Origin of the sequence: Variovorax sp. RCC_210, from assembly GCF_041355175.1 — a bacterium.
In the GTDB taxonomy this organism is placed as follows: Bacteria; Pseudomonadota; Gammaproteobacteria; order Burkholderiales; family Burkholderiaceae_C; genus Variovorax.
The window spans coordinates 1,415,413-1,525,833 of record NZ_JBFUPJ010000001.1; the positions used below are offsets into that span (position 1 = coordinate 1,415,413).

Annotated in this window: 108 protein-coding genes, 1 tRNA gene and 1 riboswitch (2 of these 110 cut by a window edge); of the genes, 47 read left to right on the forward strand and 62 right to left on the reverse strand. The window is 68.4% G+C overall.

Annotated elements, in window-relative coordinates; all coding sequences use genetic code 11:
• The 6 genes from AB6807_RS06655 to tolB all read right to left on the reverse strand — a co-directional run.
• Positions 1-1,994, reverse strand: partial view of a putative bifunctional diguanylate cyclase/phosphodiesterase gene (locus AB6807_RS06655; RefSeq protein WP_371083962.1) — the 5' portion only. It extends 148 nt beyond the left edge of the window; 1,994 of the gene's 2,142 nt are visible here — the first part of the coding sequence; the start codon lies at positions 1,992-1,994; the stop codon falls past the left edge of the window.
• A gap of 117 nt (positions 1,995-2,111) precedes the next feature.
• Positions 2,112-2,187: transfer RNA gene (locus AB6807_RS06660), tRNA-Lys, on the reverse strand.
• 51 nt (positions 2,188-2,238) lie between these two features.
• On the reverse strand, positions 2,239-3,081 hold the full coding sequence (locus AB6807_RS06665; RefSeq protein WP_371083963.1) for a ThiF family adenylyltransferase: 843 nt from the start codon (positions 3,079-3,081) through the stop codon (positions 2,239-2,241).
• 19 nt (positions 3,082-3,100) lie between these two features.
• The gene (gene ybgF, locus AB6807_RS06670) at positions 3,101-3,850 is read right to left on the reverse strand and encodes a tol-pal system protein YbgF (RefSeq protein WP_116907554.1); all 750 of its coding nucleotides are present in this window, start codon (positions 3,848-3,850) and stop codon (positions 3,101-3,103) included.
• Positions 3,850-4,365, reverse strand: coding sequence for a peptidoglycan-associated lipoprotein Pal (gene pal / locus AB6807_RS06675; RefSeq protein WP_116907553.1), 516 nt, complete (start codon positions 4,363-4,365; stop codon positions 3,850-3,852). The genes ybgF and pal overlap by 1 nt, the downstream gene beginning before the upstream one ends.
• 25 nt (positions 4,366-4,390) lie before the next feature.
• Positions 4,391-5,617, reverse strand: a complete 1,227-nt coding sequence (gene tolB, locus AB6807_RS06680) for a Tol-Pal system beta propeller repeat protein TolB (protein WP_286515878.1) — start codon at positions 5,615-5,617, stop codon at positions 4,391-4,393.
• 264 nt (positions 5,618-5,881) lie between these two features.
• Here tolB and msbA point away from each other — a divergent pair, with 264 nt between their 5' ends.
• Positions 5,882-7,666, forward strand: coding sequence for a lipid A export permease/ATP-binding protein MsbA (msbA, locus tag AB6807_RS06685; protein WP_371083964.1), 1,785 nt, complete (start codon positions 5,882-5,884; stop codon positions 7,664-7,666).
• A 2-nt stretch (positions 7,667-7,668) separates the two neighbouring features.
• Here msbA and rng read toward each other — a convergent pair whose 3' ends face one another.
• From rng to AB6807_RS06730, 9 genes are read right to left on the reverse strand one after another with little or no spacing between them, the layout of a single operon-like run.
• On the reverse strand, positions 7,669-9,195 hold the full coding sequence (gene rng, locus AB6807_RS06690; protein WP_116907550.1) for a ribonuclease G: 1,527 nt from the start codon (positions 9,193-9,195) through the stop codon (positions 7,669-7,671).
• Positions 9,196-9,202: 7 nt separating this feature from the next.
• Positions 9,203-9,805 (reverse strand): nucleoside triphosphate pyrophosphatase, encoded by a 603-nt coding sequence (locus tag AB6807_RS06695; RefSeq protein WP_371083965.1) that lies wholly within the window; start codon positions 9,803-9,805, stop codon positions 9,203-9,205.
• 3 nt (positions 9,806-9,808) lie between these two features.
• Entirely contained in the window at positions 9,809-10,525 is a 717-nt protein-coding gene (locus AB6807_RS06700; RefSeq protein ID WP_371083966.1) for a phytanoyl-CoA dioxygenase family protein, read from the reverse strand.
• Positions 10,522-10,989 carry a 23S rRNA (pseudouridine(1915)-N(3))-methyltransferase RlmH gene (gene rlmH / locus AB6807_RS06705; RefSeq protein ID WP_116907547.1) on the reverse strand — a complete coding sequence of 156 codons (468 nt, stop codon included), beginning with the start codon at positions 10,987-10,989 and terminating at the stop codon, positions 10,522-10,524. The genes AB6807_RS06700 and rlmH overlap by 4 nt, the downstream gene beginning before the upstream one ends.
• A complete protein-coding gene (rsfS, locus tag AB6807_RS06710; RefSeq protein ID WP_371083967.1) occupies positions 10,986-11,723 on the reverse strand; it encodes a ribosome silencing factor in 738 nt (245 codons plus the stop codon). Before rsfS ends, rlmH begins: the two co-directional genes overlap by 4 nt.
• Entirely contained in the window at positions 11,723-12,352 is a 630-nt protein-coding gene (gene nadD, locus AB6807_RS06715; protein ID WP_371083968.1) for a nicotinate (nicotinamide) nucleotide adenylyltransferase, read from the reverse strand. The genes rsfS and nadD overlap by 1 nt, the downstream gene beginning before the upstream one ends.
• Positions 12,349-13,266 (reverse strand): oxygen-dependent coproporphyrinogen oxidase, encoded by a 918-nt coding sequence (hemF, locus tag AB6807_RS06720; protein ID WP_371083969.1) that lies wholly within the window; start codon positions 13,264-13,266, stop codon positions 12,349-12,351. Before hemF ends, nadD begins: the two co-directional genes overlap by 4 nt.
• Entirely contained in the window at positions 13,266-14,564 is a 1,299-nt protein-coding gene (gene purD / locus AB6807_RS06725; protein ID WP_116907543.1) for a phosphoribosylamine--glycine ligase, read from the reverse strand. The genes hemF and purD overlap by 1 nt, the downstream gene beginning before the upstream one ends.
• Before the next feature lie 54 nt (positions 14,565-14,618).
• Positions 14,619-15,344 (reverse strand): YebC/PmpR family DNA-binding transcriptional regulator, encoded by a 726-nt coding sequence (locus AB6807_RS06730; protein WP_116907542.1) that lies wholly within the window; start codon positions 15,342-15,344, stop codon positions 14,619-14,621.
• 117 nt (positions 15,345-15,461) lie between these two features.
• Between AB6807_RS06730 and AB6807_RS06735 the strand changes: the two genes are divergently transcribed.
• The 4 genes from AB6807_RS06735 (at position 15,462) to AB6807_RS06750 (ending at position 18,891) form a co-directional block, all read left to right on the forward strand.
• Complete coding sequence (locus tag AB6807_RS06735) at positions 15,462-16,250, forward strand: class I SAM-dependent methyltransferase (protein ID WP_116907541.1); 789 nt, start codon at positions 15,462-15,464, stop codon at positions 16,248-16,250.
• Between the two features lie 65 nt (positions 16,251-16,315).
• A complete protein-coding gene (locus AB6807_RS06740) occupies positions 16,316-17,296 on the forward strand; it encodes a Rid family hydrolase (protein ID WP_286515877.1) in 981 nt (326 codons plus the stop codon).
• 42 nt (positions 17,297-17,338) lie between these two features.
• On the forward strand, positions 17,339-18,148 hold the full coding sequence (locus AB6807_RS06745) for a 1-acyl-sn-glycerol-3-phosphate acyltransferase (protein WP_116907540.1): 810 nt from the start codon (positions 17,339-17,341) through the stop codon (positions 18,146-18,148).
• Complete coding sequence (locus AB6807_RS06750) at positions 18,115-18,891, forward strand: glycosyltransferase family 2 protein (protein WP_371083970.1); 777 nt, start codon at positions 18,115-18,117, stop codon at positions 18,889-18,891. The genes AB6807_RS06745 and AB6807_RS06750 overlap by 34 nt, the downstream gene beginning before the upstream one ends.
• Before the next feature lie 196 nt (positions 18,892-19,087).
• On the opposite strand, the gene AB6807_RS06755 is transcribed toward AB6807_RS06750, so the two are convergent.
• From AB6807_RS06755 to AB6807_RS06805, 11 genes are all read right to left on the reverse strand, one after another.
• Entirely contained in the window at positions 19,088-20,485 is a 1,398-nt protein-coding gene (locus AB6807_RS06755; protein ID WP_371083971.1) for an efflux transporter outer membrane subunit, read from the reverse strand.
• Between the two features lie 10 nt (positions 20,486-20,495).
• Positions 20,496-22,526, reverse strand: a complete 2,031-nt coding sequence (gene macB, locus AB6807_RS06760; RefSeq protein ID WP_371083972.1) for a macrolide ABC transporter ATP-binding protein/permease MacB — start codon at positions 22,524-22,526, stop codon at positions 20,496-20,498.
• Positions 22,523-23,719 carry a macrolide transporter subunit MacA gene (gene macA / locus AB6807_RS06765; RefSeq protein ID WP_371083973.1) on the reverse strand — a complete coding sequence of 399 codons (1,197 nt, stop codon included), beginning with the start codon at positions 23,717-23,719 and terminating at the stop codon, positions 22,523-22,525. The genes macB and macA overlap by 4 nt, the downstream gene beginning before the upstream one ends.
• Positions 23,720-23,881: 162 nt before the next feature.
• A complete protein-coding gene (locus AB6807_RS06770) occupies positions 23,882-24,385 on the reverse strand; it encodes a disulfide bond formation protein B (protein WP_371083974.1) in 504 nt (167 codons plus the stop codon).
• Positions 24,382-25,479 carry a sulfate/molybdate ABC transporter ATP-binding protein gene (locus tag AB6807_RS06775; RefSeq protein ID WP_371083975.1) on the reverse strand — a complete coding sequence of 366 codons (1,098 nt, stop codon included), beginning with the start codon at positions 25,477-25,479 and terminating at the stop codon, positions 24,382-24,384. Before AB6807_RS06775 ends, AB6807_RS06770 begins: the two co-directional genes overlap by 4 nt.
• A gap of 88 nt (positions 25,480-25,567) precedes the next feature.
• Positions 25,568-26,461 (reverse strand): sulfate ABC transporter permease subunit CysW, encoded by an 894-nt coding sequence (gene cysW, locus AB6807_RS06780; protein ID WP_371083976.1) that lies wholly within the window; start codon positions 26,459-26,461, stop codon positions 25,568-25,570.
• 1 nt (position 26,462) lies between these two features.
• Positions 26,463-27,350 carry a sulfate ABC transporter permease subunit CysT gene (cysT, locus tag AB6807_RS06785; protein ID WP_116907534.1) on the reverse strand — a complete coding sequence of 296 codons (888 nt, stop codon included), beginning with the start codon at positions 27,348-27,350 and terminating at the stop codon, positions 26,463-26,465.
• A complete protein-coding gene (locus tag AB6807_RS06790; RefSeq protein WP_116907533.1) occupies positions 27,351-28,376 on the reverse strand; it encodes a sulfate ABC transporter substrate-binding protein in 1,026 nt (341 codons plus the stop codon). It lies immediately after the preceding gene.
• Positions 28,373-28,948 carry an alpha/beta hydrolase gene (locus AB6807_RS06795; RefSeq protein WP_116907532.1) on the reverse strand — a complete coding sequence of 192 codons (576 nt, stop codon included), beginning with the start codon at positions 28,946-28,948 and terminating at the stop codon, positions 28,373-28,375. Before AB6807_RS06795 ends, AB6807_RS06790 begins: the two co-directional genes overlap by 4 nt.
• A gap of 20 nt (positions 28,949-28,968) precedes the next feature.
• Positions 28,969-29,610 carry a peroxiredoxin gene (locus AB6807_RS06800; protein WP_116907531.1) on the reverse strand — a complete coding sequence of 214 codons (642 nt, stop codon included), beginning with the start codon at positions 29,608-29,610 and terminating at the stop codon, positions 28,969-28,971.
• 154 nt (positions 29,611-29,764) lie between these two features.
• Complete coding sequence (locus tag AB6807_RS06805; RefSeq protein WP_371083977.1) at positions 29,765-30,670, reverse strand: LysR family transcriptional regulator; 906 nt, start codon at positions 30,668-30,670, stop codon at positions 29,765-29,767.
• Between the two features lie 116 nt (positions 30,671-30,786).
• Here AB6807_RS06805 and AB6807_RS06810 point away from each other — a divergent pair, with 116 nt between their 5' ends.
• Positions 30,787-31,638 (forward strand): SDR family oxidoreductase, encoded by an 852-nt coding sequence (locus AB6807_RS06810; RefSeq protein ID WP_371083978.1) that lies wholly within the window; start codon positions 30,787-30,789, stop codon positions 31,636-31,638.
• 6 nt (positions 31,639-31,644) lie between these two features.
• Here AB6807_RS06810 and AB6807_RS06815 read toward each other — a convergent pair whose 3' ends face one another.
• On the reverse strand, positions 31,645-32,559 hold the full coding sequence (locus AB6807_RS06815) for a LysR family transcriptional regulator (protein WP_116907528.1): 915 nt from the start codon (positions 32,557-32,559) through the stop codon (positions 31,645-31,647).
• Between the two features lie 131 nt (positions 32,560-32,690).
• Between AB6807_RS06815 and AB6807_RS06820 the strand changes: the two genes are divergently transcribed.
• Together AB6807_RS06820 and gnd are read left to right on the forward strand one after the other, a co-directional pair.
• Positions 32,691-33,338: an FMN-dependent NADH-azoreductase gene (locus AB6807_RS06820; RefSeq protein WP_116907527.1), complete on the forward strand. Its 648-nt coding sequence runs from the start codon at positions 32,691-32,693 to the stop codon at positions 33,336-33,338.
• Positions 33,339-33,539: 201 nt separating this feature from the next.
• Positions 33,540-34,583, forward strand: a complete 1,044-nt coding sequence (gnd, locus tag AB6807_RS06825) for a phosphogluconate dehydrogenase (NAD(+)-dependent, decarboxylating) (protein ID WP_116907526.1) — start codon at positions 33,540-33,542, stop codon at positions 34,581-34,583.
• A 36-nt stretch (positions 34,584-34,619) separates the two neighbouring features.
• On the opposite strand, the gene AB6807_RS06830 is transcribed toward gnd, so the two are convergent.
• The 4 genes from AB6807_RS06830 to AB6807_RS06845 form a co-directional block, all read right to left on the reverse strand.
• A complete protein-coding gene (locus AB6807_RS06830; protein WP_116907525.1) occupies positions 34,620-35,174 on the reverse strand; it encodes an NADPH-dependent FMN reductase in 555 nt (184 codons plus the stop codon).
• A gap of 81 nt (positions 35,175-35,255) precedes the next feature.
• Complete coding sequence (locus AB6807_RS06835) at positions 35,256-35,987, reverse strand: amino acid ABC transporter permease (RefSeq protein ID WP_371083979.1); 732 nt, start codon at positions 35,985-35,987, stop codon at positions 35,256-35,258.
• Complete coding sequence (locus AB6807_RS06840) at positions 35,978-36,700, reverse strand: amino acid ABC transporter permease (RefSeq protein WP_371084161.1); 723 nt, start codon at positions 36,698-36,700, stop codon at positions 35,978-35,980. Before AB6807_RS06840 ends, AB6807_RS06835 begins: the two co-directional genes overlap by 10 nt.
• A 70-nt stretch (positions 36,701-36,770) precedes the next feature.
• Complete coding sequence (locus tag AB6807_RS06845) at positions 36,771-37,604, reverse strand: ABC transporter substrate-binding protein (RefSeq protein ID WP_371083980.1); 834 nt, start codon at positions 37,602-37,604, stop codon at positions 36,771-36,773.
• Positions 37,605-37,774: 170 nt separating this feature from the next.
• On the opposite strand from AB6807_RS06845, the gene AB6807_RS06850 reads away from it, so the two are divergent.
• From AB6807_RS06850 to yjjJ, 4 genes are all read left to right on the forward strand, one after another.
• Positions 37,775-38,797, forward strand: coding sequence for an aliphatic sulfonate ABC transporter substrate-binding protein (locus tag AB6807_RS06850; protein WP_371083981.1), 1,023 nt, complete (start codon positions 37,775-37,777; stop codon positions 38,795-38,797).
• Positions 38,798-38,810: 13 nt separating this feature from the next.
• Complete coding sequence (solA, locus tag AB6807_RS06855; protein WP_371083982.1) at positions 38,811-40,034, forward strand: N-methyl-L-tryptophan oxidase; 1,224 nt, start codon at positions 38,811-38,813, stop codon at positions 40,032-40,034.
• 67 nt (positions 40,035-40,101) lie between these two features.
• A complete protein-coding gene (gene panE / locus AB6807_RS06860; RefSeq protein ID WP_371083983.1) occupies positions 40,102-41,034 on the forward strand; it encodes a 2-dehydropantoate 2-reductase in 933 nt (310 codons plus the stop codon).
• A gap of 125 nt (positions 41,035-41,159) precedes the next feature.
• Positions 41,160-42,485 (forward strand): type II toxin-antitoxin system HipA family toxin YjjJ, encoded by a 1,326-nt coding sequence (gene yjjJ, locus AB6807_RS06865; RefSeq protein WP_371083984.1) that lies wholly within the window; start codon positions 41,160-41,162, stop codon positions 42,483-42,485.
• A 27-nt stretch (positions 42,486-42,512) separates the two neighbouring features.
• Here the strand turns inward: yjjJ and AB6807_RS06870 are convergent, their stop codons facing one another.
• Positions 42,513-43,874, reverse strand: coding sequence for an NAD(P)/FAD-dependent oxidoreductase (locus tag AB6807_RS06870; RefSeq protein WP_371083985.1), 1,362 nt, complete (start codon positions 43,872-43,874; stop codon positions 42,513-42,515).
• A gap of 249 nt (positions 43,875-44,123) precedes the next feature.
• Between AB6807_RS06870 and AB6807_RS06875 the strand changes: the two genes are divergently transcribed.
• Entirely contained in the window at positions 44,124-45,125 is a 1,002-nt protein-coding gene (locus AB6807_RS06875) for an alpha/beta hydrolase family protein (RefSeq protein WP_371083986.1), read from the forward strand.
• Between the two features lie 41 nt (positions 45,126-45,166).
• On the opposite strand, the gene AB6807_RS06880 is transcribed toward AB6807_RS06875, so the two are convergent.
• The 16 genes from AB6807_RS06880 to AB6807_RS06955 form a co-directional block, all read right to left on the reverse strand.
• Positions 45,167-47,116, reverse strand: coding sequence for a family 2A encapsulin nanocompartment cargo protein cysteine desulfurase (locus tag AB6807_RS06880; protein WP_371084162.1), 1,950 nt, complete (start codon positions 47,114-47,116; stop codon positions 45,167-45,169).
• Between the two features lie 66 nt (positions 47,117-47,182).
• Complete coding sequence (locus AB6807_RS06885) at positions 47,183-48,115, reverse strand: family 2A encapsulin nanocompartment shell protein (RefSeq protein WP_116907517.1); 933 nt, start codon at positions 48,113-48,115, stop codon at positions 47,183-47,185.
• Between the two features lie 61 nt (positions 48,116-48,176).
• Positions 48,177-48,446, reverse strand: coding sequence for a helix-turn-helix transcriptional regulator (locus AB6807_RS06890; RefSeq protein WP_093240461.1), 270 nt, complete (start codon positions 48,444-48,446; stop codon positions 48,177-48,179).
• Complete coding sequence (gene epsC, locus AB6807_RS06895) at positions 48,443-49,360, reverse strand: serine O-acetyltransferase EpsC (protein ID WP_116907516.1); 918 nt, start codon at positions 49,358-49,360, stop codon at positions 48,443-48,445. Before epsC ends, AB6807_RS06890 begins: the two co-directional genes overlap by 4 nt.
• A 41-nt stretch (positions 49,361-49,401) precedes the next feature.
• On the reverse strand, positions 49,402-49,884 hold the full coding sequence (locus tag AB6807_RS06900; protein ID WP_371083987.1) for a rhodanese-like domain-containing protein: 483 nt from the start codon (positions 49,882-49,884) through the stop codon (positions 49,402-49,404).
• Positions 49,885-50,116: 232 nt separating this feature from the next.
• Positions 50,117-50,332: a molybdopterin-binding protein gene (locus tag AB6807_RS06905; protein WP_007829250.1), complete on the reverse strand. Its 216-nt coding sequence runs from the start codon at positions 50,330-50,332 to the stop codon at positions 50,117-50,119.
• A gap of 72 nt (positions 50,333-50,404) precedes the next feature.
• A complete protein-coding gene (locus tag AB6807_RS06910) occupies positions 50,405-51,001 on the reverse strand; it encodes a malonic semialdehyde reductase (RefSeq protein ID WP_116907514.1) in 597 nt (198 codons plus the stop codon).
• A 19-nt stretch (positions 51,002-51,020) separates the two neighbouring features.
• Positions 51,021-52,310, reverse strand: a complete 1,290-nt coding sequence (locus AB6807_RS06915) for an O-acetylhomoserine aminocarboxypropyltransferase/cysteine synthase family protein (RefSeq protein ID WP_371083988.1) — start codon at positions 52,308-52,310, stop codon at positions 51,021-51,023.
• 46 nt (positions 52,311-52,356) lie between these two features.
• Entirely contained in the window at positions 52,357-53,211 is an 855-nt protein-coding gene (locus AB6807_RS06920) for an ATP-binding cassette domain-containing protein (RefSeq protein ID WP_116907512.1), read from the reverse strand.
• Between the two features lie 4 nt (positions 53,212-53,215).
• The gene (locus AB6807_RS06925) at positions 53,216-54,208 is read right to left on the reverse strand and encodes an aliphatic sulfonate ABC transporter substrate-binding protein (RefSeq protein WP_371083989.1); all 993 of its coding nucleotides are present in this window, start codon (positions 54,206-54,208) and stop codon (positions 53,216-53,218) included.
• A gap of 10 nt (positions 54,209-54,218) precedes the next feature.
• Complete coding sequence (gene ssuC, locus AB6807_RS06930; RefSeq protein ID WP_371083990.1) at positions 54,219-55,091, reverse strand: aliphatic sulfonate ABC transporter permease SsuC; 873 nt, start codon at positions 55,089-55,091, stop codon at positions 54,219-54,221.
• A gap of 9 nt (positions 55,092-55,100) precedes the next feature.
• Complete coding sequence (gene ssuD, locus AB6807_RS06935) at positions 55,101-56,270, reverse strand: FMNH2-dependent alkanesulfonate monooxygenase (RefSeq protein ID WP_371083991.1); 1,170 nt, start codon at positions 56,268-56,270, stop codon at positions 55,101-55,103.
• On the reverse strand, positions 56,270-57,226 hold the full coding sequence (locus AB6807_RS06940; protein ID WP_371083992.1) for a sulfonate ABC transporter substrate-binding protein: 957 nt from the start codon (positions 57,224-57,226) through the stop codon (positions 56,270-56,272). Before AB6807_RS06940 ends, ssuD begins: the two co-directional genes overlap by 1 nt.
• 60 nt (positions 57,227-57,286) lie before the next feature.
• A complete protein-coding gene (locus AB6807_RS06945) occupies positions 57,287-58,384 on the reverse strand; it encodes a sulfonate ABC transporter substrate-binding protein (protein ID WP_371083993.1) in 1,098 nt (365 codons plus the stop codon).
• Positions 58,385-58,513: 129 nt separating this feature from the next.
• Complete coding sequence (gene ssuE, locus AB6807_RS06950; protein ID WP_371083994.1) at positions 58,514-59,098, reverse strand: NADPH-dependent FMN reductase; 585 nt, start codon at positions 59,096-59,098, stop codon at positions 58,514-58,516.
• 7 nt (positions 59,099-59,105) lie between these two features.
• Positions 59,106-60,158 carry a sulfate ABC transporter substrate-binding protein gene (locus tag AB6807_RS06955; RefSeq protein ID WP_371083995.1) on the reverse strand — a complete coding sequence of 351 codons (1,053 nt, stop codon included), beginning with the start codon at positions 60,156-60,158 and terminating at the stop codon, positions 59,106-59,108.
• 148 nt (positions 60,159-60,306) lie between these two features.
• On the opposite strand from AB6807_RS06955, the gene AB6807_RS06960 reads away from it, so the two are divergent.
• Complete coding sequence (locus tag AB6807_RS06960; protein WP_013541095.1) at positions 60,307-60,582, forward strand: oxidative damage protection protein; 276 nt, start codon at positions 60,307-60,309, stop codon at positions 60,580-60,582.
• A 15-nt stretch (positions 60,583-60,597) separates the two neighbouring features.
• Positions 60,598-62,445, forward strand: a complete 1,848-nt coding sequence (gene mnmC, locus AB6807_RS06965; protein ID WP_371083996.1) for an FAD-dependent 5-carboxymethylaminomethyl-2-thiouridine(34) oxidoreductase MnmC — start codon at positions 60,598-60,600, stop codon at positions 62,443-62,445.
• A 179-nt stretch (positions 62,446-62,624) separates the two neighbouring features.
• Here the strand turns inward: mnmC and AB6807_RS06970 are convergent, their stop codons facing one another.
• Positions 62,625-62,942, reverse strand: coding sequence for an antibiotic biosynthesis monooxygenase (locus tag AB6807_RS06970; protein ID WP_371083997.1), 318 nt, complete (start codon positions 62,940-62,942; stop codon positions 62,625-62,627).
• A gap of 135 nt (positions 62,943-63,077) precedes the next feature.
• Between AB6807_RS06970 and AB6807_RS06975 the strand changes: the two genes are divergently transcribed.
• Together AB6807_RS06975 and AB6807_RS06980 are read left to right on the forward strand one after the other, a co-directional pair.
• Positions 63,078-63,977 (forward strand): transglutaminase N-terminal domain-containing protein, encoded by a 900-nt coding sequence (locus AB6807_RS06975; RefSeq protein ID WP_371083998.1) that lies wholly within the window; start codon positions 63,078-63,080, stop codon positions 63,975-63,977.
• Positions 63,978-64,227: 250 nt separating this feature from the next.
• Complete coding sequence (locus AB6807_RS06980; protein ID WP_371083999.1) at positions 64,228-65,775, forward strand: alpha/beta hydrolase family protein; 1,548 nt, start codon at positions 64,228-64,230, stop codon at positions 65,773-65,775.
• 41 nt (positions 65,776-65,816) lie between these two features.
• Here the strand turns inward: AB6807_RS06980 and AB6807_RS06985 are convergent, their stop codons facing one another.
• Together AB6807_RS06985 and AB6807_RS06990 are read right to left on the reverse strand one after the other, a co-directional pair.
• Positions 65,817-67,304 carry an ATP-binding protein gene (locus tag AB6807_RS06985; RefSeq protein ID WP_371084000.1) on the reverse strand — a complete coding sequence of 496 codons (1,488 nt, stop codon included), beginning with the start codon at positions 67,302-67,304 and terminating at the stop codon, positions 65,817-65,819.
• Positions 67,304-68,029 (reverse strand): response regulator transcription factor, encoded by a 726-nt coding sequence (locus AB6807_RS06990; RefSeq protein ID WP_371084001.1) that lies wholly within the window; start codon positions 68,027-68,029, stop codon positions 67,304-67,306. The genes AB6807_RS06985 and AB6807_RS06990 overlap by 1 nt, the downstream gene beginning before the upstream one ends.
• A 97-nt stretch (positions 68,030-68,126) precedes the next feature.
• Here AB6807_RS06990 and AB6807_RS06995 point away from each other — a divergent pair, with 97 nt between their 5' ends.
• From AB6807_RS06995 to msrA, 4 genes are all read left to right on the forward strand, one after another.
• The gene (locus AB6807_RS06995; RefSeq protein ID WP_371084002.1) at positions 68,127-68,813 is read left to right on the forward strand and encodes a cytochrome b/b6 domain-containing protein; all 687 of its coding nucleotides are present in this window, start codon (positions 68,127-68,129) and stop codon (positions 68,811-68,813) included.
• Between the two features lie 8 nt (positions 68,814-68,821).
• Positions 68,822-69,613: a molybdopterin-dependent oxidoreductase gene (locus tag AB6807_RS07000; protein ID WP_116907497.1), complete on the forward strand. Its 792-nt coding sequence runs from the start codon at positions 68,822-68,824 to the stop codon at positions 69,611-69,613.
• A 109-nt stretch (positions 69,614-69,722) separates the two neighbouring features.
• The gene (locus AB6807_RS07005) at positions 69,723-70,004 is read left to right on the forward strand and encodes a pentapeptide MXKDX repeat protein (RefSeq protein ID WP_371084003.1); all 282 of its coding nucleotides are present in this window, start codon (positions 69,723-69,725) and stop codon (positions 70,002-70,004) included.
• 95 nt (positions 70,005-70,099) lie between these two features.
• Positions 70,100-70,801, forward strand: a complete 702-nt coding sequence (msrA, locus tag AB6807_RS07010) for a peptide-methionine (S)-S-oxide reductase MsrA (RefSeq protein WP_116907495.1) — start codon at positions 70,100-70,102, stop codon at positions 70,799-70,801.
• Between the two features lie 34 nt (positions 70,802-70,835).
• Here msrA and AB6807_RS07015 read toward each other — a convergent pair whose 3' ends face one another.
• The 3 genes from AB6807_RS07015 to AB6807_RS07025 are packed head-to-tail and all read right to left on the reverse strand — an operon-like array spanning position 70,836 to position 74,409.
• Positions 70,836-72,134, reverse strand: a complete 1,299-nt coding sequence (locus tag AB6807_RS07015) for an acetyl-CoA hydrolase/transferase family protein (protein WP_371084004.1) — start codon at positions 72,132-72,134, stop codon at positions 70,836-70,838.
• Between the two features lie 25 nt (positions 72,135-72,159).
• The gene (locus AB6807_RS07020; protein ID WP_371084005.1) at positions 72,160-73,182 is read right to left on the reverse strand and encodes a class I fructose-bisphosphate aldolase; all 1,023 of its coding nucleotides are present in this window, start codon (positions 73,180-73,182) and stop codon (positions 72,160-72,162) included.
• Positions 73,183-73,236: 54 nt separating this feature from the next.
• Complete coding sequence (locus tag AB6807_RS07025) at positions 73,237-74,409, reverse strand: NAD(P)/FAD-dependent oxidoreductase (RefSeq protein WP_371084006.1); 1,173 nt, start codon at positions 74,407-74,409, stop codon at positions 73,237-73,239.
• A gap of 97 nt (positions 74,410-74,506) precedes the next feature.
• Here AB6807_RS07025 and AB6807_RS07030 point away from each other — a divergent pair, with 97 nt between their 5' ends.
• On the forward strand, positions 74,507-75,400 hold the full coding sequence (locus tag AB6807_RS07030; RefSeq protein ID WP_371084007.1) for a LysR substrate-binding domain-containing protein: 894 nt from the start codon (positions 74,507-74,509) through the stop codon (positions 75,398-75,400).
• A 30-nt stretch (positions 75,401-75,430) separates the two neighbouring features.
• Here the strand turns inward: AB6807_RS07030 and AB6807_RS07035 are convergent, their stop codons facing one another.
• Entirely contained in the window at positions 75,431-76,459 is a 1,029-nt protein-coding gene (locus AB6807_RS07035; RefSeq protein ID WP_371084008.1) for an aldo/keto reductase, read from the reverse strand.
• A 135-nt stretch (positions 76,460-76,594) separates the two neighbouring features.
• Between AB6807_RS07035 and AB6807_RS07040 the strand changes: the two genes are divergently transcribed.
• Positions 76,595-77,050, forward strand: a complete 456-nt coding sequence (locus AB6807_RS07040; protein ID WP_371084009.1) for a GNAT family N-acetyltransferase — start codon at positions 76,595-76,597, stop codon at positions 77,048-77,050.
• Between the two features lie 61 nt (positions 77,051-77,111).
• Here the strand turns inward: AB6807_RS07040 and AB6807_RS07045 are convergent, their stop codons facing one another.
• Positions 77,112-77,564, reverse strand: a complete 453-nt coding sequence (locus tag AB6807_RS07045) for a helix-turn-helix domain-containing protein (protein WP_371084010.1) — start codon at positions 77,562-77,564, stop codon at positions 77,112-77,114.
• Positions 77,565-77,642: 78 nt separating this feature from the next.
• Here AB6807_RS07045 and AB6807_RS07050 point away from each other — a divergent pair, with 78 nt between their 5' ends.
• A complete protein-coding gene (locus AB6807_RS07050) occupies positions 77,643-78,518 on the forward strand; it encodes a class I SAM-dependent methyltransferase (protein WP_371084011.1) in 876 nt (291 codons plus the stop codon).
• A 38-nt stretch (positions 78,519-78,556) separates the two neighbouring features.
• On the opposite strand, the gene AB6807_RS07055 is transcribed toward AB6807_RS07050, so the two are convergent.
• Positions 78,557-79,099, reverse strand: coding sequence for a demethoxyubiquinone hydroxylase family protein (locus tag AB6807_RS07055; protein ID WP_371084012.1), 543 nt, complete (start codon positions 79,097-79,099; stop codon positions 78,557-78,559).
• 254 nt (positions 79,100-79,353) lie between these two features.
• On the opposite strand from AB6807_RS07055, the gene AB6807_RS07060 reads away from it, so the two are divergent.
• From AB6807_RS07060 to AB6807_RS07095, 8 genes are all read left to right on the forward strand, one after another.
• A complete protein-coding gene (locus AB6807_RS07060; RefSeq protein WP_116907487.1) occupies positions 79,354-80,370 on the forward strand; it encodes a MurR/RpiR family transcriptional regulator in 1,017 nt (338 codons plus the stop codon).
• A complete protein-coding gene (locus tag AB6807_RS07065; protein WP_116907486.1) occupies positions 80,367-81,365 on the forward strand; it encodes an isoaspartyl peptidase/L-asparaginase family protein in 999 nt (332 codons plus the stop codon). Before AB6807_RS07060 ends, AB6807_RS07065 begins: the two co-directional genes overlap by 4 nt.
• Positions 81,366-81,397: 32 nt before the next feature.
• On the forward strand, positions 81,398-83,275 hold the full coding sequence (locus tag AB6807_RS07070) for a dipeptide ABC transporter ATP-binding protein (protein ID WP_371084013.1): 1,878 nt from the start codon (positions 81,398-81,400) through the stop codon (positions 83,273-83,275).
• A 96-nt stretch (positions 83,276-83,371) separates the two neighbouring features.
• Positions 83,372-84,925 carry a glutathione ABC transporter substrate-binding protein GsiB gene (gsiB, locus tag AB6807_RS07075; protein WP_116907484.1) on the forward strand — a complete coding sequence of 518 codons (1,554 nt, stop codon included), beginning with the start codon at positions 83,372-83,374 and terminating at the stop codon, positions 84,923-84,925.
• Between the two features lie 92 nt (positions 84,926-85,017).
• Positions 85,018-85,938, forward strand: coding sequence for a glutathione ABC transporter permease GsiC (gene gsiC, locus AB6807_RS07080; RefSeq protein ID WP_093122534.1), 921 nt, complete (start codon positions 85,018-85,020; stop codon positions 85,936-85,938).
• 10 nt (positions 85,939-85,948) lie between these two features.
• A complete protein-coding gene (gsiD, locus tag AB6807_RS07085; protein ID WP_116907483.1) occupies positions 85,949-86,875 on the forward strand; it encodes a glutathione ABC transporter permease GsiD in 927 nt (308 codons plus the stop codon).
• A gap of 13 nt (positions 86,876-86,888) precedes the next feature.
• Complete coding sequence (locus tag AB6807_RS07090) at positions 86,889-88,025, forward strand: P1 family peptidase (RefSeq protein WP_371084014.1); 1,137 nt, start codon at positions 86,889-86,891, stop codon at positions 88,023-88,025.
• A gap of 57 nt (positions 88,026-88,082) precedes the next feature.
• Positions 88,083-88,907, forward strand: a complete 825-nt coding sequence (locus AB6807_RS07095) for a M55 family metallopeptidase (RefSeq protein ID WP_371084015.1) — start codon at positions 88,083-88,085, stop codon at positions 88,905-88,907.
• Between the two features lie 49 nt (positions 88,908-88,956).
• Here the strand turns inward: AB6807_RS07095 and AB6807_RS07100 are convergent, their stop codons facing one another.
• A complete protein-coding gene (locus tag AB6807_RS07100) occupies positions 88,957-90,600 on the reverse strand; it encodes a methyl-accepting chemotaxis protein (protein ID WP_371084016.1) in 1,644 nt (547 codons plus the stop codon).
• Positions 90,601-91,066: 466 nt separating this feature from the next.
• Here AB6807_RS07100 and AB6807_RS07105 point away from each other — a divergent pair, with 466 nt between their 5' ends.
• Genes AB6807_RS07105 through AB6807_RS07135 form a run of 7 tightly spaced genes read left to right on the forward strand, consistent with a single transcriptional unit; the run spans position 91,067 to position 97,714 of the window.
• Complete coding sequence (locus tag AB6807_RS07105) at positions 91,067-92,845, forward strand: nitrite/sulfite reductase (RefSeq protein ID WP_371084017.1); 1,779 nt, start codon at positions 91,067-91,069, stop codon at positions 92,843-92,845.
• 55 nt (positions 92,846-92,900) lie between these two features.
• Positions 92,901-93,296, forward strand: coding sequence for a DUF934 domain-containing protein (locus tag AB6807_RS07110; RefSeq protein WP_116907478.1), 396 nt, complete (start codon positions 92,901-92,903; stop codon positions 93,294-93,296).
• Between the two features lie 21 nt (positions 93,297-93,317).
• Complete coding sequence (locus AB6807_RS07115; protein ID WP_207786610.1) at positions 93,318-93,938, forward strand: phosphoadenosine phosphosulfate reductase family protein; 621 nt, start codon at positions 93,318-93,320, stop codon at positions 93,936-93,938.
• A 60-nt stretch (positions 93,939-93,998) separates the two neighbouring features.
• Positions 93,999-94,952, forward strand: a complete 954-nt coding sequence (gene cysD, locus AB6807_RS07120) for a sulfate adenylyltransferase subunit CysD (protein ID WP_371084018.1) — start codon at positions 93,999-94,001, stop codon at positions 94,950-94,952.
• On the forward strand, positions 94,952-96,313 hold the full coding sequence (locus AB6807_RS07125; protein ID WP_371084019.1) for a sulfate adenylyltransferase subunit 1: 1,362 nt from the start codon (positions 94,952-94,954) through the stop codon (positions 96,311-96,313). The genes cysD and AB6807_RS07125 overlap by 1 nt, the downstream gene beginning before the upstream one ends.
• Before the next feature lie 43 nt (positions 96,314-96,356).
• Positions 96,357-96,686, forward strand: coding sequence for a ferredoxin FdxA (gene fdxA, locus AB6807_RS07130; protein WP_116907474.1), 330 nt, complete (start codon positions 96,357-96,359; stop codon positions 96,684-96,686).
• A complete protein-coding gene (locus AB6807_RS07135; RefSeq protein ID WP_371084020.1) occupies positions 96,644-97,714 on the forward strand; it encodes an NAD(P)/FAD-dependent oxidoreductase in 1,071 nt (356 codons plus the stop codon). Before fdxA ends, AB6807_RS07135 begins: the two co-directional genes overlap by 43 nt.
• 6 nt (positions 97,715-97,720) lie before the next feature.
• On the opposite strand, the gene AB6807_RS07140 is transcribed toward AB6807_RS07135, so the two are convergent.
• On the reverse strand, positions 97,721-99,022 hold the full coding sequence (locus AB6807_RS07140; protein WP_371084021.1) for an aspartate aminotransferase family protein: 1,302 nt from the start codon (positions 99,020-99,022) through the stop codon (positions 97,721-97,723).
• A 140-nt stretch (positions 99,023-99,162) separates the two neighbouring features.
• Between AB6807_RS07140 and AB6807_RS07145 the strand changes: the two genes are divergently transcribed.
• Positions 99,163-99,903 (forward strand): TetR/AcrR family transcriptional regulator, encoded by a 741-nt coding sequence (locus AB6807_RS07145; RefSeq protein ID WP_116907852.1) that lies wholly within the window; start codon positions 99,163-99,165, stop codon positions 99,901-99,903.
• Here AB6807_RS07145 and AB6807_RS07150 read toward each other — a convergent pair.
• Positions 99,890-100,864 carry a LysR family transcriptional regulator gene (locus AB6807_RS07150; protein ID WP_371084022.1) on the reverse strand — a complete coding sequence of 325 codons (975 nt, stop codon included), beginning with the start codon at positions 100,862-100,864 and terminating at the stop codon, positions 99,890-99,892. The two genes, AB6807_RS07145 and AB6807_RS07150, sit on opposite strands and share 14 nt — an antisense overlap.
• Positions 100,865-100,948: 84 nt before the next feature.
• Between AB6807_RS07150 and AB6807_RS07155 the strand changes: the two genes are divergently transcribed.
• Genes AB6807_RS07155 through AB6807_RS07165 form a run of 3 tightly spaced genes read left to right on the forward strand, consistent with a single transcriptional unit; the run spans position 100,949 to position 104,225 of the window.
• Complete coding sequence (locus tag AB6807_RS07155; protein WP_371084023.1) at positions 100,949-102,007, forward strand: Bug family tripartite tricarboxylate transporter substrate binding protein; 1,059 nt, start codon at positions 100,949-100,951, stop codon at positions 102,005-102,007.
• The gene (locus AB6807_RS07160; RefSeq protein ID WP_371084024.1) at positions 102,004-103,236 is read left to right on the forward strand and encodes a Rieske 2Fe-2S domain-containing protein; all 1,233 of its coding nucleotides are present in this window, start codon (positions 102,004-102,006) and stop codon (positions 103,234-103,236) included. Before AB6807_RS07155 ends, AB6807_RS07160 begins: the two co-directional genes overlap by 4 nt.
• Complete coding sequence (locus AB6807_RS07165; protein ID WP_371084025.1) at positions 103,233-104,225, forward strand: 2Fe-2S iron-sulfur cluster-binding protein; 993 nt, start codon at positions 103,233-103,235, stop codon at positions 104,223-104,225. The genes AB6807_RS07160 and AB6807_RS07165 overlap by 4 nt, the downstream gene beginning before the upstream one ends.
• Here AB6807_RS07165 and AB6807_RS07170 read toward each other — a convergent pair.
• Positions 104,199-106,073, reverse strand: coding sequence for an adenylate/guanylate cyclase domain-containing protein (locus tag AB6807_RS07170; RefSeq protein ID WP_371084026.1), 1,875 nt, complete (start codon positions 106,071-106,073; stop codon positions 104,199-104,201). The two genes, AB6807_RS07165 and AB6807_RS07170, sit on opposite strands and share 27 nt — an antisense overlap.
• Positions 106,074-106,296: 223 nt before the next feature.
• Positions 106,297-106,397, forward strand: a riboswitch (TPP riboswitch).
• Positions 106,398-106,484: 87 nt separating this feature from the next.
• Here AB6807_RS07170 and AB6807_RS07175 point away from each other — a divergent pair.
• On the forward strand, positions 106,485-107,840 hold the full coding sequence (locus AB6807_RS07175; protein WP_371084027.1) for a cytosine permease: 1,356 nt from the start codon (positions 106,485-106,487) through the stop codon (positions 107,838-107,840).
• Here the strand turns inward: AB6807_RS07175 and thiD are convergent.
• Entirely contained in the window at positions 107,794-108,633 is an 840-nt protein-coding gene (gene thiD, locus AB6807_RS07180; protein WP_116907465.1) for a bifunctional hydroxymethylpyrimidine kinase/phosphomethylpyrimidine kinase, read from the reverse strand. The genes AB6807_RS07175 and thiD overlap by 47 nt on opposite strands.
• Before the next feature lie 143 nt (positions 108,634-108,776).
• Here thiD and AB6807_RS07185 point away from each other — a divergent pair, with 143 nt between their 5' ends.
• The 3 genes in view from AB6807_RS07185 to AB6807_RS07195 are tightly spaced (at most 18 nt apart) and all read left to right on the forward strand, a layout consistent with a single transcriptional unit that may run on beyond the window.
• The gene (locus AB6807_RS07185; RefSeq protein WP_371084028.1) at positions 108,777-109,868 is read left to right on the forward strand and encodes an FAD-dependent oxidoreductase; all 1,092 of its coding nucleotides are present in this window, start codon (positions 108,777-108,779) and stop codon (positions 109,866-109,868) included.
• A complete protein-coding gene (gene thiS, locus AB6807_RS07190; RefSeq protein ID WP_371084029.1) occupies positions 109,865-110,068 on the forward strand; it encodes a sulfur carrier protein ThiS in 204 nt (67 codons plus the stop codon). Before AB6807_RS07185 ends, thiS begins: the two co-directional genes overlap by 4 nt.
• Before the next feature lie 18 nt (positions 110,069-110,086).
• Positions 110,087-110,421, forward strand: partial view of a thiazole synthase gene (locus AB6807_RS07195; protein ID WP_371084030.1) — the start only. 511 nt of this gene lie beyond the right edge of the window; 335 of the gene's 846 nt are visible here — the first part of the coding sequence; its start codon is at positions 110,087-110,089; the stop codon falls past the right edge of the window.

The window sequence follows — 110,421 nt, forward strand, 5'->3', positions numbered from 1 at the left end:
ACCACGCTCAGCCCCAGCGCATGGGCCAGGCGGATGACGGCGTCGACCACGGCGCGGGCGTCTTCCTTGACCTGCAGGTCCTGCACGAAGCTGCGGTCGATCTTCACCTGGCGCGCCGGCAGCTTGCGCAGGTGGCTCAGGCTGGAGTAGCCGGTGCCGAAGTCGTCGATCGACAGGAACACGCCCACCCGCGCCAGCCCCTCGAAGGTGCGCTGCGTGGCCTTGATGTCTTCCATGGCCACCGACTCGGTGATCTCGCACAGCAGCAGCGCCGCGGGAATGTCGTGCCTGGCCAGCGCCTGCTCCACGCGCGCGACGAAGTCGATCTCGCGCAGCTGCATCACCGACAGGTTCACCGCCACGCACATCCAGGTGCCCTGCGAACGCCACTGCGCGATCTGCCGGCAGGCTTCGTCCAGTATCCAGTCGCCCAGCCGCACGATCAGCCCGAAGCGCTCGGCCAGCCCGATGAACTCGGTCGGGCCGATGAGCCCGTGCTGCGGATGGTTCCAGCGCACCAGCGCCTCCACGCCGCTCAGCTTGTCGCCCACGCCGTTGATCTTGGGCTGGTAGTACAGCTCGAACTGCTTGAGCTCGACCGCGCGGCGCAGGTCGCTTTGCAGCTGCAGCTGCTTGGCCACGTCGGCGCCCATGTGCGACTCGAACATCACGTAGTTGCCGCCGCCCCCTCGCTTCGCCTCGTACATGGCCGCGTCGGCGTTGGCCACCAGCTTGTCGGGCTCGCCCTGCTCCGGGTGCAGCACGATGCCGATAGAGCACGCGATCTGCAGCTGCTTGCCCAACACGCTGAAGGGTTCGCTGAGCGCGCGCAGCACGCGGTTGGCGGCTTGCGCGCATTCGGCGCGGTCGTGCACGCCTTCTAGCAGCAGCAGGAACTCGTCGCCGCCGATGCGCGCCACGGTGTCGCTCTCGCGCGTGGTGTTGGCCAGCCGCTCTGCGGCGGCGCGCAAGATCTGGTCGCCGGCTGCGTGGCCGAAGGAATCGTTGATCGGCTTGAAGCCGTCGAGGTCCACGAAGAGCACGGCAATACGCTCTTCCACCTGCAGCTGGTTGGCGCGCTCCATGCGCAGCAGCGCGTGGCGCAGCCGGTCTTCGAACAGCACCCGGTTGGGCAGGCCGGTGAGCGCATCGGTGAAGGCGCGCTTCTGCAGCTCGCGGTTGGCCTCGGTGAGCTCGACGTTGGCTTCCTCGAGCGAACGCGACAGGCGCCTGGCCACCTGCTGCAGCCGCGACTCCAGGATGGAGGTGAACAGCGTGCCCAGCAGCAGCAGGCCCGACGCCATCACCACGATGGCGGTGAGCCCCGAGCCGTACAGGTCGCCGGCGCTGCGGCACACCGAATCCAGCGGAAAGTTGGCCGCCGCCATGCCCGTGTAGTGCATGCCGCAGATCGCAATGCCCATCACCACCGCGGCCAGCAGCTGGAAGGCCACGCGGTGGGCGCTGTTCACGCCGCCAAGCTGCTTGAAGATGACCAGCGCCGCCGCCGAGGCGCCCAGGCCGATCAGCAGCGACAGCACCACGGTGGGCATGTGCCAGACGATGGGCGGCGACATGTCGAGCGCCGCCATGCCGATGTAGTGCATGCCGCAGATGCCGACCGCCATGGCCAGCGAGGCGATGGCGATGCGCCGCAGCCCGTAGTCGGCCTCGCTGGCCACCCACAGCGCGATGCCGGAGGCCGTGACGCCGGCCACCCACGAGGTCAGCGTCATCGCGCCCGAGAAGCCCAGCGCGATGGGCAGCGAAAAGCCAAGCATCCCGACGAAGTGCATCGCCCAGATGCCCGTGCCCATCGCGAACGACCCGATGCCCCACCACAGCAGGTGCGGCCTGCCGCTGGCGTGGCGCACGCGGCGCGACAGGTCGAGCGCCACATAGGAGGCGAGCGTGGCCAGCAGCAGCGACGCGGCAACCACCCACAGGTTGTGGTGCGAGGGAAGAAAGGCCGGGAATGTGGGAGAGGTGTTCACTGCGCTAATGACCCTGGAGCTCGTGCAACGGATCGCGTGCCAAGCAGGAATTCATCCCAAGAAAAAAGCCAGCTATCGGGTAGACAGCTGGCTTTCGATGTTCCACAAAAAGATTCGTGGTAGGACGTACTGGATTCGAACCAGTGACCAACGGATTAAAAGTCCGCTGCTCTACCAACTGAGCTAACGTCCCGGAACCATTTTTATTGCTTCTTGCCGACGTTGAATCCGGCAAAGCCTAAGATTATAGCGCGAGGTTTGAGGCTATTTTGTCGAGAACCCAACCTGCCGCACATTGACCGAAAGTTGCGGTCACGCTCACCACCGATCCGTAGCCGTGGCAGTTGAGCGAACCGTCGCCTTCGATGGCGCACGACGCATCGGGTGGCGCCACGCTTTCGCGGCTGAAGACGCAGGTCACGCCGATCTTCTTGCCCTCGCGCGGCGCACCGTGCTCCTTGCGCAGGCGCTGGCGAAGCTGCGCCAGCAGCGGGTCGTGCGTGACGAGCGCGAGGTCGTCGATGTCGACCTTGTGCGCCTGCCGCTTGCCGCCCGCCGCACCCACGGTGACGAACGCCGTTCGCGACGCCCGTGCCCAGGCCGCCATGGTCAGCTTCGCTTTCACCTGGTCGCAGGCATCGATGACCGCCGTAGCCGGCCCGTTGGCGGCCTGCGCCGCCTCGAGCAATGCCGTCCAGTTGCCGGGCTCGACGAATTCGTCGATGGCGTGCACCTTGCACTCGGGGTTGATCTGCGCGATGCGCTCCCGCATGGCCTCGACCTTGGCCTGCCCGACGGTGGCTTCCAGCGCGTGGATCTGGCGGTTGATGTTCGACTCCGACACATGGTCGAGATCGATCATCGTCAGCCGCCCCACCCCGCTGCGCGCCAGCGCCTCGACCGCCCACGACCCCACCCCGCCGATACCCACGACCAGCACGTGCGCGTGGCGGATGCGCGCGGCACCCGCCACGCCATACAGGCGCTCCAGCCCGCCGAAGCGGCGCGCAAGGTCGGGCGCCGCGGTGTCCGTGAAGACATCCGCGGCGGCAGGAGGAGTGAGTGCGGCAGCGATGACGGCGCTCAAGCGGAAAGCTCCGCCGGCATCAGCGCAGGCGCGAGAGACGCTCGCGGCCGGCCTGCGCGGCTTCGGACTGCGGGTAGGCCTTGGTCAGGTCTTCCAGCGTGCGGCGCGCGGCGCGCGTGTCCTTCAGCTCGATCTGGCAGTTCGCGATCGACAGCACGGCCTCGGGCGCCTTGGCGTGATCGGGCGCGAGCGAGAGCATCGAACGGAAGTTCGCGATGGCCTCGTTGTAGTTGCGCGTGGCGTACTGCGCATTGCCGAGCCAGAACAACGCAGAGGCGTTGTAGCCGCTTTGCGGGTAGCGCTTGACGAAGTCGGCGAAGGCGGTTTGCGCCTGGGCGAACTGGCCCGCGCGAAACACGCCGAGCGCGGCTTCGAAGTCGGCCTTTTCCTTCGGGTCGGCGTTGAACTCGCGGCCGTCCACGGACACCTTCGACGGCTCGCTCTGCTTGAGCTTGTCGTCGAGGCTGGTCTGGCGCGACTGCATGTCGCTCAGCGTGCGCGTGAGCTGCTCGTTCTGGCCGGTCATGCGTGCCAGGTCGCCGCGCATCTGCTCGATCTGGTTCTGCAGGTCGAGCAGGCTGCGACGCAGCTGGCCGTTTTCGTCGGTCAGCCGCTGGTCGGTCTGCTGGCGCATGGCCTCGACACGCTGGCGCAGGTCGAGGATGGCCTTGCGGGCCTCGTCATCCTCGAACAGGGCGGCTTGCGACCCCAGGGAGACGCAAAGCAAGGCCGCGGCCAGCGCCGCGCCTCGCAACACGGCGCGGGGCATCACCGGCGGTACGTGATTTCGGCGCGGCGGTTCTGCGCCCAGACTTCTTCACCCGAGCCCGTGGCGGCCGGCTTTTCCTTGCCGAAGCTCACGGCTTCGATCTGGTTGTCGCTCACGCCCAGCAGGGTCAGTGCACGGCGCACGGCTTCGGAGCGCTTCTGGCCGAGTGCCAGGTTGTACTCGCGGCCGCCGCGTTCGTCGGTGTGACCTTCGATGGAGATGCGGCGTTGCGGGTTGGCCTTCAGGAAACGTGCATGACCGTCGATGGCCGACTGGAATTCGGGCTTGACGGTGTAGCTGTCGTAGTCGAAGTAGATGACGCGCGCGACATTCACGGGACCTTGCGCGGTGCCCGCGTTCGGATCGATGGTGACGGGCGCCACGGTGCTTGCGCCACCTTGCGAACCACCGGCGCCGGAGCGGTCGGTCACCGGCGTGTCGTTGAGCTTCGTGCCCGACGAGCAACCAGCGATGAGGGCCACGATGGCCAGCGAATAAATAGTGCGTTTCAACATTTCGAACTCCTCAAATAAACCTTAGTCATTGCTTTTGAAACGGACCCCAGTCCGGTTCTCTTATGTCTCCCGCCTGTCCTGCCAGCCGGGCCTTTATTTTTCCATCCAGCGTGGTGGTCATCAGCGCTTCACGGCCTTGCAGCTGCGTGGCGTAGACGATCAACTTGCTGTTTGGTGCAAAACTTGGACTTTCGTCGGCGCTCGTGTCGGTGATGGCATTCACGGTGCCGGTGGCCAACTCCATCACGTGGAGTTTGAAGGCACCGCCCACACGCGAGATGTAGGCCAACCACCGGCCATCGCCGCTGACAGACGGAGAGATGTTGTAGGTGCCGCTGAAGGTCACGCGCGTCGGGTTGCCGCCGCTGGAACTCATCTTGTAGATCTGCGGCGCACCGCCGCGATCGCTCACGAAATAGATGGTGCCGCCGTCGGCCGAGTAGACCGGTTCGGTGTCGATGCTGGAGCTTTGCGTCAGGCGGCGCGGTTCGCCGCCGCTGGCCGGAATGGTGAACAGCTGCGAGCCGCCGTCGCGGCTGAGCGTGACCGCCAGCGAGTTGCCGTCGGGTGCCCAGGCCGGCGCGCTGTTCGAACCCTTGAAGTTCGCGAGCAGGCGGCGCTGGCCGCTGGCCACGTTGTGCACATACACGACCGGCTTGCGCGACTCGAACGACACGTACGCCAGCTGCTGACCGTTGGACGACCAGCAGGGCGAGATGATCGGCTCGGGGCTGGCCAGCGCGGCCTGCGCGTTCTCACCGTCGGCATCGGCCACCCACAGCGAGTAGCGGCTGCCACCCTTGGTGACGTACGCGATGCGCGTCGAGAAGATGCCCTTCTCGCCGGTGAGCTTCTCGTAGACGTAGTCGGCGATGCGGTGCGATGCCAAGCGCAGGTCGCCTTGCGGCACCGTGTAGCTCTGGCCGCCGAGGTCTTGCCCCTTCACCACGTCCCACAGGCGAAAGCGCACGTCGAAGCGACCGTCGGCCAGCTTGCTGACGCTGCCCACCACGAGCGAGTCGGCGGTGCGCTGGCGCCACAGCGACAGGTCGGGGCGCGAGGCCTCGTCCAGTGCCTGGCCCGAAGCATCGACACCGCGGAACTGGCCGCTGCGTTCCAGGTCGGCCTGGACGATGTCCGAGATCTTCTGGGGCGAGCTTTCCTGTCCCTTGAAAGGAACGAGCGCGATTGGCAACTGCGTGAGCCCGACGCCCGACACCTCGACCCGGAACTGGGCCAGTGCAGGAAGCATGGGAGTGGCAGCAAGGGCCGCAATGAGCGTGCGGCGTGCAAATAGCGATGAAGAAGGAGTTGGAATTGGAGTTGGCAACGGCTTGTTCATGCGGTTCGGAGAGGTTTCCGGCGAAAAAGTTTCTTACCGGCGTGACGGGCCACATGTTACACACTGCCCCGCAGGCGCCGTCACAAAACGTTTATCCGGCGATACGGTCCTACACAAGCCCCTGAATGCACCTAGGGACGGCCGCTGAAAATGCCCCCCGTAGAATCCGCCGCCATGCAAGCATCCCCCGGCAGCGAGAACGCCCGCCCTCCCCTGATGCGCCGTCTGGCGCGACTCATGACATGGTTCGGCGGCTCCCGCCAGTGGTGGGCCGCGGGCCTGATCGGCGCCCTGCTGGCCGCCATCACCGAACCCCTGATGGCCGCCTTGCTCAAGCCGCTGCTCGACCGCGGCTTCAACCGCGGCCAGCTCGCCCTGTGGATCGTGCCGGCCGCCGTGCTGCTGCTGTTCGCGGTGCGCGGCCAGGCGCAGTTCATCTCTCAATATGCACTGTCGCGCATCGCCAATGAAGGCATGCAGCGGCTGCGTCGCGTGCTGTTCGAGCGGCTGATGGGCGCCGAGCTGGCGCTGTTCACGCGGCAGTCGGCCAGCGCGCTCTCCAACACCGTGGTCTACGAGGTGCAGACCGGCGCCATGCTGCTGGTGCAGGCGCTGCTCGGGCTCACGCGCGACGGCTTCACGCTGATCGCGCTGCTCGCCTACCTCGTCTACCTGAACTGGAAGCTCACGCTCATCGTCGCATTCCTGGTGCCCAGCATCTCGTGGATCATGAAGGTGTTCTCCAAGCGCCTGTACCGCCTCACGCAGCAGGGCCAGCAGGCCACCGACGAGCTGGCCTACGTGGTCGAGGAGAACGTGCTCGCGCACCGCGTGGTTCGCCTGCACGGTGCCGAAGCCGCGCAGGGCCAGCGCTTCGAGCAGCTGAGCCAGCGCCTCAACCGGCTGGCCGTGAAGTCGACCATCGCGCAGGCCGCCACCACGCCGCTCACGCAGATGATGGCGTCGCTGGCGCTGTCGGTGGTGGTGATGATCGCGCTGTGGCAAAGCGGCGAACAGGGCCTGACCGTGGGTGGCTTCGTCGCGTACATCACGGCCATGCTGATGCTGATCGCGCCGATCCGCCGGCTGGCCGACATGGCCGCCCCCATTACGCGCGGCCTGGCCGCGCTGGAACGCGGGCTGGTGCTGATCGACGAAGTGGCGCCCGAGTCGCAGGGCAGCTTCGCGCTCGCGCATGCCGAAGGCCGCATCGAGCTGCGCAACGTGCAGGTCAACTACCGCGGCGCCGACGAGCAGCGCGCGCTCGACGGCGTCAACCTCACCATCGAGCCCGGCCAGGTCGTGGCCTTCGTCGGCCCCTCGGGCTCGGGCAAGACCACGCTGGTCAACCTGCTGCCGCGTTTCGTGCAGCCCAGCGGCGGCCAGGTGCTGCTCGACGGCCACGACACCAGCGAGTGGGAGCTCAAGAGCCTGCGCGCGCAGTTCGCCATGGTGAGCCAGGACGTGGTGATGCTCAACGAGACGCTGGCCGCCAACGTGGCGCTGGGTTCGGAAATCGACCGCGAGCGCGTGCTGCAATGCATTGCCGCCGCCAACCTGAGTTCGCACGTCGCGAGCCTGCCCCAGGGCATCGACACCGTGCTGGGCCACAACGCCACGCAGCTGTCGGGCGGCCAGCGCCAGCGCCTGGCCATTGCGCGCGCGCTGTACAAGAACGCACCGGTGCTGCTGCTCGACGAGGCCACCTCGGCGCTGGACACCGAGTCCGAGCGGCTGGTGCAGGACGCCCTGCAGCGCCTGATGCAGAACCGCACCACGCTGATCGTCGCCCACCGCCTGTCGACCATCCAGCACGCCGACCGCATCATCGTCATGGAGCAAGGCCGCATCGCGGAGCAAGGCAGCCACGAGCAGCTGATGGCGCTGGACGGGCTCTATGCGCGACTGCAGACGCTGGCGGTGCGCAGCGCCACGCCGGGGCAGGACCCGACGCTCTAGGGCTACAGCAGCACGATGTCGTACTGTCCCTGCCCGATCGCGGGCTCGGACTGCAGCGAAATCGGCTTCCCGATGAAATCGCTCAACCCCGCCAGGTGCTGGCTCTCCTCGTCGAGGAACAGCTCGATCACCTGCGGCGACGACACGATGCGGAACTCGCGCGGCGTGAACTGCCGGGCCTCGCGCAAGATCTCGCGCATGACGTCGTAGGCCACGCTGCGCGCGGTCTTCACGATGCCCTGCCCGCTGCAGGCCACGCAGGGCTCGCACAGCATGTGGGCCAGCGATTCGCGGGTGCGCTTGCGCGTCATCTCGACCAGCCCGAGCTGCGAGAAACCGCCCGCCGTGGTCTTCACGCGGTCACGCGCGAGCTGCTTGCGGAACTCGCCCAGCACCTGCTCGCGGTGGTCGTCGCGCGCCATGTCGATGAAGTCGACGATGATGATTCCGCCCAGGTTGCGCAGGCGCAGCTGCCGCGCAATGGCCTGCGCCGCCTCGAGATTGGTCTTGAAGATGGTGTCGTCGAAATTGCGCGCGCCGACGAAGCCGCCGGTGTTCACGTCGACCGTGGTCAGTGCCTCGGTCTGGTCGACCACGAGGTAGCCGCCCGACTTGAGCTCCACGCGCCGGCCCAGCGCCTTGGCGATTTCCTCGTCGACCGAATACAGGTCGAAGATCGGCCGCTCGCCCTTGTAGTGCTGCAGCTTGCCCGCGGCCTTCGGCATGAATTCGAGCCCGAACTTCAGCAGCACCTCGAACTGCTCGCGGGAGTCGATGCGGATGGTCTGCGTGTCTTCGCTGGTCATGTCGCGCAGCACGCGCTGCAGCAGGCTCAGGTCCTGGTGCAGCAGCGACATCGCGGGCATGCGCATGGAGGCGTCGCGAATGCGCGACCAGGTCTTGCGCAGGTAGCCGATGTCTTCGGCCAGCTCGGGGTCGCTGGAATCTTCGCCGTTGGTGCGCAGGATGAAGCCGCCGGTGTTGGCCGGCACCACGCCGCCGCTGTCGGCCGCCGCGGCGGCCTCGATCAGCGCCAGCATGCGGGTGCGCAACGACTCGCGCTGGTCCGACGGAATCTTCTGCGACACGCCGATGTGGTTGTCCTGCGGCAGGAACACCAGCAGCCGGCCGGCGATGCTGATCTGCGTGGACAGCCGCGCGCCCTTGGTGCCGATGGGGTCCTTGATGACCTGCACCAGCAGCGACTGGCCTTCGAACACCTGCTTCTCGATCGGCACCATGGGGCCGCCGTTGCGGTGGTCGCGCTCGGGCGCGGGCGCGCTGGGGCGCGAGCCCGGCGTGAACGGCGCGACGATGTCGGCCACGTGCAGGAAGGCGGTGCGCTCCAGGCCGATGTCGATGAAGGCCGACTGCATGCCCGGCAGCACGCGCGACACCTTGCCCAGGTAGATGTTGCCGACCAGCCCGCGCTCGAGCGTGCGCTCGACGTGCAGCTCTTGCACCGCGCCGTGCTCGACCAGCGCCACACGGGTCTCCTGCGGGGACCAGTTGATCAGGATGTCTTGCATGGAATTCTTAGGTAGTAAAACCGGCGCCTCGAAGCAGCTCTGCGGTCTCGAACATGGGAAGGCCCATGATGCCCGAATAGGACCCGCTGATGTGCTCGATGAAGGCCGCCGCGGCGCCCTGGATCGCATAGGCCCCGGCCTTGCCCAGCGGCTCGCCGCTGTGCGCGTAGCGCGCGACCTGCGCGTCTGTGATCCTGGCGAAGCGCACGCGCGAGACGCTGAGCGCCGCGAAGCGCTGCGCGCCGTGCTGCAGCGCCACCGCGGTCAGCACGCGGTGCGTGGCGCCTGAAAGCAGCCGCAGCATGCGCGCCGCGTCCTGCTCGTCCTCGGGCTTGCCGAGGATGGTGCGGCCCAGCGCCACCGTGGTGTCGGCGCAGAGCACCGGCGCCTCGGCCAGGCCCCGGCGGTGCAGGCGCGCCACGGCGGCATCGAGCTTGAGCGCGGTCACGCGCTGCACGTAGGTGGCGGGCGCCTCGTTGGGCAGCACGGCTTCGAGCGATTCCGCGTCTTCGCCGGCATCGGCCAGCAGCAGCGCATGGCGGACGCCGAGTTGGCCGAGCAGCTGGGCGCGGCGCGGGCTTTGCGAGGCGAGGTAGATGAAGTCCGGCAAGGTTCAGTTCTCCTGGTGCGGCGGCGGGCTGCCGGCCACTGTGCGGTTCCAGACCAGGCCGTGCGGCAGGCGTTCGGGTCCGAATAGAAAGTGAAGCACGCGCCGCCGCGCAGGCGACCGGGCGCGCGACGATGCGTGCAGCAGCAAGGGGCGCATCAGCAAGGCGTCGCCGCGTGCGGCGGTGCAGATGGTTTCGCCATGCGCGCTGCGCAGGGCCTGCGCCGCGTCAGCGTCCAGGCGCCCCGCGCGATGGCTGCCTGGCACGACGCGCAAGGGGCCGGCATCGGCCCCGCAATCGTCGAGGTGCACGCGCACGGCCAACAGCGATTGCAGCACGTCGACCGGCGGCTGCACATAGGGCTCGCCTTCCTTCAAGACGCTCGCCATGCCGTCGGCAGAAGCGGGAATCGAGGTGTCCTGGTGCAGCGCGACGAGCCAGTTCTTGTCGGCCGTCTTGTCGAACAAGGTGCATTGCACCGCGACCGAAGCCGTGTCGAGCAGGCCCAGGGCGGTCAACCGGGTGTTCAGCCGGGCCGCCATCGCCAGGCATTGCGGATGGGCGAGCAGGTTGCGGCTGCCTGCGGACTGGCCGAGCCAGCGGTCGAGCGACTGCGACGTCTCTTCGAGCAGATCGGGCGGCAACAACGCCGGAAGCAACGTCGACAAAAGCGCGTGCCCCTTTTCCTCGAGCCACGCAGCCTGCCCGTCGGCGCCCGTCATTCGCGGTGGTAAGGATGACCCGCGTTGACCGACCATGCCCGGTACAGCTGCTCCACCAGCAGCACCCGCGCCATCGCGTGCGGCAGCGTCAGGTCGGACAGCCGGATGCGTTCGTGCGCCGCGGCCTTGAAGGCCGGGTCGAGGCCGTCGGGACCGCCGATGACCAGGGCGACGTCGTCACCCTCGCCTTGCCAGGTCTGCAGCCGCGAAGCGAGCGCCTTGGTGGTCAGCGCCGTGCCGCGCTCGTCGAGCGCCACGATGCGCATGCCGCGCGCAATGGCGCCCTCGATGCGTTCGCGCTCGGCGGCGTACAGCGTTTCCAGGGTCTTGGAGCCGCGCGGCTCCGTCTTGACGGCGCGCAGCTCGAGCTTGAGCTCGGGCGGGAAGCGCTTGGCGTAGTCGTCCCAGGCGGTCTGCGCCCAATCGGGCATGCGCTGCCCGACGGCGACCACCAGGAGCTTCATGCGCGGCGGGCGGGTGCCTTCTTGGCAGGCGCCTTCTTGGCTGCCGCGGGCCGGGCTGCCGCCGGCTTGGAGGCCGCGGACTTGGCAGCAACCTTCTTGGCGGCGGGCTTGCCCACCACCTTGACCGGCACGCGCGCGGTGGTGCCCGTCTTGCGGGCGGGCGCCTTCCGGGCTGCGGTCTTGGCGGCCGTCTTGGAAGCCGGCTTGCGGGCCGGTGCCTTGGCGGCCTTGGCTTCTTGCTCTGCGGCGCGGATGGCGGTCTTGGCGGCGCTCGAGCGGCGCAGCGTCGGTTCCTTGGCGGCGGGTTTCTTCTTGCCCGTGGGCTCGTCGGCCACCGACGAACTGGTCGACGCGGCCGGCTTGGCGGCGCCGAGCTTGGCGCGCACCGGCTTGTCGCCCCAGATCTCTTCCAGGTGGTAGTACTGGCGGATGGCGGGCTGCATGATGTGCGCCACGGCGGCGCCGCAGTCCACGATGATCCACTCGCCGTTTTCCTCGCCCTCGATGCGCGGCTTGCCGAAACCGGCTTCGCGCACTGCGTCGCGCACGCTGGCGGCCAGCGCCTTGGTCTGGCGGTTGGAGGTGCCCGACGCCACGATCACGCGCTCGAACAGCGGCGACAGATGTTCTGTGTCGAATACCTGGATGTCCTGCGCCTTGACGTCTTCGAGACCATCGATGATGGCTCGCTGGAGTTTCTGGGTGTCTTTCTTGGCGGCGGCTTCAGTGGTCATCAGGCAGAGCGGTAGAGGTGGTGTTGGTCAATATAGCGTGCAACGGAGGGCGGAACCAGCGAGGAAATGTCCACGCCCAGTGCCGCGCGCCGCCGAACTTCGGTGGCGCTGGTGTCCATGAGTGGCAATTCGAGCGCCTCGAAACGCGCGCCAGCCGGGAGGCCGGGCAGCATTTTCGGATCAAAACGAGCAGTGTCGCCCGTCGATAGTGCGCGATACGCTACAGAAACGATAGCAGTGCGGAGTATATCCTGCCAGCCGTGCCAGCTCGGCAGGGCCGTTGCCTGGTCGGCGCCCATGATCAACACCAGCTGTGTGCCGGGCTGTTCGCGCTGCAGTTCGTGCAGGGTGTCGAGTGTGTAGGTGGGGCCGTCGCGCAACACTTCGCGGCTGTCGACCACGACGGTGCCCTGGAGCCCGGCGAACGCCAGCCGTGTCATCGCGAGGCGGTCTTCCTTCGGTATGAGCGTGCGGCTCTTGTGCCAGGCCTGCCCCGTGGGAATGACGTGCAGCTCGGCCAGGTCGAGCTGCGCCAACGCGGCCTCGGCCAACGCCACATGGGCGTTATGCGGTGGGTCGAACGCACCACCGAAAACACCGATGCGCGCAGCCTTGCCGGAAGGGTTCACAGCCAGTCGCGCCGCACGATGAAGTCGCTGTACAGCGCGGCTTCGGGGCTGCCCGCCTCGGGCTGTTGCTGGTAGGCCCAGCTCGCCAGCGGCGGCATCGACAGCAGGATCGATTCGGTGCGCCCGCCGGACTGCAGCCCGAAGTGCGTGCCGCGGTCCCACACCAGGTTGAACTCGACGTAGCGGCCGCGGCGGTAGAGCTGGAAGTTGCGCTCCCGCTCGGTGTAGGCCATGTCTCGCCGACGTTCGACGAGCGGCAGGTACGCCGGCAGAAAGCCGTCGCCCACCGAGCGCATCAGCGCGAAGCCGTTGTCGAAGCCGCCTTCGGAAAAGTCGTCGAAGAAGATGCCGCCCACGCCGCGTTGCTCGTTGCGGTGCTTCAAGAAGAAATACTCGTCGCACCATGTCTTGAAGCGCGGGTATTTGTCGTCGCCGAACGGCGCGAGCGCATCGCGGCAAGCCGTGTGGAAGTGCACCGCGTCTTCCTCGAAGCCGTAGCACGGCGTGAGGTCCATGCCGCCGCCGAACCAGCAGACCGGCTCGCCACCTTCGGGCAATGCGGCGAGCATGCGCACGTTCATGTGAACGATGGGCACGTAGGGGTTGCGCGGGTGGAACACCAGCGACACGCCCATCGCCTCGAAGGGCGCGCCCGACAGCTCGGGCCGGTTCTGCGTGGCCGAGGGCGGCAGCCTCGGGCCGCGCACCTGCGAGAAGCCGCACCCCGCGCGCTCGAAGAGTTCGCCGCCTTCGAGGATGCAGGTGAGCCCCTGGCCTTGCAGCGGCTCGCCCGGCGCCTTCTGCCAGGCATCGCGAACGCAGGTGCCGCCATCGGCCTGCTCGACCGCCGCGACGATCGACTGCTGCAGTCCGCGCAGGTAGTCGCCGACAGCGGCCGGGTCGGTGTGCTGCATCAGGCGCTGGGGGTGTTGCGCGCGTGAAGCGCGCGGAATCCGATGTCCTTGCGGTACTGCGCGCCGTCGAAATTGACGCGCGCCGCCACCTCGTACACGCGCTGCTGCGCGAGCTTCACGCTGTCGGCCAGCACGGTCACGCAGAGCACGCGCCCGCCGCTGGTCTTGAGCTCGCCGTTTTCCAGCGTGGTGCCGGCATGGAACACCACCGCGTCAGGCGTCTCGGCCGGAATGCCGGTGATGCGGTCGCCCTTGCGCGGCGAGAGCGGGTAGCCGTGCGCGGCCATGACCACGCCCAGCGCCACGCGGCGGTCCCACTGCAGCTCGACCTGGTCGAGCGTGCCGTCGGTGGCGTGCCAGAACACCTCGAACAGGTCGGACTTCAGGCGCATCATGATCGGCTGCGTCTCGGGGTCGCCCATGCGGCAGTTGAATTCCAGCGTCTTCGGGTGGCCAGCCGCGTCGATCATCAGGCCGGCGTACAGGAAGCCGGTATACGGAATGCCGTCTTTCTCCATGCCGCGGATGGTCGGAAGGATGATTTCGCGCATCGCGCGCGCATGCACCTCGGCGGTGACCACCGGCGCCGGCGAATACGCGCCCATGCCGCCGGTGTTGGGGCCTTCGTCGTTGTCGAGCAGGCGCTTGTGGTCCTGGCTGGTGGCCAGCGCGGTCACGTTCTTGCCGTCGCACAGCACGATGAAGCTGGCTTCCTCGCCCTGCAGGAATTCTTCGATGACGACGCGCGCGCCGCCTTCGTTGTGCGACACGCCGAACTTGTTGTCGACCAGCATGAAGTCGACCGCCTCGTGCGCTTCCTGCGCGGTCATGGCAACCACCACGCCCTTGCCGGCAGCCAGGCCGTCGGCCTTGACGACGATGGGCGCGCCCTTGGCGTCGATGTATGCGTGCGCCGCGGCGGCGTCGGTGAAGGCCTCGTACTCGGCCGTCGGGATCTTGTGGCGCTTCATGAACGCCTTGGAAAACGCCTTGGAGCTCTCGAGCTGCGCGGCCGCCTGCGTCGGGCCGAAGATGCGCAGGCCGTGCGCACGAAACTCGTCCACCACGCCCGCCGCCAGCGGCGCCTCGGGGCCGACCACGGTCAGCGCGATCTTTTCCTTGATGGCCCACTCACGCAGCGCGGCGGGCTCGGTGATGTCGATGCAGTCGTAGCGCGTGTCGGTGGCGGTGCCGCCGTTGCCGGGCGCCACGTACACGCGGCTCACCCGCGTAGCCTGCGACAGACGCCACGCCAGAGCGTGTTCACGGCCCCCTCCTCCAATTACCAGTACCTTCATTCGCGGGCCTTCATTTCTCTCTGAGATTCAAAACAATCACGGGTGCCGACTCGATCACTCGGACAGCGACGCGTTGTGGAACACGTCCTGCACATCGTCCAGGTCCTCGAGCACGTCGAGCAGCTTCTGCATTCTTGCGGCGTCTTCGCCGGTCACGTCGACGGTGTTTTCTGCGCGCATGGTCACTTCGGCGGCGTCGGGCTTCAGGCCGGCGGCCTCCAGCGCGTTCTTCACGGCCTCGAAGTCGGCCACGGCGGTGATCACCTCGATGGCGCCGTCGTCGTCGGTGACCACGTCTTCAGCGCCTGCTTCCAGCGCCACTTCCATCACCTTGTCTTCGCTGGTGCCCGGCGCGAAGATGATCTGGCCGCAGTGCTTGAACTGGAAGGCCACCGAGCCTTCGGTGCCCATGTTGCCGCCGTGCTTGGAGAAGGCGTGGCGCACTTCGGCCACGGTGCGCACGCGGTTGTCGGTCATGGTGTCGACGATGATCGCCGCGCCGCCGATGCCATACCCTTCGTAACGAATTTCTTCGTAGTTGACGCCTTCGAGGTTGCCCGTGGCCTTGTCGATGTTGCGCTTGATGGTGTCGATCGGCAGGTTCACCGCCTTGGCCTTTTCGACCGCCAGCCGCAGCCGGGGGTTGGAACCCAGGTCAGCGCCGCCGGCGCGGGCGGCCACCGTGATTTCGCGGATGGCGCGGGTCCAGAGCTTGCCGCGCTTCTCGTCCTGGCGGCCCTTCCGGTGCTGAATATTTGCCCACTTGCTGTGTCCGGCCATGGCTTTCTATCTCGCTGTCTTGTGTTTTCAAAGCAAGCGCCGAGTTTACTGTCCGGCGCGCACAACGCCCGGGCGGACCCGGGATTTCGGCTCGGGCCTTTTGGTGATAATCGTTCGATGACGCCATCGCCTTCCGTAGCGCCAGGGAATTCCGAGACCCTGCCGCCCCACGCTCCACTGCCGCTGTATTACAAGACCGAGGCGGAGCACCAGGCGTTCCTGCTGCGCATCTTCGACAGCACCGCCGCCGACTACGACCGCATCGAGAGCGTGCTGGCCTTCGGCACCGGTCCCTCGTACCGCCGCGCGGCGCTGCGCCAGGCCGGCCTGACGCCAGGCGCCCAGGTGCTGGACGTGGGCATCGGCACCGGGCTCGTCGCACGCGAGGCGCTCAAGCTCATCGGCTCCACCGGCCAGCTCGTGGGCGTCGACCCCAGCGCCGGCATGATGAGCCAGGTCAAGCTGCCCGGCGTCGAGCTGCTGCGCGGCGTGGCCGAAAACCTGCCCCGCCCCGACGCCAGCTGCGACTTCGTGAGCATGGGCTACGCCATGCGCCACATCAGCGACGTGGCGGCCGCCTTCAGCGAATTCCACCGCGTGCTGCGTCCCGGCGGGCGCGTGGCGGTGCTGGAAATCACCAAGCCCGAAGGCCGCGTCGCAACGGCGCTGCTCAAGGGCTACATGCGTGCCGTGGTGCCGCTGATTGCCCGCGTGGTCGGGCGCCAGCGCAACACCTCGGAACTGTGGCGCTATTACTGGGACACCATCGAGGCCTGCATTCCGCCCGAGCGGGTGATGCAGGCGCTGGCCGCCGCGGGCTTTCGCGACGTGCAGCGCCATGCCAGCCTCGGCGTGTTTTCCGCCTATACCGCCATCAAACCAGAACCCATCCCAGAGGCCAGGTGACAGTGCGAGCTCAGGACCCCAACTCCTCCCAACTCTCTTCCCATCTGCGCGTCGAGCGCCTTTCGTTGCCGGACAGCCTCGCGCTGGCCACCCACGGCAAGGCGCCCTTCGCGGCCCTGGGCTACGGCACGCCCCACGGCGTGGCCTGGATGCCGACCGTGAACGCCCGCGTGCTGTCCACGCAAGGCGCCATGGCCGACGTGTGGCACGTGAGCGGCCCGCACATCGAGTCGGGCACCACCGGCATCGCGCGCTGGCGCACCGACGGCCACTGGCTGCTGGGCGCCATCGACCTGAACGAAGCGGCCGAGCAGCAGGGCCTGGCCGAGCTGGCGCACCGCGCCTACCGCGACCTGTTCAAGACGCTGGACCAGGCCGGCGCGCCGCACCTGCAGCGCATCTGGAACTACCTGCCGCAGATCAACGCCGACGGCGGCGGGCTCGAGCGCTACCGCCAGTTCAACCTGGGCCGGCAAGAAGCCTTCCTGGAAGCCGGCCGCGCCGCCTTCGAAGGCGCCCCGGCGGCCTGCGCCCTGGGCATTCACCAGGGCTCGCTGTCGATACGCTTCCTGGCCGGCCAGCAGGCGCCGCTGCCGCTGGAAAACCCGCGCCAGGTCTCGGCCTACCGCTACCCCGAAACCTACGGCCCGCGTTCGCCGACCTTCTCGCGCGCCGCGCTGGCGGACATCGGCGACGGCAACATCGCCCTGTTCATCTCGGGCACGGCGAGCATCGTCGGCCACGAAACCGTGCACCACGGCGACGTGCTGGAGCAAACCCGCGAAACGCTGCGCAACCTGCAGGCGGTGGTCGATGCCGCCAACGCGCGCGGCACGGCGAAGTTCGCCCTGGCCGAGCTCGACTGCGTGGTCTACGTGCGGCACCCGTCGGACACCGAGGCCGTGCGCAGCGTTCTCGAAGACACGCTGGGCGCCGACGCACCCATGGCGCGCCATGCGGTCTACCTCGAGGCGGACATCTGCCGCGCCGACCTGCTGGTCGAGATCGAGGCCCACACGGTGGCGGCCGGTCAGCTGCGGGCCTGAGCGGTCGTTGTCCGACCGTGTGCAGTCCGATTGCCTGATCCAATGATTCGCGTGCTGCGCTTCATCACGTCGATCCTCACGTCGATTCCGCTCGCGTTGATGCTCTACGCGCTGCTGCTGTTCCTGGGCCTCATCTCCCTGGTGTGGAACGTGGTCGCCATGCTGCTCTACCCGGTGATGCCGGTGGCGCCGGCGCGCGCGCTGGGGCGCACCACCATCGCCTTTGCCTACCGCATGTTCTGGTGGCTGGCCTCGGTGACCGGCATGATGCGCATCGACGCCTCCTGCCTCGACCCGATGCGCAAGGAGCCCGGCGTGATCTTCGTGGCCAACCACCCGACCATGCTCGACGCCCTGCTGCTGGTGGCGCGGCTGCCGCGCAGCGCCTGCATCATGAAGGCCGACCTGATGGGCAACATCTTTCTCGGCGCCGGCGCCCGGCTGGCGCGCTACATCAGCAACAAGTCGGCGCGCACCATGGTGCGCCTGGCGGTGAACGACCTGCGCAACGGCGGGCAGCTGGTGGTTTTTCCTGAAGGCACGCGTACCGTGACGCCGCCGCTCAACCCGTTTCGCCCCGGCACCACGCTGATCGCCAAGCTGGCGCAGGCGCCCATCCAGACCGTGTTCATCGACACCGACTCGCCCTACCTCGGCAAGGGCTGGCCGCTGTGGCGCGTGCCGCCGCTGCCCATCGTGTTCACGCTGCGGCTGGGCAAGCGCTTCGCGCCCACGCAGGACAGCGACGTGCTGCAGGCCGACCTGGAACAGTACTTTCGCCAAAACCTCGAACAGCGCGCTACAGACGCGTCTCCCGAATGCCAGACGCCTCGCGCACACACCTTGTCCTGATCCCCAGCTACAACACGGGCGAACGCCTGTTCTCGACCGTTGCCGCCGCGCGCGCGCAATGGAACCCCGTGTGGGTGGTGGTCGACGGCAGCGACGACGGCACCGGCGAGCGGCTGCAACAACTGGCCGCCGGCGACCCGGGCCTGCGCGTGTGGGTGCTGCCGCAGAACCAGGGCAAGGGCTCGGCCGTGCTGCACGGCCTGCGCGCCGCCAGGGACGCCGGGTTCACGCATGCGCTGACCATGGACTCCGACGGCCAGCACCCGGCCGACCTGATTCCCGAATTCATGAACGCCTCGCTGGCGCGGCCTGAGACCATGGTGCTCGGCCGGCCGGTGTTCGACGCCAGCGCGCCGCTGCTGCGCGTGCGCGGGCGGCGCGTGTCGAACGGATGGACCCAGCTGGAGACCCTGTTCGCCGGCGTCGGCGATTCGCTCTACGGCTTTCGCGTGTACCCGGTGGCCGACCTGATTGCCGTGATGCAGCGCCAGCCGTGGATGCGGCGCTTCGACTTCGACACCGAAGCGGTGGTGCGGCTGGCCTGGCGCGGCGTGAAGCCGGTGAACATCGATGCGCCGGTGAAATACCTGACGGCGGAAGAAGGCGGCGTGTCGCACTTTCGCTATGGGCGCGACAACGTGCTGCTGACGTGGATGCACGCGCGGTTGATGGTGGAGTTCGTGCTGCGGCTGCCGGGGTTGGTGGTTCGCAAGCTGGCGAAGAAGGCGCCGTTTCAGGATTGATTTTTTGGGGGTCGGTGCGGCGGCAGTGTGGACGGTCGAGGCTGCTGCCCTCACCCCAGCCCTCTCCCGCGAGCGGGAGAGGGAGCAATACCGGGAGTTGGAGAACAAGCGCCGATGCCGCCGTGTTGTCCCCTCTCCCGCCCGCGGGAGAGGGCTAGGGTGAGGGCGGTGCCTCCGAAAAAGCACGCGCCCAAATTCAGCTTGAAGCCCCCACAGCCCCCCCACCCAACGCCTTGTACAAAGTCATCGTCGCATTCAGCTGATTCAACCGATTCAGCGCCAGCGACACCTCCGCCGTACGCCGCCGGTCCTTCGCATCCAGCACAGGCTGCAACGCCGTCGCCCCCGCGCGGTAGCGCACCTCCGACAAGCGCTCCGCGCGTTGCGCCTCCTGCAGCGCCAGCGCGAGCTTCTCGCTCTCGGCGCGCAACTGCGTGCGTGACGACAGCGCGTTCTCCACCTCCGACAGCGCCGTGTACAACGACTGCCGAAAGCCCACCACCGCCTCCTCGTACTGTGTCTGCGAAACACCCACGCTCAGCCGCGCGGTGTTCCATTGCAGAAACGGCAAGGCCAGCCCGGCACCGAGCGTCGCCACCGGGTTCTTCAGCAGTTCGCCCAACGCGGTGCTCGATGTGCCCAGCGACCCGGTGAGGCTCAGCGCCGGATAGAACCCGGTGCGCGTCGCATCGACGTTCGCGAGCGCCGCGCGCAGCCGCTGTTCCGCCGCGCGCAGGTCCGGCCGGCGGCCCAGCAAGCTCGCGGGCACGCCGGCGTCGATCGCGGGCAAGGCGATGTCCGGCAAGCTCGGCGGCTCGACCGCCATCGGCTCCGGCGGCCGGTCGAACAGGATGGCCAGCGCGTTGCGCGCCTCCACGCGCTGCTGCAGCAGCTGCGTGTGCGCCGCCTCCTGCGTGGCCAGGTTCTGGCCGGCCTGCGCCACGTCCAGCCCCGACACCGCGCCCGCCGCGTACTTCACGCGCACCAGCGCAAGAATGCGCCGGCCGTCTTCCATGCCCGCCTCGCTCAACGCGATGCGCTGGTTGAGGTAGCCGGTTTGCCAGTAAAGGCCGGCCGTGGTGCCCACCAGCGCGAGCGCCGTGGCCTGGCGGTCGGACTCGGTCGCCTTCAGCGCCCAATCGGCCGCGCTGCGCTGCGCCGACAGCCGCCCCCACAGGTCGAGCTCGTAGCTCAGGCTCAGCAGCGAGTTCGATGCCGACCCGGCCACGCCACCGTGCTTCAGGTCGTAGCTGCGCGAGGTGCTGGTTTGCCCCGCCACCGCCGGCGTGAGGTTCGTGTTCGCCAGCCCCGCCTGCAACTGCGCGCGCTGCACGCGGATGCCTGCGGCGGCCAGGTCGTTGTTGGTGCGCAGTGCGTCGTCGATGAGCCGGTCGAGCTGCGCGTCGTTGAACGCCGCCCACCAGTTCGCGGACAGCACCGCTGATGCGCTTCCCTCGCTCTCCGCGCCACCTTGCTGCCAGGCCTGCGGAACGTCGAGCGGGCGCGGCACACGCTGCGCCGGCTGGAACAGCGTGCAGCCGTTCAGCAGCAGCACCGCGGCGGCCACCGTGGAAAGAAGGCGGGAGCTGTTCACCCTGTTCACGCTACTCACGCGCCAGCGCCTCGATCGGGTCCAGCCGCGCCGCATTGCGCGCCGGCAGGTAGCCGAACAGCACGCCGATCAGCGACGCGCACAGAAATGCCGACACCACGGCCCCCAGCGAAAAGATCATTTGCCATTGCTTCACGAACACCGAAAACAGAAAGCTGATGCCGTACGACAGCGTCACGCCGATCAACCCGCCCACCAGGCACACCAGCACCGCCTCGGTGAGGAACTGCTGCAGCACGTCGCTTTGCCTCGCGCCCACGGCCATGCGAATGCCGATCTCGCGGGTGCGCTCCGTGACCGACACCAGCATGATGTTCATCACCCCGATGCCGCCCACCACCAGCGAGATGACCGCGATGAGCGACAGCAGCAAGGTCAGCGACTGGCTCGTGCGCTCGGCCGTCTTCACGATGCTGTCCATGTTGAAGGTGAAGAAGTCCTTGCTGCCGTGACGCAGGGTCAGCAGCTTCACGATGCTGTCTTCCGCGGCCTTGGTCGGCTGGTCGTCGCGAATGCGCACGGTGATGTTGTCGAAGTGCTGCTGGCCGAAGAGCCGGCTCGCGCCGGTGCTGTACGGCAGCCAGATGTTGAGCGACTTGTTGTCGCCGAACACCGTCTTCTTGTCCTGCGACACCCCGATCACCGTGCAAGGCAGGTTGCCCACCAGGATGATCTTGCCGACCGCCTCGGTGCCCTCGGGGAACAGCTTGCGCCGCGTGTTCTGGTCGATCACCACCACCTGCGACTGGTGGCGCACGTCGCTCGCCGTGAAGGCCGCGCCGCTGGTCATCTGCATGTCGCGCACCCGGAAGAAGGCGTCGCTCACCCCGTTCACCGTGCCGTTGATGTCCACGCTGCGGTAGCGCAGGCGCACGCTGCGCGAGGTGGCGGGCGTCACGCTGTGCACATAGGGCTGCGCCGAGATGGCGTCGAGGTCGGCGGGTATCAGCGTGCGAATGCTCTGCGCCTTGTCGTCGCCGAAGTCGCGGCCCGGGTACACGTCCAGCGTGTTGGTGCCGATGGCCCGGATGTCCGACAGCACGAAGCGCTTGGCGCCCTCCCCGATGGCCACGATGGACACCACCGAGGTGATGCCGATGACGATGCCCAGCATGGTGAGCGCGGTGCGCATGCGGTGCGCCATCATCGAGCGCCAGGCCATGCGGAAAGCCTCCGCGAAGCGGGCCCATCCGGTGCTGAAGCGCGCGATGCCGAGCTTGGGGCGGGTCATCGCCCCGGGCGCGGCTGCGTCGCTTTGCGAGCCTTGCACGCCTTGCACGCCTTGTCCGTCCTGCGCGGGCGCGGCCACAGTAGGCACATTGGGCCGGTCGCCCACGATCTCGCCATCGGCGATCTCGATGATGCGTTCGGTGCAGCTCGCCACCTGCATGTCGTGCGTCACGATGATCACCGTGTGGCCCTGCGCATGCAGCTCGCGCAGGATGCCGATCACCTCCTGCCCGCTCTTGCGGTCGAGGGCGCCGGTCGGCTCGTCGGCCAGGATGACCTCGCCGCCGTTCATCAGCGCGCGCGCGATGCTCACGCGCTGTTGCTGGCCGCCCGAGAGCTGGCTGGGCCGGTGCTCGGTGCGGTCGCCCAGGCCCAGGCGCGCGAGCAGCTGCCGCGCGCGCGTGTCGCGGGCCTGCGCGTCGGTGCCGGCATACACGGCGGGCACCTCGACGTTGCCGGTGGCCGTCAGGTGCTGCATCAGGTGGTAGCGCTGGAAGATGAAGCCGAAGTGCTCGCGCCGCAGCTCGGCCAGCGCGTCGCTGTCGAGCGTGCCCACGTCCTGGCCCGACACGGTGTAGGTGCCGGTGCTCGGCCGGTCGAGGCAGCCGAGGATGTTCATGAGCGTCGACTTGCCCGAACCCGAGGCCCCCACGATGGCCAGCATTTCGCCATGGCCGATGTCGAGGTCGACGTCTTTCAGCACCTGCACCTCCTGCTCGCCCGAGGGAAAGCTGCGGCCGATGCCGCGCAGCGCGAGCAGAGCTTGCTTCGCGGGCACCGTGGCGTCCGTCACGGGCGCTTGCCCTTCGGTCCGCCGCCGTCCCCGCCACCGCCACCACTGCTGCCACCGCCACCGCTGTCATTGCGGTCGCCCACGGCCGACGGGTCGCCCGTGATCACCGTGTCGCCCTCCTTCAGCCCTTCGAGCACCTGCGCCTGGAAGTTGTTGCTGATGCCCACGCGCACCTTGCGCGTGTCCACCGTCTGGTCGGCCTTGAGCACGCGCACGTCCTGGCGGCCTTCCGTGTCGCGCGCGCCCAGCGCGGTGAGCGGCACGGTCAGCGCCTGCTTCGCCTCGCCCAGAAGAATGGCGACCTGCGCCGTCATGTCGACGCGCAGCGTGCGGTCGGGGTTGGGCACGTCGAACAGCGCGTTGAAGAACACGGCGTTGTTGATCTTTTCGGGCGACGGCTGCACCGCGCGCAGCGTGCCGTGGTAGCGCTTGTCGGGGTCGCCCAGGATGGTGAAGTACACCGGCTGCCCGGGCTTGACGCGCACCACGTCGGCCTCGGACACCTGCGCCTTCACCGTCATGGTCGACAGGTCGGCCAGCTTCATCAGCGTGGGCACCTGGAAGGCCGCCACCACCGTCTGCCCCTCGAGCGTGCTGATGGACACCACGTCGCCGTCGATGGGCGCGACGATGCGCGTGTACGACAGGTTGGTCTGCGCCGAGGCCACGGCCAGCTTCTGCTGACGGATCTGCGCCTCCAGCGACACGGCGTCGGCGCGCAGCGCACGCAGCTCGGCGTCGGCGCTTTCCATGTCCTGCCGTGCCGCGGCGTCCTGCGCGAGCATGTCCTGCTGGCGGGTCCAGGTGAGCTGGGCCTGCTTCACGCGAACTTCCTTGGCGAGCTTCTGCGCCTGCAGGTTCTCCAGCTTGGCCTGCTCCTGCGCAAGCGTGTTCTGCGAGATGACGGGGTCGATCTCGGCGAGCCAGTCGCCCTTTTTCACGGTCTGCCCCAGCACCACCTTCAGCGACTTGAGCTGGCCGCTGACCTGCGCGCCCACCTCCACCTGCTTGAGCGCCTGCAGCACGCCGGTGGCGAGCACGGCGTTCTCGAGGTCGGTGCGCTGCACCGTGGCGGTGAGGTAGTCGGTCTTCTTGGGCGGGCTGAACCAGAACAGGGACAGCAGGCCCAGGGCCACCACGGCGACGAGGCCGTAGACGAGCTTGCGCGAGCGCCGCTTGGGGGTGTTTTGCATGCAGTGAGGATGAAGTGAAACGCCGCTGGCGCGCACGGGGTGCGGCAGCGGCTTTCATCCTAGCGGCGGTTCCTGAAGGTCCCCTAAAGACAGGGGCGGCATCGGGGCATTGCGCCCGATGCTTTGGAGATCAGCGGGGCATCGCGCCCGATGCGTTGAAGATCAGCGGGCCCGGCGCGAGCGCACCAGCAGCGTGAGCAGCATCAGCGACAGCACCACGAACGCGATGAACGACCAGTTCGCCAGCGTCAGGCCGAACAGCGTCCAGTCGATCTTCGAGCAGTCGCCGCCGCCGCGGAAAATCATGGGCAGCGCGCGCTTCAGCGGAAAGGTCTCGATCATTCCGTACAGGTCGCGCCCGCAGGACACCACCTCCGGCGGATACCACTGCAGCCAGCTCTGCGAGGCGGCCGTGTAGGCACCGCCGATGGCCGCCACCAGCGCCAGCACGCTGCCGGTCACCTGCAGCGCACGGGTGCGGAAGATGGCGGCCAGCCCGGTGAAGAGCGCCACCAGCACCAGCGCATACCGCTGCACGATGCACATGGGGCAAGGCTCGAGCCCGACCACGTGCTGCAGGTAGAGCCCGAAGGCGAGCATGAGAACGCAGGCCAGGCAGATCAGCCCGAGCGCGCGGCGCGGCACGCCGAAGTACCAATCGATCAAGGAGACACCCAATCTTCTTCTACGAACACCCTGGCCTTGCGTGGGTTGGCGACGACGGTGTCGCCTTCCTTCAAGCCCAGGTCACGGAACTGTTGCGCAGGGAGTTGCGCCTCGATGATGGTTCCGGAGCCCGGATTATCTGGATTCGATTCGGTGGGTTCAAGTTCCAGCCGCGCGGTGGGTCCGACCACGATCGCGCGCGAAAGCGTGGCGACGATGCCCGAGGCGCCCGGCACGTAGCGTGTCACATCGATGTCATGCGGGCGCACGTAGGCGCGCGCCTTGGCGTCGCGCGCGCCGCTGTGCTCGGGCGAGTCCAGGCGCATGCCGTCGAGCTGCACGGCGCCGTTGTCGGCCCGGCCGTGAAACAGGTTCACGTCGCCCAGGAAGCCGTAGACGAAGGGGCTGGCCGGCTGGTCCCACACCTCCTGCGGCGAGCCGACCTGCTCGATCTGCCCCTTGTTGATGACCACCACGCGGTCGGCCACCTCGAGCGCCTCTTCCTGGTCGTGCGTGACGAAGATGGAGGTCACGTGCAGCTCGTCGTGCAGGCGGCGCAGCCAGCGGCGCAGTTCCTTGCGCACCTTGGCGTCGAGCGCGCCGAAGGGCTCGTCCAGCAGCAGCACCTTGGGCTCCACCGCCAGCGCGCGGGCCAGCGCAATGCGCTGGCGCTGGCCGCCCGAGAGTTGCGACGGGTAGCGGTCGGCCAGCCAGTCGAGCTGCACCAGCTTGAGCAGGTCGGTGACCTTGGCCTTGATCTGCGCGTCGCTCGGGCGTTCCTTGCGCGGCTTCACGCGCAGGCCGAAGGCCACGTTCTCGAACACGGTCATGTGGCGGAACAGCGCGTAGTGCTGGAACACGAAGCCCACCTGCCGCTCGCGCACGTGCACGTCGGTGGTGTCCTCGCCCGAGAAAAGAATGGTGCCGGCGTCGGCCGTTTCCAGCCCCGCGATGATGCGCAGCAGCGTGGTCTTGCCGCAGCCCGAGGGGCCGAGCAGCGCGACGAGCTCGCCCGACTCCACGTCGAGGTTCACGTCGCGCAGTGCGCGGAAGTCGCCGAACTGCTTGCTGATGTTGCGGATTTCGATGCTCATGGATCTCTGCCTGTGTGTTCTTCTGGTCACTCCCTCTCCCCTTGGGGAGAGGGTCGGGGTGAGGGTTCTCGCCTCACCCAGGGGCTTTTCAAGCCGCCGTGGGCCGCTCGGGCGGCAGTTCCGCAATGGCCTTCATCTCGCGCTCGTGCCGCCATTCGATGACCGACTTGATCACCAGCGTCACCAGCGCAAGGATGGCCAGCAGCGAGGCCACCGCGAAGGCGGCCACCGACTGGTATTCGTTGTAGAGCACTTCCACATGCAGCGGCATGGTGTTGGTCTGGCCGCGAATGTGCCCCGATACGACCGACACCGCGCCGAACTCGCCCATGGCGCGCGCGTTGCACAGGATCACGCCGTAAAGCAGGCCCCACTTGATGTTCGGGAGCGTCACGCGCCAGAAGGTCTGCCAACCGGTCGCGCCCAGCACGATGGCGGCCTGCTCCTCGTCGGTGCCCTGCGCCTGCATCAGCGGAATGAGTTCGCGCGCAATGAAGGGAAAGGTCACGAACACGGTCGCCAGCACGATGCCGGGCACGGCGAAGATGATCTTGATGTCGTGCTCGGCCAGCCAGGGGCCGATCCAGCCCTGCGCACCGAACACCAGCACGTAGATCAGGCCCGCCACCACCGGCGACACCGCGAACGGCAGGTCGATCAGCGTGGTCAGCAAGGCCTTGCCGCGGAACTCGAACTTGGCCACGGCCCAGGCCGCGGCCACGCCGAACACCAGGTTCAGCGGCACCGCGATGGCGGCCGTGATGAGCGTGAGCCGGATGGCGCTCCACGCATCGGGCTCCTTCAGCGCGTCGAGGTACGCCGAGAGGCCCTTGCGCAGCGCCTCGGTGGCCACGGCGGCCAGCGGCAGCACGAGGAACAGGAACATGAACGCGAGCGCGATGCCGATCAGCGCCCAGCGCACCCAGGGTGCTTCGGTGGTGCCGGCCTTGGCGCGGCGAATGGTCTTGGAAGGTGCGCTCATGTCAGGCTCCAGACCTGCGGCGTTGCCATGCCTGCAGGCCGTTGATGACCAGCAGCAGCACGAACGAAATGACCAGCATCACCAGCGCCACGGCGGTGGCACCCGCGTAGTCGTACTGCTCCAGCTTGCCGATGATGATGAGCGGCGTGATCTCCGAGATCATCGGCATGTTGCCGGCAATGAAGATCACCGAGCCGTACTCGCCGATGGCACGCGCGAAGGCCATGGCAAAGCCCGTGAACAGTGCCGGCGCGATGGCCGGGAAGATCACCTTGGTGAAGGTCTGCAGCCGCGTGGCGCCCAGCGAGGTGGCGGCTTCCTCGAGCTCTTTCTCGGTGTCTTCGAGCACCGGCTGCACCGTGCGCACCACGAAGGGCAGCCCGATGAAGATCAGCGCAATCACGATGCCCGCCGGCGTGAACGCCAGCTTGATGCCGTGCGGCTCCAGCAGCTGCCCGATCCAGCCGTTGCCCGCGAGCAGCGCGGTCAGCGAAATGCCGGCCACCGCCGTCGGCAGCGCGAACGGAAGGTCGACCAGCGCATCGACGATGCGCTTGCCCGGAAACTTGTAGCGCACCAGCACCCAGGCCACCAGCAGCCCGAACACGGCGTTGACGAGCGCCGCGATGAGCGAGGCGCCGAAGGTCAGCCGGTACGAGGCCATCACGCGCGGCGCGGTCACCGCCACCCAGAACTGGTCCCAGGTCAGCGTGAAGGTGCGAAACACCAGCGCCGACAGCGGGATCAGCACGATCAGGCTGAGGTAAAGAATGGAGAAGCCGAGCGTGATGTGGAAACCGGGCAGCACGCGCTTGGCGCCCCCTGCCCGGTTGGCACGCGAAAAAGGCGCTCCCGCGGACGGGAGCGCCGAAGGAACAGCGCCGCTCATTTACTTCGCGCCGGGCGTGTAGAGCTTGTCGAACTGGCCGCCGTCGTTGAAGTGCACCTTCTGCGCTTCACCCAGGCTGCCGAACAGTTCCTGCACCGTGAACAGCTGCAGCGGCTTGAACGTGGCGGCGTACTTCTTCAGCACGGTCTGCGAGCGCGGGCGCAGCGCATGCTTGGCCGCGATTTCCTGCGCTTCTTCGGAGTACAGCCAGTCGAGGTAGGCCTTGGCGAGCTCGCCGGTGCCCTTCTTGGCGGTCGTGCGCTCGACCACGGCCACCGGGTTCTCGGCCACGATGCTGATCGACGGGTACACCGAGTCGACCTTGCCGGTGCCGAATTCGCGGTCGATGGAGACCACTTCGGATTCGAAGGTGATCAGCGCGTCGCCGATGTTGCGTTGCAGGAAGGCGGTGGTCGCGTCGCGCCCGCCGCGTGCCAGCACCGGCACGTTCTTGAACAGCTTGCCGACGAACTCGGCGGCTTGCGCGTCGGTGCCGCCCTTCTTCTTGATGTAGCCCCAGGCAGCCAGGTAGGCGTAGCGGCCGTTGCCGCCGGTCTTGGGGTTGACGATCACGACCTGCACGCCGGGCTTGACCAGGTCGTCCCAGTCCTTGATGCCCTTGGGGTTGCCGTTGCGCACCAGGAACAGCATGGTCGAGGTGGTGGGCGACGCGTTGTCGGGGAATTTCTTGGGCCAGTCCTTGGCGACCACGCCGGCGTTGGCCAGGAAGTCGATGTCGGTGGACGTGTTCATGGTGACGACGTCGGCGTCGAGGCCGTCGGCCACGGCGCGCGCCTGGGCGCTGGAGCCGCCGTGCGACTGGTCGATCTTGACGTCCTTGCCGGTCGCCTTCTTGTAGTGCGCCACGAAGGCCGCGTTGTAGTCCTTGTAGAACTCGCGGGCCACGTCGTACGAGGCGTTCAGCAGCCCCGTGCCGGACGTACCTTGGGCGAAGGCGGTGCTGCCTGCAAGTGCGGAGGACGCCAGCGCGAGCACGGCGACGAAGGTCTTGATTCTGGAAGTCATGTGATTGCCAAGGTTTCTGAAAAATCACGGCCCGCCGACCAGGCGGCGGGCTCGTCGGTCAACGATTGCAGCAGGGCCAGGCCGAGCGGCCAGTCTCCATGCCCCGAATCGATGTTGATGTGGCCCGCATTCTGCATGCGCACGAACTCGCTGCCCCAGGCGCGCGAATATGCACCCGCCAGGCGAATGGGGCAAAACGGGTCGTTGCTGCTGGCCACCACGATGCTGCGGTACGGCAGCGCGGCATAGGGAACCGGCGCGAAGTCGGACAGCACCGCGCGGCGCTCGGGGTCGGCCGGCGCCACCAGCAGCGCGCCCTGGATGCGTGCCGCCGCGGCGCTCGGCAGGTGCGCCGTAGCAATGCAGCCCAGGCTGTGCGCGGCGATCACCACCGGCCCTGGCGTTTCCATGACCAGCTTGGTCAGCGCCGCCACCCAGGCATCGCGCTTGGGCGAGGCCCAGTCGTCCTGCACCACCCGCGCCGCGCCCGGAATGCGCGCTTCCCACAGGCTCTGCCAATGGCCGGGCCCGGAGTCGCGCCAACCCGGCACGATGACTACGCGGCTTTGCATGACGACGCTGCCCTGCCCGCTTACTTGTTCGGCTGCGGCGTGATGCGCAGGTAGGGCTTCACGGCCTTGAAGCCCTTGGGGAAGCGCTCGGCCAGCTCGGCCGGGTCCTGGATGCTCGGCACGATGACCACGTCGTCGCCGTCCTTCCAGTTCACGGGCGTGGCCACCTTGTGGCTGTCGGTGAGCTGCAGCGAGTCGATCACGCGAATGATCTCGTCGAAGTTGCGGCCGGTCGACGCGGGGTACGTGATGGTGGTGCGAATGACCTTCTTCGGGTCGATGATGAACACGCTGCGAACGGTGGCCGTGGCCGAGGCGTTCGGGTGGATCAGGTCGTACAGGTCGGCCACCTTGCGGTCGGCGTCCGCGATGATGGGGAAGTTGACCGTGGTGTTCTGGGTCTCGTTGATGTCCGAGATCCATTCCTTGTGCTTGGTGGCCGGGTCCACGCTCAGCGCGATGGGCTTCACGCCGCGCTTGGCGAACTCGCCCGACAGCGCCGCCGTCTTGCCGAGTTCGGTGGTGCACACGGGCGTGAAGTCGGCCGGGTGCGAGAAGAACACGACCCACGAATCGCCGGCCCACTGGTAGAAGTCGAGGGGGCCTTCGCTGGAATCCTGGGTGAAATTGGGGGCGGTGTCGCCGAGTCGAAGAGTTGCCATGGTCGCTCCTGGATGGATGGGAGCCTCGGATTGTGCGAACCATCGCTTCAATGCCAAACGAATATCTGCTTGTTTGGATATGACGTTTTTCGCATAAAGGAACCGCCAACGCGCCCGATCGACAGCTGCCCCAGCTGGCTGGCCAGCCGGCCGATCAACCCGGCAGCGCCGCCATGCGCCGGGCCATGTCGATGAACACCCGCAGCTTCAGTTGCGACTGCGAACGCTCCGGAAAGTACAGGTACAGCCCCGAATCGACCGGAATGTACGGCTGGAGGAAGGTTTCGAGCAAGCCTTGCGCCACCGCCCGGCGCGACTCCTGCGTCGAGACAAAGGCCAGGCCCAGCCCTTCGACCGCGCAGTCGACCAGCATCTGCCGGTCGTTCAGCACCAGCCCGCCCTTGGTCTCGACCAGGAAGTCGCGCTTGCCGCGGCGAAAGCTCCAGCGGTGCAGCGCGCCGGAGCCGGCGAAGCGGTAGTGCAAGGCTTCATGGCGCACCAGGTCTTCCGGTACTTTCGGCCGTTCCCTGCCCTCGAAGTAGCGCGGCGCGCCCACCACCGACCACGCGATCTCGGGCGTGAGGCGCACCGCCACCATGTCTTTTTCGACAGCCTCTCCCAGCCGGATGCCGGCATCGAAGCCCGCGCCGACCAGGTCGACGATGGCCTCGTCGAGCGAAATTTCCAATGACACCTCGGGGTAGGCCCGGCGAAACGCCGGCACCAGCGCCCCCAGGGTGGGCTCGACCGCGCCGTGCGGCGCCGTGATCCGCAAGGTGCCCATGGGCCGGTCGCGAAAGCCGACCAGCGCGGCGAAGGCGTCCGAAATTTCGCTCACGGCCGGCCGGAGCCGCAGGAACACGGCCTGCCCCGCTTCCGTGAGCGCCACGCGGCGCGTAGTGCGCTGGAACAGCATCACGCCCTGGCGCGCTTCCAGCGCGCGAATCGCCTTGCTGACCGCCGTCGGGGTCACGCCCAAGGCCAGCGCCGCGCCAGTGAAGCTGCGGTGCTCGGCCACGGCCAGGAAGACGGCGACGCCGTCGAGGGGGTCGATGATCATTCGGCGGATTATCAACTTCAGGTGCAAGACAGATGCACCACAACGGCATTTTTGTTTTCAATGCCGCGTCCTACGATGGGTTTTTCTCCATCCCCAACACCCTCGAAGGACCTCGAATGACAACGAAAAACTGGCTCATCACCGGCACCTCCAGCGGCATCGGCCGCGAACTCACCCAGGCCCTGCTCGCACGCGGCGACCGCGTGACCGCCACCGTGCGCAAGGCCGACGCGCTGGCCGATCTGCAGGCGCAGCACGGCGAACGCCTGCGCGTGGCCGTGCTCGACGTGACGGACACCGCGGCCGTGCGCCGCGTGGTCGATGCCGCCTTCGCCGCCATGGGCCGCATCGACGTGGTCGTCAGCAACGCCGGCTACGGCCTGTTCGGCGCGGCCGAGGAAGTGAGCGACGCGCAGATCGACCAGCAGATCGCCACCAACCTCATCGGCTCGATCCAGCTGATTCGCGCGGCCTTGCCGCACCTGCGCGCCCAGGGCGGCGGGCGCATTCTCCAGGTGTCGTCCGAAGGCGGCCAGCTGGCGTATCCGAACTTCAGCCTGTACCACGCGAGCAAATGGGGCATCGAAGGCTTCGTGGAATCGGTCGCGCAAGAGGTGGCGCCCTTCGGCATCTCCTTCACGCTGGTCGAGCCCGGGCCCACGCGCACGAACTTCGGCGGCGGCCTGGTCAGCCCGGCGCCGATGGCAGTCTACGAAGACACGCCGGCCGGCGCCATCCGCCGCATGCTCGCCAGCGGCGAATTCGAATTGACGGGCGACGCGGCCAAGATGGCGCGGGCCATGGCGGATTCGGTCGAGCAGCACCCCGCGCCGCGCCGGCTGGCGATGGGCAGCAGCACCTATGCGTCGATCGGCAACGCGCTGCGCGAGCGGCTCGCCGTGCTGGAGGCCCACAAGGCCGTGACCTTCGCCACCGACATCGACGCTGACGTCGGCGCCAACGGCTGATTGCGGTCAGAACATCCGCAGCTCTTCGTTCTGCAGGTGCTCCACCAGGAAGTCGATCAGCCGCCGCACCGCCGGCACCAGCGCGCGCCGCGCCGGAAACACCATGTGCGCCACCACGGGTGAGGGCCCCCAGCCGGGCAGCACCCGCGTGAGCCGGCCCGACTCCACCTCGGCGCGGCACATGTAGTCGGGCAGCATGGTCGCGCCCACGCCGCCCAGCGCGCCGTACTGCAGCGTGACCAGGTCGTCGGCCACGTAGCGCGGGTTGTGGGCGTGCACGTGGATTTCGCCGTTCGGCCCTTCGAGCCGCCATTCGGTGCGCCCCTCGCCGTTGGCCGACATGGCCGCCGTCGGCAGCCGGGCCAGGTCGGCGGGGGACTCGATGGGGCCGTACTGCGCCAGCAGGTCGGGCGTGGCCACCAGCACGCCGCGGCTGGTGCCGAAGGTGCGGGCCACCAGCAACGCGCTGTCCTCGATGACCGGGCGCACGCGCAGCGCGATGTCGATGCCCTCCTCGATCAGGTCGACCGGCCGGTTGATGACGCGCATGTCGATGCGCACCGCCGGGTACAGCGCCATGAACTGCGGCATCAGCTGCGCCAGGCCGCTGTGCGACATGGTCACCGGCACGCTCAGGCGCACCAGCCCGCTGGGCTCGGTCTGCACCTGCGCCACCGCCTCGGCGGCGGCCTGCGCCGCGTCGCGCATGGCGGCGGCGTGGCGCAGGTAGATTTCGCCGGCCGGCGTGAGCGACAGGCGCCGCGTGCTGCGCTGCATCAGCTGCACGCCCAGGCGCTCTTCGAGGTCGGCCACGCGGCGCGACAGGCGCGACTTGGGAATGCCCAGCGCCCGGCTGGCCGCCGCGAAGCCGCCGCGCTCGGCCACTTCGGCAAAGAAAACCATGTCGTTGAGGTCTTGCATGCGCTGATTGTCCCGAAAACAGAACGATGAGTGCGATTTTTGGCTACTTATCGCCCACTCGATCCAAAAATAGAATTCTCACATCCGCCGGCCAATTGAGCGCCGACAGCCAACACAGAAAGTGATTGATCATGAAGCTGCTCCACATCGACTCCAGCATCCTCGGTGCCTATTCGACCTCCCGCGTTCTCACGGCCGAGACCGTGGCCGCCTGGAAGGCCGCGCACCCCGACACCACCGTCGAGTACCTCGACCTTGCCGTCGACGCTCCCGCGCATTTCAGCGCCGACGCCCTGGCCATCAAGACCGGCCCGCAGGCCGAGCCCACCGAAGCCCAGCAACGCGAGAACGCGCTGTCTGAAAAGCTGGTGAGCCAGTTCCTGGCCGCCGACGTCGTCGTCATCGGCGCGCCGCTGTACAACTTCTCGATCCCGACGCAGCTGAAGGCCTGGATCGACCGCCTGGGCCAGGTCGGCCGCACCTTCAAGTACACCGAGACCGGCCCCGTGGGCCTGGCCGGCGGCAAGACCGTCATCGTGGCCTCGAGCCGCGGCGGCGTCTACTCCACCAGCGACTGGGGCCAGGGCGCTGAACACCAGGAAAGCTACCTGAAGGTCGTGTTCGGCTTCTTCGGCATCACCGACGTGCGCATCGTGCGTGCCGAGGGCGTGGCGATGGGCGACGAGCCCAAGGCCGCCGCGTTCAGCGCCGCGCGCAACGACATCCTGGTGGCGACGGCCGAAGCCGCGAACCAGAAGAGCGTCGCGCAAGCCGCCTGACGCGATCGCGCCCTATGCGCCCTTTGCGCTCCGCGCGCACTGTCGCCGAAACGAGCCGCCCCCGTGGGCGGCTTTTTTTCGTCGATGCGAACAGTGCCGGCCCACCCGTGACACACGAACTTTGCGGCGGCGCCATCGCTCAGACCTGAGGCAGCCCCGATTCCGGGGCCGTCGTTTTCCCACACAGGATCGGAGCTCCAGATGCAAATCGGATTGATCGGACTGGGCCGCATGGGCGCCAGCATGGCGCGGCGGCTCATGAACGCAGGGCACGCATGCGTCGTCCACGACCACGACCCGCAAGGCGTCGACCGCCTCGTGGCACTCGGCGCACAAGGCGCGGCCTCGCTGGCGCAGATGACGGCGGCCTTGCCGCAGCCCCGAACAATCTGGCTGATGGTGCCCGCGGCTGCCGTGGACGGCGTGCTGGCGCAGCTCACGCCGCTGCTCTCAGCCGGCGACATCGTGGTCGATGGCGGCAACTCCAGCTACCAGGACGACCTGCGGCGCGCCGCCGCGCTGGACGCCCTGGGCATTCACCACGTCGACGTGGGCACCAGCGGCGGCGTGGCGGGGCTGGAGCGCGGCTACTGCCTCATGGTCGGCGGCGCCACGGCGGCGGTGCAGCATCTCGCGCCCGTGTTCGCGGCGCTGGCGCCGGGCGCGGGCACCGCCGCGCCGACCCCGGGCCGCCGCCCCGGCAGCGGCACCGCCGACCAGGGCTGGCTGCATTGCGGCCCGCACGGCGCGGGCCACTTCGTCAAGATGATCCACAACGGCATCGAGTACGGCGTGATGGCCGCCTACGCGGAGGGCTTCAACATCCTGCGCAACGCCAATGTCGGTAAAACCGCGGGCGTGGTGGACGCCGAGACCACGCCGCTGCGGCGCCCCGAGCTCTACCAGTACGACATGAACCTTCCCGAGATCGCCGAGGTCTGGCGGCGCGGCAGCGTGATCAGTTCATGGCTGCTCGACCTGAGCGCCGCCGCGCTCGCGGCCGACCCGGAGTTGGCGGGCTTCGAGGGCCGCGTTTCCGATTCCGGCGAAGGCCGCTGGACGGTGCAGGCCGCCGTCGACGAGGGGGTGCCGGCGCCGGTGCTGAGCGCCGCGCTGTATGCGCGCTTCAGTTCGCGCGGCGACGGCGGCTTTGCCGACCGCATGCAGTCCGCCATGCGCCACGAGTTCGGCGGCCACGCCGAGAAGGCGGCCGCGGGCCCGGACGAGGTCAGGCCGAAGCCCTGACCGCGTGCAGGCCCGTGCCCGCGCCCGAACTCGTGTTCAGGCCGAGTGCGTCTTGACCCAGGCCACGTACTTGTCCATCCAGCCCTGCAGGAACTTCTTCGAACCTTCGTTGCCGATGTGGCCCTTGTCGTCGAACAGGTCGTCCTTGGCCTGCAGGAACACTTCGGGCGCGCCCATGGTCGGCACGTCGAGGTAGGCCAGGATGTTGCGCAGGTGCTGCTGCGCCAGCGCGGTGCCGATGGCGCCCACCGACACGCCCAGCACGCCGGCCGGCTTGCCGCCCCAGGCGCTCTGGCCGTAGGGGCGCGACGCGTGGTCGATGGCGTTCTTCAGCACGCCGGGAATCGAGCGGTTGTATTCGGGCGTGACGAACAGCAGGCCTTGCGCCGCCGCGATCTCGGTCTTCAGGCGCTTCACCGCGGGCGCCTGGTTGCCGTCTTCGTCCTGGTTGTACAGCGGCAGGTCGTCGATGCGCAGGTGCTCGAAGGTGAAGTCCTCGGGCGCGAGGTGCGCCAGCGCGAGGGCCAGCTTCTGGTTGTACGAATCCTTGCGCAGGCTGCCGACGAGAACGGCGATGCGGGTCTGGGCCATGGGTGAAGCTCCTTGAGTGGAAAAGTCCGGGGTGAAAACCTGGATGGAAAGGCCGTGCCGGGGTCTGCACGACCACGGCGATTATGCGAACCGCCCATGACCTTTTCCTGCAAGGTTTTTGCGCATTCTTGTACCTGACCGCGCGCGATGCAGCCATGCGTTCGCCAGCCGGTCGAGCCCGGTGCACAGCAGCCAGTAGAGGGCACCCACCAGCATGAAGATCTCCGCCGGGTAGACCATGGTGCGCGCGTTCACCTGCGAGGCCACGAACGACAGCTCCCCCACGCCCACGATGTAGGCCAGCGAGCTGTCCTTCACCAGCGTGACCCACTGGTTGACGAACGACGGCAGCATCATGCGCAGCGCCTGCGGCAGCACCAGGAAGCGCAACGTGCCCCAACGCGTGAAGCCCAGCGACAGCCCCGCCGCCCACTGCCCTTCCCCCACGCCACGGATGCCCGCATGCACCGCATGCGCCAGGTAGGCGCCCCCCACCAGCGACAGCGCGCACATCACCGACAGCACGCCCGGCACGCTGATGCCGAGCGCGAAGGGCAGCAGGAAGTAGGTCCAGAAGATCAGCATCAGCACCGGAATCGCCCGGAAGAAACCCAGCACCAGCGTGAGCGCCCCCCTGAGCCCACCGCGCGCCGTCGCCAGCCCGATGCCGGCGGCCAGCCCCAGCACCGCCGAGGCCACTGCCGAGCCCGCGCTCAGCAGCACCGTGAGCGCGGCGCCGCCCAGCGGCCCCTGCGGGAACGCGCCCCACAGCAGGTACGGCAGGCTGTCCCAGAGCGTGTGGATCACGGCCATGCGGCCTTTCCGGAAACGGGCCTGTGCCCCTTCGCCTGCCGCCGCGCCGCCCACGCGGCCAGCAGTTCGATGGCGCCGATGGTCACGATGTACAGCAGCGTCGCGAAGCCGAAAGCCTGGAAGGTCTTGAAGGTCTCGGCCTCCACCTGCCGCGACGCATACGACAGCTCCACCAGCCCCACGGCCATCGCGAGCGAGGTGTTCTTCACGATGTTCATGTACTGCCCCAGCAGCGGCGGCAAGGCGATGCGCAGGGCCTGCGGCAGCACCACCTGCGCGAGCACCTGGGCCTGCGTGAAGCCCAGCGCCGACGCGGCCAGGGTCTGGCCGCTCGGCACGCCGCGAATGCCCGAGCGAATGTCCTCGCCCACATAGGCCGCCGCATACAGCGTGAGCCCGACCAGCGCCGACAGCAGCTCGAACGACAGCACGTGCCCCGCATACAGCCACTCGCGCGCGGCCTCGGACAGCACGGCGGGCGCGCCGAAGTACCAGAAGAAGAGCTGCACCAGCAGCGGCGTGTTGCGAAACAGCGAGACGTATGCGCCGCTCGCGCGCAGCCACGCCGCGTGGCTCGACGAGCGGGCCGCCGCAACGACCACGCCCAGCGCCGTGGCGCTCGCCGACACCAGCAGCGACACCCACAGCGTGGTGAGCCAGCCGTCGAGCAGCCAGCCGATGTAGCGAGGCGCGAGCAGCTGCTCGCGCAACAGATCGATCAAGACGGGCAGCCCAGGAAAACCGACGAGGCCAGGAAGGCAAGGAAGGCCGAACCCGGCAGCCTCAGTTCGCCGCCACGCGCTGGTCGCCGATCTTCAGCAGGCGCGGCAGCGGCGCCTGGCTGGCGGGGCCGAACCAGGTGTTGTAGATGGCCAGCGCGCGGCCGTTCTTCTCGCTGTCCACCAGCCAGGTGTTCAGCGCCTCGAGCAGTCGCGCCTCGCCCTTGGGCACCGCGGCGCCCAGGTATTCCTTGGACACGGTGATCGCCGGAATCTCGTACTTCTCCTTGTCGGGAATCGCATTCCATTGCGCCGTGAGCTTCACGCCGTCGTTGGTGATGGCCTGCACATTGCCGTTGCGCAGCGCGGCCAGCGCAAAGGGCGAATCGTCGTACAGCACCACCTTGGCGTCGGGGTAGTTTTTGCGCAGGTTCGACTCCATCGTCGTGCCCTTCTCGGTGCCGATGCGAATGTCCTTGATCTGCGCGGCGTCCTTCAGCACGCCCTTCTTCGCCAGGAACTGCTGGCCCACCAGGAAGTACGGCGTGGTGAAGTCGACCGCCTTGGCGCGCTCGTCGGTGATGGTGAAGCTGGCGAACACCACGTCGACCTTGCCCGATGTCAGCAGCGGCACGCGGTTGGCGGGGTTGGTCGGCACCAGCTCGATCTTCACGCCCAGGCTCTTCGCGAACTCGGTCGCCAGGTCGATGTCGTGGCCCACCTGCTTCTTGCTGGCCGGGTCGATGAAGCCGAAGGGCGGGTTGCCGTCGAACGCGGCCACGCGCAGCACGCCGGCCTTCTTGACGTCGTCGAGCCGGTCGGCCCACGCGGCGGGGCCCAGGGTGAGCGAGCCGATGGCCAGCGCCAGGCTCGTGAGGATGAATGTGCTGCGGGTCATGCCTGCTCTTGAAAAGATGGAAAGCCGCGACTCTAGGCAGCGCGCCCGCACGCACCAACGAAGCAAATTCGGCTTGCATATGCACGGCCGAGTTGGGCATGAGCAAATGACGAAAGCTTCGTGGCGCGGAACGGCAGCGGCCCCTAGAGTCGCGGACTTTTGCTTTCGCCATGCACACCCTTTCGCGCACCTCTCGCTCCTCTCGCTCCTCTGACTCGTCGCCCTCCGCGCCCGCCTCCCTGTCTCGCCGCACGCTCATCCAGGCCGGCACCGCCGCAGCCATCACCGCGGCAGCGACCCCGCTCTTCGCGCAGGCGCGCACCAAGACGCTTCGCATCGGCTACCAGAAGTTCAACACGCTCAACATCCTCAAGGGCACGGGCCAGCTCGAGAAGGCGCTGGCGCCCGCGGGCGTGAAGGTCGAGTGGGCCGAGTTTCTTGGTGGCAGCCAGCTGTCGGAGGCGCTCGCGGCCGGCGCCATCGACTTCGGCCATGCCTCGGACGGCATCGGCGTGTTCCAGCAGGCCAGCGGCAAGGGCCTGGCGTACCTGGCGGCCGAGAGCCCCTACCCCGGCGGCGTCGGCTTCCTGGTGCCGCGCGACTCGTCGATCCGCAGCGTGCGCGACCTCAAGGGCAAGAAGATGGTCACCGGACGCGGCTACAACACGCAGTACGTGCTCATCCGCGCGCTCGAGGCGGCGGGCCTGCGCTACGAAGACATCGAGCCGGTGTACATCCTCACGGCCTCCGACACCATCGCGGCGTACCAGTCGGGCAGCGTCGCGGCCATCGGCCTGTGGGACCCGTTCCTGGCGGCCGCGCAACTGGCCACCGACTCGCGCGTGCTGTTCGACGGCACCGGCCTGAGCGGCAACCGCACCTACCACTTCGCGCAGCCGGGCTTCGCGCGCGCCAACCAGGACGTGCTGCGCACCGTGTTCGCCGAGCTGCGCAAGGCCAACGAATGGGCCCAGGCCAACCCCGCCGAAGTGGTCGCCACGCTGGCGCCGCAGCTCAAGGTCGAGCCCAAGGTGCTGGCGCTGGCCACCGAACGGCGGCAATATGGCGTGGTCGCGCTCACGCCCGCCATCGCACAGGAACAGCAAGGCCTGGCCGACGTGTTCGCGCAACTCAAGCTCATTCCCAAACCCATCGAGGTGAAGGACGCCTTTCTCGACCTGAACCTCGTCTGACGCCCGCTTTCACGTGACCCTGTCCACTCACTACGACGTCATCGTCGTCGGCCTCGGCGCCCTCGGCGCCGCCACGCTCTACCAGCTTTCGCAACGCGGCGCGCGCGTGCTGGGCATCGACCAGTTCGCGCCGCCGCACGACCAGGGCTCCTCGCACGGCGACTCGCGCATCACCCGCCTGGCCGTGGGCGAAGGCGACGAGTACGTGCCCTTCGTGCAGCGCTCGCACGCCATCTGGCGCGAGCTGGAGGCGCGCACCGGCAAGCCGCTGATGACCACCACCGGCGGGCTCATCCTCGCGCCCGAGGGCCGCGTGGCCGAGCACCACGGCAAGCCCGACTTCGTGCGCCGCACCATCGCCTGCGCGCAGCGCTTCGGCATTGCGCACGAGGTGCTCGACGCCGCCGCCATTCGCCAGCGGTTTCCGCAGTTCCACCTGCAGGGCGACGAAATCGGCTATTTCGAGCACGAGGCCGGCTTCGTGCGGCCCGAGGACGCCATCGGCGCGCAGCTGGCCGTGGCCCGCGCGTCGGGCGCGCAGACGCGCACCGGCGAACGGGTGCGGGCGGTGGAGCCGACAGGCAGTGGCGGTAGTGGCGACAGCGTGCGCGTGCGCACCGACACCGCCAGCTTCACCGCCGACCGCGTGGTGGTCGCGGCCGGCGCGTGGCTGCCCGGGTTCCTCGGCCAGCAGGCGCGTGCGGACTGGCAGGCCGACTTCTCGGTGCACCGCCAGGTGATGCACTGGTTCGACACCGGCAGCGCCGCCGCCGACTTCGCGCCCGGGCGCTTTCCCATCTTCATCTGGATGTTCGGCGACGGGCAGGAAGACTACATGTACGGCTTTCCGTCGTCCGACCCGGCGCAGCCCGCGCTCAAGGTCGCGACCGAGCAGTACGTGGCCACGACCACGCCCGACACCATCGACCGCACCGTCAGCCCCGAGGAAAGCGCCGCCATGTACCGCGACCGCGTGGCCGGGCGCTTTCCGCAGATCGGCGGGCGGGCATTGAAGGCACGCGCCTGCATGTACACCGTGACGCCCGACCGCCGCTTCGTCATCGACGCGCTCGACGGCCTGCCCAACGTGCTCGTCGCCTCGGCCTGCTCGGGCCACGGCTTCAAGCACTCGGCCGGACTGGGCGACGCCATTGCCGACCGTGTGCTGGGCCGGCAGGGCACGCTCGACCTGTCGCCCTTTGCCCGCGGCCGGCTGCTGGAGAAATCGCCCGCCTGAAGCGCCGCCGGGCGAACAGGGGCATCATCGCGCTCCGTCTTTTTTCCTGATGCATGAGGCAAGCGCGATGAAATTCCTGGTGGTGGGTGCCGGCGCACTCGGTGGTTATTTTGGTGGCCGTCTGCTGGAGGCGGGGCGCGACGTCACCTTCCTGCTGCGGCCGCGCCGCGCGGCGCAGCTCGCGAAGACCGGCCTGGTGGTGCGCAGCCCCTTCGGCGACCTCGAACTCCCCGCGCCGAAGCACGTGCTGGCCGACAGCATCGACGGCCCCTACGACGTGGTCGTGGTCGGCAGCAAGGCCTACGACCTCGACTCGACCATGGACTCGTTCGCGCCCGCCGTCGGGCCGAACACCGTGATCCTCCCGCTGCTGAACGGCATGAAGCACATCGACCGCCTGGCCGAGCGCTTCGGCGCGGGGCGCGTGCTGGGCGGCCTGTGCATGATTTCGGCCACGCTCGACGACGAGGGCCGCGTGCTTCACCTGAACGACATGCACGGCCTGAGCTACGGCGAACGCGCCGGTGGCCGCTCGCCCCGCGTGGAGGCCATCGCGGCCCAGTTCGCGGGCGCGAAGTTCGACGCCACGGCCAGCGACAACGTCATGCAGGACATGTGGGAGAAGTGGGTCTTCATCGCCTCGGCGGCGGGCCTCACGAGCCTGATGCGCGCGACCATCGGCGACATCGTGGCCGCCGGCGGGCAGGACGTGGCGCTGTCGATCTTCGACGAGTGCTGCGCCATCGCCACGCACAACGGCTTTGCGCCGCGTGCGCCGGCCGTGCAGCGCGGCCGCGCCATCATGACGACGGCGGGCTCGCCGATGACGGCCTCGATGTACAAGGACATCGTGCGCGGCGCGGCGGTGGAAGCCGACCACATCGTGGGCGACCTGCTCGGGCGCGCGGGCGCGGCGCAGGGTGCGGCGCCTTCGGTGCTGCGCACGGCGTATGTGCATCTGAAAGCCTACGAGGCGCAGCGGGCTCGCACCGCGGGTTGAGCCAGGGCCCGGAGCGAAGCCCGCAGGCCGCCAGAGTCACGCCGAGTATCTATTCACAAATCCATTCAATTTCGTGAATTCTCCAATGAAGAATAGAATTATTTATCTATTCACTTTGGTATTCAATGGCGACCTCCTCCGCCGTGCTGGCGCAAGCCGCGCTGGCCTTCATCGAATCGCAGGGCGCCGCCAGCAGCGCTGACATCCAGGCGCGGCTGGGCGTCAGCCAGCCGACGGTGTCGCGCGCGCTGGCACCGCTGCTGCGCAGCGCCGGCATCCTGAGGGTGGGCGCCGCGCGCTCGCAGATGTACGTCGCCCCCCGGCACGTCGAGCGGGTCGGCACCGAAGTCAGCGTCATCAAGATCGACCAGAGCGGCATTGCCGGGCCCTTCGGCCGCATCGTGCCGCTGCAGGGCGGCCGTTGCTGGATGGACGAGCAGGAAGGCCCGAGCGCACTGCACGACGGGCTGCCCTGGTTCCTGTCCGACATGCGTCCCCAGGGTTTCATCGGCCGCGCCTTCGCACACGGTCACCCCGAACTCGGCCTGCCCGCCAACCCCGAGCACTGGACCGACGACGACGTGCTGCAGGCGCTGGTCCTTTGCGGGGAAGACCTGCCGGGCAACCTGGTGGTCGGGGCCGAGTCGTTTCGCCGCTTCCAGTCCATCGCCTCCAAGCCCTTGCCGCAGGCGACCACTGCAGACTACCCCGCCATGGCGGACAGCGCCATGCAGGGCACCTTGCCGGGCTCGTCGGCCGGCGGCGAACAGCCCAAGTTCTGCACCGTGCGCGACGGGCGGCAAGTGATCGTCAAGTTCTCGCCGGCGGGCAACTCACCCGCGGACAAGCGCTCGCGCGACCTGCTCGTGTGCGAACACTTGGCCCTGCGCACGCTGCAGGAGGCCGGCGTGGCCGCGGCCACCACGCGCGTCTTCATCGAAGCGGGCCGCGTGTTCCTGGAGGTCGAGCGCTTCGACCGCACCGCCAGAGGCCGCATCGGCATGGTGTCGCTGATGGCATACGACGCGCAGCACATCGGCAAGATCGACAACTGGGCCGCCACCGCCAACCGCATGGCTTCGCGCGGACTGATGCGCGCGGACGACGCACAGCGCCTGCGCTTTCTGGAGGCCTTCGGCCGACTCATCGGCAACACCGACCGGCACTACGGAAACATTTCGCTGCTGATCGACGACGGCAACTGGCGGCTGTCTCCCGCCTACGACGTGCTGCCGACGCTGTATGCCCCCGTCAACGGCGAATTGCCCGCGCGTGAACTGGCCACCAGCGCCGTGGCGGCCACCGTCGACACGCTGGAGGAATGGCCCCACGCGCGCCGGCTGGCCCACGTGTTCTGGCAAGCCGTGGCGGCGGACACCCGCGTCACGGCGCCCTTTCGTGCCATTGCGCGGACGAACGCGCAGTTCACCGACGAAACCGCTGCTGGCTGAGCCGGTGACGGCACCGTCGCTGCAGCACTACTCCGACTTCAGCACCGTCTCCCCCTTCAACATGCCCATGTCCCGCACGTTGAACCGGTGCCGCTTCCACCCGCGCCAGCTGCGGCGCATGTGCGTGAGCGAGATCACGTAGTACAAGAACTTGAACATCCCCAGCGCGCGCCACATCGGCTTGCCGCTGTAGATGTCGCCGGCCAGCAGCGACATCAGCCCTTCCTTCACGCGGAACGGGTTGCCCGGGTACATGAACATGTCGCGGATGGTCGGGTTGGTCGCGCGGTAGATGAACCACGAGTACTCGCGCGGGCCCTTGCGCGTCATGGCCTCGAAGCCCTTGCGCGCCAGCGCCAGCTCGGCCGGCTGGTCGAGCGCGGTGGCCACCAGCTTGGCGCCGTCGAAGGCGCTGGTCATGGCCAGGTACACGCCCGAGGAAAACATCGGGTCGATGAAGGTGAAGGCGTCGCCCAGCATCAGGTAGCGATCGCCCGTGGCGTGCGTGCTGGAGTACGAGAAGTTGCCGGTGGCGTGCACCGCGTCGTCGACCAGCGTGGCGTTCTTCAGGCGCTCCACCAGCACCGGGCACAGCGCGATGGTGTCGTAGAAGAACTCTTTCAGCGGCTTGTCGCGCGTCTTCAGGTAGTACGGCCAGCAGACCGCGCCGATGCTGGTGGTGCCGTCGGCCAGCGGAATGAACCAGAACCAGCCGTGCGGAAACCAGCAGATGCTGATGTTGCCTTCCTTCTTGCCCTCGAGCCGCTCGGCGTTCGTGAAGTGGCCGAAGAGCGCGGTACTGTTGTGGTCGGCGTTTTTCTGTTTGCAGCGGAATTTGTTGGCCAGCAAGGTGTCGCGGCCGGTGGCATCGACCACGAAGCGGGCGCGCCAGCTGCGTTTGGCGCCGTCGTCCATCTCGGCCTGCACCGTGGCGCCATCGGCGTCGAAGGCCACGTCGCGCACCTTGCAGCCCTCGATGGCCTGCGCACCGCGGGTGGCCGCGTTGCGGAACAGGATCTCGTCGAGGTCGGAGCGGCGCACCTGCCAGGCGGAGTCGAGCGTCTTGTCCAGGCCCTCGGCAAACTCCACGTAGCTGCGGTGCTCGTGCTCGGGCGAGACGAACTCGATGCCGAACTTGGGCATGCCGATCTTCTCGACCTGGTCGCGCACGCCGAGTTTCTCGAACAGCTCGACATTGCCCGGCAGCAGCGATTCGCCGATGTGAAACCGCGGGTGGTGCGCCTTTTCGAGCAGCACCACCTTGCGGCCCTGCTCGGCCAGCAACGCGGCAATGGTGGAGCCGGCGGGGCCGCCGCCCACGACCATCACGTCGCAGGATTCGGTGGTCGGCGGGGGGGCGGAAGCGGAAGAAGCTTGGGGCAAGGACATGCGGTGGCAAGCATCGTTATTAACAACTGCCAAGCATAGCTCGCCTGGGGACGACAAGGCAAAACCGCAATCCCGGCCAAGCCGCGCAGACCGGTTGGCGGCAAACTCGGCGCCATGCCCGACCACAGGCCCACGCTGGCGCACTGCCTGAAGTCGCCGCGCCAGGTTTCGCAGCCCGAACTGCGGACCGACCTGCTGATTCCGATCCGCGCGGCGCATTGATCAACCGACCTCATCGACTTGCACACCATGGCACGCACTCCCATGCCTCTTCGCTTCATCGCCTTCTGCGCAACGGTCTGCGCGGTCTTATCCCTCTCCACTGCGCCGGCGCAGGCCGCGGGTTTCAGCTTCATCGAAGTGCCGGCCGACGCGGCGGGCCCCGCATTGCGTGGCGCCGTGTGGTACCCCTGCGATGCCCCGGCCACCCCCGTCGCGCTGGGTCCGGCCATCACGCTCCAGGTCGCCAAGGATTGCCCCATGAGCGGCGGGCCGCGGCCCCTGGTCGTGATCTCGCACGGTGCGGGCGGCGCCTTCATCGGCCACCGCGACACGGCCGCCGCGCTGGCCGACGCGGGCTTCGTCGTCGCCGCCATCAGCCATGCGGGCGACAACTTCCAGGACCTGTCCGCGCATGAAGACCTTTCGGTCTTCGTCTCGCGGCCGATGGACATGAAGCGGCTCATCGACTTCGCGCTCAAGCGCTGGCCCGAGCGCATCGACGCCGACCGCATCGGCTTCTTCGGCTTTTCGCGCGGGGGCTACACGGGCCTGGCGCTGGCGGGCGCCACCCCCGATTTCCGCATCCGCATGCCATGGTGCGAGGCACAGCCCGACATCCGCATGTGCGCGCAGGTGCGCCGCAACGAACTGCCGCCGCGGCCACCCGTGCACGACGCGCGAATCAAGGCGGCTGTCATCGCCGACCCGCTGAGCTTTTTCAACGCCGAGGAATTGAAGAACGTGAAGATCCCGATCCTGCTCTGGGCTTCGCAGCAAGGCGGCGATGGCGTGCGGCCTGCCGATGTGGAGGCGGAGCGGCGCGGCCTTTCGCCGGCGACCGACTTCCGGGTGCAGCCCGGCTCCGCGCACTTCGCCTTTCTCGCGCCCTGCTCCGCGGCGATGGCGAAGGACCTGCCCGAGATCTGCAACGACGCACCGGGCTTCGACCGCGTGGCCTTCCACGACACGTTGAATGCCGAGATGGCCGCCTTCTTCAGGCGGCACCTCGGGCAGTCCGGCAGGCCCTGACTTGGCCTTCGATCGGCCTTTGATTAGCCTCTGATCAGGCTTCAGCCCGCGCGCCGCTGGCCCGCCAGCCGACGCACCACCGTCACCAGCCGGTCGATCTCGTCGAAGGTGTTGTAGAACGCCAGCGACGGCCGCACGGTGGTCTCCACGCCGAAGCGCCGCAGGATGGGTTGCGCGCAGTGGTGCCCCGTGCGCACTGCGATGCCTTCGTCGTTCAGCGCATGGCCCACCTCTTCGGTGGTGTAGCCGTCGAGCACGAAGGACATCACGCTGGCCTTGTCGGCCGCAGTGCCGATCAGCCGCACGCCGGGAATGGCGCCGAGCTGCCGCATGCCGTACACCAGCAGGTCGTGCTCGTAGCGCGCGATGTTCTCGATGCCGACCTTGTTCACGTAGTCGATGGCGGCGCCCAGGCCCACCGCGTCGGCGATGTTGCCGGTGCCCGCCTCGAACTTGTTCGGAATGGGCTGGAACACGGTCTTCTCGAAGGTCACGTCGGCAATCATGTTGCCGCCGCCCTGCCACGGGGGCATGTCTTCGAGCACCTCGCGCTTGCCCCAGACCACGCCGATGCCGGTCGGGCCGAACACCTTGTGGCCGGAGAACACGAAGAAATCGGCGCCGATGTCCTGCACGTCCACCCGCATGTGCGAGACCGACTGCGCCCCGTCGACCAGCGCCTTGGCACCCGCGCGGTGCGCCAGCGCGACGATTTCCTTCACCGGCACCACGGTGCCCAGCGCGTTCGACACTTGCGTGACGGCGACGATCTTCGTGCGGTCGTTCAGCAGCTTGCGGTACTCGTCGAGCAGCACCTGGCCCGAGTCGTCCACCGGAATCACGCGCAGCTTCGCGCCCTTGGCGGCAGCCAGCTGCTGCCACGGCACGATGTTGGCGTGGTGCTCCAGGTTGGACACGACGATCTCGTCGCCCTCGCCCACGTGCTGGCCGCCCCAGCTCTTGGCCACGAGGTTGATGGCCTCGGTGGTGCCGCGCACGAAGATCACCTCTTCGACCTCGGGCGCGTTGATGAACTTGCGCACCCGCTCCCGCGCGCCTTCGTAGGCGTCGGTGGCGCGCGCGGCCAGCTCGTGCGCCGCGCGGTGGATGTTCGAGTTCTCGTGCGCGTAGAAGTACGCGATGCGGTCGATGACCGATTGCGGCTTGTGCGTGGTGGCCGCGTTGTCGAACCACACGAGCTGCTTGCCGTTCACCCGCTCCTGCAGGATCGGGAAGTCGCGCCGCACGGCGTTGACGTCGAACGGCGGGTGCTGGCCGCTGCCGGCCTGCGGCACGGCGTCGGGGCCGCGCGGGTCTGCCTTGGCCGGGGTGACGAAGCCGTTGGGCAGGCGCACCGCGTCGACGAAGTAGAACTGCGCGTCGCGGCCGGCAGGGGCAGAGGGTTGCGAATGCTGAGACTGTGGCGCCACGAGCGATGCCGGCCGGGCCGGGGGCAATTCAAGACCCGCGAACGGATCGTGAATCGTCACTGCGTCGGTCGCGCCCGCCGAGGGATGCCCGTAGCTGTTGTTCAGGAAGTAGAACGGCGAAATGCCCGCTTGCGATGCGGAAGGCCCGGAAGGCCCGGAAGGCGCGACAGGTGCATTCCCCTGCTGCGGCACGCCCAGCACCGAGCTGCCCAGGCGCGGCTCGAAGGCCGGCGCCACCGACAGCACCGTGTCCGGCACGCCGTTGCCCGCCACCGCGTGCGGCAGCAAGGCCGGCGCGCGGTTGGCGAGCGAAGGCAGTTGCGTGGGCGACGCGGGCAGCACGTTGGCGCCCGGAATCTGCCCCTGCGGAATCGGCGTGCCCGGCACGCTCGGCCCGAAGCCGGCGGGGCTCACGAGCGGCGAGCCCGGCGGGGCCACGTTGGCGGGGAACTGCGCGCCCGGCACCAGCCCGCTGGCGACGCCGGGAAGCGAGGTCGGCGGGGTACCCGTCAACGCGCCAGGTGCCGTACCCGGCAGTGCGGCGAACATGGCATTCGCCATGCGCGCGAGCGTGGCCGGATCGAACGGCGCCTCGCCTGGAATCGATGGTGTGCTGCTCACCGCGGCTTACTTGTAGGTGTCGGCGTAGTCGTGGTACTTGCCGATCTCGACGTCGTCGAGCACGGCCAGCGCGTCGGTGGTCAACACCGCCAGCGAGCAGTACAGCGAGATCAGGTACGACGCGATCGCATGGTTGTTGATGCCCATGAAGCGCACCGACAGCCCCGGGCCCTGCTCGCCCGACAGGCCGGGCTGGAACAGCCCCACCACGCCCTGGCGCTTGTCGCCCACGCGCAGCAGCAGGATCTTGCTCTTGCCGTCGGCCACCGGCACCTTGTTCGACGGGATCAGCGGAATGCCGCGCCAGGTGATGAACTGCGAGCCGAACAGGCTCACGGTGGGCGGCGGCGTGCCGCGGCGCGTGGCTTCGCGGCCGAAGGCGGCAATGGCCAGCGGGTGGGTCAGGAAGAAGGCGGGCTCCTTCCACACCTTGGTCAGCAGCTCGTCAAGGTCGTCGGGCGTGGGCGCACCGGTGAGCGGGAAGATGCGCTGCTCTTCCGTCACTTGCGCCAGCAGGCCGTAGTCGGGGTTGTTGATGAGCTCGCTCTCCTGGTTCTCCTTGATCGTCTCGATCGTCAGGCGCAGCTGTTCCTTGATCTGGTCGTGCGGGCTGCTGTAGAGGTCGGAGATGCGGGTGTGCACGTCGAGCACGGTGCTCACGGCGTTCAGGAAGTGTTCGCGCGGGTTTTCTTCGTAGTCGACGAAGGTGCGCGGCAGCTGGTTTTCTTCTTCGCGCGAGGTGCAGGTGACCTTGATCGACTCGGGGTTCTTGACCTTGTTGACGCGGTAAATGCCCGCTTCCACCGGCACCCACTGCAGCAGGTGCGTCAGCCAGCGCGGGCTGATCGTCTCGAGCTGGGGAACGGTCTTGGTGGCATTGGCTAGCTGGCGTGCGGCGTTGTCGCCAAGGGCGGTGGTACCACCGACTGTTGCGCTCATGGATCAAGGCTCCTGTAGGGAAGAAAGTGGCCGCCAGTGTCCGGCGGCCACGGGTTTTCCCTCAACAGGCTATAGCCGCCAAGTTGATCCGCCGCGCAAGGCGCGACTGCTCCAGCTGCTCGCAGCGCATGAGCAGGCCCACCATGTTGATGCCCAGCGCCGTGGCCAGCTTCTGCGCGGTGACGATCGACGGAATGACCCGCCCGCGCTCGATCTCGCCCACGTAGGAGCGGTTCAGGTCGGAGCGCTCCGCCAGCTCTTCCTGCGACCAGCCCTTGCCTTCGCGCAGCTGGCGCACCGTGACACCGAAGTCTTCGACGAACGCCTTCATGCGCCGCCACCCGCCTTCGGTGCGTTCTGCAGGCTGGCCTGCGTGACGCTGGCGCCCGGGGGCACGTCGTCGGTGATCCACACGTTGCCGCCGATGACCGCGCCCTTGCCCAACGTGACGCGCCCGAGGATGGTCGCGCCCGCGTAGATGACCACGTCGTCCTCCACCACCGGATGCCGCGGCAGGCCCTTCTGCAGGTTGCCTTCGGTGTCGGTGGGAAAGCGCTTGGCGCCGAGCGTGACGGCTTGGTACAGCCGCACGCGCTTGCCGATGACGGCCGTTTCGCCGATGACGACGCCCGTGCCGTGGTCGATGAAGAAGCCCGCGTCGATCTTCGCGCCGGGGTGGATGTCGATGCCCGTCTGCCCGTGCGCCAGCTCGGCCACGATGCGCGCCAGCAGCGGCAGGCCGAGCTTGTAGAGCTCGTGCGCCAGGCGGTGGTGGATCATCGCGAGCACGCCGGGGTAGCACAGCAGCACCTCGTCCACGCTGCGTGCGGCGGGGTCGCCCTGGTAGGCGGCGAGCACGTCGCTGTCGAGCAGGCGGCGCAGGCCGGGCAGCGCATTCGCGAACTTGCGAATGGCGTCGGTGGCGATGTCGTCGATTTCGTGGGCCGGGCGCGGCTCGTGGCGCGCGTTGAAGTTCAGCTCCAGCCGGGCCTGCACCAGCAGCGCCTGCAGGGCCGAGTCGAGCGTGTGGCCGACGTAGAAGTCTTCGCTCTCGTGGCGCAGGTCCGGCGGGCCGAGCCGCATGGGAAAGAGCGCGCCTTTCAGCGACTCCACGGTCTGCGAGAGCGCCTCGCGCGACGGAAACTCGCGCGCGCCGGGTTCGCGCGAACGGCGCTGCGAATCGCGCCATTCGTCTCGCACGCCGTGCAGCGCACGAACGATGTCGCTCACTTCGAAATGGGCCATGTAGGTGCTTTCCGTGGAGGGTCGGTGGTTTTTTTAGCGGGTCAGTCCTGCACCCAGGGCAGGCCGTGGAAGCGCCAGCCGTCGGAGCCGCCGCGGTGCTGGCGCTCGTCGATCTCGCCTTCGAAGCCTTCGAGCACGTTGAACACCTGCGTGAAGCCAGCCTTGGCGGCGGCCTCGGCCGCCAGGGCCGAGCGCTTGCCGCTGCGGCACAGCAGCAGCGCCACGGCCTCCTTGCCGCCGTCTTTCGCCAGCCTGGCTTCCAGCTCGCGCACGAAGCGCGGGTTGCGGGTGAGCGCGGTGCCCGTGGCCCAGGCCACGTGCACGCCCTCTGGCACGTGGCCGACAAACTTGCGCTCCTCGCCCGAGCGCACGTCGACCAGCACGGCCGCCCCGCTCTTCACCAGCTCCCAGGCGACCGGGGGCGTCACGCCGCCGGCGTAGGGCAACCCTGCTTCGCTGGCGTGGCGGCGGGCCTCTTCGAGGGCGGGCGGCAGGGAGACGACGTCTTCAACTTCCACTGACATGGGCTTTGGCTCCTGGTGTGCGTGGGTGCATGCCATCTTGATTGATGGCGATCGCCACCACTGTAGGAGTACAGGCGTGAAGATCAAACGACTGAAAAGGCGATTCTTTAGAACCAATCCGTATATAGCGCCCTTCCCTGTCTTTTCCTGCCTTTCCCTGCTTTTCCCGCACCAGACACAAAAAAACCCGGCCGCCGCGAGGCGCCGGGTTGCCGAGGGCCCCGAGGGACGCTCAGAGCTTGGCGATCGACACTTCGGTCGACTTCACCAGCGCGACCACGTCGGAGCCCACCTTCAGTTGCAGCTCGTCGACCGAGCGCGTGGTGATCACCGAGGTGACGATGCCCCAGGCGGTCTCGACATCGACTTCGGAGACGACGTCGCCGCGGATGATTTCGCGGACCTTGCCCTTGAACTGGTTGCGCACGTTGATGGCTTGGATGGACATGATGGGTTCTCTTTCAGGTTGAGGAAATTCGTTGAGGAAAAGCACGAGGCAATGAAATGAAGGGCGCCGCCGTCAGACGATCTCGGCCACTTCGTCGAACGCCAGCCGGGGGCCGCGCTCGAAGGTGCCGGCGTGGTCGGCCACACCCAGGTTGACCAGGAAGTTCGCCTTGTAGCGGCCGTCCGGGAAGAAGGTCTTGTCGACCAGCTCGGCGTTGAAGCCCGACTGCGGGCCCGCGTCCAGCCCCAGCGAGCGCGCCGCCAGGATCAGGTAGGCGCCCTGCAGGCTGCTGTTGCGGAATGCCGTGGCCTGCGCCGCCTCGGCGCTGTTCTCGAAGATCGGCTTGGCGTCGTAGGCCGGAAACTGCGCCGGCAGGTGCTCGTAGAAGCGGGTGTCGTGCGCCACGATCACCGTCACGCCGGCGGCCAGCGTCTGCGCGGCGTTGCCGCCCGAGACGGCCGGCTTCAGCCGGGCCTTGGCTTCTTCGCTGCGCACGAACACGTAGCGTGCCGGCTGGGCATTGAACGCGGTCGGGCCCCACTTGAGCAGGTCGTACAGCTGGCGGATGAGTTCGTCGCTCACGGGCACGGGCTTGAAGGCGTGCACGGTGCGTGCCTTGCGGAACAGCTGGTCCAGCGCGGCGTCGGGAATGGCTTGCAGTGTGGTCATGGTTTCAGGAAGGCGGTTTTCAGTTCGATGCCGCGGCCAGCGCCTGGTCGAGGTCGGCAATGAGGTCGTCGATGTGCTCGATGCCCACCGACAGGCGCACCGTGTCTTCGGTCACGCCGGCCTTGGCCAGTTCTTCGGGCGACAGCTGGCGGTGCGTGGTCGATGCGGGGTGCGTGGCCAGCGAGCGCACGTCGCCGATGTTCACCAGACGCGTGAAGAGCTTCAGCGCATCGAGAAACTTCGCGCCGCCCTCGCGGCCGGCACCAATGCCGAAGGTGAGCACGCCGCTGGAGCGCCCGCCGAAATATTTCTTCGCCAGCGCGTGGTCGGCGTGGTCTTCGAGCGCGGCGTAGTTGACCCAGTTCACCGACTTGTTGCGCTTCAGGTGCTGCGCCACCGCCAGCGCGTTGCTGCTGATGCGGTCCATGCGCAGCGCGAGCGTCTCGATGCCCTGCAGGATCAGGAAGGCATTGAAGGGCGAGATGGCCGCGCCCGTGTTGCGCAGCGGCACCACGCGCGCACGGCCGATGTAGGCCGCCGGGCCCAGCGCCTCGGTGTAGACCACGCCGTGGTAGCTCGGGTCGGGCTCGTTCAGCCGCTTGAAGCGCTGCTTGTGCTCGGCCCACGGGAACTTGCCCGAATCGACGATCGCCCCGCCGATGCTGGTGCCGTGGCCGCCCAGGTACTTGGTGAGCGAGTGCACCACGATGTCGGCGCCGTGCTCGATGGGCCGGCTCAGGTACGGCGAGGGCACGGTGTTGTCGACGATGAGCGGCACGCCGTGGCGGTGCGCGATCTCGGCGATGGCCGCAATGTCGGTCACGTTGCCCGCGGGGTTGCCCAGCGACTCCACGAACACCGCCTTGGTCTTGTCGTCGAACAGCTTCTCGAAGCTGTTCGGGTCGCGGTGGTCGGCAAAGCGCGCGGTGATGCCGAACTGCGGCAGCGTGTGCGCGAACAGGTTGTAGGTGCCGCCGTAGAGCGCGGTGCTGCTGATGATGTTGTCGCCGGCCTCGGCGATGGTCTGGATCGCGTAGGTCACCGCCGCCTGGCCCGAGGCCAGCGCCAGCGCGGCGATGCCGCCTTCGAGCGCGGCCACGCGCTGCTCGAGCACGTCCTGCGTCGGGTTGTTGATGCGGGTGTAGATGTTGCCCGGCACCTTCAGGTCGAACAGGTCCGCGCCGTGCTGCGCGCTGTCGAAGGCGTAGGCCACCGTCTGGTAGATGGGGGGCGCCACCGCGCGCGTGGTGGGCTCGGGCGAATAGCCGGCGTGCACCGAGAGGGTTTCGAATTTCCAGTTCTGCGACATGCGACTGCCTTTCAAATGGCCAAACTTGGCGAAGGGATGAAGACGCTCAGATCGCCCAGCGCAGCGCGTGCGCGGGGGTGTTGAGCCAGCTTGCGTCGGTGCTCTCTGGCGCGGTGTCTTCCGGCTTCTGCAGCACCCTGTCGAGGATTCGTTTTTCAATGGCCGCGAAGGCCGGGTCGCCCTGCGAGCGCGGGCGGGCCAGCGCGATGTTCTCGTCGAGCGCGATGCGCCCGTCTTCGATCAGGATCACGCGGTCGGCCAGCGCCACGGCCTCCTGCACGTCGTGCGTCACCAGCAGCGCGGTGAAGCGGTGGCGCTGCCACAGGTTCTCGATGAGGCGGTGCATCTCGATGCGGGTGAGCGCGTCGAGCGCGCCCAGCGGCTCGTCCAGCAGCAGCAGCCGCGGGTGGTGCACCAGCGCGCGCGCCAGGGCCACGCGCTGGCGCTGGCCGCCCGACAGGCGCGCCGGCCATTCGTTCTCGCGGTCGGCCAGGCCCACGTGCGCCAGCACTTCCTTGCCGCGCGCCTTGGCGTCGGCGGGCAGGCCCAGCGTCACGTTGTCGAGCACCCGGCGCCAGGGCAGCAGGCGCGCCTCCTGGAACATGATGCGGGTGTCGTCGTGCAGGCCGTGCACGGCGCGCCCGTCGGTGTAGAGGCCGCCGTCGCTCGGCTCCTCGAGCCCCGCGATGAGCCGCAGCAGCGTGCTCTTGCCGCAGCCGCTGCGCCCGACGATGGCGATGAACTGGCCCGGCTCGATGGTCAGGCGCGTGTTGCGCAGCACCTCGCGCGCGCCGTAGCGCTTGTGCAGGCCGCGGGCCTCCAGGCGGACGCCGCCGGCAATGGCTTGCGGGTGACCTTGGGCCTGGGCCTGGGGTTGGATGTCTTTCAGTGCGGCACTCATGGTCTCAGGCTCCCGGCTTGAACAGCGCCACGTTCAGCGCATCGATTTTTTTCGGCAGCAGCTTCTCGGCGAAGAAGGCATCGGCGATGCGCTGCTGTTCGCCCAGGCCTTCGGGCACCACCGGGCGCACCGCGTAGCTGCGGCGGGCGTTGGCCTGCTCGATGGTGGCGGCGTCCAGCCCCCACACGGGCGCGAGCAGCGCGGCGGCATCCTTCGGGCTTTGCTTGACCCACTTGCCGGTCTTTTCGAGCTCGGCGTAGACCACGCGCAGCACATCGGGCCGCGCCTTCGCGAACTTGGTGCTCGCCAGGTAGTAGCGCTGGTAAGACGCGATGCCCGCGCCGTCGGCCAGCACGCGCACGTTCGACTGGCGCTGCGCGGCGGCCAGGAACGGGTCCCACACCACCCACGCGTCGATGGCGCCCTTCTCGAAGGCGGCGCGGCCGTCGGCGGGCGTGAGGTACGCGGGCGTGATGTCCTTGAACGACAGGCCGGCCTTTTCCAGCGCGGCAATCAGCAGGTAGTGCGCGCCGGCCGCCTTGGCGAAGCCGACCTTCTTGCCCTTCAGGTCGGCCACGGTCTTCAGCGGCGAGTCTTCGCGCACCACGATCGCCTGCGCGGCGGGCGACGGCGCCTCTTGCGCGATGAAGGTCAGGTCGGCGCCGGCGGCCTGCGCGAACACGGGCACGGTGTCGGCCACGTCGGCGCTGATGTCGAGGTTGTCCAGGTTCAGCGCCTCCAGCAGCGGCAGGCCGCTGGTGAACTCGTGCCAGCTCACGTTCACGTTGAGCGGCGCGAGCTGCTTTTCGAGCGCGCCCTGCACCTTCAGCACGGCGATCAGCGTGGAAGATTTCTGGTAGCCGATGCGCACGGTCGAAGTGCGCGCCGGCGTGCCCTGCGCAAAGACCGAAGTGGCCGTGCCGGCCGCCGTGGCGCCGAGCGCACCCAGCGTGGCGATGGCGGCGCGGCGGGACAGCTTGAAGTCGAAGTTCGTCATGCCCGTGCCCTCACTTCGGCTTCTTCTGGTAGCCGGGGTGCCAGCGCAGCCACCATTGCTCCAGGCCGCGCGCGAACAGGTCGGCCAGCTTGCCGAGCAGCGCGTACAGCAGGATGCCGACCAGCACGATGTCGGTCTGCAGGAACTCGCGGGCGTTCATCGTGAGGTAGCCGATGCCGGCCTGCGCCGAGATGGTTTCCGCCACGATCAGGATCACCCACATCAGCCCCAGCGAAAAGCGCAGCCCCACCAGGATGGACGACAGCGCGCCCGGCAGGATCACCTCGCGGTACAGCTGCCAGCGCGTCAGGCCGTAGGTGCGGCCCATCTCGATGAGCTGCGGGTCGACGTTGCGAATGCCGTGGAAGGTGTTCAGGTAGATCGGGAAGAACACCGACACCGAGATGAGGAACAGCTTGGCCGACTCGTCGATGCCGAACCACAGGATCACCAGCGGAATGAGCGCCAGCGCCGGAATGTTGCGCACCATCTGGATGGTGGAGTCGAGCAGCGTCTCGGCGAACTTCACCGAGCCCGTGAGCAGGCCCAGCGCCAGCCCGGCGCCGCCGCCGATGGCCAGCCCCGCCAGCGCGCGGCCCGCGCTCACCTTCACGTGCGTCCACAGCTCGCCGGAGGCCGTGAGCGTCCACGCGGCCTTGATCACGTCGATGGGCGCCGGCAGCACGCGCGTGCTGAGCCAGCCCAGCGACGACGCCACCTGCCAGAACACGATGAGCCCGACCGGCACCAGCCAAGGCACCAGCCGGTGGGCCACGCCGACGGCGAAGTTCCTGAAGGCGTTGCCGGTGCTCTCGATGTTCTTGGTGCTCTCTTTGGGCGCGACGGACGTCACGGCCGGCAGTTCCTGCACTTGTTCGGTCATGGGAGCCCTTCAGCTTTGGGAAACGAGGCGCGACGGCGCATCGAGGTTGGCCACCACCTCGCCGAACGGCCCGCTCAGCGATCCGCCCGCCAGCTGGGTCTTCGCCTTGCGCGACAGCAGCGGGAACACCAGCTCGGCGAAGCGGTAGGCCTCTTCCAGATGCGGGTAGCCCGACAGGATGAACTTGCCCAGCCCCAGCGCCGCGTACTCCTCGATGCGCGCGGCCACCGTCTTCGGGTCGCCCACCAGCGCGGTGCCGGCGCCGCCGCGCACCAGGCCCACGCCGGCCCACAGGTTGGGTGAAATCTCCAGGTCGGCGCGCGAGCGCTTGGCGCCGCCCGCGTGCAGCGCGGCCATGCGGCGCTGGCCTTCGGAGTCCATGCGCGCGAACACGGCCTGCGCGCGCACCACGGTCTCGTCGTCCACGCGGCTGATGAGCTCTTCGGCGGCCTTCCAGGCGGCGTCTTCGGTCTCGCGCACGATCACGTGCAGGCGAATGCCGAACTCCACCGTGCGGCCCCGGGCCTCGGCGCGCGCGCGCACGTCGGCGATCTTCTTGGCCACCTCGGCGGGCGGCTCGCCCCAGGTGAGGTACGCATCGACCTGCTCGGCGGCCAGCTCGTGCGCCGGCGCCGACGAGCCGCCGAACCACACGGGCGGATGCGGCTTCTGCACCGAGGGGTACAGCAGCTTGGCGCCCTTCACGCTCAGGTGCTTGCCCTCGAAGTCGAAGCTCTGTCCCTCGTGCCCGCGCGCGATGATCTCGCGCCAGATGCGGATGAACTCGGCCGACTGCTCGTAGCGCGAGGCATGGTCGAGGTACACGCCGTCGCCCTCCAGCTCGGCCTGGTCGCCGCCGGTGACCAGGTTCACCAGCAGCCGCCCGCCCGAGAGCCGGTCGAAGGTCGCGGCCATGCGCGCGGCCAGGCTGGGCTGGTGCAGTCCGGGTCGCACGGCGACCAGGAACTTGAGCTTCTTGGTGGAGCCGATCAGGCTGGACGCGATCACCCACGGGTCTTCGCACGAGCGGCCGGTGGGAATGAGCACGCCTTCGTAGCCCAGGTGGTCGGCCGCGCCGGCAATCTGCTGCAGGTAGTCGAGGTCGACCGCGCGGGCGCCTTCGCTGGTGCCGAGGTAGCGGCTGTCGCCGTGCGTGGGCAGGAACCAGAAGATCTGCATCACGCCACCCCTGCGCCGGCGGCTTCGAGCACGTTGATCTTCTTGGGGATCAGCTTCAGTTCGAAGAAGGTGTCGGCAATTTTTTGCTGCTCGCCCAGGATGGCCTTGGTGATCGGCGTGGTGCCGTAGGCCGAGCGGTTGACCGACAGCTCGGCCACCGGCTTGGGCAGGCCCCAGAGCGTGGCCAGCTCGCCGGCCAGTTCGCCCTTGTTGGCGGCGCCCCAGACGTCGATCTTGTTGAGCTCCTCGATGGCAATGGCCAGCACGTCGGCGTTCTTCGCCACGTAGTCGAGCGACGAGAAGTAGTACGCGCGGTTGCCCACCACGCCGGTCGCGTCGGCGAGCACGCGGGCGTCCAGCGTCTTTTCCGCGGCGGCCAGGAACGGGTCCCAGATGACCCAGGCGTCGACCGAGCCCTTCTCGAAGGCGGCGCGCGCGTCGGCTGGCGGCAGGTAGACCAGGTTCAGGTCGCTGTACGGCAGGCCGTGCTTCTCGAACAGCTTGACGATGAAGTAATGAACGTTCGAGCCCTTGTTGAGCGCGATCTTCTTGCCCTTCAGGTCGGTCACGCTCTTGATGGCGGAGCCCTTGGGCACCAGCACCGCTTCGGACTGCGGGCGCTGCACGGTCGCGCCCACGTAGGCCAGCGGCGCGCCGGCGGCCTGCGCGAAGATGGGTGGCGCTTCGCCCACGTCGCCGAAGTCGATGGAGCCGACGTTCAGCGCCTCCAGCTGCACCGGGCCGGCCGTGAACTCGGTCCACTTCACGCTCACGCCCAGCGGCGCCAGCCGCTTTTCGAGCGTGCCGCGGCCCTTGAGCAGCGTGAGGTAGCCCTTCTGGTTGCCGATGCGGAACTGGCGCGCGGGCGCCTGGGCCAGCGCGGCGAACGACGGCAGTGCAATGGCGGCGGCGGCGCCCTGGATCAGGCGGCGGCGGGGAATGGAAATGCGGGTCATGGTGTGCGGCTCGGTGTGGGAGTCGAAGACTTGGAAGGGGTGGCGACCGGCGGGGCCGGATCAGGGCTGGGCCGCGACCACGGCGTCGCTGACCTTGATGGGCTTGGGAATGAGCTTCAGCGCGTAGAAGGTGTCGGCGATCTTTTGCTGGTCGGCCGCGACGGCCGGCGTGATGGGCTTCACGTTGAATTCGTAGCGGCGCAGCGCCAGCTCGACCACGTCCACCGGCAGGCCCTGCAGCGGCGCGATCAGCTCGGCCGCCTGGCGCAGGTTCTTCTTCAGCCAGATGCCCTGCGCCACCGAGTCGGCGAACAGCGCATCGATCACCTTCGGGTTGTTCTTCACGAAGGCGCGCTCGCCCAGGTAGTACTGATAGTTGTTGACGACGTCGGCGGTGCCGCCCGTGCCGTTCGTGCCGTTCGTGCCGTTCGTGCCACTCGTTCCACTCGTGCCATCGGCCAGCACGCGCGCGCCGGTCGCCTTCTCGGCCGCGGCCTGGAACGGGTCCCAGATCACCCAGGCGTCGACGTTCTTGCTCTCGAAGGCGGCGCGGCCGTCCGCGGGGGCCAGGTACACGGGCTGGATGTCGGAGAGCTTCAGGCCGTTTTTCTCGAGCTGCTTCACGAGCAGGTAGTGCACGTTGCTGCCCTTGTTGAGCGCAACCTTCTTGCCCTTGAGGTCGGCGACCGACTGGATGGGCGAGTCCTTGGTGACCAGGATCGCTTCGGCGCGCGGCGCGGCCGGGTCGAAGCCGAAGTAGACGAACTTCGCACCGGCAGCCTGCGCGAAGATGGGCGGCGCCTCGCCGACGAAGCCCACGTCGACCGCGCCCACGTTCAGCCCTTCGAGCAACTGCGGCCCCGCCGGAAACTCGACCCACTTCACTCCGAAGCCCAGCGGCGCGAGCCGCTTCTCCAGCGAGCCCTGCGCCTTCTGCAGCACGAACAGGCTGGCCGACTTCTGGTAGCCGATGCGCAGCTCGCCCTGGGCCTTGCCCTGCGCGGGCGCCTGGGCATGGGCGGAGGCGGCGGAAACGAAGCTCACGATCAGCGCGATGGCCGCGACCACGATGGCGCTGACCAGCAGGTCGCGCAGGCCGCGCAGGAAGGAGCGCGGCGATATGTCGAGCACGGAGTCCTCGGTGGCGACGGGGTTCATGCGTGAATTCCTTGGTCTGAAGAAATTTCGGGCAACAGCTTTCCCGCACCGCGCACAGGCGGTTTTCAGGCAAAGCGGGAAGGAGAACGGGGGGTCTGAAAAAAGCCGGGCTCGCGCGGAGCCCCGGCGTCAGACGCTACATCGCACGCGCGAGAAAGGCACGGACTCGAAACCGTGTGCCGGGGGCAGCTTCAGCCCCTCGGTGGCGAGCACCTCGACGGCCTCGTTCAGGCGCTCGGCCAGGTCGGGATGCACCTGGTAGGCGTTCTCGGGCGTCAGCGTGATCTGCGAATCGCTGGCGTACACGCCCGGCAGGATGTGGCGCGCCGACAGCGACTGCAGCACGGGCCGCAGCGCGTAGTCGAGCGCGAGCATGTGGTGCGGGCTGCCGCCGGTGGCCAGCGGAAGCACCGTCTTGCCCTTGAGCGCGTTCTGCGCGAGCAGGTCGAGAAACACCTTCAGCACGCCGCTGTAGGCCGCCTTGTAGACCGGCGTGGCCACCACGATGGCACGCGCCTCGGTCACCTTGGCGATGGCCGCGACGATGGCCGGATGGTTCCAGTCGGCCAGCACCAGCGCCTGCGCCGGGAGGTCGCGGATCCAGAGGCGCTCGATGCGCGCATGGCGGCTCGCCAACCGCTCGCCCACCGCCTCGAGCAAGGCGGTGGAACGCGAGGGCGCGGAGGGGCTGCCGGCAATCAGGAGAACGGACACGGCGTTTTTACTTTTGCTTGGGGGCGTAGATCTGGTCGAAGGAACCGCCGTCGGCAAAGTGCTCCTTGTCGGCCTTGGCCCAGCCGCCGAAGGCGCCGTCGATGGTCACCAGCGTGAGCTTGGGGAACTGCTTGTCGTACTTGGCCTTGGCCGTGTCCGAGGTCGGGCGATAGAAGTTGCGGCCGGCAATGTCCTGGCCTTCGTCGGAGTACAGGTACTTCAGGTATTCCTCGGCCACGGCGCGCGTGCCCTTCTTGTCGACCACCTTGTCGACCACGGCCACGCTGGGCTCGGCCAGGATGGAGATGGAAGGCACCACGATCTCGAACTTCTCGGGGCCGAATTCCTTCAGCGCCAGGAAGGCTTCGTTTTCCCAGGCCAGCAGCACGTCGCCCACGCCGCGCTGCACGAAGGTGATGGTGGAGCCGCGCGCGCCGGTGTCCAGCACGGGCACGTTCTTGAACAGGTTGCCGATGTATTCCTTGGCCTTGGCGTCGCCACCGTACTTGCGCTTGGCGAATTCCCAGGCGGCCAGGTAGTTCCAGCGGGCGCCGCCCGAGGTCTTGGGGTTGGGAGTGATCACCTGCACGCCGGGCTTGACCAGGTCGTCCCAGTCCTTCAGGCCCTTGGGGTTGCCCTTCTTGACCAGGAACACGATGGTCGAGGTGTAGGGCGCGGAGTTGTGCGGCAGGCGCTTTTGCCAGTCGGGCTTGACCAGGCCGCCGTGCGTGACGAGCGCGTCGACGTCGCCGCCGAGCGCCAGCGTGGCCACGTCGGCGTCGATGCCGTCGATGATCGAGCGGGCCTGCTTGCCCGAGCCGCCGTGCGACTGCTTGATCGTCACTTCCTGGCCGGTCTTGGCCTTCCAGTACTTGGCGAAGGCCTGGTTGTAGTCCACGTACAGCTCGCGCGTCGGGTCGTACGACACGTTCAGCAGCGTGACCGGACCCTTGTTGGCCGCGGCTGCGCCCTGCGCGAACGTCGGCAATGCCGACAGGGCCAAAGCACCGGCCACGCCGGCACCCAGGGAAAGCTTGATAAAGTCGCGGCGAATGCTCATGGTGTCTTGCTCTAAAAAGGCATATCGATGAAGCTGTGCATTCTCAATAAGGCATATAGAAACTGGAACGACCAAGTTTTCAGTTCTAAATAGCTAAATCAACTAAGCACCCGCTTACCCCACTTTTCCCGTTCAAAGGCAATCAGAAATGGCACGCATGGTTCAGTGCATCAAGCTCGGCAAAGAGGCCGAAGGGCTCGACTTCCCGCCCTATCCAGGTGACCTGGGCAAGCGCCTTTGGGAAAACGTGAGCAAGGAGGCCTGGGCCGCCTGGCTCAAGCAGCAGACGATGCTGGTCAATGAAAACCGGCTCAACCTGGCCGACCTGCGCGCCCGCCAGTACCTGGCGCGCCAGATGGAAAAGCACTTCTTCGGCGAAGGCGCCGACGTGGCACAGGGCTACGTGCCCCCGCCTGCCGCCTGAGCGCCCGGCTCGGCCGTGACCGCTGAGCCGGTGACCTGGCGCGCCGACGGCGTGCCCCGCAGCGAACGCTTCGACGACATCTACCACACCGAAACCGGCGCACTCGCGCAGGCACGCCACGTGTTCCTGCGCGGCTGCGGCCTGCCGCAGGCGTGGGCCGGACAGCCGCAATGGCTGGTTCTCGAAACCGGCTTCGGGCTGGGACTCAACTTCCTGACCACCTGGCAAGCGTGGCGCTCGGACCCCGGGCGGCCGCGCATGCTGCATTTCGTTTCCGTCGAGGCCCACCCGGTGTCGGCGGCCGACCTGCTGCGCGCCGCCGAGGCCTACCCCGAGCTCGCGCCGTTGGCGCGCGACCTGGCCGCGCAATGGCACGGCCTGCTGCCCGGCTTTCACCGGCTGTCGTTCGACGAGGGCCGCGTGCTGCTTACCCTGTGCGTCGGCGACGTGCAGCCGATGCTGCGCGCGCAGCGTTTCGAGGCCGACAGCATCTTCCTCGACGGCTTCAGCCCCCAGCAGAACCCGGCGATGTGGTCCGAAGACACGCTGAAGGCCATGTCGCGCTTCGCCCGGCAAGGCACGCGCGTCGCCACCTGGACCATCGCGCGGGCGATCCGCGATGCGCTGACGCAGTTCGGCTTCGCGACAGAGAAAGACCCGGGCCTGCCTCCCAAGCGCGATTGCCTGCGCGGCGTGTTCGCACCCGCGTGGACCGTGCGGCGCCGGGAGCCGGTGCCGCAGCGCGTCGAAACGCCCGGCCGCTGCGCGGTGATCGGCGCGGGAATGGCCGGCGCAGCCGTGGCCGCCAGCCTTGCGCGGCGCGGCTGGCAGGTCACGGTGCTGGACGCGGCGGACTGGCCGGCCTCCGGCGCGTCGGGCTTGCCGGTCGGCATGCTCGCGCCGCATGTGTCGCCCGACGACGCCTTGCTGTCGCGCTTGACCCGGGCCGGCATCCGCGCCACCTGGGGCGAGCTGGCGCGGCTGCTGGAAGAAGGCCACGACTGGCGCGCCAGCGGCGTGCTGGAGCGCCGGCCCGATGGGGACGTGCGCGTGCCCGCAGGCTGGCGCAGCGACGGCCCCAACGAATCGTGGCCCGCGACGCCCGAGCAGCTCGCCGCGGTCGGCCTGCCCGGCGACGCACCCGCGCTCTGGCACCAACGCGCCGCCTGGGTGCGGCCGCACCGGCTGATCGCCGCGTGGCTGCGGCAGCCGGGTGTCGAGTTTCGTGGCGGTTGCCGGGTGGCGCGGGTGGTGCGGGTGGCGCAAGGTTCAAACGGCTGGCAGTTGCTCGACCCAGCGGGCGAATTGCTGGCGGACGCAGACCGCGTGGTCGCCTGCGCCGGGTTCGAATCAGGCGCCTTCGCAGCGAACCTGCCCCTGCAGCCCGTGCGCGGCCAGGTCGCGTGGGGCCCGATGCCCGCCGACGTGAACCTGCCCGCCACGCCCCTCAACGGCGACGGTCACCTGGTCGCCCATGTGCCGCACGACGAAGGCACCCCCATCTGGCTCGCGGGCGCGACCTTCGACCGCGACAGCACCAGCCTGGCCCCCACGCAGGAAGATGCGGACGCCAACCGCGAACGCCTGGCGCGACTGCACCCGGCTGCGGCCTCCGCGCTGGAACAGGCCGAAGCCAACACCTGGGTAGGCATCCGCTGCGCCTCGGGCGACCGCCGCCCGCTGGTCGGTGCCATCGCCCCGGACGCCCCGGACGGCCCAGGCCTGTGGGTGTGCACCGCCCTGGGCTCCCGCGGCCTCAGCTTCGCGGCCTTGTGCGCCGAATTGCTCGCGGCGCAATGGCACGCGGAGCCCCTCCCCTTGCCGGCCACGTTGGCCAAGGCACTGAGCACGCAGCGGCTCTGAGCGCCCCCCCCCCCCCGGGCGCAGCCGACGCGCGCTCCGATCAGCCAGCGCCCTGCCCAGCGATCACGTCGATGGGGTGCCTTGCGCAGCGAAATAAAGGAGGAGCCGAAGGCGGGGGACATTCGCGGAGCAAGGCACCCCCTCGGCGTGATCGCCGCCCTGAATTGAAACCCCTGACCTCAGCCCGCCAGCAGGTGGTCGATCCGCGCGTCCCCATACGTGCGCACCACCTCGGAAATCACCACCTTGTACCCATCGAGCCACTTGGCTTGCGCCGCCTTCGCCTGCTGGTGCACCGGGTGCTGGATCAGCGCCTGCAGGCTTTCCAGCGACTCCCAGTAGTACACGTTCGACATCAGCCCGTTGCCCGTGTTCTCCCACGCCTCTTCCCCGAGATAGCCCGGCAGCGACTTTGCAGCCTCGGCGATGGTCTGGTCCAGGCGATGGAACTCGTCGTCGAACTGCTTCTTGGCGACGATGAAGGTGGCGGCGTACATGGCGCTCCCGAAAACAGAAGAAAAAAGAAAGCCCGGAATCCGGGAGGGCGCCGATTCTGCGGCATACGCCTGTCATCTCCACTGCAATTCGCCGCAATCCCCCGCTTGCCACGCGAAAACGTGAGAATGGACCGCATGGCCACCCAGTACGACATCCTGCACACCACCGTCTATCGGTACAACACCCCGGTCACCTTCGGCCAGCACCGCGTCATGTTCCGCCCCCGCGACAGCCACGACCTGCGCGTGCTCGCCACCGACCTGCAAGTGAGCCCGCAGGCCTTCACCCGGCTCATTCAAGATCCGCACTCCAACTCCGTGGCGCTGGTGCAGCCCATGGGCGAGGCGACCGAGCTGCGCATCGTGTGCTCCTTCACCATCGAGCACGTGCCCGCGCAGCAAGACCAGCTCGCCCTCGACCCCGCGGCCGAATTCCTGCCCTTCGCCTACACCCTGCAGGAGCGGCTCGACCTCGAGCACTACCTGCGCCCGCACCACGACGACGACAGCCAGGGCACGCTCATTCGCTGGGCCCACCAGTTCCTGCACACCGACAAGCCCAACAGCACGCGCGAGGTGCTCACGCGCATGAACGCGCACATCGGCCAGAGCCTGGAGTACAAGGCGCGCGACGAAGAAGGCACGCAGTCGCCCCTGCAGACGCTGGCGCTGGGCAGCGGCAGCTGCCGCGACTACGCCCTGCTAATGATGGAAGCCACGCGCCGCCTGGGCATCGCCACGCGCTTCGTCTCGGGCTACATCTACGACGCCGCGCTCGACAACGCCGCCACCGCGCAGGGCGACTCCATGACCGGCGCCGGCACCACGCACGCCTGGCTGCAGGCCTACCTGCCCGGCGTGGGCTGGCTGGCCTTCGACCCGACCAACAACCTGATGGGCAGCGGCCAGCTCATTCGCGTGGGCGTCTCGCGCGACCCCGCGCAGGCCGCGCCCATCTCGGGCAGCTGGTACGGCGACGCCGAGGCCTACGAAGGCCTCGAGGCCACGGTGGTGGTCACGCGGCGCAAGAACTGACGCACTGACGCGCGAGCCAAGCGCCAGCCACGCTCCTCCTGCAGCCGCCTTCCGCTGCGGCGCCCTGCTCCCCCTCGTGCTGTCGCGCAGGCGATAGCCGTTGCGGGAAATCCCGCAGCGGCACATCTCGCAACACCTCTACGCTGCGCCGCCGGCCCAGTGAAATAGCACGGTCGTTCTGAACGACTGCGGGTGCCTTGCTGCGTCGGTTTTTCTTCCAAGAACTCACAAGAACGGAGAGAGACATCCCATGCATTCCACGCGCCTGACATTCATTGCCCTGGCCGCCGGCCTTCTTGTCGCCTCGTGCGGCGGCGGCAGCGACAACAACGGTTTTGCCTTCACGCCCATCGCCCAGCTGCCCCCGGCCCCGCCCGCGCCGCCGGCGCCTCCGCCGCCCGCCGTGGCCCCTCCGCCCGCACCCGAGGAAACCCGGCTGCAAGACGCCCGCACCTCCTTCGCGCCGGCCGACCCGAGCGCCACCACCTTCACCGCGATGGCGGCGGTGGACGGCGGCGACACCTTCGACTACGCCGGCACCAGCCGCTGGAGCGGCATGCTCGGCGGCGCGCAATACAAGGTGGAAGTGCCGAAGAACTGGAACGGCAAGCTCGTGATGTACGCCCACGGCTATGCCGGCGAAGGCAACCTGCTCGCGGCCAACGCGCCGCCCATTCGCCGCCACCTGCTCCAGCAGGGCTATGCCTGGGCCGCGTCGAGCTACAGCAAGAACTTCTACGACGTGCGCGCGGGCGTGGAAGACACCAACGCGCTGGCGCTGCAGTTCAACGCCATCGCCAAGGCCGGCGGGCGCGAGCTGGCCGCGCCCGACCGCGTCTACATCACCGGCCATTCGATGGGCGGCCACATCACCGCCGCGGCCATCGAGGACGAGGCCTACGCCACCGCCAACCACAAGGTGAAGTACAACGGCGCCGTGCCGATGTGCGGCGTGGTGGGCGACACCGAGTTGTTCGACTACTTCGCCGCCGCGCAGGTGGCGGCGCAGACGCTCGCGGGCCGGGCGACCTACCCGACACCGAAGTGGGCGGACATTGCGACTCAGGTGACGGGAATGTTGTTCAGCAAGTTCGACGCGAGCGGCATCACGCCCACGTCGCCGCTGGGCATGCAGTACGCGTCGGTCCTGCAGAACCTGAGCGGCGGCAAGCGCCCTCTGTTCACCCAGGGCCTCACGCTCGGCGCCTCGTTCACCGCCGTGTGGGGCGTGTTCGGCAGCGACGGCACCGTCAACGGCATCCTGAACAAGAGCACGCTGGACACCAACCGCTTCACCTACAAGATCGACGGCGACACCGCCGCCTCCGATGCGCTCAACGCCGCCGCGCAGAAGCTCACGGCCGTGGCCGACGCCAACCGGCTGCGCACCGACGGCCTGCGCTGGATTCCCAAGGCCAATGGCGAATTCAAGATCCCGGTGGTCACGCTGCACACGCTGGGCGACCTGTACGTGCCCTTCAGCATGGAACAGGTCTACAACAAGCGCGTGGCCGCCAAGGGCAACAGCCAGTGGCTGGTGCAGCGCGCGATCCGCGGCATCACCCACTGCGACTTCACCATCAAGGAACAGGAAGAAGCCTTCGACGACATGGTGGTGTGGGAGCAAGGCGGCGCCAAGCCGGCGGGCGACGATGTGGTCACACCAGCCACGGTGGGCAACGACTTGTACGGCTGCGCGTTCACGCGCAACGCGACCGGCACGGACGACAGCGCGACCGTGACCGCGGTGCGCAACCAGCTGAAAGTGGGGCCGTTGTCCTGCTCGCCACCGATCTGAGCGCGCACTGCAGCGGCCGCGGCCGCTGCCGGTGCCTCTCCTCAGGCACCGGCTGCACCGCCCAGCTGAAAGCGGAACACCGCGCCCCGCTCGGGCTGCTGCACCAGGCGAATGTCGCTGCCGTGCAGCTGCAGGATGCGCTTGACGATCACCAGGCCCAAGCCCCCACTGCTCGCGCTGTCGGTGCGCGAGCTGCTCATGAACACGGGGCGCATGAACAGCGCCTTCTGCAATTCATTCGGAATGCCCGGCCCCGTGTCGCTCACCTGCACCGCGACGCCGGCGTTTTCCGGGCGCAGCTGCACCACGATCTCGCCGCCCGCGGGCGTGTGGCGGATGGCGTTGTCCAGCAGGTTGGTCAGCACGCGCTCGATCATGCCGAGGTCGGCCGACACCACCGGCAGGCCCGGCGCGATGTCGGGCTTCAGGCGCTGGTGGCGCGCCTCGGCCGCGAGCTCGAACTTCTGGAACACGTCCTGCACCAGGTCGGCGAGCGCAAAGTTTTCCTTCTCGGGCTTGACCACGCCGTATTCGAGCCGCGCCAGCTCGAACACCTCCTGCGCGAGCCGCCCGACCTTGCGGCTCTGGCCCAGCGCAATCTCCAGGTAGCGCCGGCGCTCGGCCTCGTCGAGCGTGCCGGACTTGAGCAGCAGCGTTTCCAGGTAGCCGTGCAGCGACGTGAGCGGCGTGCGCAGGTCGTGCGAAATGTTGGCGAACAGCTCGCGGCGCTGCTGGTCCTGCAGCGTCAGCTCGCGCCACTGCTCGGCGATGCGCCGCGTCATCTGCGTGAAGGCCTGGCCCAGCTGCGCGATCTCGTCGCTGCCCTGCGACAGGCGCTCCAGCGTGGGCGCCTCGCTCTCCAGCGAGGCGATGCCTTCGGTCTCGAAGCGCTTCACCGCGGCGGTCAGCTCGCGCAGCGGCCGCGTGATGAGGCGGAACGCGGCCAGCCCGGCCAGCAGGCCGAGCAGCGCCACCAGCCCCATCGACCACAGCGTGGTGCGCAGCACGTTGTCGGCCGCCACGTTGGCCACCAGCGCGTCGTGGTCCTCGCCCTGCAGCACCACGTACACATAGCCCGCGTCGCGATCGCCCATGCGCAGCGGCGCCGCGCTGAACACCTTGCGCGCGTCGGGGCTGCGCGGGTCGTCGCCGGCAATGGGCAGCGGCGCCCCGGCCAGCAGCTTGCGGATGGGGCCCAGCTCGACCCTGTCGCGCTTCAGGTGGCCCGGCGGCGCGGCCTGCGCCTCGATGCGGCCGTCGAGTCCCAGCAGGTAGACCTCCACGCTGGGGTTGACCGCCATCAGCTTGTCGAACAGGTCTTTCACCGCGGCCTGGTTCAGGCCGCCGGGCTTCATGAGCTCGGCGTTCTCGGCGATGTGCGCGGCCAGCCCGCTCGACAGCCGCTGGATGACCTCCTGCTCGTGCATGCCGTTGGAGCGCACCTGCAGCCACGCCGAGGCGCCGCAGCACACCAGCAGCAGCGCCGCGAACACCACGGACAGCCGCCGCGACAGGCTGGCCCAGACCATCACGGCGCCTCCTCCCCGCTGGCGGAGGCCGAGAGCTTGTAGCCGCGCCCCCACACCGTGAGAATGCGCCGCGGCTCGGCCGGGTCGGCCTCGACCTTGGTGCGCAGCCGGTTGATGTGCGTGTTCACCGTGTGCTCGTAGCCGTCGTGCTGGTAGCCCCAGACCTGGTTGAGCAGGTCGAGCCGCGAGAACACCTTGCCCGGGTTGCGTGCAAAGAAGTACAGCAGGTCGAACTCCCGCGGCGTGAGCTCGATGGGCTTGCCATCCAGGCGCACCTCGCGCGCCAGCGGCTCGATGTCGAGGTTGCCCAGCGTGAGGCTGCCCGACTCCATGCGCGCGTTGCGCGCCAGCGCGTCGGTGCGCCGCAGCAGAGCCTTCACGCGCGCCACCAGCTCCAGCACCGAGAAGGGCTTGGCCAGGTAGTCGTCCGCGCCCAGCTCCAGCCCCAGGATGCGGTGCACCTCGCTCGAGCGCGCGCTGATGATGATGATGGGCGTGTAGCGCGCCATGGCACGGGCGCGGCGGCAGATTTCGAGCCCGTCGATGCCGGGCAGCATCAGGTCGAGCACCAGCGCGGCCCAGTTGCCGCGCTCCAGCTCGCGCAGGCCGGCGTGGCCGTCGGCGGCGTGCTCCACCGCATAGCCCTCGTCGCGCAGGTGCATGCGAAGCAGTTCGGCGATGTGGGCGTCGTCCTCGACGATCAGCACGCGTTTGGCGGTGTCCATGGGGCCGATTGTCCTGCGATACGGCTTGGCGAGTTATCACGATTAATTGAACTTTGCGTGATGAATCGGCCATGGGGTGCGCCCAAGAATCCGCTCCATGAACAGCACAGCCATCGCCCCCCTTGCCGATCCGGCCCGCGCACCGGGTGATCAACCAGCGGATGAACCGCGAGACTCTCGTCCCATCCATCCGCTGTGGATGCGCATCACCCATTGGCTCAACGCGCTGGCCGTGGTGATCCTGGTGTCCAGCGGCTGGCGCATCTACGACGCGGCGCCTTTCTTTCCGTTCACCATTCCCACGGTCGTCACGCTCGGCGGCTGGCTCGGCGGCGCGCTGCAGTGGCACTTCGCGGCGATGTGGCTGCTGGTGTTCAACGGCCTGGTGTACTTGGCCATGAACATCGCCAGCGGCCGGCTGGCGCGCAAGTTCTTTCCGCTGACGCCGCGCGGCGTGCTGCACGACGCGCTGGCCGCGCTGAAGGGCCAGCTCTCCCACGCCGACCCGCGCCACTACAACAGCGTGCAGAAGCTGGCCTACCTGTTCGTGATGCTCGACCTGGTCGTCATCGTGCTGTCGGGGCTGGTGCTGTGGAAGTCGGTGCAGTTCCCCGTGCTGCGCGACCTGCTGGGCGGCTACGACTTTGCCCGGCGCATCCACTTCTTCGCGATGGCGGCCATCGTGGCCTTCGTTGTCGTGCACCTGGTGATGGTGGCGCTGGTGCCGCGCACCCTGCTGTCCATGCTGCGCGGCCGCGCTCCCCGGCATTCGTCCAACGTCTGACACGCCCCATGAAAATCTTCAAAGCCCCCACGCTGAGCGGCATCGACGGCGACGCCGTGCTGCACGAAGCCCGCTCGCTCATCGCGAAGAAGCTCGACCAGCCTTCGCGCCGCGCCTTCCTGCAACGCTCGTTCACGCTCGGCGGCCTGTCCTTGCTGACCGGCTGCAGCATCAGCGACAACACGCAAGTGGAAGCCGCGCTCACGAAGATCTCGCGCTTCAACGACAAGGTACAGGGCCTGATCTTCAGCCCCACGCAGCTGGCGCCGACCTACACCGAGGCCGAAATTACCCGCCCCTTTCCGTTCAACGCCTTCTACGGCGAAGACGAAGTGCGCGAGGTCGACGAAGCCAGCTACAAGCTCGAAGTGACCGGCATGGTGGCCGACAGGCACGCCTGGACGCTGGCCGAGCTGCGCGCCATGCCGCAGCACGACCAGATCACGCGGCACATCTGCGTGGAAGGCTGGAGCGCCATCGGCAAGTGGGGCGGCGTGCGCTTTGCCGACTTTCTGCGCCACATCGGCGCCGACACCACCGCCAAGTACGTCGGCTTCAAGTGCGCGGACGACTACTACACCAGCATCGACATGCCCACCGCCCTGCACCCGCAGACGCTGCTCACGCTGACCTACGACGGCCAGCCGCTGCCGCCGAAGTACGGCTTTCCGATGAAGCTGCGCATGCCGACCAAGCTTGGCTACAAGAACCCGAAGCACATCAAGGCGATGTTCGTCACCAACACCTACACAGGTGGCTACTGGGAAGACCAGGGCTACAACTGGTTCGGAGGGAGCTGAGGGGCCGCCACAGCCGCTCGACTGCCGAAGAAAGCGCGAGGCCGAAGTTCAGTTCGCTGTAACCAGGCCGATCTTTGAAACGAAATCCAAACACAACCCAGGACTCCCAATGAACAAGCTCACCGCAACCCTGCTCGCAACCTGCATGGCCTTTGCCGGCGCCTCGGCCTTTGCCGCGGACTCGATGTCGAAGGACAGCATGGCCAAAGACGGCATGGCGAAAGACTCCATGTCCAAGGACGGCATGAAGAAAGACAGCATGGCCAAGGACTCCATGTCGAAGGACGGCATGAAGAAGGATTCCATGGCCAAGGACGGCATGGCGAAAGACTCCATGTCCAAGGACGCCATGAAGAAAGACAGCATGGGCAAGGACGAGATGAAGAAGTAAGCGTCCCGCCCACGGCATTGACGCCCGGCAGTTTCAGCGTCAATGTCGCGCCAACCCGCTTTTCACTGCCACTCCAAGCAACCGAAGGACCCTTTATGAAATCCATCGCACTCACAGCCAGCACGCTGGCCGCCGCGGCCCTGGTGTGGCACGCGGTGCCCTCGTTCGCCGAGACCGCCCGCCGCGTGCCCGCGCCCACGGCCGACCTGGTGGCGCCCGCCACCGCCAAGACCGAGACCGCCGTGTTCGCCGGCGGCTGCTTCTGGGGGGTGCAGGGCGTGTTCCAGCGCGTGAAGGGCGTGAGCAATGCCGTGTCGGGCTACGCCGGCGGCGACGCCAAGACGGCGCGCTACGACGAAGTGGGCTCCGGCCGCACCGGCCATGCCGAATCGGTGCGCATCACCTACGACCCGCAGCAGGTCAGCTACGGCAAGCTGCTGCAGATCTATTTCTCGGTGGCGCACGACCCCACCGAGCTGAACCGCCAGGGCCCCGACAGCGGCACCCAGTACCGCTCCACCGTGTTCGCGGAGAACGCCGAGCAGGCCCGCATCGCCACCGCCTACATCGCCCAGCTCAACGCGGCCAAGACCTTCGGCAAGCCGTTGGCGACCACCATCGAGACCGCCAAGCCCTTCTTCGCGGCCGAGGACTACCACCAGGACTACCTCACGCTGCACCCGAGCCAGCCGTACATCGCGATCAACGACATGCCGAAGATCGACGACCTGAAGAAGCTGTTTCCCGAGAGCTACAAGGCCACGCCTTCGCTGGTGAAGGCGGCCAAGGCCGGCTGACCGGCGCGGCCCAGGCCCAAGCCCAAGCCTGGGCTCACAGCAGCTTCAGCCGCCCGGCCTGCTCCGTCAGCTCGGCCCGGAAGGCCGGGTGCGCGATGCCGATCAGCTCGCGCGCCCGCTGCTTGGCCGACTTGCCGCGCAGCTGCGCCACGCCGTACTCGGTCACCACGTAGTTGATGTCGTTCTTGCTCGTGCTCACGTGCGTGCCGGGCGACAGCGAGGGCACGATGCGCGAAATGGTGTCGTCCTTGGCGGTCGAGGGCAGCACGATGAAGGCCTTGCCGCCGCGCGAGCGGTTGGCCGCCCGCACGAAGTCCGACTGCCCGCCCGTGCCCGAGTACGGCGCGTAGCCCAGGCTCTCGGAGCCGCACTGCCCCATCAGGTCGATCTGCATCGTCGCGTTGATGGCGACGAGGTTGTCGTTCAGCCCCGCCAGCGCCGGGTCGTTGGTGAAATTGACCGGGTGCATTTCCAGCGACGGGTTGCGGTCCATGTAGCGGTAGAGCTTGCTGGAGCCCAGCGCAAAGGTGGCAATCGACTTGCCCGGCAGGTAGTTCTTGCGCCGGTTGGTGACCGCGCCGCTTTCCACCAGCGTGAGAATGCCGTCGCCGATCATCTCGGTGTGGATGCCCAGGTCGTGCTTGCCCGTGAGCTGCATCACCACCGCGTCGGGAATGCCGCCGTAGCCGATCTGCAGCGTGGAGCCGTCGTCGATCAGGTCGGCCACGTACTTGCCGATGGCCTCCTGAACCACGCCGATCTTCGGCAGGCCGACCTCCATCACCGGCGCCTCGTTTTCCACCAGCGCCGCCACCTGCGACACGTGCACATGGCAGGCGCCGTGCGCAAAGGGCACGTTGGGGTTCACCTCGAGCACCACCGCGCGAGCCTTCGCAACGGCCGCCATGGTGTAGTCCGCGCCCAGGCTCAGCGCGAAGTAGCCGTGCGCGTCCATCGGCGAGGCCATGCTGAAGACCACGTCGGCCGGGATCTGCCCGCGCTCGATCTGCGACGGAATCTCGGAGAAGTAGTTGGGCAGGAAGTCGATCCAGCCCTGCTGCCCGCCCGCGCGCGTGGCGCCGCCGAAGAACAGCGCCACATGGCGCACATGCTCCACGGTCTCGGGGTCGATGTAGGCGTACTTGCGCATCGCCAGGATCTGCGCGACCTTCACGTCGCGAAAATCGCGCCGCTGCTCCGACAGCGCCGCGAGCAGCGTGGGCGGCTCGCCGACGCCCGTGGGCACGACGATCATGTCGCCGTTGCGCACCTGGCGCACGGCATCGGCGGGAGAAGCGAGCTTCTGGCGGTACAGGTCCTGGGGCGTGGTCATGCGGGGGGCGATGCCTCTTGCGGGGTTACTTGTCTTGCTGGTCTTGCTTGTAGTCGCCGCGTCGCGCCGCCTGGTTGGCGCGCGTGCGAAGCACCAGCGCCTGCTGCGCGACGGCCACGTTGGCGGCGTCGCCCTTCCAGGCGTTGAGCGCGGGCTGCTGCACCGCGCGCGAGAACGAAAAGGTCAGCGCCCAAGGCATGCGCGCCTTGAACTTCAGGTTCATTTCGTTCAGCCGCGCGGACGCCAGCTGCGCCGATTGCCCGCCCGACAGGAAGGCCACGCCGGGCACGGCAGCGGGCACGGTGCGCAGCAGGCAGTTCACCGTGGCCTCGGCCACCGCCGCGACCGTGTCCTGCACCGCGGCCTTCTGGCCCGGCAGCACCATGTTCGGCTTGAGCAGCATGCCTTCGAGCAGCACGCCCTGCGCGCGCAGCTGGACGAAGGTCTGCTGGAGCACTTCTTCGGTGACCTCGGCGCAGCGCGCGAGCGTGTGGTCGCCGTCCATCAGCACTTCGGGCTCGATGATGGGCACGATGCCGGCTTCCTGGCACAGCGCGGCGTAACGCGCCAGCGCATGCGCGTTGACCTCGATGCAGGCGCGGCTGGGCAGGCCCTTGTCGATGGCGATCACGCCACGCCACTTGGCAAAGCGCGCGCCCATGCCGGCGTACTCGGCCAGCCGCTCGCGCAGGCCGTCCAGGCCTTCGGTCACGGTCTCGCCGGGGTGGCCGGCCAGCGGCTTGGCGCCCATGTCGACCTTGATGCCCGGGATGATGCCCACCGCCTCCAGCGCCTTGGCGAAGGGCTGGCCCGCGTTCGTCTTCTGGCGGATGGTTTCGTCGAAAAGAATGGCGCCGCTGATGCTGTCGCCCAGCCCCGGCGCGGTGACAATCAGCTCGCGCCAGTCGCGCCGCGCCGCCTCGGTCTGCGGGATGCCGAGCACCGCAAAACGCTTGTTGCAGGTGGCGTTGCTCTCGTCCATTGCGAGCAAGCCCTTGTCGCCGGCGACCAGCGCGCGGGCGGTGTCTGTGAGTGTCTGTGCGGTCATGGATGGGTGTGCCTTTGGTTGCGGAAAGATCGTACGCCCTCGCCGTGGCCCCGCCTAGATCACGTTCTTCTCGAACAGCGGCCGGTTCTCCAGGATGCGCGCGAAGGAAAGCGCCGACAGGTCCAGGCTGCGGTAGCCGCCGAAGCGAACCAGCTCCGCCACGCCCCGCCCCGCCGCCGGGCACTGCTGCAAGCCATGGCCCGAGAACCCGTTGGCGAAGTACAGGTTGTCGCAGGCCGGGTGCAGCCCCAGGATCGCGTTGTGGTCGAACACGTTCATCTCGTAGTAGCCGGCCCAGGCCCCCGTCATGCGGATGGCCTCGAAGGCCGGCACGCGGGCGGCCAGCGCGGGCCAGATGAAGCGCTCGAACACCTCGTGCTCCACCTCCAGCGGCTGGTCGTCCAGGTCGCGCGTGGCGGGCGGCGCAAAGCCGCAGATGAACTTGCGGCCCTCGGGCCGCAGCCAGATGCCCGAGGTGTCGATCACCAAGGGGCAACCGGGCAACTTGTCGGGGCACGAAAAGCTGAACACGCTGCGCCGCCGGCCATGCACCGGCAGGTCGATGCCCGCCCACGCCGCCACCTTGGCGGCCCACGCGCCCGCCGCGTTGACGACGATGTCGGCCGGCAGCGTGGCGCCGCTGTCGATCTGCACCCCGGTCACCGCCGCGCCGTTGCGCTGCAGCCCGGTCGCATGCGCCTGCACGTAGCGCGTGCCCTGCGACACCGCCTTCTTGCGAAAGGCCTGCAGCAGGCTGTAGCCGTCGTACCAGCCCTCGCCCGACAGCCCGAGCGAGGCCAGCGCCACGCCCTCGGTGGACATCCACGGAAAACGCGCCTGCAGTTCGTCGGGCGTCATCAGCGCCACGTCCACCGCATGCGCCCTCTGCATCGCATGGTTCTCGCGCAGCACCTCCACGCCCGCGGGCGAGGCCAGGTACAGGTAGCCGGGCTCGACCAGGCCGATGTCGGGCACGTTGTCGCCCACGCGCAAGGTCTGGCCCAGCGTGCGGAAGAACGAAATGCCGTACAGCGACATCTCGATGTTGATGGCCGTGGAAAACTGCTGGCGAATGGAGCTGGCCGACAGCGCCGACGACGCCTGCGTGTAAGAAAAATCGCGCTCCACCACGGTGACGTCGAAGGCTTTTTCCTTCGGGTCGGCGTTCAGGAAATACGCGATGGCCGAGCCGATGGCCCCGCCGCCGATGATCACTACACGACGCATGAAATTCCTTTCTTGCTGCGCACCCCAGATACGTTCACCGCCCCCGCCACAACTCCGCCATGACTCCGCGCGACCCCACGCCCGCAGAATAGCGCCGATGAGAAAAGACATTCCCAACCTCGGCGCGCTGCAGGCCTTCGAAGCCTCGGCGCGGCTGGGGAGCTTCACCCGCGCGGCCACCGAACTGGCGCTCACGCAAAGCGCCGTCGGCCGCCAGGTGGCGATGCTGGAGCAGCGCCTGGGCGTGCCGCTGTTCTCCCGCGTGCGCAAGCGCCTGACGCTCACCGACGTGGGCCGCGAGTATGCCGCGCGCATCCGCCGCCACCTCGACCAGATTCGCCGCGACACGCTGGAAATCAGCGCCGGGCACGAGATGGGCTTCGTGCTGGAGCTGGCCGTGGTGCCGACCTTTGCCACGCAATGGCTCATACCGCGGCTGCCCGATTTCAGCCGGCTGCACCCGAACATCACGGTGAACCTGTCGGCGCGCTCGCAGCCTTTTTCCTTTCAGGAAAACGCGTACGACGCGGCCATCTATTTCGGCGACCAGTTCTGGCCCAACACGCGCGGCGGCTTGATCTTTGCCGAAGGCGAGATGGTGCCCATCTGCAGCCCCGCGTTCCGCGACGCGCACGGCCCATGGGACGAAGCCGGGCTGGCGCGCTGCCGCCACGTGCACCTGAGCACGCGCGCCCACGCCTGGCGCGACTGGTATGCGCAGCAGGAATGGGAATACACGGTGCACGCGTCGCGCGGGCCGCGCTACGAGCTCTTCACGATGGTGGTGGCCGCCACGGCGGCCGGCATGGGCGTGGGGCTGGCGCCGCGCATCCTGGTGGCGCACGAGCTGCGCACCGGCGAGCTGGTGATTCCGCTGGACCGGCACCTGGACGTGCGCCAGGGCTACTACTTCGCGTACCCCGAAGGCCGGCCGGCCTCGGGGGCGTTGGAGCAGTTCAAGCAGTGGGTGCTGGGGCTGACGCCGGCCTGAGCCTGATACCAGCGCCTGGCCTGAAGCCGGTCAGACCGGGTTCGGGTTGCGCTCCAGGAAGCCCTGCTGGTGCCAGTACGGGTAGGTGCGCGGCGTGGCGCTGGCGGCGTCGAGCTCGGCGACCTGCGCGGGCGTCAGGTTCCAGCCCACGGCGCCCAGGTTCTGCCGCAGCTGCGCCTCGTCACGCGCGCCGACCACTACGCTGGAGACGGTCGGGCGTTGCAGCAGCCAGTTCAGCGCCACCTGCGGCACGGTCTTGCCGACTTCGGCGCCCACTTTTTCAAGGGCCTCGACCACGCGGTACAGCAGCTCGTCGGGCACGGGCGGGCCCATGTCGGCGGTCACGTGCAGGCGGCTGTTGGCGGGCAGCGGCTGGCCGCGGCGGATCTTGCCGGTGAGGCGGCCCCAGCCCAGCGGGCTCCACACCACGGCGCCCACGCCCTGGTCTTGCGCGAGCGGCATCAACTCCCATTCGTAGTCGCGGCCCACCAGCGAGTAGTACGCCTGGTGCGCCACATAGCGCGAATAACCGTAGCGCTCCGACACGGCCAGCGACTTCATCAGGTGCCAGCCCGAGAAGTTCGACACGCCGATGTAGCGCAGCTTGCCCGCGCGCACGAGGTCGTCGAGCGTGGACACGGTTTCTTCCACCGGCGTGCTGGCGTCGAAGCCGTGCAGCTGGAACAGGTCGATGTAGTCGGTGCCCAGGCGCTGCAACGCCTGGTCGACGGCGCGCACCAGGTGGTGGCGCGACGAGCCCACTTCGTTGGCGCCCTTGCCGCTGCGGAAGGTGGCCTTCGTGGAGATGAGAAGCTGGTCGCGCGGGCGGCCCTTGATGGCCTCGCCGAGCACCGATTCGGCCGAGCCGGCCGAGTAAATGTCGGCGCTGTCGAACATGTTGACGCCGGCGTCGAGGCAGATGTCGATGAGCTTGCGCGCCTCGGCCACGTCGGTGCTGCCCCATGCGCTGAAAAATTCGCCCTTGCCACCGAAGGTGCCAGTGCCGAAGCTCAACACGGGGACCTTGAGGCCCGATTTGCCCAGATGACGGTATTCCAAAGTGCTACTCCTTCGCGCGTGCGATGCATGACATCGGCAGGCCGACCGGCCCGCCGTCGACGGCCATTGTTGGGCCAAGCATTGAACCCTGCGACCGGGTGGGCTTTGGGCAGATCGGCTAAGTAACATCGACCGATGCACATCGCCCTTGAAAGCCCGAACCAGCCCGACGTGATCGGGCTCATCGACGACCTCGACGCGTACCAGAAGCCGCTGTACCCGCCCGAGAGCCATCACGGCATCGACATTGCGGCGCTGTCGGCGGCGAATGTGCTGTTCGCTGTTGCGCGCGACGAGGAAGGCACGGCGGTCGGGTGCGGGGCGATCGTGGTGGGGGCCGAGTTCGGCGAGCTCAAGCGCATGTTCGTTCGGCCGGGGAATCGGGGGCGAGGCATTGCTGCCGGGGTGCTGGCTTTTCTTGAAGGCCACGCCGCGGCCAAGGGCTGCACGATGTTCATGCTGGAGACGGGCCCCAGCCAGCCTGAGGCGATTTCTTTCTATGCGCGGTCCGGATATGAGCGGCGCGGGCCGTTCGGGGCGTACGGGCCGGATCCATTCAGCGTGTTCATGGAGAAGGCGGTGGTTCGGTAGCTTCGCGGGCGGTGCGTTCGGGGGCGCGCGGCTGGTGTGCGGGCGCCAGTTTGCGCTCTGCTCAAATTTCGGAATTCTTTGTTCGCGGAGCTTTTCGCTCCTTCTTTTGTTGACCCGCTTTCGCACCCGCCTCCGCCGCCCTCAGGATGCGCCGGAACTTCGGGCACTCCATGTGGCTGGGGGCGGAACACACGGCGGCATGGCGCAGGCCGTCCCGCATCACGCTCAGGTTGCGGATCGTGCGGTCGAGCTCGTCGGCCTTGGCCGTGAGCATCAGCCGGTCGATGCGCGGCTGGCCATCGGCGCCGAACATGCGCGCGATTTCGTCGAGGGAGAAACCCGCGGTCCGGCCCAGCGCGATCAACGCCAGCCGCTCCAGCACGCCGGCGTCGAACAGGCGCTTCAGGCCGCGCCGGCCGGTCGAGGCGATCAGGCCCTTCTCGTCGTAAAACCGCAATGTGGAGGCCGGTACGCCAGAGCGCTGCGCCACCTCGCTGATATCCAGATGCATCACCCTCTTGACCTCAAGTCGACTTGAGTTCGCATAGTGCGGTTTCCGCCTGCTGAAGGCAAGACCGAAAAGGACACGAACATGACCAACTCGCCGCCCCGCCCTGCTTCGCCCACCCCGCAACCAGTCGTTGGCGAGCAGGCCCGGCTCTGGAACGGGCCGTCCGGGCACACCTGGGTCGACATGCAGCCCACGCTCGACCACCTCTTTCGCCCCTTCGAAGCCTTGCTGGTGGAGGCGGCCGCGGGCGCGCAACGCGTGCTCGACGTGGGCTGCGGCACGGGCGCGACCACGCTCGCCGTCTCGCGTTCGCAAGAGGCCGGGGGCCGCAGCACGGGCATCGACATTTCGCAACCCATGGTCGCCACCGCCCGGGCGCGCGCCGAGCGTGAAGGCGCGGCGAATGCCAGCTTCGTCTGCGCCGACGTGCAGGCCCACGCGTTCGAGCCGGGCGTGTTCGACATGCTGGTCTCGCGCTTCGGCGTGATGTTCTTCGACGACCCGGTGCGCGCGTTTTCGAACCTGCGCCACGCCGCGGCCGACCGCGCGACGATGAAGTTCATCGCCTGGCGCAGCGCCGCCGAAAACCCGTTCATGACGACCGCCGAACGCGCCGCCGCGCCGCTGCTCGACCTGCCCGCGCGCCAGCCCGGCGCGCCGGGGCAGTTCGCGTTCGCCGACAAGGATCGCGTGCGCGGCATCCTGCGGGACAGTGGTTGGCAAGACATCGACATCGCGCCCGTCGACGTGCCCTGCACGCTGCCCGAGAAGGACCTGCTGGGCTATCTGAGCCGGCTCGGCCCGGTCGGGTTGAAGCTGCGCGATGCGGACGAGCGCACGCGCGCGAAGGTCATCGATGTGGTTCGCGCGGCGTTCGAGCCGTTCGTGTTCGGGGATGAGGTGCGGCTTGTTGCGGCGTGCTGGTCGATTGGGGCGCGTGCGGGTGGTGGCGTATGAACGCTGCGACGAACTGACCGCCGGGTTCCGTCAGCGCATCAAAGCCGCATGCCCAGCCAGATCACCGACTCCGTCGACGCGGCAACCACGGGCCCCAGCACCTTCGTCCAGACATGGTCCTTGCGCACGTGAGACGCCGACTGGTCGTGGTGCAACTGCTCTTCTTCGACGATCTGCGAAATAACGTGCACAGCTGCCTCGTCCCGGCCGGCGAGCGTGTGCAGCTGCTCCTTCAGGTGCGCGAGCACGACCCGCTCGACAGCAACGGTCGTCGCTGAAATGGCGTGCCGACCCAACAAGCCTGTCAGGCATCCGAGCACCCACCCGCCGATGCCGCACAGCAAATAGCTGCGGCATCGGGAAACACCGCGGCGTTGCAACTCCGTCCAAAACAAGGCGCGGTGACCCTCTTCGTGCGACTTGAACTCTCGCAGTTCAGCCACCAACGAGGGCGCTGTCCAACGGGCCATGAAGATCTGCGCTCTGTAGATGTTCACGGCGCCCTCCTCGCCGGCGTGGTCAACCTTCAAGATGCGCGCGCCCAGCGCCGATGCGCAATCTGCCTTCTTTTCCTCGCCCATTTTTTCGCTCCCTGTGAATGCCTGAAGTTTGACGAAGCAGCCACATCAGGGAAATCCCTAGCCATGACCCGTCGAAGCCCCTGAGCGCGCCACTTCGAGAGGGAAAGCTCGCTTTGCCCAGTGTTTCAAAGCCCCTTTTCAGCTGGCCCATTCCTTGCAAACCCGATCAAAAATGACAGAAAATTTTCTTGTTTGACTTATATTTGTAAACTGGTTTTCAAAAAACGCACACTTTCGGGCACTCCGCACCCTTCATGAGCACCACCGTCGACACCCCAGGCACCACCGTGGCCCAGCGCATTGCGCAGGCCTTGCCACGGCTGACGCGTTCGCACCGCCAGGTGGCCGACTACGTGCTGGAGCACCCGCTGCAGGTGGCGACGCTGCCCATCGACGAGCTCGCCGCGGCGGTGGGCGTGTCGGTGGCCACGGCCAACCGGTTTGCGCGCGCGCTCGACTTCGACGGCTATGCCACCTTCCGCGCCGAGCTGGTGCGCGGCTTCGAGCCGCTGGTGGCGCCCGTGGAGCGGCTGCGCGGCAACCTGGAGCGCCCGACGACGGTGGCCGAAGTTTTCGCCACGGCGCTCGACGAAAGCCGCCGCAACATCGAAGCCACGCGCCAGACGCTGGACTACGCGGCCTGCGAGGCCGCGGTGGAACGCATCGGCAAGGCGCGCTCGATCTACATCGGCGGCTTCGGCGCCAGCGCCTGGCTGGCGGGGCTGCTGCAGCACGGGCTGGACGGCTCGTGCAACGACGTGCGCATGCTCTCCAGCGTGAGCGGCGTCACCCACGCGGCGCGCACGCTGATGCATGCGGGTCCGCAGGACCTGTTCATCGGCCTGACCTTTCCGCGCTACCTGACCGACACGGTGGCGCTGGCGCAGATTGCGCGCGGCCAGGGCTGCGCGGTGCTGGCGCTGACCGACCGCCCGAGCTCGCCCATCGCGCCGCTGGCCGACGTGGCGCTGTACTGCCAGACCGAAACCAGCTACCGCCCGAACTGCGAGACCAGCGTGCTCGCGCTGATCGAGGCGCTCACCAGCGCCGTCTCGCTGCGCGCGCCGGGCGCGGTGCAGTCCGCCGGCCGCATCCTGCAGGCGGTGCGCCCGTGGCTGCACGGTGCCAACGGGCTGCCGCGCATCAACGGGCTGGACACCAGCGCGCGGCGCCACGAGACGCCCGATGCGCTCGACCCCGCCGACACAGACACGACCGATGCGCACGGCCTGAACAGCGCGCGCAACCGCAAGAAGAAAGCCTCCCGATGACCTCATCCCAAGCGACCCAGGCGCGCCACGTGCCCGTGATCGCCATCCACGGCGGCGCCGGCACCATCAGCGCCGCCACGACCAGCGCCGAGCAGGCGCAGGCCTACCACGACGCGCTGAACCGCATCGTGGCCGCTGCGCAAGCCGTGCTCCTGAAGGGCGCCAGCGCGCTCGACGCCACCTGCCTCGCGGTGGAGCTGCTCGAGGAGTGCCCGCTCTTCAACGCCGGCCACGGCGCGGTGTTCACGCACGACGAAACCCATGAGCTCGACGCCGCGGTGATGGACGGCGCCACGCTCGCCGCCGGCGCCATCGCCGGCGTGTGCCACATCCGCCGCCCGGTGCGCGCGGCCCGCGCGGTGCTCGAAGACGGCGCCCATGTGCTGCTGGCCGGCGCGGGCGCGGAAGCCTTTGCGCGCGAGCGCGGGCTGGAGATGGTCGAGCCCTCGTTCTTTTCCACCGACGCGCGCCGCCAGCAGCTCTTTCGGGTGCGCGACACGGGCCGCGTGGTGACCGACCACGAAGGCGCGTCGATGGCTGCTGCCTCGGCCACGCCGGTCGCTCCATTGGACGAAGACAAGAAGTTCGGCACCGTCGGCGCGGTCGCGCTCGACATGCACGGCCACCTGGCCGCGGCCACCTCCACCGGCGGCATGACCAACAAGCGCGTCGGCCGCATCGGCGATTCGCCGCTGATCGGCGCGGGCACCTACGCCGACGACCGCACGGCCGCGGTGTCGTGCACGGGCAGCGGCGAAATGTTCATCCGCGTGGCGGCGGCCTACGACATCTGCGCCCGCATGGCCTACGGCGGCGCCACGCTCGAAGCGGCCACGCACGCAGTGGTGCAGCAGTCGCTGCCCGCCATCGGCGGCACCGGCGGGCTGATTGCCATCGACCGGCACGGCAACCTGAGCCTGGCCTTCAACACCGAAGGCATGTACCGCGGCCACGCGCGCGGCACCGACGCGCCGCACACGGCCATCTTCGCCTGACGCCGCGCGTTCCCCTTTTTTCTCGCATTCCCATGTCCACCCCCTCCCTTGCCCTGCCGGACGGCCGCGTTCTCGCCGTCGACGACCTCACCGTTCGCTTCTCGACTTCCGAGCGCACCGTGGATGCCGTGAAGAAACTGTCTTTCCACATCGACCATGGCGAAACGCTCGCGGTGGTGGGCGAATCGGGTTCGGGCAAGTCGGTCACTTCGCTGGCGCTGATGCGCCTGGTGGAGCACGGCGGCGGCCGCATCCTCGACGGGCGCATGACGTTTCGCCGCCGCAACGGCGAGGTGCTCGACCTGGCGCAGGCGCGCGACCAGACGATGCGCGGCATTCGCGGCGCGGACATCGCCATGATCTTCCAGGAGCCGATGACGTCGCTGAACCCCGTGTTCACGGCCGGCGACCAGATCGCCGAGGCCATCAGCATCCACCAGGGCAAGAGCAACGCGGCCGCGCGCGCCGAGGCGCTGCGCATGCTGGAGCTGGTGCGCATTCCTGAAGCGCGCAATGTGCTCGACCGCTTTCCGCACCAGCTCTCTGGCGGCATGCGCCAGCGCGTGATGATCGCCATGGCGCTGTCTTGCAAGCCGCAGCTGCTGATTGCCGACGAACCCACCACGGCGCTGGACGTGACCATCCAGGCGCAAATTCTCCAGCTCATTCGCGAGCTGCAGAAAGAGATGCCCATGGGCGTGCTCTTCATCACGCACGACATGGGCGTGGTGGCCGAGATTGCCGACCGCGTGCTGGTGATGTACCGCGGTGACAAGGTCGAGGCGGGCACGTCGGACGCGGTGTTCGCCGCGCCGCAGCACCCCTACACCCGCGCGCTGCTGTCCGCGGTGCCCAAGCTGGGCGCCATGCAGGGCACCGACCTGCCGGCCAAGTTCGAACTGCTGCGCACCGAAGACGCGGCCAGCGCGGCGCCGGTGGAAGCGGCCACGCCGCAGAGCACGGTGTGCGAAGACGCGGGCCCGATCCTGCGCGTGCGCGACCTGGTCACGCGCTTCGACGTGCGCAGCGGCCTCTTCGGGCGCGTGAAGCGCCGCGTGCATGCGGTGGAAAAGATCAGCTTCGACCTGTACCCCGGCGAAACGCTGGCGCTGGTGGGCGAGTCGGGTTGCGGCAAGTCGACCACCGGCCGCTCGCTGTTGCGCCTGGTCGAGAGCCAGAGCGGCGCCATCGAGTTCGGCGGGCAGAACATTCGCGAGCTGCCCACGCGCGAGCTGCAGGCGCTGCGCCGCAACATCCAGTTCATCTTCCAGGACCCGTTCGCCTCGCTCGATCCGCGCGTGACGGTGGGCTTCTCGATCATGGAGCCGCTGCTCATCCACAACATCGCCAAGGGTGCCGAGGCGCAGCAGCGCGTCGACTGGCTGCTGCAGAAGGTCGGCCTGCCGCCCGAGGTGGCGCAGCGCTATCCGCACGAGTTCTCGGGCGGCCAGCGCCAGCGCATCGCCATCGCGCGCGCCCTGGCGCTGAACCCTAAGGTGGTGGTGGCCGACGAATCGGTCTCGGCGCTGGACGTGTCCATCCAGGCGCAGATCGTCAACCTGATGCTCGACCTGCAGCGCGAGCTGGGCGTGGCCTTTTTGTTCATCTCGCACGACATGGCGGTGGTGGAGCGCATCAGCCACCGCGTGGCCGTGATGTACCTGGGCCAGATCGTGGAAATCGGCCCGCGCCGCGCGGTGTTCGAAGACCCGCAGCACGCCTACACGCGCAAGCTGATGGCCGCGGTGCCGGTGGCCGACCCGTCGCGCCGCCACAAGCCGCGCGCGCTGCTCGAGGGCGAGATTCCCAGCCCCATCCGCGCCGTGGGCGACGAGCCCGTGGTGCCGCCGCTGGTGCAGGTGGCGCCCGGCCACTTCGTGGCACGCCACGCCATCGGCGGGGCATTTTGAAGTTCGACGCCATCAGCGGCGCGTTCTGAGTTCGATCCGATTTTTTCAACCGGCAGGCCCCCCTGCTTTTTTCCACGAACCGACTGGAGTTCTTCCATGAAGCAATCTTCTTCCTCCCTGCGATGGGCATCCGCACTGCTGGGCCTCGCCGCGATGGCCGCATCGGGCACGGCGCTGGCCGCCAAAGACGTGGTGCTGTCCATCGGCTACCAGCCGGAAACGCTGGACCCGTACAACACCAACACCACCATCACCACGGCCGTGACCAAGACCTTCTATGAAGGCCTGTTCCAGTTCGACAAGGACCTGAAGGTGCAACCCGTGCTCGCCGAGAGCTACGAGGTGTCGAAGGACGGCCTGGTCTACACCCTGAAGCTGCGCAGCGGCGTGAAGTTCCACGACGGCACCGACTTCAACGCCGAAGCGGTCAAGTTCGTGCTCGAGCGCGTGCTCAACCAGGACAACAAGCTGCTGCGCTACAACCAGTTCAACCGCGTGAGCAAGGTCGAGGCGGTGAACGCCACCACCGTGCGCATCACGCTGAAGGAGCCCTTCGGCCCCTTCATCAACTCGCTGGCGCACGCCTCGGCCGCCATGATCTCGCCCACCGCGCTGAAAAAGTGGGGCAACAAGGACATCGCCTTCCACCCCGTGGGCACGGGCCCCTTCGAATTCGTCGAGTGGAAGCAGACCGACGCGGTCAAGGCCAAGAAGTTCGACGGCTACTGGAAGAAGGGCTTCCCCAAGGTCGACACGGTGTCGTGGAAGCCGGTGCTCGAGAACAACACGCGCGCGGCCATGCTGCAGACCGGCGAAGCCGACTTCGCGTTCCCCATTCCCTACGAGCAGGCCGACCTGCTGAAGAAGAGCGACAAGCTCGAAGTGGTGGCCACGCCTTCGATCATCACGCGCTTCCTGGCATTCAACATGCTGCAGAAGCCCTATGACAACCCGAAGGTGCGCGAAGCCATCGGCTACGCCATCAACAAGGAAGCGCTGGCCAAGGTCGCCTTCGGCGGCTACGCCTTCCCGGCGCAGGGCGTGCTGCCCCAGGGCGTGAAGTACGCCGAGAAGATGGCCCCCATTCCCTACGACGTGAAGAAGGCCAAGGAACTGCTGACGGAAGCCGGCTACCCGAACGGCTTCGAGTCGGTGCTGTGGAGCGCCTACAACAACACGACCAGCCAGAAGACCATCCAGTTCGTGCAGCAGCAGCTCGCGCAAGTGGGCATCAAGCTGCAGGTGCAGGCGCTCGAAGTGGGCCAGCGCACCGAGCAGGTCGATGCATGGCCGGACGCCAAGACGGCCAAGGTGCGCATGTACTACACGGGCTGGTCGTCGTCCACCGGTGAAGCCGACTGGGGCCTGCGCCCGCTGTTCGCCTCGGAAGCCTGGGCGCCCAAGCTGAACAACATGTCGTTCTACAAGAGCGAGGTGGTCGACAACGCACTGGCCAAGGCGCTGGTGACGGTGGACGAAGCCGAGAAGACCGCCCTGTACAAGACCGCGCAGGAACAGATCCGCAAGGACCTGCCGCGCGTGCCGATGGTCACGGAGCAGAACCTGTCGGCGAACTCCAAGCGCCTGTCGGGCGTGTTCGTGATGCCCGACGGCAACATCAACATCGACGCCATCGCGGTGTCGAACTGATAGCACGTTCGCGCGTTTTCTCGTTTCCTGACTGACTGTCGCGACCGGGCGCGGGCAATGCCGCCCGCGCCCGCTCCCGACAACCGTACCCCATGCTGAATTACTTCCTCAAACGACTGTTGGGCCTGATCCCCACGCTGCTCATCGTGGCAGTGCTGGTGTTCCTGTTCGTCCACATGCTTCCCGGCGACCCGGCGCGCCTTGCCGCCGGCCAGGACGCCGACGAGCAGACCGTGGCCATGGTGCGCCAGGAGCTCGGGCTCGACAAGCCGCTGCCGCAGCAGTTCGTGAGCTTCTTCACCCACATGGTGCAGGGCGACTTCGGCACCTCCATTCGCACGCGCCGCCCGGTGTCGGTGGAGATCGGCGAGCGCTTCTTCCCCACGGTGATGCTCACCATCACCAGCATGGTGTGGGCGGTGATTTTCGGGATGGGCATCGGCATTGTTTCGGCGGTGTACCGCAACAAATGGCCCGACCGGCTGGGCATGACGCTCGCGGTCTCGGGCATTTCATTTCCCGCATTTGCACTCGGCATGCTGCTGATGCAGATCTTCTCGGTGCAACTCGGCTGGCTGCCCACGGTGGGCGCCAGCACGTGGAAGCACTACATCCTGCCCTCGATCACGCTGGGCGCGGCCGTGGCGGCCGTGATGGCGCGCTTCACGCGCGCGTCTTTCGTCGAGGTGATCCAGGAAGACTTCGTGCGCACCGCGCGCGCCAAGGGCGTGCACGAATCGCGCGTGGTGTTCAAGCACACGCTGCGCAACGCGCTCATTCCGGTGGTGACGATGATGGGGCTGCAGTTCGGCTTCCTGCTGGGCGGCTCCATTCTTGTGGAGGCGGTGTTCAACTGGCCCGGCCTGGGCCGCCTGCTGGTGGACGCGGTGCAGATGCGCGACTACCCCGTCATCCAGACGCTGGTGCTGCTGTTCTCGCTCGAGTTCATCCTGATCAACCTGGTGGTCGATGTGCTGTACGGCTACATCAACCCCACCATTCGCTACAAGTGAGCACGCCGACATGACGCAAGCTTCCGGCGCGCCTGCCGACATCATTCTTCCGACCTCCCCGGTCGCCACGCTCCAGTCCGCCGGCAAGGTCCGCACGCCCTGGGGCGAGTGCTGGCGCCGCTTCAAGAAACAGCCCGTGGGCATCGTGGCGGCGCTGTTCGTGCTGCTGCTGGTGTTCATCGCGGTGTTCTCGCCGTGGATCGTGCCCTTCGACCCGGAGAACTTCTTCGACTACGACATGCTCAACAGCGGCCCCTCGGCCACGCACTGGATGGGCGTGGACCCGCTGGGCCGCGACATCTTCAGCCGCATCCTGGCGGGCGCGCGCATCTCGCTGATGGCGGGCTTCCTGTCGGTGCTGGTAGGCGGCTTCATCGGAACGGCCTTCGGGCTGCTGGCGGGCTACTACGAAGGCTGGTGGGACCGCATCGTGATGCGCGTGTCGGACGTGCTGTTCGCTTTCCCCGGCATTTTGCTGGCGCTGGGCGTGGTCGCCATCCTGGGCAGCAGCATGACCAACGTGGTGGTGGCGGTGTCGGTGTTCAGCGTGCCGGCCTTCGCGCGGCTGGTGCGCGGCAATACGCTGGTGCTCAAGCAGCAGACCTACATCGAGGCCGAGCGCAGCATCGGCGCGTCGGACTGGACCATCATCGTGCGGCACATCCTGCCGGGCACCATCTCGTCTATCGTGGTGTATTTCTCGATGCGCGTGGGCACCTCGATCATCACGGCGGCCAGCCTGTCGTTCCTGGGCATGGGGGCGCAGGCGCCCACGCCCGAGTGGGGCGCGATGCTGAGCGAGGCGCGGGCCGACATGGTCACCTCGCCGCACGTGGCGCTGTTCCCCAGCCTGGCCATCTTCTTCACCGTGCTCGCCTTCAACCTGCTGGGCGATGCACTGCGCGACGCGCTCGACCCGAAAATCGACCGCCAGTAATCTTCTTTCCCCCATGTCTTCCAGCAAGCAGCAAGCCACCCTTCCCTTCATCGGCAACCTGCTCCAGGGCGAACGCAACGCCATCACCGACGTGGCCGGCGTCACCGTCGGCCACCGCACGCTGAGCGACGGCGGCGTGCAGACTGGCGTGACGGTGATCCGCCCGCACGCGGGCGACCCGTTCCGCGACAAGGTGCCGGCCGCGGCCGTGGTGCTCAACGGCTTCGGCAAGAGCGTGGGCCTGGTGCAGCTCAAGGAGCTGGGCGTGCTGGAAACGCCCATTGCACTGACCAACACCTTCTCGGTGGGCACGGTGGCCACGGCGCAGATCCGCGATTGCGTGGCGCGCAACCCCGAGACCGGCCGCGCGCTGCCCACGGTGAACCCGCTGGTGTTCGAGTGCAACGACGGCTACCTCAACGACATCCAGCGGCTGGCCGTGACGGAGGCCGACTACCTGCAGGCGCTGCAGGCGGCGGGCGCCGATTTCGCGCAGGGCTCGGTCGGCGCGGGGCGCGGCATGTCGAGCTTCCAGCTGAAGGGCGGCATCGGGAGCGCGTCGCGGCGGGTGTCGTCGCGGCAGGTGTCCTCGCATGGCGGGCCCGCACCTTCGGGTGCGCCCTCCAGCGCTTCTTGCGGCGGCTGCCATACGGTCGGCACGCTGGTGCTGGCCAACTACGGGCGCCAGCCGCAGCTGCTGCTGGCCGGCCACGCGGTGGGCGACCGGCTCGCGGCGCTGCAGGCCGCGCGCAAGCCGCCGCCGGAAAAGGAAACAGACCCCACCGAAAAGGGCTCGATCATCATCGTGGTGGCCACCGACGCCCCGCTGGACGCGCGCCAGCTGCGCCGCCTGGCGCTGCGCGCGGGCGCGGGCCTGGCCCGCACGGGCTCGGTCTTCGGCCACGGCAGCGGCGACATCGTGCTGGCCTTCTCCACCGCCTACACCGTGCCCGACCAGGTCGAGCGGCCGATGCCCGCGGTGGCCATGCTGCACGACGGGCTGCTCGACGGCCTGTTCCAGGCCGCGGCCGACAGCACCGAGCAGGCGATTCTTCATGCGCTGTGGCGCGCCACGCCCGTGACCGGGCGCGACGGCAACCACCGCGCCGCGCTGGCCGAACTGCTGCCGGCGTCTTCACTCTCTTGCTGACCTCTTTCCGACCTCCTTCCGACCTCTTTACCGACCTCTCCCCGACGAGCAACGCCCATGAAAGTCCTGATCTCCACCGACATCGAAGGCGTCGCCGGCGTCTACCACCCCGAGCAGACGCGCCCCGGCAACCCCGAGTTCGAACGCGCGCGCCTGCTGATGGCGCAGGAAGCCAACGCCGCCATCGCCGGCGCCTTCGACGCGGGCGCCACCGAGGTGCTGGTGAACGACTCGCACGGCGGTTTTCGCAACATGCCGCCGGACGTGCTCGACGCGCGTGCCCGCGTGGTGCAGGGCAAGCCGCGCTACCTGAGCATGGTGGCGGGCGTGGAAGAAGGCGTGGACGCGGTCTGCATGGTGGGCTACCACTCGCGCGCGCAGGGCCGCGGCATCCTGGCGCACACCATCAACAGCTTTGCCTTCGCCAGCATTTCGCTGAACGGGCAGGAGCTGGGCGAAGCCGGGCTCTACGGCGCGCTGGCCGGTGAATACGGCGTGCCCGTGGTGATGGGCAGCGGCGACGACGTGTTCATCGCCGAGAACCGCCCGCTGTTTCCACACGCGACCTTCGTGGAAACCAAGAAGGCCACGGGCTTCGGCAGCGGCGTGTCGCTGTCGCCCGAGCAATCGCGCCGCGCCATCCGCGCCGGGGTGCAGGAGGCGCTGGCCGGCCATGCGAACGCGAAGGTCAAGCCGCTGGTCTTCGCGGGCCCGCAGGCCGTGAGCTTGCGCTGCCAGTCGCCTTCGCTGGCCGACCTGTTCTGCCAGTGGCCGAGCTTCGAGCGCGTCGACGGCGTCACGCTGCGCTTCACCGCCCAGACGGTGGAGGCGGCGGTGCGCATGCTGAACTGCTGCTCGGCGATGTCGTCGATGCTGCGCTGAGGCAGCACCGGGACAAGGTCGCCGGTTCGCTCCTTGTTGCCTTGCTGCCTTACTGGAAGGCGAGGTCGCGCATACCGGTACCGCGCGGTGCGCCGGATGCGTACACGCCTGAAGGCGCGTGGCCCAGCGCCGGGGCGCCCTGCCCCTGCTCCAGCTTGAACTGCCCCACGATCTGCGACAGGCTGCCCGCCTGCTCCTGAAGCGACTGCGCGGCGGCCGAGGCTTCTTCCACCAGCGCGGCGTTCTGCTGCGTGGCCTGGTCCATCTGCGTGATGGCCTGGTTGATCTGCTCGATGCCCGAGGTCTGCTCCTGGCTGGCGGCGCTGATCTCGCCCATGATGTCCGTCACGCGCTTCACGCTGCCCACGATTTCTTCCATGGTGCGGCCGGCGTCCGCCACCTGGCGGCTGCCCTCCTCGACCTTCTCGACCGAGTCGCCGATGAGCGTCTTGATTTCCTTGGCCGCCGCGGCCGAGCGCTGGGCCAGGCTGCGCACTTCGGAGGCCACCACGGCAAAGCCGCGGCCCTGGTCGCCCGCGCGGGCGGCTTCCACGGCCGCGTTCAGCGCCAGGATGTTGGTCTGGAAGGCAATGCCGTCGATGACGCTGATGATGTCCACGATCTTCTTGGACGACGCATTGATGGAGCCCATGGTCTCCACCACCTGGAACACCACGCTGCCGCCGCGCACGGCCACTTCCGAGGCCGAGGTGGCCAGCTGGTTGGCCTGGCGGGCGTTGTCGGCGTTCTGCTTCACGGTGGAGGTCAGCTCCTCGATGGAGGCGGCCGTTTCTTCCAGCGAGCTGGCCTGCTCTTCAGTGCGCGAGGACAGGTCCTGGTTGCCGGTGGCGATCTGCGTGCTGGCGGTCGACACGTTCATCACCACCCCGTGCACCTGCGAGAGCGAGCCCTGCAGGGCGTTGCGCATCAGGTCGAGCGCGCGCAGCAGGTGGCCGGTCTCGTCGTTGGCGTAGCTGGTTTGCGGCGCGCCGGTAAGGTCCATGTCGGCGATCGACTGGGCGATGGTCTCGGCGCTGCGCAGCGGGCGCACGATGCTGCGCGCCAGCAGCAGGGCCAGCAGCGCGCCGGCCACCAGGCTCACGGCGGAGCACACCACCAGCAGCGTGCTGGTCTGGGCGCGCAGGTCGTTGGCGCGCGCGGCGGCGGCGTCGAGCTGCTCGCGCTGCATGTCCACCACCTGCTGCACGCCGGCGATGTAGTTCACCGAGGTGGGCTGGAACTGGTCGTCGAAGGCGCGGTTGGCGCCGGCCAGGTCGCCCGTGAGCTTGAGCTTGCTCACCTCTTCACGCGAGGCCAAATAGGCCTTGCGCAGCGTGCCGACCTTTTCGAGCAGCGCCTTCTCCTCGGGCTTGACCAGCTTGCCCTCGATGAATTTCTGCAGCTCGTTGGTGTCCTTGATGGACTTGGCCGTGGCCGGCGCGAAGTAGTCGATCAGGCTGGAATCGCTGCTCTTGGCGATGGCCGCGGCGCGCTGCACGCCCGAGGTGGTGTGGCGCAGCCAGTCGGAGCCGGCGCGCTCGGTCTTCACGTTGTCCTGGATCATCGTGTCGATCTCCTGGCTCAACTGCTGCAGCTTGAAGACCGCTGCCACGCTGGTGGCGAGGAAAAGCGCCAGGATGGCGCCCAGCACGATGGCAAGGCGCTTGCCAATCGAGACGTTGCTCAAGAACATGTTCGGACTCCGGGGCTCAAGGGGGAATGGATTGCTTGCAAGGAAAGGCTGCCGCGCAGGCGACGGCACCGTCGAATCTGAAAAAGCAGCCGGCATGGCCGCTCTCCTTGGCTGGATATCGGCAGGGCGGGTGAAAACTTTAGGCCGCTGCGGAAAACCCGGTGCCTGACCGCCAAGCACCTTGCAAGTGCCCAGCAAGTGCCCGACAGCCGCAAGCAGCGCGGACTTTGCAAGCTTTCTAGAATTCGCAGTCCGGCAAGCCTTTTCCGGGCCCGCCCGCCTTATCCGCAATAAGCACAAAACCGCCCCGAAACCCGCATGGGGACTGGTGAATAAGCTAATCCGCATAAAGCGCGAACCAAAAAATAGTTTGTTTCCATAAGGCGGGCTTCCAGAATCTCGGCTTCTTGCTGGGGCGCCCCGTTTCACGACCGGCTCCGCACTTCCTCAAGACGACACACGCACGATGTACCAATACACAGAATTCGATCGCCAGTTCGTTCATCAACGAGCCGCCCAATTCCGCGACCAGCTCGAACGCTGGCAAAAGGGCCGCCTCCACGAGGACGAATTCCGCCCGTTGCGGCTGCAAAACGGCTGGTATGTGCAGCGCTACGCGCCCATGCTGCGCGTGGCCGTGCCCTACGGCGAGCTCTCCAGCCGCCAGCTGCGCGTGCTCGCCAAGATTGCCCGCGAGTACGACGAGCCCGAAGCCGAGGTCTACCGCAAGGCCGTCGAGACGCAAGGCCTGCTCGGCAGCCAGAAGCTGCCCACGCACTACGCGCACTTCTCGACGCGCCAGAACGTGCAGTTCAACTGGATTCCACTGGCCAAGTCGGCCGACGTGATGGACCTGCTGGCCTCGGTGGACATGCACGGCATCCAGACCAGCGGCAACTGCATCCGCAACATCACCAGCGACGAGCGCGCCGGCGTGGCCATCGACGAAATCGCCGATCCGCGCCCGTACGCGGAAATCATGCGCCAGTGGAGCACGCTGCACCCCGAGTTCGCGTTCCTGCCGCGCAAGTTCAAGATCGCGATCACCGGCGCCACCGAAGACCGCGCGGCCACCGGCTGGCACGACGTGGGCCTGCACATCGTGAAGAACGAGGCCGGAGAAATCGGCTTTCGCGTGCAGGTGGGCGGCGGCATGGGCCGCACGCCCATCGTGGGCACGGTGCTGCGCGAGTTCCTGCCGTGGCAGCAGATCATGAATTACCTCGAAGCGGTGATTCGTGTCTACAACCGCTACGGCCGCCGCGACAACATCTACAAGGCGCGCATCAAGATCCTGGTGAAGGCCGAAGGCCAGCGCTACATCGACGACGTGGACGCCGAGTACAAGCAGATCCTGGAGCACGACGGCGCGCCGCACACCATCACGCAGCAGGAGTTCGACCGCGTGGCCGCCTCCTTCGTGCCGCCCACGCTGGCCACCCGCGTGCTGCAGAGCGCCGAGAAGACCGACGCCGAGCTGCGCGCCCACGCCGCCGACGACGTGCAGTTCGCGCGCTGGCTGGCGCGCAACGTGGCGCCGCACAAGAACCCCGCGCTGCGCGCCGTCACGCTGTCGTTCAAGCGCCTGAAGCAGGCGCCCGGCGACGCATCGGCCGACCAGCTCGACACGCTCGCCCAGCTGGCGGACCGCTTCTCCGCCGGCGAAGCCCGCGTGACGCACGACCAGAACGTGGTGCTGCCCTGGGTGCACGCCGAAGACCTGCACGCGCTGTGGCTCGCCGCCCGCGCCGCCGGCTTCGCCAGTGCCAACGTGCACCTGCTGACCGACATGATCGCCTGCCCCGGCGGCGACTTCTGCGCGCTGGCCAATGCGCGCTCCATTCCCATCGCCGAAGCCATCACCGAGCGCTACCAGGACCTGGACGAGCTCGACGACATCGGCGAGATCGACCTGCACATCAGCGGCTGCATCAACTCGTGCGGCCACCACCACAGCGGCCATATCGGCATCCTGGGCGTCGACAAGGACGGCAAGGAGTGGTACCAGGTCACCCTGGGCGGCTCCGACGGCTCCGCGCTCAGCGGCGCCTCGCAGGCCGGCAAGGCCGTGGGCCCTTCGTTCTCGGCGGCCGAAGTGCCGGGCGTGATCGAGGCCGTGCTCACCACGTACCGCGACACCCGTGAAAACGGCGAGAACTTCATCGACACCCTGCGCCGCGTGGGGCCGGACCCGTTCAAGGCCGCGGCCAACGGTGCGCGGTTCAAGGTGGAGGAAGCAGCATGAGCCGCCGGACCGCTCCCAAGGCGAATACCGTAACGCGCAGCGTGGAGGTTTCCTAATGAACAAAACGTTGAACATTCTTGCGGCTGAAGACCACATCGACGACGGCGACCCGAAGGTGCTGCAACTGGCCAACGACGCCGATCCGCTCGCCATCGAGGTGTGCCTGGCGGACATCGAGCGCATCGACCTGAACTTTCCGAAGTTCACCGACGGCCGCGCCTACAGCCAGGCCTTCCTGCTGCGCCGCCGCCTCGGCTTCACCGGCGACATTCGCGCCACCGGCGACGTGCTGATCGACCAGCTGGTGCAGATGGAACGCACCGGTTTTTCCAGCGCCGTGCTGAAGGAAGGCGTGGACGCCTCCGACGCGCAGCGCCAGTTCGACCGCTTCGCCGCCTTCTACCAGGGCGACGCGGTGAAGACCGCGCCGCACTTCGTGGCCGGCAGCTGAACGCGCATGGGAACCCTGGACATGAGCCTCGACCTCGCACGCATCAACACCGAACTCGGCCGCAACGCCGAGGGCCTGGTGGACTGGGCCATCGGCCTGGGCCAGAGCGCCATCGTCACCACCAACTTTCGCCCGTTCGAGGCCGTGATCCTGCACATGGTCACGCGCGCCCGAAAGGACGTTCCCGTGGTGTGGATGGACAACGGCTACAACACCGAGGCCACCTACCGCTTTGCCGACGAGGTGACGAAGCAGCTCGGCCTGGACCTGCACATCTACCTGCCGCGCCGCTCGCGCGCGCACCGCGAAGCGGTGGAAGGCCCCACGCCGGCGCTGGACGATCCGCGCCACGCCGCCTTCACCGAAGAAGTGAAGCTGGAGCCCTTCGCCCGCGCGCTGCGCGAGACGGCGCCCAAGGTGTGGTTCACCGCGCTGCGGGCCACCGACACGGCCGTGCGCGCGCAGATGGACCCGGTCTCGGTCAACCCCGACGGGCTGATCAAGGTCGCGCCGCTGCTGCACTGGTCGTCCAAGGAGCTGTACGAATACTGCGAAGCGCACGGCCTGCCGAACAACTTCGACTACGTGGACCCGACCAAGGGCGAAGACAACCGCGAGTGCGGCCTGCACCTGTCGCACTGAGACCGACGGCTCGCGAACGACCTACTGCCCCCTGAATACTTGCACTCAGCAACCCACCCGATGAACGCCCGTACCGAAACCGAACTGCTGCAGTCGCCCATGCACGCTCCCGCGCACCTGTCCAACACGCACCTCGATGCGCTGGAAGAAGAAACCATCTTCATCCTGCGCGAAGTGGCGGCCGCCTTCGAGCGACCGACGCTGCTGTTCTCGGGCGGCAAGGACTCGCTGGTGCTGCTGAAGTGCGCGGAAAAGGCCTTCGGCGCGGGCCGCATCCCCTACCCGCTGCTGATGATCGACACAGGCCACAACTTTCCTGAAGTGACGGCCTACCGCGACCAGCGCGCAAGGGAGCTGGGCGCCGAACTCATCGTGCGCAACGTGGAAGACTCCATGAAGCGCGGCACCGTGCGCCTGGCCCACCCGGGCGAGTCGCGCAACGCGCACCAGTCGGTCACGCTGCTCGAAGCCATCGAGGAGTTCCGCTTCGACGCGCTCATCGGCGGCGCCCGCCGCGACGAGGAAAAGGCGCGCGCCAAGGAACGCATCTTTTCGCACCGCGACAGCTTCGGCCAATGGCAGCCCAAGGACCAGCGCCCCGAGCTGTGGACGCTGTTCAACACGCGCCTGGCCCCGGGCGAGCACTTTCGGGTGTTCCCGATCTCGAACTGGACCGAGCTGGACGTGTGGCAGTACATCGAGCGCGAGCACGTGGGCCTGCCGTCGATCTACTACACGCACAAGCGCGAAGTGGTCGAGCGCCGCGGCCTGCTGGTGCCGGTGACCGCGCTGACCCCGCCGCGCGACGGCGAGACGGTGCAGGTGCGCGACGTGCGCTTTCGCACCGTGGGCGACATCACCACCACCTGCCCGGTGGACAGCCTGGCGGCCGACGCCGCCGACGTGGTGCTGGAAACGCTGTCGGTCGACGTCAGCGAGCGCGGCGCCACGCGCATGGACGACATGACTTCGGAAGCTTCGATGGAGAAGCGCAAGAAAGACGGGTATTTCTGATGAGCACGATCACCTCCAACGCCGCTGCCACTTCCACCTCCACCGCTAGCGCTTCCGCCGTGCACGGCGACACCGGCACGGCCCTGCGCTTCATCACCTGCGGCTCGGTCGACGACGGCAAGAGCACGCTCATCGGCCGCCTGCTGGTGGACAGCAAGACGGTGCTGCAAGACCAGCTGGCCGGCGTGCAGCGCGGCGGCGAAACCGACCTGGCACTGCTCACGGACGGCCTCTCGGCCGAGCGCGAGCAGGGCATCACCATCGACGTGGCGTACCGCTACTTCTCGACCGCCAGGCGCAAGTTCATCATCGGCGACGCGCCAGGCCATGAGCAGTACACGCGCAACATGGTCACCGCCGCCTCGGCCGCCGACGCGGCCGTGGTGCTGGTCGATGCCACCAAGCTGGCCTGGGCCGCCGAGGTGGAAGACGGCACCGTCGTCAAGCGCGAGCTGCTGCCGCAAACGCGCCGCCACACGCTGCTGTGCCACCTGCTGCGCGTGCAGTCGATCGTGTTCGCGGTGAACAAGCTCGACGCCATCGCCGATGCGGGCCTGGCCTTCGAACGCATCTCGACCGCGCTGAACGCCTTTGCCGAAGCAGCCGGCGTGCAGGTGGCGGCCATCGTCCCGATCTCGGCCCTGAAGGGCTGGAACGTGGCCACGCGCCATGCCGACTGGGTCGGCTACGAAGGCCCCAGCCTGCTCGAACTGCTCGAAGACCTGCCGGTCACCGCGCAGGACGAGGCCGTGCCCTTCGCGTTCCCGGTGCAATGGGTCGAAAAGTTTTCTTCTTCCGCCGACACCTCGCAGGGCCGCCGCGTGTTCTGGGGCCGCGTGGCCTCGGGCCATGTGGAGCCGGGCCAGCGCGTGACCGTGCTGCCGAGCAACCAGACCGCCACCGTGGCCCAGGTGCTGAACCACACGCGCCACCCGCAGGTGGTGCATGCGGGCCACAGCGCCGGCATCGTGCTCGACCGCGAGGTCGACGTGTCGCGCGGCGACTGGCTGCTGGCGCCGGAGGCTTTCGAGCCGGTGCGCGAAATTACCGCCACCGTGGCCTGGCTGGACGACGAGCCGCTGGTCGCGGGCCGCGTGTACTGGGCGCTGCAGGGGCATCGCTGGGTCAAGGCCAAGGTGGCGCGCATCGTCGACCGGGTGAACATCACCACGCTCGAATCGGAGCCGGCCGCCCAGCTGGAGGCCAACGCCATCGGCGACGTGGTGCTGGCGCTGCAGCAGCCGCTGGCGGTGCTTCCCTTCACGCAATCGCGTGCATTGGGCTCGCTGGTGCTGGTCGATACGGCCTCCCACAAGACCGCCGCTGCCGTGCTCGTGCAGCCCGCCGCCGCAAAGGCCTAAAATCTCGGGTTTTCCCCGACCACTTTCTGACGTAAAAAGACAAATGACCCACGTCGTCTCCGAAGCCTGCATCCGTTGCAAATACACCGACTGCGTGGACGTTTGCCCCGTCGACTGCTTCCGCGAAGGTCCCAACATGCTGGTGATCGACCCGGACGAATGCATCGACTGCGCGGTCTGCATCCCCGAATGCCCGGTCAACGCGATCTACGCCGAAGAAGACCTGCCGGCCAACCAGATCGCCTTCATCAAGCTCAACGCCGAACTGGCCCTGGCCGACGGCTGGAAGAGCATCACCAAGCGCAAGCCCGCGCTGCCCGACCACGAAGAGTGGAAGGACAAGACCGACAAGATCGGGGAGCTGGTGCGCTGAGCACGGCAACCGCCCCCATCGAAACCGACGCGCTGATCGTCGGTGCCGGCCCCGTGGGGCTGTTCCAGGCCTTTCAGCTGGGCCTGCTCGAAATTTCCTGCCACATCGTCGATGCACTGCCCGCCGCCGGCGGCCAGTGCGTGGCGCTGTATGGCGACAAGCCGATCTACGACATTCCCGGCACGCCCATGACCAGCGGGCGCGCGCTGGCGCAGTCGCTGCTGGCGCAGGTGGCGCCGTTCAAGCCGCAGTTCCACTTCGGCGAGCAGGTCGCCACGCTGGAGCGCCAAGCCGACCAGCGGCTGCTGCTGACCACCTCGGCCGGCAAGGCCTTCCTGGCCAAGACCGTGTTCATCGCCGCCGGTGTCGGGGCCTTCGTGCCCAAGCGCATCGTGCTGGACGACATCGCCCGCTTCGAGGGCACCTCGCTTTTCTATCACCCCGAATCGCTGGACCGTTTCGCGGGCCAGACGGTGGTGGTGAACGGCGGCGACGACGTCGCGCTGGAAACGGCCATTGCGCTCACCGCCCTTGCGAAGCAAGTCACCCTGGTGCACCGCCGCGACGGCTTCCAGGCCGCCGAAGGCACGGTCGCCGCCATGCGGGCGCTGGTGGCCGAGGGCAAGCTGGCGTTCCGGGTGGGCCAGCCCAGCGCCTTCGACGGCAAGCAGTTGCAGATCACCACGCCCGATGCCACCACGCTCGAGCTGCCGCTGGACGCGCTGGTCGCCTGCCTGGGCATCTCGCCGCGCCTCGGACCCATCGCCGACTGGGGCCTGGAACTGGAGCGCAAGCAGGTGCAGGTGGACACCGAAAAGTACGAAACCCGCGAACGCGGCGTGTTCGCGGTGGGCGACATCAACACCTACCCGGGCAAGAAGAAGCTCATCGTCTGCGGCTTCCACGAGGCCACGCTGGCCGCCTGGGGCGCCACGGCCATCGTGTTCCCGGGCAAGGCCGTGCCGCTGCAGTACACGACCACCAGCACGCGGCTGCACGAGCTGCTGGGCGTCACCAGCCAACGCTGAGCCGCGTCAGGCCCGGGGCAACAAGGCTCCGTAGACGTCAATGAAGCCGGCGATGGCGGCGACGAAGCGGTCGATGTCCGCATCGGTCACCGGCAGCGACAGCACCACGAACCCGCGCGGCGAGGCATAGATGCCCTGCGCCAGCAGGTGGAAGAACAGCAGCTGGCGCAGCCGCCCGTCCACCGCAGCCAGGTCTTCCGAACGCACCACATCGCCCTTCACGAAATGCGCGTTCATCAACGAGCCCAGGCCGGTGAACTGCAGCGCCACGCCCTTCTCTTCGCACAGCGCGTTCAGCCGCGCGCGCATCGACTCGCCACGCGCGGCCAGTGCCCCGGCGGCTTCCGGCGGAAACAGCTTGGTGAGCCCCGCGTAGCCGGCCGCCATCGTCATCACGTTGTTGTTGAAGGTGCCTGAGTGCGCCAAAGGCCCGGTGCGCGGGTCGAACAGCGCCATCACGTCCGCGCGTCCACCGAACGCCCCGAAGGACATGCCGCCGCCGATGTACTTGCCCAGCGTGGTCAGGTCCGAGCGAACGCCCAGCTGGTTGGCCAGCCCGTGCGGCGCCAGTCGCGAGGTCATGACCTCGTCGAACACCAGCAGCGCCCCCACGCGCGTGGCCGATTCGCGCAGCGCCTGCAGGAACCCGGGCCGGCCCGGAATGCAGCCGCTGGCGCCCTGCATCGGCTCGACCAGCACGGCCGCCACCTCGGCGCCGAACTGGTCGATCTGCTCGCGCGCCGCCTGCGCGTCGTTGTAGGGCAGCACCACGAAGTCGAACGGCACGGTCGTCGGCAGCGGCTTGGCGCCGAAGCCCAGCACGCCGCCGTGGTAGCCGCCGGCGAACACCACGATCTTGCGGCGCCCCGTGAAGTGCAGCGCCGCGGTGAGCGCCATCAGGTTGGCCTCGGTGCCCGAGTTGGTGAAGCGCAGCTGCTCGATCTGCGGAAACCGCTCGCAGATGAGCCTGGCCAGCCGGCCTTCGAGCAGGTTGTGGCCCGTGAGGTTGATGCCGCTCTTCATGGCCTCGACGACGGCGTCGCGGATTTCGGGCGCCGAGTGGCCGTAGACGCCGGCCGTGTACTCGGCGATGAAGTCGGCGTAGCGGTGGCCGTCGGCGTCCCACAGCGTGGCGCCCTCCCCCTTGGCGATGGTCAGCGGGAACGGGGCATAGAACAGCACCGAGCGGCTGTTGGCGCCGGGCATGTAGCGCGCCTGCTCGTCGAACTGGCGGCGGCTGGCAGGGTTGCTGTCGGCGAAGCGCTGGTGGGCTTCGGCCAGGGCCTGGTCGATGGTGGCATGGGTCATGGCAAATGGGCTCCGGGCAAAGTTGATACAGGCAAGTCGATACAAGCAAGCTCGTGCAGTCCATCGATCAACGTTTAAATTGATCGATGCTCAATTAATATTATTTATACAGCCAATTCAGCTGCCGCACAATGCAGCCGATGCCCACCCCCGCCAAGAAGAAAGCCCCGCCCAAGACCGCGGGCCGCCCCGCCGGCGGCGCCGCGCTGACCAAGCAGCGCATCGCCGAAGCCGCGCTCGCGCAGATCGACGAACTCGGCCTCGGCGCCTTCAGCATGCGCGAGCTCGCGGCCCGGCTCGAGGTGTACCCGGCCACGGTGCACTGGCACGTGAGCACGCGCGAGGCGCTGCTGGCCGAGGTGGCCGCCACCGTCATGGCGCAGGTGGCGCCTCCCTCCGGCAAGCTGGCCTGGCAGGCGTGGATCGCCGAGCTGTTCCGCCGCTGCCGCGCCGCCGTGCGCCAGCACCCGAACGTGGCGCAGCTGCTGGGCGCGCAACTGGTGTCCAACGGCAGCCTGCCGATCGAACTGGTCGAGGGCGTGCTGGCTGCGTTGACCGAAGCCGGCTTCGAAGGCGAGCCCCTGCTGGAGGCCTACAACTGCGTGATCGCGGCCATGCTGGGCTTCCTGACGATGGAGTTCTCGCCCCTGCCCGCCGACAACACGCAGGCCTGGGCCGAAGAGCTGCGCGAGCGCGTGCACACCATTCGCCCGCTCGACCACCCGGTGCTCACGCGCAACCTGCCGCTGCTGGCCAACAAGGCCTTCATCCTGCGCTGGGACAACGGCAGCACCGTGCCGCTGGACAGCAGCTTCGAGCGCCACGTGCAGATGACCATCGACGGGCTGGAGGCGTTCGCGCGCCGCGTCAGGCCCGGCTGAGGTCCCCCGCGACAGCGGCTGCGTCAGCAGTGGCGCCAGCGCCGATGGCGTCCGCGCCGCGCCCGATGCGCAGCAGCGCGTCCTTCAGCCACAGCACGCCCTGGTCGGAGTTGGCGCGCCGGTTCCAGCACACCACCGAGCGGTAGCCCTGCAGCTCGAACGGCAGCGGGTGCACCGCGAGCACGTCGCGAAAGCGGTCGGCCACGCGCAGCGGCATCACCGCCACATGGTCGGTCTGCGCCAGCAAGTCGACGATCTGCCCGAAGCTGGTCATGGCCACGCTCATGGTGCGCGTGTGCCCCAGCCGCGCCAGCACCTGGTCGATGAGATCGTCCAGCGCCGAACTGCCGTAGCCCAGGAACACATGCGGCGCGGCGCAGAAAGCGGCAAGCGTCGCGGCCTGCGCCATCGTCGGGTGGCCGCGCCGCACGGCGACCACGTAGCGGTCTTCGTACAGCAGCGCGGATTCGCAGTCGCTCGGCGGCTGCAGGCGCGGCAGCACGGCAATGTCGAAATCGCCCTTGCGCAGGCGCTCGGTCAGCGTGAGGAACGAGCTGGTCTCCCAGTAGATTCGCACACGCGAGCCGCACGCCACCAGCTCGTTGGCAAGCGTGGGCAGCAGCAGATGGCTGGCGTAGTCGCCACCCGAGATGCGAAAGATGCGCTGCGACGCCGCCGGGTCGAAGCCCTCGCCCGGCTCCAGCATGGCCGACAGGTCGGCCAGCACGCGCTCCACCTGCCCGGCCAGCGCCTGCGCGCGCGCCGTGGGCTCCACGCCGTGCGCGGTGCGCGTGAACAGCGGATCGTCGAAGGTTTCGCGCAGGCGGTTGAGCGACGCGCTCACCGCCGGCTGGCTCAGGAAGAGCCGCGTGGCCGCGCGCGACACGCTGCGCTCGCGCATCAGGGCATCGAAGGTGCGCAGCATGCCGACGTCGAGGCTGCGGATATCACGTTGGGCCATATCTCATATCCAAAGCTTCGAATTGCCCGTGGGGCGGGCTGTACGTATCGTCGAGCGCACAAGTACAACACGACTGGAGACACGATGAATCGGTTCAGACCCTCGCCGCACGAGGGGGCCATGCACAGCCCCATGCGCAACCCCACGCGCGACCTCACAAGCGACCCCTCGCGCCGCCACGTGCTCGGCATCGTCGGCGCCGGCCTTGCCGCGCTGGCCGCCGGCCCCGCCTTCGCGCAGCCCGCACACTTCCCCAGCCGCGTGGTGCGCATCGTGCCCTTCGGCTCGCCCGGCGGGCCGATGGACGTCATCGCGCGCATCTACGCCGAGAAGCTCAAGACGCGCTGGAACCAGCCGGTGATCGTCGAGGCCAAGCCCGGCGCGAGCGGCACCATTGCCGCCGACACCGTCGCCAAGGCGCAGCCCGACGGCTACACCGTGCTGCTCACGCTGCCGCTCACGCACATCAACAACGTGGTGCTGCAGCCCCGGCTGCCGTACGACCCGGTGAAAGATTTCGAGCCGCTGTCGCAACTGGCCACCGGCGGGCCGATGCTGATCGCGCGGGCCTCCGCGCCGTTCTCGAACGTGCGCGAGTTCGTGGCCTACGCCAAGGCGCACCCGGGCGTTTCGTATGGCACCTGGGGCAACGGCTCCAACGCGCACCTGTTCGGCGAACTGCTGGCGCGCCAGGGCGGCATCGACCTGGTGCACGTGCCCTACAAGGCCGAGGCCGCGGCGCACAACGACATGTTCGGCGAGGCGCTGGGCGTGGCCTGGGCCAACCCGGCCACGGCGCGCGCGCTGGCGCAGTCGGGCCGCATCAAGGTGCTGGGCATCACCGGCCGCCAGCGCGTGCGCTCGATGCCCAACGTGCCCACCTTCACCGAGCAGGGCTTTGCGGGCTTCGACCTCGACAGCTGGATCGGGGTGTACGCGCCCGCGAAAACGCCGCAACCCGTGCTCGACGAATGGTCCACCGCGCTGCGCGAGATCACGAAGATGCCCGACGTCCAGGAGCGCCTGGCGGGCTTCGGCTTCGAGCCCCTGGGCAGCACGCCCGCCGAGTTCCGGGCCAACTACAAGGCCGACTTTCCCCGCGTCGCGGACCTGATCAAGGCCGCAGGAGTCACCCCCGAATGAGCGCCGTCGTACCGCCCCATGCGTCCACCGCCGCCAGCGACTGGCAACCCGTCGCCTTCGACACCGGCACCGCCTATGGCCGCAAGCCGCCGAGCCACAAACCCGAGCTGACCGAGGTCGGTGCGGGCACGCCCATGGGCGAGCTGCTGCGCCGCTACTGGCACCCCATCGGCCTGGCCGCCGACGCCACCGACACGCCGCGACAGGTGCGCGTGCTGGGCGAAGACCTGATCCTGTTCCGCGACAAGACCGGCCGGCCGGGCCTGGTGCACTGGCGCTGCGCGCACCGCGGCGCCTCGCTCTACTACGGGCGCGTGGAAGAAGAAGGCATCCGCTGCTGCTACCACGGCTGGATGTTCGACGTGCAGGGCCACTGCGTCGACCAGCCCTGCGAACCCGACGGCGGCGCGCGCGGCCGGGGCCGCGTGCGCCAGCCCTGGTACCCGGTGCAGGAGCAGTACGGCCTGGTGTGGGCCTACCTGGGCCCGGCCGAGAAGAAGCCGGTGCTGCCGCGCTACGACTGCCTGGAAACCATGGACGAAGGCGAGACGCTGGAGGCCGACGGCAACAGCATCGGCGGCGGCGGGCCGCAGGTCATTCCGTGCAACTGGCTGCAGCACTACGAGAACGTGGCCGACCCCTTTCACGTGCCGGTGCTGCACGGCAGCTTCAGCGGCACGCAGTTCGTGGCGCTCATGGGCCAGATGCCCGACGTGAGCTTCGAGAGCACCGAGAACGGCGTCACGATCACCTCGCTGCGCACGCTGGAAGACGGCACCGTCTTCCGCCGCGTCGCCGGCCCCGTGCTGCCCACGCTGCGCGTGGTGCCCAACCCGCGCGTGGCGGCCTACGGGCGGGTGGAATCCATCGGCTGGGTGCTGCCCATCGACGACCACAGCTTTCGCATCTACACCGTGGGCCGGGTGAAGAACCCCGGCGACCTGGCGCGCGTGCGCTCGCGGCTGAACGGCAAGCTGTGGGAAGAACTGAGCGAGGCCGAGCACCGCGCGTTCCCGGGCGACTACGAGGCACAGGTGAGCCAGGGCGCGATCACCGCGCATTCGGAAGAGCACCTGGCCTCGTCGGACCGCGGCATCGTCATGCTGCGCCGGCTGCTGCAGCGCCAGCTCGATGCGCTGCGCGAAGGCCGCGACCCGGCCGGCGTGAGCTTCGACCCCGCGGCGCCCCCCGTGCACTTCGAGGCCGGCAACTTCCTCGTGCGCGAATGAGCGCGACCGCCGCCGCAGCCATCGCCGTGCGGGTGGCGCGCAAGACGCACGAGGCCGAAGGCGTGGCGGGCTTCCGGCTGGTGGCGGTCGATGGCGCGCGGCTGCCGGCCTTTGCGCCGGGCGCGCACATCGACGTCGTGCTGCCGGGTGGGCTGGTGCGCCAGTACTCGCTGTGCAACGAGCCGGCACACGAGGCGCAAGACGCTCAAGACATGCACTACGAAATCGGCGTGCTGCGCGACGCGCGCTCGCGCGGCGGCTCGCTCGCGCTTCACGACGCGGTGCACGAAGGCGAGGTGCTGCGCATCAGCGCGCCGCGCAACCACTTTCCGCTCGACGAAAGCGCCACGCACAGCCTGCTGCTGGCCGGCGGCATCGGCGTGACGCCGCTGCTGTCGATGGCGCAGCGCCTGGCCGCGCTGCAGGCCGACTTCGCCCTGCACTGCTGCAGCCGCACCGTCGCGCGCGCGCCCTACCGGCGGCGGCTCGAGGCCAGCGCGTTCGCCCACCGCGTGTTCTTCCACCACGACGACGGCCCGGCCGCGCAGCGCATGGACCTGGCCGCGACCATCGGCCAGCCGGCGCGCGGCAAGCACCTGTACGTGTGCGGGCCGCAAGGCTTCCTGGACGCAGTGCGTGCCACCGCGCGCGACTTGCATTGGCCCGATGCGCAAGTGCACTTCGAGTACTTCGGCGGTGTGCTGCCGGTAGACGACGCGCAAGGCAGCTTCGAGGTCGAGCTGCGCAGCTCGGGGCGCGTCGTGCGCGTGCCGCAAGCGCTCAGCGTGGTGGACGCGCTCGCGGCCGAAGGCATCGACATTCCGGTGTCGTGCGCGCAAGGGGTGTGCGGCACCTGCCTCACGCGCGTGCTCGCGGGCGAAGTCGCGCACAACGACCTCTACCTGACCCCGGCCGAGCAGGCGGCCAACGACCAGTTCCTGCCCTGCTGCTCGCGGGCACGGTCAGCGCGGCTGGTGCTCGATCTCTAGCAGCTCGTAGAGCACCATGCGCGTCTGGCGGCCGCGCAGCTCGATCATCTCCTCGATGCGGCGCGCGGCAACGCGCCCGCCGAGCGCCGCGAAGGTGGCTTCGGAAATCAGCGTGCGCGTGCCCAGGTCCTTGTTGGCGCCCTCGATGCGGCTCGCCACGTTGATCACGTCGCCCACCGCGGTGTACGAAAGCCGGTCGCTCGAGCCCAGCACGCCGGCGATGACCAGCCCGGTGTGGATGCCGATGCGCGTGCGGAACTCGCGCAGGCCCTGGCTGCGCCAGCTGGCGTTGAGCTGGTTCATTTCAGCGTGCAGCTCCAGCGCCGCGACGCAGGCGCGGTACTCCGCGTCTTCCAGGTCGGCCGGTGCGCCCCATAGCACCATGATGCCGTCGCCCATGTACTTGTCGACCACGCCGCCGTGCCGCGCGAAGATGCGCGCCGCCAGGTTGAAGTATTCGGTGAGCTGCTTCACCAGCACGTCGGCATCGAGCGACTCCGAGATGGACGTGAAGCCTTCCACGTCGGTGAACATGGCCGTGATGCGGCGCGGCGCGCCGCTGGGCGCCAGCGCCTGCCCCTCGGCGACGAGCTGCTTGATGATGTCCACCGGCACGAACTTGCTGAAGGCCTTCAGGCTGCGCGCCGACTCGTCCAGCGCCTGGTTGAGATGCTGTATCTCCAGCACGCGGCTGGCCTCCAGCGGCAGGTTGTCGAGCTCCAGCCGGCCGATGCGCCGCGCCACGCGCGACAGGTTCTCGATGGGCCGGGTGACCAGCTTCGACAGCCGCAGCGAAATGAACAGCGCCACCGCCAGGAACGCGAACGTGAGCAGCAGCGCCCACAGCACCGTGCGCTGCAGGTCGCCCAGCAGCAGGTCTTCGCTCTCCCAGCTCACCAGCTGCCACCTGGTCGACGGAACGTGCGAGGTCTGCACCAGGTAGCGCCGGCCCTGGTGCTCGATGGAGAAGGCCATATCGTCCACGCCGCCCGCCGTGCCGGCCGCCAGCATGTGGGCATGCAGCGCGCCGAGCACGCCGTCGTCGGTGTCGGGCGACTCCAGCTGGCGCACCACACGGGGCTGGTCGCTGCGCGCGAGCACGTGGTGGTCGGCGCTCAGCAAGGCGCTTTCGCCATGGCCCAGTTCACCGAACACGCGCACCAGCTTCGACAGGTGGCCGAGCGACACGTTCGCGGCCACCACCATGTGCTGCGTGCGGCCCTCGTCGTCGAGACGGCCGGCGGGCAATGCATGGCTGATCGCCAGCTCCCGCGCGGCGGCCGAGAGAAAGGGCGCGGTCCACGTCGGGCCCTTGGCCTTCAGGGCGTCCACGAACCAGGTGCGCTGCGTGGGGTCGTAGTCGCTGCGGTAGGCGGCGATGTGGGTGGTGGCAAAACGCTGCCTGGCGTCGCCGCCTTCGGAATCGGGCGAGCGCTTGTATTGCCAGGTCTCGGTGCTGAAGGCCGGCCCGCGCAGCACCTGGCGAAGGGCCGGCGCCGGGTAGCGCATCGCCGAGACCAGGTGGCCGTCGTCGGTGGCCACGTTCAGGCTGTCGAGCTCGGGGGTCTGCTCCAGCAGCGTCCAGAGCATTTCGGCGGTCTGCTCGCCGTCTTCCCCGGCCGCGTGCAGGCTGGGCGAATCGCCGATGGAGCGCATCACCGCCTCGGTCTTCGCGAGAAACGCGAGCACGTTGTCTTCCACGCGGTCGTGGTTGATCTTGTGCGCGGCCGTGCCCACCTTCGACACCAGCCGCTCGACCGCCCAGTACCCCAGCGCCACCAGCAGCAGCGACTGCACCAGCGCGACGGCGCAGACGATGGTGCCGACGTCGACACGGAAACGGCGCATGCGGGTGCGTGTGAAATCGTCTGGCATACGGGCCCTGGCTCCTCTTCGCGCGCGGCGTGGCGCGCGCCCTCGTTCTTTTTCTTCCCTCGGGCGATTCTGCTTGCAGTTTGTAAGGAATGGTTCGGCGGGCGCGGCCGGGTTTGTACGCCCCCGAAAAGCCACGCCCGGCGTTGCGGGCTCAGCGCAGCGGATAAACTCCGCCCTGCGCCGAGGTTCACCACGGCGCACTTGCTAGGGGTGCTGGGCTGCTTGCGGTCCGGCTGAGAAAGTCCCTTTGAACCTGATTGAGGTAATCCTCGCGCAGGGAAGCTGGTCCGGTGACCTCTCTCGCTCTCTCGTGTTTTCCAACGCGTGACGGCCGCGCCACCCGGGCCCCGCCCACCTGCCAAACCTTTGCACTGGAGCAAACGGATGGCATTCGACGACAACGGCAACAACAACGAGGCACTGACACCGCTGCCCGCGTCGCAGCGCGTGTTCGGCTGGCACGACCACGCCTCGCTCTGGTTCAGCCTGGGCGTGGGCCTGCTGGTGATGCAGATCGGCGCGTACCTGGTGCCGGCGGTGGGCACGCGCGACGCGGCCATCGCCATCGTGCTGGGCTCCTGCCTGGGCGCCGGGTTGCTGGCCTGGACAGCGCGCCTGGGCTGCGAAAGCGGACTGGCCAGCGCCGGGCTGATGCACGCGACGTACGGCAGCGCCTTCGCGCGGCTGCCGGTGCTTTTGAACATCGTGCAGCTGGTGGGCTGGACCACCTTCGAGCTGGTGGTCATGCGCGAGGGCACGCAGGCCATCGGCCAGTCGGTGTTCGTTGCCGCCATCGCCACCACCTGGGGCGGCGTGCTGACCACGCTGCTGTGGGGCGCGGTGCTGCTGGCGCTGCTCGCGGGCTCGATGGTGAAGCTGGTGCGCCGCTTCGTGAGCCGCTTCGGCCTGCCGCTGGTGGTGCTGTCGCTGCTGTGGCTCAGCTGGCAGTTCGCCACGCGGCTGCAGGCCAAGGGGCTGGACGCCTTCTGGGCACGGCCGGGCGACGGCAGCATGGGCATGTTCGGCGCGCTCGACCTGGTCATCGCCATGCCCGTCTCGTGGCTGCCGCTGGTGGCCGACTACGCGCGGCACGGCAAGCGCAACGCCGCAGGCAAAGGCGGCCTGGGCAGCGCCTTCAGCGGCACGTGGATCGGCTACGCGCTGGCCAACGTGTGGTGCTACGCGCTGGGCGTGATGGTGGTGAGCGTGGCCGAGCCGGGCACGGAGCTGGTCATGGCCCTGCTGCTGGCGCAGGGCGGGCTGGTGGCGTTGGGCCTGATCCTGATCGACGAGCTCGACAACGCGTACGGCGATGTGTACTCGGGCTCTGTGTCCACACACAGCCTGTTGCCGCGCTGGAGCGTGAAGCGCTGGGGCCTGCTATTGGCGGCGCTGTGCATCGCGCTGGCGCTGGTACTGCCGATGCACACGCTGGAGCCCTTCCTGCTGATGCTGAGCTCGGTGTTCGTGCCGCTGTACGGCGTGATCATCGGGCGCCTGGGCAGCGGCCGGTCGGTGTCGCTGGCGTCGCCGCGCAAGGTGGACGTGCCGGCGGCGCTGATCTGGATCGCGGGCATCGCCGCCTACCACGCGCTCGCCAAGTGGGCGCCGCAGTTCGGCTCGGCGCTGCCCACGCTGGCCGCGACCTTTGTGCTGGCCTGGCTCAGCCGGCCCAAGCCGGCGGCTATAGAAGCTACAGCGGCAGGCGGCGCGTCGGCACTGGCGCGAAGCCGTGGTTGAGCGGGCCATGGCCGGCACCGACCTGCACGCCCGCACCGGCCGCCATGGCGCCGAGGATGTACGCGCGCGCCTGCGCAACGGCGTCGGGCAGCGTTTCGCCCAGCGCCAGGTGCGCGGCGATGGCCGACGACAGCGTGCAGCCCGTGCCGTGCAGGTTGCGGCTGGCGATGCGCTTCGACGCCAGCCGCTTTCTGTCGCCGCCGGCCTGCAGCAGCACATCGACCACGTCGTCGCCCGGCAGGTGGCCACCCTTGAGCAGCACGCCCTTCGCGCCGAGCGCCAGCAGTTCGTCGGCCGCGGCGTCGAGCGCGTCGATGCCGTCGATGGCATGGCCGATCAGCAGGGCCGCTTCGTCGAGGTTGGGCGTGACGACCAGCGCGCGCGGGAACAGTTCGCGCACCAGCACCTGCACCGTGTCGGCGGCAATCAAGCGGTCGCCGCTGGTGGCGACCATGACGGGGTCGAGCACCACGTTCTTCAGCTGGTAGCGGTCGATGGCCCAGGCCACCACCTCGACCACCTCGGGCGCGTGCAGCATGCCGAGCTTGACGGCGTCGACGCCGATGTCTTCGACCACCGCCTGGATCTGCGCCTTGAGGAATTCGGCCGGCACCCCGTGGATGCCCGAGACGCCCAGCGTGTTCTGCGCGGTGAGCGCGGTGATGGCGGTCATGCCGTAGCAGCCGAGGGCCGCGAAGGTCTTGAGGTCGGCCTGGATGCCGGCGCCGCCGCCGCTGTCGGAGCCGGCGATGGAGAGCACGCGTGCGTAGCGCTGGGTGGGTGCTTGGGTCATGTTGAAAATTATCGGCGACTGTTTCAGCTCTCTCGCTCCCTCCCCCGCTGGGGGAGGGTTGGGGTGGGGGCAAGCGGCGTCTCCCTCGGGCGCTCTGCCTGCCCCCATCCCAGCCTTCCCCCAAAGGGGGAAGGAGCAACACCATGACGCTGCCTTTTCAATCGGCCGCCATCCTGGGCGCGGGCCTCATGGGTCGGCTGCTCGCGGTCACGCTCGCGCGAGCGGGCTGCAAGGTCGACCTGTTCGAAGCCGGCAGTCCGCAGGCCGAAGGCGCGGCCGCGCGCGTGGCCGCCGCCATGCTCGCGCCGCTGGCCGAATCGGCGGTGGCGCCCACATCGGTCGTTCGCATGGGGCAGCACGCGCTGTCGCGCTGGCCCGAGCTGCTCGCGCCGCTGGCGCAGCCCGTGTTCTTCCAGCGCGAAGGCACGCTGGTGCTCTGGCACCGGCAGGACGCCGCCGAAGCCACCCGCCTGGCCCGCGTGCTCGCGACCACCGGCACGCAGGTGCCCGAGCTCGCGCCCATGCAGACGCTCGACGGCCCCGCCATCGCCGCGCTGGAGCCCTCGCTGGGCCAGCGCTTCGCGCAGGGACTCTTCTTGCCGGGTGAAGGCCAGCTCGACAACCGCGCACTGCTCGCCTCGTTGCTCGCCACGCTGCAAGCCGACCCGCGCGTCAGCCTGCACTGGCATTCGCCGCGCGCCCCGTCGGACTTCGCGCCGGGCACGCCGGGCCAGCCCGACTGGCTGGTCGACTGCCGCGGCCTGGGTGCCAAGCCCCAGTGGAACGCGCTGCGCGGCGTGCGTGGCGAAGTCATTCGCGTGCACGCGCCCGAGGTGAGCCTGAAGCGCCCCACCCGGCTCGTGCATCCGCGCTATCCGCTGTACATCGCGCCCAAGCCCGACGGGCTGTTCGTCATCGGCGCGACCGAGATCGAGTCGGACGACATGTCCAGCGCCAGCGTGCGCTCCACGCTCGAACTGCTGAGCGCGGCGTACGCCGTGCACAGCGGTTTCGCGGAAGCGCGCATCGTGGAAATCGCCACGCAATGCCGCCCGACGCTGCCCGACAACCTGCCCGCCATTCGCCAGCCGCAGCCGCGCGTGCTGCAGATCAACGGCCTGTACCGCCACGGTTTCATGATCGCGCCCGCCATGCTCGACGTGGCGATGGAGCTGCTCACGCAGGGCCGCTCGCCCCTCGCCCAAGGCTTCGGCATGGCGGCCGACCTCACATGACGATGAACATCCTGATCAACGACAAGCCCTACGCGCTGCCCGACAACGCGGTGCTGACCGACGCCCTGGCGGCACTGGACGCCACGCCGCCTTTCGCGGTGGCGGTGAACCGCGAGTTCGTGCCGCGCTCGGCCTACGCCGCGCGCGCGCTGCAGCCCGACGACCGCATCGAAGTGATCCGCCCCGTGACGGGCGGCTGAATGATGGAGACGACACCCATGACAACGAACGATCCGCTTGTGCCCAGCGACGCGCTTGTGCCCGGCGACCCGCTTGTGCTCTACGGCGAGACCTTTCAAAGCCGCCTGCTGCTCGGCACCGCGCGCTACCCCTCGCCAGACCTGCTCGAAGCCGCCGTGAAGCGCGCGAAACCCGCGATGCTGACTGCCTCGCTGCGACGCCAGACGGCCAGCCAGGGTTCGGGCAACAGCGAGCTCGGCAACGGCTTCTGGGAGCTTCTGCGCAAGCTCGACGTGCCGGTGCTGCCGAACACCGCCGGCTGCCACAGCGTGCAGGAGGTGGTCGCCACCGCGCAGATGGCGCGCGAGCTGTT

What these genes read in the sequence shown, in the direction of transcription:
- ybgF (WP_116907554.1), bottom strand. Translation starts at nt 3,850, where the DNA reads ATGCCCCGCGCCGTGTTGCGAGGCGCGGCGCTGGCCGCGGCCTTGCTT.
- pal (WP_116907553.1), bottom strand. Translation starts at nt 4,365, where the DNA reads ATGTTGAAACGCACTATTTATTCGCTGGCCATCGTGGCCCTCATCGCT.
- tolB (WP_286515878.1), bottom strand. Translation starts at nt 5,617, where the DNA reads ATGCTTCCTGCACTGGCCCAGTTCCGGGTCGAGGTGTCGGGCGTCGGG.
- msbA (WP_371083964.1), top strand. Translation starts at nt 5,882, where the DNA reads ATGCAAGCATCCCCCGGCAGCGAGAACGCCCGCCCTCCCCTGATGCGC.
- rng (WP_116907550.1), bottom strand. Translation starts at nt 9,195, where the DNA reads ATGCAAGACATCCTGATCAACTGGTCCCCGCAGGAGACCCGTGTGGCG.
- AB6807_RS06700 (WP_371083966.1), bottom strand. Translation starts at nt 10,525, where the DNA reads ATGACGGGCGCCGACGGGCAGGCTGCGTGGCTCGAGGAAAAGGGGCAC.
- rlmH (WP_116907547.1), bottom strand. Translation starts at nt 10,989, where the DNA reads ATGAAGCTCCTGGTGGTCGCCGTCGGGCAGCGCATGCCCGATTGGGCG.
- rsfS (WP_371083967.1), bottom strand. Translation starts at nt 11,723, where the DNA reads ATGACCACTGAAGCCGCCGCCAAGAAAGACACCCAGAAACTCCAGCGA.
- hemF (WP_371083969.1), bottom strand. Translation starts at nt 13,266, where the DNA reads ATGCAGCACACCGACCCGGCCGCTGTCGGCGACTACCTGCGCGGACTG.
- purD (WP_116907543.1), bottom strand. Translation starts at nt 14,564, where the DNA reads ATGAAGGTACTGGTAATTGGAGGAGGGGGCCGTGAACACGCTCTGGCG.
- AB6807_RS06730 (WP_116907542.1), bottom strand. Translation starts at nt 15,344, where the DNA reads ATGGCCGGACACAGCAAGTGGGCAAATATTCAGCACCGGAAGGGCCGC.
- AB6807_RS06735 (WP_116907541.1), top strand. Translation starts at nt 15,462, where the DNA reads ATGACGCCATCGCCTTCCGTAGCGCCAGGGAATTCCGAGACCCTGCCG.
- AB6807_RS06745 (WP_116907540.1), top strand. Translation starts at nt 17,339, where the DNA reads ATGATTCGCGTGCTGCGCTTCATCACGTCGATCCTCACGTCGATTCCG.
- AB6807_RS06750 (WP_371083970.1), top strand. Translation starts at nt 18,115, where the DNA reads ATGCCAGACGCCTCGCGCACACACCTTGTCCTGATCCCCAGCTACAAC.
- macA (WP_371083973.1), bottom strand. Translation starts at nt 23,719, where the DNA reads ATGCAAAACACCCCCAAGCGGCGCTCGCGCAAGCTCGTCTACGGCCTC.
- AB6807_RS06775 (WP_371083975.1), bottom strand. Translation starts at nt 25,479, where the DNA reads ATGAGCATCGAAATCCGCAACATCAGCAAGCAGTTCGGCGACTTCCGC.
- cysW (WP_371083976.1), bottom strand. Translation starts at nt 26,461, where the DNA reads ATGAGCGCACCTTCCAAGACCATTCGCCGCGCCAAGGCCGGCACCACC.
- cysT (WP_116907534.1), bottom strand. Translation starts at nt 27,350, where the DNA reads ATGAGCGGCGCTGTTCCTTCGGCGCTCCCGTCCGCGGGAGCGCCTTTT.
- AB6807_RS06790 (WP_116907533.1), bottom strand. Translation starts at nt 28,376, where the DNA reads ATGACTTCCAGAATCAAGACCTTCGTCGCCGTGCTCGCGCTGGCGTCC.
- AB6807_RS06795 (WP_116907532.1), bottom strand. Translation starts at nt 28,948, where the DNA reads ATGCAAAGCCGCGTAGTCATCGTGCCGGGTTGGCGCGACTCCGGGCCC.
- AB6807_RS06800 (WP_116907531.1), bottom strand. Translation starts at nt 29,610, where the DNA reads ATGGCAACTCTTCGACTCGGCGACACCGCCCCCAATTTCACCCAGGAT.
- AB6807_RS06805 (WP_371083977.1), bottom strand. Translation starts at nt 30,670, where the DNA reads ATGATCATCGACCCCCTCGACGGCGTCGCCGTCTTCCTGGCCGTGGCC.
- AB6807_RS06810 (WP_371083978.1), top strand. Translation starts at nt 30,787, where the DNA reads ATGACAACGAAAAACTGGCTCATCACCGGCACCTCCAGCGGCATCGGC.
- AB6807_RS06815 (WP_116907528.1), bottom strand. Translation starts at nt 32,559, where the DNA reads ATGCAAGACCTCAACGACATGGTTTTCTTTGCCGAAGTGGCCGAGCGC.
- AB6807_RS06820 (WP_116907527.1), top strand. Translation starts at nt 32,691, where the DNA reads ATGAAGCTGCTCCACATCGACTCCAGCATCCTCGGTGCCTATTCGACC.
- gnd (WP_116907526.1), top strand. Translation starts at nt 33,540, where the DNA reads ATGCAAATCGGATTGATCGGACTGGGCCGCATGGGCGCCAGCATGGCG.
- AB6807_RS06830 (WP_116907525.1), bottom strand. Translation starts at nt 35,174, where the DNA reads ATGGCCCAGACCCGCATCGCCGTTCTCGTCGGCAGCCTGCGCAAGGAT.
- AB6807_RS06835 (WP_371083979.1), bottom strand. Translation starts at nt 35,987, where the DNA reads ATGGCCGTGATCCACACGCTCTGGGACAGCCTGCCGTACCTGCTGTGG.
- AB6807_RS06845 (WP_371083980.1), bottom strand. Translation starts at nt 37,604, where the DNA reads ATGACCCGCAGCACATTCATCCTCACGAGCCTGGCGCTGGCCATCGGC.
- AB6807_RS06850 (WP_371083981.1), top strand. Translation starts at nt 37,775, where the DNA reads ATGCACACCCTTTCGCGCACCTCTCGCTCCTCTCGCTCCTCTGACTCG.
- panE (WP_371083983.1), top strand. Translation starts at nt 40,102, where the DNA reads ATGAAATTCCTGGTGGTGGGTGCCGGCGCACTCGGTGGTTATTTTGGT.
- yjjJ (WP_371083984.1), top strand. Translation starts at nt 41,160, where the DNA reads ATGGCGACCTCCTCCGCCGTGCTGGCGCAAGCCGCGCTGGCCTTCATC.
- AB6807_RS06870 (WP_371083985.1), bottom strand. Translation starts at nt 43,874, where the DNA reads ATGTCCTTGCCCCAAGCTTCTTCCGCTTCCGCCCCCCCGCCGACCACC.
- AB6807_RS06875 (WP_371083986.1), top strand. Translation starts at nt 44,124, where the DNA reads ATGGCACGCACTCCCATGCCTCTTCGCTTCATCGCCTTCTGCGCAACG.
- AB6807_RS06880 (WP_371084162.1), bottom strand. Translation starts at nt 47,116, where the DNA reads ATGGCGAATGCCATGTTCGCCGCACTGCCGGGTACGGCACCTGGCGCG.
- AB6807_RS06885 (WP_116907517.1), bottom strand. Translation starts at nt 48,115, where the DNA reads ATGAGCGCAACAGTCGGTGGTACCACCGCCCTTGGCGACAACGCCGCA.
- AB6807_RS06890 (WP_093240461.1), bottom strand. Translation starts at nt 48,446, where the DNA reads ATGAAGGCGTTCGTCGAAGACTTCGGTGTCACGGTGCGCCAGCTGCGC.
- epsC (WP_116907516.1), bottom strand. Translation starts at nt 49,360, where the DNA reads ATGGCCCATTTCGAAGTGAGCGACATCGTTCGTGCGCTGCACGGCGTG.
- AB6807_RS06900 (WP_371083987.1), bottom strand. Translation starts at nt 49,884, where the DNA reads ATGTCAGTGGAAGTTGAAGACGTCGTCTCCCTGCCGCCCGCCCTCGAA.
- AB6807_RS06905 (WP_007829250.1), bottom strand. Translation starts at nt 50,332, where the DNA reads ATGTCCATCCAAGCCATCAACGTGCGCAACCAGTTCAAGGGCAAGGTC.
- AB6807_RS06910 (WP_116907514.1), bottom strand. Translation starts at nt 51,001, where the DNA reads ATGACCACACTGCAAGCCATTCCCGACGCCGCGCTGGACCAGCTGTTC.
- AB6807_RS06915 (WP_371083988.1), bottom strand. Translation starts at nt 52,310, where the DNA reads ATGTCGCAGAACTGGAAATTCGAAACCCTCTCGGTGCACGCCGGCTAT.
- AB6807_RS06920 (WP_116907512.1), bottom strand. Translation starts at nt 53,211, where the DNA reads ATGAGTGCCGCACTGAAAGACATCCAACCCCAGGCCCAGGCCCAAGGT.
- AB6807_RS06925 (WP_371083989.1), bottom strand. Translation starts at nt 54,208, where the DNA reads ATGACGAACTTCGACTTCAAGCTGTCCCGCCGCGCCGCCATCGCCACG.
- ssuC (WP_371083990.1), bottom strand. Translation starts at nt 55,091, where the DNA reads ATGACCGAACAAGTGCAGGAACTGCCGGCCGTGACGTCCGTCGCGCCC.
- ssuD (WP_371083991.1), bottom strand. Translation starts at nt 56,270, where the DNA reads ATGCAGATCTTCTGGTTCCTGCCCACGCACGGCGACAGCCGCTACCTC.
- AB6807_RS06940 (WP_371083992.1), bottom strand. Translation starts at nt 57,226, where the DNA reads ATGACCCGCATTTCCATTCCCCGCCGCCGCCTGATCCAGGGCGCCGCC.
- AB6807_RS06945 (WP_371083993.1), bottom strand. Translation starts at nt 58,384, where the DNA reads ATGAACCCCGTCGCCACCGAGGACTCCGTGCTCGACATATCGCCGCGC.
- AB6807_RS06955 (WP_371083995.1), bottom strand. Translation starts at nt 60,158, where the DNA reads ATGAGCATTCGCCGCGACTTTATCAAGCTTTCCCTGGGTGCCGGCGTG.
- AB6807_RS06960 (WP_013541095.1), top strand. Translation starts at nt 60,307, where the DNA reads ATGGCACGCATGGTTCAGTGCATCAAGCTCGGCAAAGAGGCCGAAGGG.
- AB6807_RS06970 (WP_371083997.1), bottom strand. Translation starts at nt 62,942, where the DNA reads ATGTACGCCGCCACCTTCATCGTCGCCAAGAAGCAGTTCGACGACGAG.
- AB6807_RS06975 (WP_371083998.1), top strand. Translation starts at nt 63,078, where the DNA reads ATGGCCACCCAGTACGACATCCTGCACACCACCGTCTATCGGTACAAC.
- AB6807_RS06980 (WP_371083999.1), top strand. Translation starts at nt 64,228, where the DNA reads ATGCATTCCACGCGCCTGACATTCATTGCCCTGGCCGCCGGCCTTCTT.
- AB6807_RS06985 (WP_371084000.1), bottom strand. Translation starts at nt 67,304, where the DNA reads ATGGTCTGGGCCAGCCTGTCGCGGCGGCTGTCCGTGGTGTTCGCGGCG.
- AB6807_RS06990 (WP_371084001.1), bottom strand. Translation starts at nt 68,029, where the DNA reads ATGGACACCGCCAAACGCGTGCTGATCGTCGAGGACGACGCCCACATC.
- AB6807_RS06995 (WP_371084002.1), top strand. Translation starts at nt 68,127, where the DNA reads ATGAACAGCACAGCCATCGCCCCCCTTGCCGATCCGGCCCGCGCACCG.
- AB6807_RS07000 (WP_116907497.1), top strand. Translation starts at nt 68,822, where the DNA reads ATGAAAATCTTCAAAGCCCCCACGCTGAGCGGCATCGACGGCGACGCC.
- AB6807_RS07005 (WP_371084003.1), top strand. Translation starts at nt 69,723, where the DNA reads ATGAACAAGCTCACCGCAACCCTGCTCGCAACCTGCATGGCCTTTGCC.
- msrA (WP_116907495.1), top strand. Translation starts at nt 70,100, where the DNA reads ATGAAATCCATCGCACTCACAGCCAGCACGCTGGCCGCCGCGGCCCTG.
- AB6807_RS07015 (WP_371084004.1), bottom strand. Translation starts at nt 72,134, where the DNA reads ATGACCACGCCCCAGGACCTGTACCGCCAGAAGCTCGCTTCTCCCGCC.
- AB6807_RS07020 (WP_371084005.1), bottom strand. Translation starts at nt 73,182, where the DNA reads ATGACCGCACAGACACTCACAGACACCGCCCGCGCGCTGGTCGCCGGC.
- AB6807_RS07025 (WP_371084006.1), bottom strand. Translation starts at nt 74,409, where the DNA reads ATGCGTCGTGTAGTGATCATCGGCGGCGGGGCCATCGGCTCGGCCATC.
- AB6807_RS07030 (WP_371084007.1), top strand. Translation starts at nt 74,507, where the DNA reads ATGAGAAAAGACATTCCCAACCTCGGCGCGCTGCAGGCCTTCGAAGCC.
- AB6807_RS07040 (WP_371084009.1), top strand. Translation starts at nt 76,595, where the DNA reads ATGCACATCGCCCTTGAAAGCCCGAACCAGCCCGACGTGATCGGGCTC.
- AB6807_RS07050 (WP_371084011.1), top strand. Translation starts at nt 77,643, where the DNA reads ATGACCAACTCGCCGCCCCGCCCTGCTTCGCCCACCCCGCAACCAGTC.
- AB6807_RS07055 (WP_371084012.1), bottom strand. Translation starts at nt 79,099, where the DNA reads ATGGGCGAGGAAAAGAAGGCAGATTGCGCATCGGCGCTGGGCGCGCGC.
- AB6807_RS07060 (WP_116907487.1), top strand. Translation starts at nt 79,354, where the DNA reads ATGAGCACCACCGTCGACACCCCAGGCACCACCGTGGCCCAGCGCATT.
- AB6807_RS07065 (WP_116907486.1), top strand. Translation starts at nt 80,367, where the DNA reads ATGACCTCATCCCAAGCGACCCAGGCGCGCCACGTGCCCGTGATCGCC.
- AB6807_RS07070 (WP_371084013.1), top strand. Translation starts at nt 81,398, where the DNA reads ATGTCCACCCCCTCCCTTGCCCTGCCGGACGGCCGCGTTCTCGCCGTC.
- gsiB (WP_116907484.1), top strand. Translation starts at nt 83,372, where the DNA reads ATGAAGCAATCTTCTTCCTCCCTGCGATGGGCATCCGCACTGCTGGGC.
- gsiC (WP_093122534.1), top strand. Translation starts at nt 85,018, where the DNA reads ATGCTGAATTACTTCCTCAAACGACTGTTGGGCCTGATCCCCACGCTG.
- gsiD (WP_116907483.1), top strand. Translation starts at nt 85,949, where the DNA reads ATGACGCAAGCTTCCGGCGCGCCTGCCGACATCATTCTTCCGACCTCC.
- AB6807_RS07090 (WP_371084014.1), top strand. Translation starts at nt 86,889, where the DNA reads ATGTCTTCCAGCAAGCAGCAAGCCACCCTTCCCTTCATCGGCAACCTG.
- AB6807_RS07095 (WP_371084015.1), top strand. Translation starts at nt 88,083, where the DNA reads ATGAAAGTCCTGATCTCCACCGACATCGAAGGCGTCGCCGGCGTCTAC.
- AB6807_RS07100 (WP_371084016.1), bottom strand. Translation starts at nt 90,600, where the DNA reads ATGTTCTTGAGCAACGTCTCGATTGGCAAGCGCCTTGCCATCGTGCTG.
- AB6807_RS07105 (WP_371084017.1), top strand. Translation starts at nt 91,067, where the DNA reads ATGTACCAATACACAGAATTCGATCGCCAGTTCGTTCATCAACGAGCC.
- AB6807_RS07110 (WP_116907478.1), top strand. Translation starts at nt 92,901, where the DNA reads ATGAACAAAACGTTGAACATTCTTGCGGCTGAAGACCACATCGACGAC.
- AB6807_RS07115 (WP_207786610.1), top strand. Translation starts at nt 93,318, where the DNA reads ATGAGCCTCGACCTCGCACGCATCAACACCGAACTCGGCCGCAACGCC.
- cysD (WP_371084018.1), top strand. Translation starts at nt 93,999, where the DNA reads ATGAACGCCCGTACCGAAACCGAACTGCTGCAGTCGCCCATGCACGCT.
- AB6807_RS07125 (WP_371084019.1), top strand. Translation starts at nt 94,952, where the DNA reads ATGAGCACGATCACCTCCAACGCCGCTGCCACTTCCACCTCCACCGCT.
- fdxA (WP_116907474.1), top strand. Translation starts at nt 96,357, where the DNA reads ATGACCCACGTCGTCTCCGAAGCCTGCATCCGTTGCAAATACACCGAC.
- AB6807_RS07140 (WP_371084021.1), bottom strand. Translation starts at nt 99,022, where the DNA reads ATGACCCATGCCACCATCGACCAGGCCCTGGCCGAAGCCCACCAGCGC.
- AB6807_RS07145 (WP_116907852.1), top strand. Translation starts at nt 99,163, where the DNA reads ATGCCCACCCCCGCCAAGAAGAAAGCCCCGCCCAAGACCGCGGGCCGC.
- AB6807_RS07150 (WP_371084022.1), bottom strand. Translation starts at nt 100,864, where the DNA reads ATGGCCCAACGTGATATCCGCAGCCTCGACGTCGGCATGCTGCGCACC.
- AB6807_RS07155 (WP_371084023.1), top strand. Translation starts at nt 100,949, where the DNA reads ATGAATCGGTTCAGACCCTCGCCGCACGAGGGGGCCATGCACAGCCCC.
- AB6807_RS07160 (WP_371084024.1), top strand. Translation starts at nt 102,004, where the DNA reads ATGAGCGCCGTCGTACCGCCCCATGCGTCCACCGCCGCCAGCGACTGG.
- AB6807_RS07165 (WP_371084025.1), top strand. Translation starts at nt 103,233, where the DNA reads ATGAGCGCGACCGCCGCCGCAGCCATCGCCGTGCGGGTGGCGCGCAAG.
- AB6807_RS07170 (WP_371084026.1), bottom strand. Translation starts at nt 106,073, where the DNA reads ATGCGCCGTTTCCGTGTCGACGTCGGCACCATCGTCTGCGCCGTCGCG.
- AB6807_RS07175 (WP_371084027.1), top strand. Translation starts at nt 106,485, where the DNA reads ATGGCATTCGACGACAACGGCAACAACAACGAGGCACTGACACCGCTG.
- thiD (WP_116907465.1), bottom strand. Translation starts at nt 108,633, where the DNA reads ATGACCCAAGCACCCACCCAGCGCTACGCACGCGTGCTCTCCATCGCC.
- AB6807_RS07185 (WP_371084028.1), top strand. Translation starts at nt 108,777, where the DNA reads ATGACGCTGCCTTTTCAATCGGCCGCCATCCTGGGCGCGGGCCTCATG.
- thiS (WP_371084029.1), top strand. Translation starts at nt 109,865, where the DNA reads ATGACGATGAACATCCTGATCAACGACAAGCCCTACGCGCTGCCCGAC.